At 73.7% G+C, this 111,675-nt stretch carries 106 protein-coding genes, 1 pseudogene and 1 riboswitch (2 of these 108 only partly in view); of the genes and pseudogenes, 59 read left to right on the plus strand and 48 right to left on the minus strand.

Annotation, left to right across the window (positions count from 1 at the left end; all coding sequences use genetic code 11):
• Both ACZ7JA_RS34580 and ACZ7JA_RS34585 read left to right on the plus strand, forming a co-directional pair.
• Positions 1-132 carry the 3' portion of a 5-dehydro-4-deoxyglucarate dehydratase gene (locus ACZ7JA_RS34580; protein ID WP_351669241.1) on the plus strand. 810 nt of this gene lie to the left of the window's left edge, so the window shows 132 of its 942 coding nt (coding positions 811-942); its start codon lies beyond the left edge, outside the window; it ends in the stop codon at positions 130-132.
• Positions 129-1,292, plus strand: coding sequence for a hypothetical protein (locus ACZ7JA_RS34585; RefSeq protein WP_389304406.1), 1,164 nt, complete (start codon positions 129-131; stop codon positions 1,290-1,292). The genes ACZ7JA_RS34580 and ACZ7JA_RS34585 overlap by 4 nt, the downstream gene beginning before the upstream one ends.
• On the opposite strand, the gene ACZ7JA_RS34590 is transcribed toward ACZ7JA_RS34585, so the two are convergent.
• The gene (locus ACZ7JA_RS34590) at positions 1,229-2,461 is read right to left on the minus strand and encodes an MFS transporter (protein ID WP_389452887.1); all 1,233 of its coding nucleotides are present in this window, start codon (positions 2,459-2,461) and stop codon (positions 1,229-1,231) included. The two genes, ACZ7JA_RS34585 and ACZ7JA_RS34590, sit on opposite strands and share 64 nt — an antisense overlap.
• Positions 2,462-2,628: 167 nt before the next feature.
• Between ACZ7JA_RS34590 and ACZ7JA_RS34595 the strand changes: the two genes are divergently transcribed.
• From ACZ7JA_RS34595 to ACZ7JA_RS34665, 15 genes and pseudogenes are all read left to right on the plus strand, one after another.
• The gene (locus ACZ7JA_RS34595) at positions 2,629-3,210 is read left to right on the plus strand and encodes a TIGR03086 family metal-binding protein (protein ID WP_389304410.1); all 582 of its coding nucleotides are present in this window, start codon (positions 2,629-2,631) and stop codon (positions 3,208-3,210) included.
• Between the two features lie 291 nt (positions 3,211-3,501).
• A complete protein-coding gene (locus tag ACZ7JA_RS34600; RefSeq protein WP_470812336.1) occupies positions 3,502-4,263 on the plus strand; it encodes an MBL fold metallo-hydrolase in 762 nt (253 codons plus the stop codon).
• 129 nt (positions 4,264-4,392) lie between these two features.
• Positions 4,393-5,049 carry a GntR family transcriptional regulator gene (locus tag ACZ7JA_RS34605; RefSeq protein WP_351669231.1) on the plus strand — a complete coding sequence of 219 codons (657 nt, stop codon included), beginning with the start codon at positions 4,393-4,395 and terminating at the stop codon, positions 5,047-5,049.
• Entirely contained in the window at positions 5,046-5,957 is a 912-nt protein-coding gene (locus tag ACZ7JA_RS34610; RefSeq protein ID WP_389452890.1) for a dihydrodipicolinate synthase family protein, read from the plus strand. Before ACZ7JA_RS34605 ends, ACZ7JA_RS34610 begins: the two co-directional genes overlap by 4 nt.
• Positions 5,945-7,687, plus strand: coding sequence for an L-arabinonate dehydratase (gene araD / locus ACZ7JA_RS34615; RefSeq protein WP_470812339.1), 1,743 nt, complete (start codon positions 5,945-5,947; stop codon positions 7,685-7,687). Before ACZ7JA_RS34610 ends, araD begins: the two co-directional genes overlap by 13 nt.
• Before the next feature lie 93 nt (positions 7,688-7,780).
• Entirely contained in the window at positions 7,781-8,716 is a 936-nt protein-coding gene (locus ACZ7JA_RS34620) for a carbohydrate ABC transporter permease (protein WP_468891121.1), read from the plus strand.
• The gene (locus tag ACZ7JA_RS34625; RefSeq protein ID WP_389304414.1) at positions 8,713-9,597 is read left to right on the plus strand and encodes a carbohydrate ABC transporter permease; all 885 of its coding nucleotides are present in this window, start codon (positions 8,713-8,715) and stop codon (positions 9,595-9,597) included. The genes ACZ7JA_RS34620 and ACZ7JA_RS34625 overlap by 4 nt, the downstream gene beginning before the upstream one ends.
• Positions 9,594-10,736 (plus strand): Gfo/Idh/MocA family protein, encoded by a 1,143-nt coding sequence (locus ACZ7JA_RS34630; RefSeq protein ID WP_470812342.1) that lies wholly within the window; start codon positions 9,594-9,596, stop codon positions 10,734-10,736. Before ACZ7JA_RS34625 ends, ACZ7JA_RS34630 begins: the two co-directional genes overlap by 4 nt.
• On the plus strand, positions 10,733-11,575 hold the full coding sequence (locus tag ACZ7JA_RS34635; RefSeq protein WP_351669221.1) for a DUF6807 domain-containing protein: 843 nt from the start codon (positions 10,733-10,735) through the stop codon (positions 11,573-11,575). Before ACZ7JA_RS34630 ends, ACZ7JA_RS34635 begins: the two co-directional genes overlap by 4 nt.
• Positions 11,572-13,155 (plus strand): glycoside hydrolase family 43 protein, encoded by a 1,584-nt coding sequence (locus ACZ7JA_RS34640; protein ID WP_470812344.1) that lies wholly within the window; start codon positions 11,572-11,574, stop codon positions 13,153-13,155. Before ACZ7JA_RS34635 ends, ACZ7JA_RS34640 begins: the two co-directional genes overlap by 4 nt.
• A 49-nt stretch (positions 13,156-13,204) precedes the next feature.
• Positions 13,205-14,542 (plus strand): ABC transporter substrate-binding protein, encoded by a 1,338-nt coding sequence (locus ACZ7JA_RS34645; protein ID WP_470812346.1) that lies wholly within the window; start codon positions 13,205-13,207, stop codon positions 14,540-14,542.
• A 271-nt stretch (positions 14,543-14,813) separates the two neighbouring features.
• Positions 14,814-16,130 carry a pectate lyase family protein gene (locus ACZ7JA_RS34650; RefSeq protein WP_470812412.1) on the plus strand — a complete coding sequence of 439 codons (1,317 nt, stop codon included), beginning with the start codon at positions 14,814-14,816 and terminating at the stop codon, positions 16,128-16,130.
• Between the two features lie 116 nt (positions 16,131-16,246).
• Positions 16,247-17,369 (plus strand): annotated as a pseudogene (locus ACZ7JA_RS34655) (pectinesterase family protein).
• A gap of 123 nt (positions 17,370-17,492) precedes the next feature.
• Complete coding sequence (locus tag ACZ7JA_RS34660; RefSeq protein WP_470812348.1) at positions 17,493-18,290, plus strand: HAD family acid phosphatase; 798 nt, start codon at positions 17,493-17,495, stop codon at positions 18,288-18,290.
• 204 nt (positions 18,291-18,494) lie between these two features.
• Positions 18,495-19,946 (plus strand): NCS2 family permease, encoded by a 1,452-nt coding sequence (locus tag ACZ7JA_RS34665; RefSeq protein WP_389304431.1) that lies wholly within the window; start codon positions 18,495-18,497, stop codon positions 19,944-19,946.
• A gap of 61 nt (positions 19,947-20,007) precedes the next feature.
• Here ACZ7JA_RS34665 and ACZ7JA_RS34670 read toward each other — a convergent pair whose 3' ends face one another.
• The 4 genes from ACZ7JA_RS34670 to ACZ7JA_RS34685 all read right to left on the minus strand — a co-directional run bounded on the left by ACZ7JA_RS34670 (position 20,008) and on the right by ACZ7JA_RS34685 (position 24,348).
• Positions 20,008-21,459 carry a peptidoglycan D,D-transpeptidase FtsI family protein gene (locus tag ACZ7JA_RS34670; protein WP_389452912.1) on the minus strand — a complete coding sequence of 484 codons (1,452 nt, stop codon included), beginning with the start codon at positions 21,457-21,459 and terminating at the stop codon, positions 20,008-20,010.
• A gap of 54 nt (positions 21,460-21,513) precedes the next feature.
• Complete coding sequence (locus ACZ7JA_RS34675; RefSeq protein ID WP_470812351.1) at positions 21,514-22,173, minus strand: response regulator; 660 nt, start codon at positions 22,171-22,173, stop codon at positions 21,514-21,516.
• Positions 22,170-23,483 (minus strand): sensor histidine kinase, encoded by a 1,314-nt coding sequence (locus tag ACZ7JA_RS34680; RefSeq protein WP_470812353.1) that lies wholly within the window; start codon positions 23,481-23,483, stop codon positions 22,170-22,172. The genes ACZ7JA_RS34675 and ACZ7JA_RS34680 overlap by 4 nt, the downstream gene beginning before the upstream one ends.
• Positions 23,484-23,577: 94 nt before the next feature.
• Positions 23,578-24,348, minus strand: coding sequence for an IclR family transcriptional regulator (locus ACZ7JA_RS34685; protein WP_351669202.1), 771 nt, complete (start codon positions 24,346-24,348; stop codon positions 23,578-23,580).
• A gap of 130 nt (positions 24,349-24,478) precedes the next feature.
• Here ACZ7JA_RS34685 and ACZ7JA_RS34690 point away from each other — a divergent pair, with 130 nt between their 5' ends.
• From ACZ7JA_RS34690 to ACZ7JA_RS34710, 5 genes are all read left to right on the plus strand, one after another.
• Positions 24,479-26,008 (plus strand): aldehyde dehydrogenase (NADP(+)), encoded by a 1,530-nt coding sequence (locus ACZ7JA_RS34690; RefSeq protein WP_470812355.1) that lies wholly within the window; start codon positions 24,479-24,481, stop codon positions 26,006-26,008.
• 45 nt (positions 26,009-26,053) lie between these two features.
• Entirely contained in the window at positions 26,054-26,662 is a 609-nt protein-coding gene (locus tag ACZ7JA_RS34695) for a DUF1349 domain-containing protein (protein ID WP_470812357.1), read from the plus strand.
• 60 nt (positions 26,663-26,722) lie between these two features.
• Positions 26,723-27,226, plus strand: coding sequence for a GNAT family N-acetyltransferase (locus ACZ7JA_RS34700; RefSeq protein WP_389304442.1), 504 nt, complete (start codon positions 26,723-26,725; stop codon positions 27,224-27,226).
• 77 nt (positions 27,227-27,303) lie between these two features.
• Entirely contained in the window at positions 27,304-28,020 is a 717-nt protein-coding gene (locus tag ACZ7JA_RS34705; protein WP_389452919.1) for a DsbA family oxidoreductase, read from the plus strand.
• Positions 28,021-28,117: 97 nt separating this feature from the next.
• The gene (locus ACZ7JA_RS34710) at positions 28,118-29,179 is read left to right on the plus strand and encodes an aminotransferase class V-fold PLP-dependent enzyme (protein ID WP_351669192.1); all 1,062 of its coding nucleotides are present in this window, start codon (positions 28,118-28,120) and stop codon (positions 29,177-29,179) included.
• Between the two features lie 233 nt (positions 29,180-29,412).
• Here the strand turns inward: ACZ7JA_RS34710 and thpD are convergent, their stop codons facing one another.
• The 5 genes from thpD to ACZ7JA_RS34735 all read right to left on the minus strand — a co-directional run bounded on the left by thpD (position 29,413) and on the right by ACZ7JA_RS34735 (position 33,994).
• Entirely contained in the window at positions 29,413-30,300 is an 888-nt protein-coding gene (thpD, locus tag ACZ7JA_RS34715; RefSeq protein ID WP_351669190.1) for an ectoine hydroxylase, read from the minus strand.
• Positions 30,301-30,305: 5 nt separating this feature from the next.
• Entirely contained in the window at positions 30,306-30,710 is a 405-nt protein-coding gene (locus ACZ7JA_RS34720; RefSeq protein WP_351669188.1) for an ectoine synthase, read from the minus strand.
• A 68-nt stretch (positions 30,711-30,778) separates the two neighbouring features.
• Complete coding sequence (ectB, locus tag ACZ7JA_RS34725) at positions 30,779-32,050, minus strand: diaminobutyrate--2-oxoglutarate transaminase (RefSeq protein WP_351669186.1); 1,272 nt, start codon at positions 32,048-32,050, stop codon at positions 30,779-30,781.
• A 13-nt stretch (positions 32,051-32,063) separates the two neighbouring features.
• On the minus strand, positions 32,064-32,582 hold the full coding sequence (gene ectA, locus ACZ7JA_RS34730; RefSeq protein ID WP_351669184.1) for a diaminobutyrate acetyltransferase: 519 nt from the start codon (positions 32,580-32,582) through the stop codon (positions 32,064-32,066).
• A 311-nt stretch (positions 32,583-32,893) separates the two neighbouring features.
• Positions 32,894-33,994, minus strand: coding sequence for a pyridoxal-phosphate-dependent aminotransferase family protein (locus ACZ7JA_RS34735; protein WP_470812361.1), 1,101 nt, complete (start codon positions 33,992-33,994; stop codon positions 32,894-32,896).
• A gap of 195 nt (positions 33,995-34,189) precedes the next feature.
• Here ACZ7JA_RS34735 and ACZ7JA_RS34740 point away from each other — a divergent pair, with 195 nt between their 5' ends.
• The 5 genes from ACZ7JA_RS34740 (at position 34,190) to ACZ7JA_RS34760 (ending at position 38,893) form a co-directional block, all read left to right on the plus strand.
• Complete coding sequence (locus ACZ7JA_RS34740) at positions 34,190-35,032, plus strand: transporter substrate-binding domain-containing protein (protein ID WP_351669180.1); 843 nt, start codon at positions 34,190-34,192, stop codon at positions 35,030-35,032.
• Positions 35,029-35,862: an amino acid ABC transporter permease gene (locus tag ACZ7JA_RS34745; RefSeq protein ID WP_393428568.1), complete on the plus strand. Its 834-nt coding sequence runs from the start codon at positions 35,029-35,031 to the stop codon at positions 35,860-35,862. Before ACZ7JA_RS34740 ends, ACZ7JA_RS34745 begins: the two co-directional genes overlap by 4 nt.
• Entirely contained in the window at positions 35,859-36,653 is a 795-nt protein-coding gene (locus ACZ7JA_RS34750) for an amino acid ABC transporter ATP-binding protein (RefSeq protein WP_351669176.1), read from the plus strand. The genes ACZ7JA_RS34745 and ACZ7JA_RS34750 overlap by 4 nt, the downstream gene beginning before the upstream one ends.
• Before the next feature lie 70 nt (positions 36,654-36,723).
• Complete coding sequence (locus ACZ7JA_RS34755; RefSeq protein ID WP_450750444.1) at positions 36,724-37,815, plus strand: amidohydrolase family protein; 1,092 nt, start codon at positions 36,724-36,726, stop codon at positions 37,813-37,815.
• Positions 37,816-37,984: 169 nt separating this feature from the next.
• Positions 37,985-38,893, plus strand: coding sequence for an SCO1860 family LAETG-anchored protein (locus ACZ7JA_RS34760; protein WP_389452933.1), 909 nt, complete (start codon positions 37,985-37,987; stop codon positions 38,891-38,893).
• Positions 38,894-39,043: 150 nt separating this feature from the next.
• Here the strand turns inward: ACZ7JA_RS34760 and cobC are convergent, their stop codons facing one another.
• The 6 genes from cobC to cobM are packed head-to-tail and all read right to left on the minus strand — an operon-like array spanning position 39,044 to position 45,376.
• Positions 39,044-40,120: an Rv2231c family pyridoxal phosphate-dependent protein CobC gene (cobC, locus tag ACZ7JA_RS34765; RefSeq protein ID WP_470812364.1), complete on the minus strand. Its 1,077-nt coding sequence runs from the start codon at positions 40,118-40,120 to the stop codon at positions 39,044-39,046.
• Complete coding sequence (locus tag ACZ7JA_RS34770; RefSeq protein WP_351669168.1) at positions 40,110-41,036, minus strand: sirohydrochlorin chelatase; 927 nt, start codon at positions 41,034-41,036, stop codon at positions 40,110-40,112. Before ACZ7JA_RS34770 ends, cobC begins: the two co-directional genes overlap by 11 nt.
• Positions 41,033-41,620: a precorrin-8X methylmutase gene (locus ACZ7JA_RS34775; RefSeq protein ID WP_351669166.1), complete on the minus strand. Its 588-nt coding sequence runs from the start codon at positions 41,618-41,620 to the stop codon at positions 41,033-41,035. The genes ACZ7JA_RS34770 and ACZ7JA_RS34775 overlap by 4 nt, the downstream gene beginning before the upstream one ends.
• Positions 41,617-43,332 (minus strand): precorrin-3B C(17)-methyltransferase, encoded by a 1,716-nt coding sequence (gene cobJ / locus ACZ7JA_RS34780; RefSeq protein ID WP_470812366.1) that lies wholly within the window; start codon positions 43,330-43,332, stop codon positions 41,617-41,619. The genes ACZ7JA_RS34775 and cobJ overlap by 4 nt, the downstream gene beginning before the upstream one ends.
• Positions 43,329-44,561, minus strand: a complete 1,233-nt coding sequence (gene cbiE / locus ACZ7JA_RS34785; protein ID WP_470812368.1) for a precorrin-6y C5,15-methyltransferase (decarboxylating) subunit CbiE — start codon at positions 44,559-44,561, stop codon at positions 43,329-43,331. Before cbiE ends, cobJ begins: the two co-directional genes overlap by 4 nt.
• The gene (gene cobM, locus ACZ7JA_RS34790; RefSeq protein WP_351669301.1) at positions 44,558-45,376 is read right to left on the minus strand and encodes a precorrin-4 C(11)-methyltransferase; all 819 of its coding nucleotides are present in this window, start codon (positions 45,374-45,376) and stop codon (positions 44,558-44,560) included. The genes cbiE and cobM overlap by 4 nt, the downstream gene beginning before the upstream one ends.
• Positions 45,377-45,502: 126 nt before the next feature.
• On the opposite strand from cobM, the gene ACZ7JA_RS34795 reads away from it, so the two are divergent.
• Positions 45,503-46,234: a ZIP family metal transporter gene (locus ACZ7JA_RS34795; protein WP_351669160.1), complete on the plus strand. Its 732-nt coding sequence runs from the start codon at positions 45,503-45,505 to the stop codon at positions 46,232-46,234.
• Positions 46,235-46,248: 14 nt separating this feature from the next.
• Here ACZ7JA_RS34795 and cobI read toward each other — a convergent pair whose 3' ends face one another.
• The 10 genes from cobI to ACZ7JA_RS34845 all read right to left on the minus strand — a co-directional run bounded on the left by cobI (position 46,249) and on the right by ACZ7JA_RS34845 (position 59,919).
• Complete coding sequence (cobI, locus tag ACZ7JA_RS34800; RefSeq protein WP_389304471.1) at positions 46,249-46,980, minus strand: precorrin-2 C(20)-methyltransferase; 732 nt, start codon at positions 46,978-46,980, stop codon at positions 46,249-46,251.
• Positions 46,977-48,347, minus strand: coding sequence for a cobyrinate a,c-diamide synthase (locus ACZ7JA_RS34805; RefSeq protein ID WP_403684494.1), 1,371 nt, complete (start codon positions 48,345-48,347; stop codon positions 46,977-46,979). The genes cobI and ACZ7JA_RS34805 overlap by 4 nt, the downstream gene beginning before the upstream one ends.
• Positions 48,347-48,946: a cob(I)yrinic acid a,c-diamide adenosyltransferase gene (cobO, locus tag ACZ7JA_RS34810; RefSeq protein WP_351669154.1), complete on the minus strand. Its 600-nt coding sequence runs from the start codon at positions 48,944-48,946 to the stop codon at positions 48,347-48,349. Before cobO ends, ACZ7JA_RS34805 begins: the two co-directional genes overlap by 1 nt.
• Positions 48,946-51,006: a putative cobaltochelatase gene (locus ACZ7JA_RS34815; RefSeq protein WP_470812371.1), complete on the minus strand. Its 2,061-nt coding sequence runs from the start codon at positions 51,004-51,006 to the stop codon at positions 48,946-48,948. Before ACZ7JA_RS34815 ends, cobO begins: the two co-directional genes overlap by 1 nt.
• Positions 51,003-54,653: a cobaltochelatase subunit CobN gene (cobN, locus tag ACZ7JA_RS34820; RefSeq protein ID WP_470812373.1), complete on the minus strand. Its 3,651-nt coding sequence runs from the start codon at positions 54,651-54,653 to the stop codon at positions 51,003-51,005. The genes ACZ7JA_RS34815 and cobN overlap by 4 nt, the downstream gene beginning before the upstream one ends.
• Positions 54,650-56,158 (minus strand): cobyric acid synthase, encoded by a 1,509-nt coding sequence (locus tag ACZ7JA_RS34825; RefSeq protein ID WP_351669148.1) that lies wholly within the window; start codon positions 56,156-56,158, stop codon positions 54,650-54,652. The genes cobN and ACZ7JA_RS34825 overlap by 4 nt, the downstream gene beginning before the upstream one ends.
• The gene (locus ACZ7JA_RS34830) at positions 56,155-57,099 is read right to left on the minus strand and encodes a cobalamin biosynthesis protein (protein ID WP_470812375.1); all 945 of its coding nucleotides are present in this window, start codon (positions 57,097-57,099) and stop codon (positions 56,155-56,157) included. Before ACZ7JA_RS34830 ends, ACZ7JA_RS34825 begins: the two co-directional genes overlap by 4 nt.
• Before the next feature lie 118 nt (positions 57,100-57,217).
• A riboswitch (cobalamin riboswitch) is annotated at positions 57,218-57,356 on the minus strand.
• Between the two features lie 125 nt (positions 57,357-57,481).
• Entirely contained in the window at positions 57,482-57,709 is a 228-nt protein-coding gene (locus ACZ7JA_RS34835) for a hypothetical protein (RefSeq protein WP_351669144.1), read from the minus strand.
• Positions 57,710-57,733: 24 nt separating this feature from the next.
• Positions 57,734-59,011, minus strand: coding sequence for an inorganic phosphate transporter (locus tag ACZ7JA_RS34840; RefSeq protein ID WP_351669142.1), 1,278 nt, complete (start codon positions 59,009-59,011; stop codon positions 57,734-57,736).
• Positions 59,012-59,154: 143 nt separating this feature from the next.
• Entirely contained in the window at positions 59,155-59,919 is a 765-nt protein-coding gene (locus tag ACZ7JA_RS34845) for a lysozyme (protein ID WP_470812377.1), read from the minus strand.
• A gap of 191 nt (positions 59,920-60,110) precedes the next feature.
• Here ACZ7JA_RS34845 and ACZ7JA_RS34850 point away from each other — a divergent pair, with 191 nt between their 5' ends.
• The 6 genes from ACZ7JA_RS34850 (at position 60,111) to ACZ7JA_RS34875 (ending at position 66,918) form a co-directional block, all read left to right on the plus strand.
• The gene (locus tag ACZ7JA_RS34850) at positions 60,111-60,779 is read left to right on the plus strand and encodes a class II aldolase/adducin family protein (RefSeq protein WP_389304482.1); all 669 of its coding nucleotides are present in this window, start codon (positions 60,111-60,113) and stop codon (positions 60,777-60,779) included.
• Positions 60,780-60,906: 127 nt separating this feature from the next.
• Positions 60,907-62,034 carry an alpha/beta hydrolase gene (locus ACZ7JA_RS34855; protein ID WP_450750459.1) on the plus strand — a complete coding sequence of 376 codons (1,128 nt, stop codon included), beginning with the start codon at positions 60,907-60,909 and terminating at the stop codon, positions 62,032-62,034.
• Between the two features lie 184 nt (positions 62,035-62,218).
• Positions 62,219-63,646 carry a hypothetical protein gene (locus tag ACZ7JA_RS34860; protein ID WP_470812379.1) on the plus strand — a complete coding sequence of 476 codons (1,428 nt, stop codon included), beginning with the start codon at positions 62,219-62,221 and terminating at the stop codon, positions 63,644-63,646.
• Between the two features lie 187 nt (positions 63,647-63,833).
• Entirely contained in the window at positions 63,834-65,432 is a 1,599-nt protein-coding gene (locus ACZ7JA_RS34865) for an ABC-F family ATP-binding cassette domain-containing protein (RefSeq protein ID WP_351669132.1), read from the plus strand.
• 335 nt (positions 65,433-65,767) lie between these two features.
• Entirely contained in the window at positions 65,768-65,989 is a 222-nt protein-coding gene (locus tag ACZ7JA_RS34870) for a helix-turn-helix domain-containing protein (protein ID WP_010355597.1), read from the plus strand.
• A gap of 125 nt (positions 65,990-66,114) precedes the next feature.
• On the plus strand, positions 66,115-66,918 hold the full coding sequence (locus ACZ7JA_RS34875; protein ID WP_470812382.1) for an enoyl-CoA hydratase/isomerase family protein: 804 nt from the start codon (positions 66,115-66,117) through the stop codon (positions 66,916-66,918).
• Positions 66,919-66,953: 35 nt separating this feature from the next.
• On the opposite strand, the gene ACZ7JA_RS34880 is transcribed toward ACZ7JA_RS34875, so the two are convergent.
• The gene (locus ACZ7JA_RS34880; protein ID WP_389304489.1) at positions 66,954-67,679 is read right to left on the minus strand and encodes a nucleopolyhedrovirus P10 family protein; all 726 of its coding nucleotides are present in this window, start codon (positions 67,677-67,679) and stop codon (positions 66,954-66,956) included.
• A gap of 87 nt (positions 67,680-67,766) precedes the next feature.
• Between ACZ7JA_RS34880 and ACZ7JA_RS34885 the strand changes: the two genes are divergently transcribed.
• The 5 genes from ACZ7JA_RS34885 (at position 67,767) to amaP (ending at position 70,126) form a co-directional block, all read left to right on the plus strand.
• On the plus strand, positions 67,767-68,240 hold the full coding sequence (locus tag ACZ7JA_RS34885) for an Asp23/Gls24 family envelope stress response protein (protein WP_351669125.1): 474 nt from the start codon (positions 67,767-67,769) through the stop codon (positions 68,238-68,240).
• 63 nt (positions 68,241-68,303) lie between these two features.
• Positions 68,304-68,498, plus strand: coding sequence for a hypothetical protein (locus ACZ7JA_RS34890; RefSeq protein WP_351669123.1), 195 nt, complete (start codon positions 68,304-68,306; stop codon positions 68,496-68,498).
• Positions 68,495-68,908, plus strand: a complete 414-nt coding sequence (locus tag ACZ7JA_RS34895; protein WP_351669120.1) for an Asp23/Gls24 family envelope stress response protein — start codon at positions 68,495-68,497, stop codon at positions 68,906-68,908. Before ACZ7JA_RS34890 ends, ACZ7JA_RS34895 begins: the two co-directional genes overlap by 4 nt.
• On the plus strand, positions 68,905-69,540 hold the full coding sequence (locus ACZ7JA_RS34900; protein ID WP_351669118.1) for a DUF6286 domain-containing protein: 636 nt from the start codon (positions 68,905-68,907) through the stop codon (positions 69,538-69,540). Before ACZ7JA_RS34895 ends, ACZ7JA_RS34900 begins: the two co-directional genes overlap by 4 nt.
• 4 nt (positions 69,541-69,544) lie before the next feature.
• A complete protein-coding gene (gene amaP, locus ACZ7JA_RS34905; protein ID WP_351669116.1) occupies positions 69,545-70,126 on the plus strand; it encodes an alkaline shock response membrane anchor protein AmaP in 582 nt (193 codons plus the stop codon).
• 484 nt (positions 70,127-70,610) lie between these two features.
• On the opposite strand, the gene ACZ7JA_RS34910 is transcribed toward amaP, so the two are convergent.
• The 5 genes from ACZ7JA_RS34910 to ACZ7JA_RS34930 form a co-directional block, all read right to left on the minus strand.
• On the minus strand, positions 70,611-71,366 hold the full coding sequence (locus ACZ7JA_RS34910) for an SDR family oxidoreductase (protein ID WP_403684433.1): 756 nt from the start codon (positions 71,364-71,366) through the stop codon (positions 70,611-70,613).
• Between the two features lie 5 nt (positions 71,367-71,371).
• Positions 71,372-73,156: a glycoside hydrolase family 15 protein gene (locus tag ACZ7JA_RS34915; protein ID WP_470812385.1), complete on the minus strand. Its 1,785-nt coding sequence runs from the start codon at positions 73,154-73,156 to the stop codon at positions 71,372-71,374.
• A gap of 82 nt (positions 73,157-73,238) precedes the next feature.
• Positions 73,239-74,036 carry an SURF1 family cytochrome oxidase biogenesis protein gene (locus ACZ7JA_RS34920; protein WP_470812387.1) on the minus strand — a complete coding sequence of 266 codons (798 nt, stop codon included), beginning with the start codon at positions 74,034-74,036 and terminating at the stop codon, positions 73,239-73,241.
• 49 nt (positions 74,037-74,085) lie between these two features.
• A complete protein-coding gene (locus ACZ7JA_RS34925; RefSeq protein ID WP_351669110.1) occupies positions 74,086-74,319 on the minus strand; it encodes a hypothetical protein in 234 nt (77 codons plus the stop codon).
• A 79-nt stretch (positions 74,320-74,398) separates the two neighbouring features.
• Complete coding sequence (locus ACZ7JA_RS34930; RefSeq protein ID WP_351669109.1) at positions 74,399-75,385, minus strand: DEDDh family exonuclease; 987 nt, start codon at positions 75,383-75,385, stop codon at positions 74,399-74,401.
• Positions 75,386-75,626: 241 nt separating this feature from the next.
• On the opposite strand from ACZ7JA_RS34930, the gene ACZ7JA_RS34935 reads away from it, so the two are divergent.
• On the plus strand, positions 75,627-76,337 hold the full coding sequence (locus tag ACZ7JA_RS34935; RefSeq protein WP_351669108.1) for a VIT1/CCC1 transporter family protein: 711 nt from the start codon (positions 75,627-75,629) through the stop codon (positions 76,335-76,337).
• A gap of 124 nt (positions 76,338-76,461) precedes the next feature.
• On the plus strand, positions 76,462-77,508 hold the full coding sequence (locus tag ACZ7JA_RS34940) for a zinc-dependent alcohol dehydrogenase family protein (protein WP_351669107.1): 1,047 nt from the start codon (positions 76,462-76,464) through the stop codon (positions 77,506-77,508).
• Between the two features lie 18 nt (positions 77,509-77,526).
• Here ACZ7JA_RS34940 and ACZ7JA_RS34945 read toward each other — a convergent pair whose 3' ends face one another.
• From ACZ7JA_RS34945 to ACZ7JA_RS34955, 3 genes are all read right to left on the minus strand, one after another.
• Positions 77,527-78,537 carry a CopD family protein gene (locus tag ACZ7JA_RS34945; protein ID WP_389304503.1) on the minus strand — a complete coding sequence of 337 codons (1,011 nt, stop codon included), beginning with the start codon at positions 78,535-78,537 and terminating at the stop codon, positions 77,527-77,529.
• A gap of 100 nt (positions 78,538-78,637) precedes the next feature.
• A complete protein-coding gene (locus ACZ7JA_RS34950; RefSeq protein ID WP_470812390.1) occupies positions 78,638-80,020 on the minus strand; it encodes a CoA transferase in 1,383 nt (460 codons plus the stop codon).
• Between the two features lie 157 nt (positions 80,021-80,177).
• The gene (locus ACZ7JA_RS34955) at positions 80,178-81,704 is read right to left on the minus strand and encodes a S8 family peptidase (protein ID WP_351669103.1); all 1,527 of its coding nucleotides are present in this window, start codon (positions 81,702-81,704) and stop codon (positions 80,178-80,180) included.
• A 287-nt stretch (positions 81,705-81,991) separates the two neighbouring features.
• Between ACZ7JA_RS34955 and ACZ7JA_RS34960 the strand changes: the two genes are divergently transcribed.
• The 3 genes from ACZ7JA_RS34960 (at position 81,992) to moaA (ending at position 85,115) form a co-directional block, all read left to right on the plus strand.
• Positions 81,992-82,348: a DUF485 domain-containing protein gene (locus ACZ7JA_RS34960; protein ID WP_351669101.1), complete on the plus strand. Its 357-nt coding sequence runs from the start codon at positions 81,992-81,994 to the stop codon at positions 82,346-82,348.
• Positions 82,345-83,970 carry a solute symporter family protein gene (locus ACZ7JA_RS34965; RefSeq protein WP_351669099.1) on the plus strand — a complete coding sequence of 542 codons (1,626 nt, stop codon included), beginning with the start codon at positions 82,345-82,347 and terminating at the stop codon, positions 83,968-83,970. Before ACZ7JA_RS34960 ends, ACZ7JA_RS34965 begins: the two co-directional genes overlap by 4 nt.
• A gap of 155 nt (positions 83,971-84,125) precedes the next feature.
• Positions 84,126-85,115 carry a GTP 3',8-cyclase MoaA gene (moaA, locus tag ACZ7JA_RS34970; protein WP_470812393.1) on the plus strand — a complete coding sequence of 330 codons (990 nt, stop codon included), beginning with the start codon at positions 84,126-84,128 and terminating at the stop codon, positions 85,113-85,115.
• A 41-nt stretch (positions 85,116-85,156) separates the two neighbouring features.
• On the opposite strand, the gene ACZ7JA_RS34975 is transcribed toward moaA, so the two are convergent.
• Entirely contained in the window at positions 85,157-85,375 is a 219-nt protein-coding gene (locus tag ACZ7JA_RS34975) for a hypothetical protein (protein ID WP_351673181.1), read from the minus strand.
• A 224-nt stretch (positions 85,376-85,599) separates the two neighbouring features.
• Positions 85,600-86,001, minus strand: a complete 402-nt coding sequence (locus tag ACZ7JA_RS34980) for a DUF3099 domain-containing protein (RefSeq protein ID WP_393428491.1) — start codon at positions 85,999-86,001, stop codon at positions 85,600-85,602.
• Positions 86,002-86,246: 245 nt separating this feature from the next.
• Between ACZ7JA_RS34980 and ACZ7JA_RS34985 the strand changes: the two genes are divergently transcribed.
• Positions 86,247-86,531: a GlsB/YeaQ/YmgE family stress response membrane protein gene (locus tag ACZ7JA_RS34985; protein ID WP_351673177.1), complete on the plus strand. Its 285-nt coding sequence runs from the start codon at positions 86,247-86,249 to the stop codon at positions 86,529-86,531.
• 70 nt (positions 86,532-86,601) lie between these two features.
• Here the strand turns inward: ACZ7JA_RS34985 and tyrS are convergent, their stop codons facing one another.
• From tyrS to ACZ7JA_RS35000, 3 genes are read right to left on the minus strand one after another with little or no spacing between them, the layout of a single operon-like run.
• Complete coding sequence (gene tyrS / locus ACZ7JA_RS34990; protein ID WP_351673175.1) at positions 86,602-87,870, minus strand: tyrosine--tRNA ligase; 1,269 nt, start codon at positions 87,868-87,870, stop codon at positions 86,602-86,604.
• A 55-nt stretch (positions 87,871-87,925) separates the two neighbouring features.
• Positions 87,926-89,320: a metallopeptidase TldD-related protein gene (locus ACZ7JA_RS34995; protein WP_389304511.1), complete on the minus strand. Its 1,395-nt coding sequence runs from the start codon at positions 89,318-89,320 to the stop codon at positions 87,926-87,928.
• The gene (locus ACZ7JA_RS35000) at positions 89,317-90,840 is read right to left on the minus strand and encodes a TldD/PmbA family protein (RefSeq protein WP_389304513.1); all 1,524 of its coding nucleotides are present in this window, start codon (positions 90,838-90,840) and stop codon (positions 89,317-89,319) included. The genes ACZ7JA_RS34995 and ACZ7JA_RS35000 overlap by 4 nt, the downstream gene beginning before the upstream one ends.
• A gap of 247 nt (positions 90,841-91,087) precedes the next feature.
• Between ACZ7JA_RS35000 and fabG the strand changes: the two genes are divergently transcribed.
• From fabG to ACZ7JA_RS35015, 3 genes are all read left to right on the plus strand, one after another.
• Complete coding sequence (gene fabG / locus ACZ7JA_RS35005) at positions 91,088-91,792, plus strand: 3-oxoacyl-[acyl-carrier-protein] reductase (RefSeq protein ID WP_351673169.1); 705 nt, start codon at positions 91,088-91,090, stop codon at positions 91,790-91,792.
• 5 nt (positions 91,793-91,797) lie between these two features.
• Positions 91,798-92,565: an enoyl-ACP reductase FabI gene (gene fabI, locus ACZ7JA_RS35010; protein WP_351673167.1), complete on the plus strand. Its 768-nt coding sequence runs from the start codon at positions 91,798-91,800 to the stop codon at positions 92,563-92,565.
• A 201-nt stretch (positions 92,566-92,766) separates the two neighbouring features.
• Complete coding sequence (locus ACZ7JA_RS35015; protein WP_351673165.1) at positions 92,767-93,117, plus strand: hypothetical protein; 351 nt, start codon at positions 92,767-92,769, stop codon at positions 93,115-93,117.
• On the opposite strand, the gene ACZ7JA_RS35020 is transcribed toward ACZ7JA_RS35015, so the two are convergent.
• Positions 93,095-93,787, minus strand: a complete 693-nt coding sequence (locus ACZ7JA_RS35020; RefSeq protein WP_351673163.1) for a FadR/GntR family transcriptional regulator — start codon at positions 93,785-93,787, stop codon at positions 93,095-93,097. The genes ACZ7JA_RS35015 and ACZ7JA_RS35020 overlap by 23 nt on opposite strands.
• A gap of 124 nt (positions 93,788-93,911) precedes the next feature.
• Between ACZ7JA_RS35020 and ACZ7JA_RS35025 the strand changes: the two genes are divergently transcribed.
• The 4 genes from ACZ7JA_RS35025 to ACZ7JA_RS35040 all read left to right on the plus strand — a co-directional run bounded on the left by ACZ7JA_RS35025 (position 93,912) and on the right by ACZ7JA_RS35040 (position 96,363).
• Positions 93,912-95,174, plus strand: coding sequence for a CynX/NimT family MFS transporter (locus ACZ7JA_RS35025; protein WP_470812415.1), 1,263 nt, complete (start codon positions 93,912-93,914; stop codon positions 95,172-95,174).
• 99 nt (positions 95,175-95,273) lie between these two features.
• Complete coding sequence (locus tag ACZ7JA_RS35030) at positions 95,274-95,393, plus strand: SGM_5486 family transporter-associated protein (protein WP_351673159.1); 120 nt, start codon at positions 95,274-95,276, stop codon at positions 95,391-95,393.
• A 167-nt stretch (positions 95,394-95,560) separates the two neighbouring features.
• A complete protein-coding gene (locus ACZ7JA_RS35035; RefSeq protein ID WP_351673157.1) occupies positions 95,561-95,767 on the plus strand; it encodes a hypothetical protein in 207 nt (68 codons plus the stop codon).
• 77 nt (positions 95,768-95,844) lie between these two features.
• Positions 95,845-96,363 carry a SixA phosphatase family protein gene (locus ACZ7JA_RS35040; protein ID WP_351673155.1) on the plus strand — a complete coding sequence of 173 codons (519 nt, stop codon included), beginning with the start codon at positions 95,845-95,847 and terminating at the stop codon, positions 96,361-96,363.
• Positions 96,364-96,456: 93 nt separating this feature from the next.
• Here ACZ7JA_RS35040 and serB read toward each other — a convergent pair whose 3' ends face one another.
• Together serB and ACZ7JA_RS35050 are read right to left on the minus strand one after the other, a co-directional pair.
• On the minus strand, positions 96,457-97,665 hold the full coding sequence (gene serB / locus ACZ7JA_RS35045; RefSeq protein WP_351673153.1) for a phosphoserine phosphatase SerB: 1,209 nt from the start codon (positions 97,663-97,665) through the stop codon (positions 96,457-96,459).
• A gap of 132 nt (positions 97,666-97,797) precedes the next feature.
• The gene (locus ACZ7JA_RS35050) at positions 97,798-99,762 is read right to left on the minus strand and encodes a streptophobe family protein (protein ID WP_470812399.1); all 1,965 of its coding nucleotides are present in this window, start codon (positions 99,760-99,762) and stop codon (positions 97,798-97,800) included.
• Between the two features lie 241 nt (positions 99,763-100,003).
• Here ACZ7JA_RS35050 and ACZ7JA_RS35055 point away from each other — a divergent pair, with 241 nt between their 5' ends.
• Entirely contained in the window at positions 100,004-102,577 is a 2,574-nt protein-coding gene (locus ACZ7JA_RS35055) for an ABC transporter ATP-binding protein/permease (RefSeq protein WP_351673183.1), read from the plus strand.
• Positions 102,578-102,669: 92 nt separating this feature from the next.
• Here the strand turns inward: ACZ7JA_RS35055 and ACZ7JA_RS35060 are convergent, their stop codons facing one another.
• From ACZ7JA_RS35060 to ACZ7JA_RS35070, 3 genes are all read right to left on the minus strand, one after another.
• On the minus strand, positions 102,670-103,413 hold the full coding sequence (locus tag ACZ7JA_RS35060) for a transglycosylase SLT domain-containing protein (RefSeq protein ID WP_351673149.1): 744 nt from the start codon (positions 103,411-103,413) through the stop codon (positions 102,670-102,672).
• A gap of 328 nt (positions 103,414-103,741) precedes the next feature.
• Positions 103,742-104,848 (minus strand): S-adenosylmethionine:tRNA ribosyltransferase-isomerase, encoded by a 1,107-nt coding sequence (locus ACZ7JA_RS35065; RefSeq protein WP_470812402.1) that lies wholly within the window; start codon positions 104,846-104,848, stop codon positions 103,742-103,744.
• A complete protein-coding gene (locus ACZ7JA_RS35070; RefSeq protein WP_351673146.1) occupies positions 104,845-105,540 on the minus strand; it encodes an SDR family NAD(P)-dependent oxidoreductase in 696 nt (231 codons plus the stop codon). The genes ACZ7JA_RS35065 and ACZ7JA_RS35070 overlap by 4 nt, the downstream gene beginning before the upstream one ends.
• Before the next feature lie 244 nt (positions 105,541-105,784).
• Here ACZ7JA_RS35070 and ACZ7JA_RS35075 point away from each other — a divergent pair, with 244 nt between their 5' ends.
• From ACZ7JA_RS35075 to ACZ7JA_RS35085, 3 genes are all read left to right on the plus strand, one after another.
• On the plus strand, positions 105,785-106,930 hold the full coding sequence (locus ACZ7JA_RS35075; protein WP_389304525.1) for a GAF domain-containing sensor histidine kinase: 1,146 nt from the start codon (positions 105,785-105,787) through the stop codon (positions 106,928-106,930).
• On the plus strand, positions 106,923-107,564 hold the full coding sequence (locus ACZ7JA_RS35080) for a response regulator transcription factor (protein WP_351673142.1): 642 nt from the start codon (positions 106,923-106,925) through the stop codon (positions 107,562-107,564). The genes ACZ7JA_RS35075 and ACZ7JA_RS35080 overlap by 8 nt, the downstream gene beginning before the upstream one ends.
• Positions 107,565-107,732: 168 nt before the next feature.
• A complete protein-coding gene (locus ACZ7JA_RS35085) occupies positions 107,733-107,978 on the plus strand; it encodes a chaplin (RefSeq protein WP_351673140.1) in 246 nt (81 codons plus the stop codon).
• A 90-nt stretch (positions 107,979-108,068) separates the two neighbouring features.
• Here the strand turns inward: ACZ7JA_RS35085 and ACZ7JA_RS35090 are convergent, their stop codons facing one another.
• The gene (locus ACZ7JA_RS35090; RefSeq protein WP_351673138.1) at positions 108,069-108,857 is read right to left on the minus strand and encodes a hypothetical protein; all 789 of its coding nucleotides are present in this window, start codon (positions 108,855-108,857) and stop codon (positions 108,069-108,071) included.
• Positions 108,858-109,008: 151 nt separating this feature from the next.
• Here ACZ7JA_RS35090 and ACZ7JA_RS35095 point away from each other — a divergent pair, with 151 nt between their 5' ends.
• The 3 genes from ACZ7JA_RS35095 to ACZ7JA_RS35105 all read left to right on the plus strand — a co-directional run bounded on the left by ACZ7JA_RS35095 (position 109,009) and on the right by ACZ7JA_RS35105 (position 111,423).
• On the plus strand, positions 109,009-109,800 hold the full coding sequence (locus ACZ7JA_RS35095) for an ABC transporter ATP-binding protein (protein WP_351673136.1): 792 nt from the start codon (positions 109,009-109,011) through the stop codon (positions 109,798-109,800).
• A 111-nt stretch (positions 109,801-109,911) separates the two neighbouring features.
• A complete protein-coding gene (locus tag ACZ7JA_RS35100; RefSeq protein ID WP_351673134.1) occupies positions 109,912-110,343 on the plus strand; it encodes an NfeD family protein in 432 nt (143 codons plus the stop codon).
• Between the two features lie 111 nt (positions 110,344-110,454).
• Positions 110,455-111,423 (plus strand): SPFH domain-containing protein, encoded by a 969-nt coding sequence (locus ACZ7JA_RS35105; RefSeq protein WP_351673132.1) that lies wholly within the window; start codon positions 110,455-110,457, stop codon positions 111,421-111,423.
• A gap of 81 nt (positions 111,424-111,504) precedes the next feature.
• Here the strand turns inward: ACZ7JA_RS35105 and ACZ7JA_RS35110 are convergent, their stop codons facing one another.
• Positions 111,505-111,675: the end of an HNH endonuclease gene (locus ACZ7JA_RS35110; RefSeq protein WP_351673130.1), read on the minus strand. The gene runs 336 nt beyond the window's last position; the window shows 171 of its 507 coding nt (coding positions 337-507); its start codon lies off the right edge, out of view — the gene reads right to left on this strand; the stop codon is at positions 111,505-111,507.

A 111,675-nucleotide genomic window follows, 5' to 3' on the forward strand; every position in this document is an offset into this window, starting at 1 on the left:
GCGGGCGTACGGCTGCGCGGCCTGGACGTCGGGGAGGTCCGCCCGCCGCTGCACGAGCCGGGCAAGGAGCACGTCGAACGGCTCGCCCTGCTGATCGAGCGCGGACACGCGCTGCTGGAGGAGGAGGCGTGAAGGCGTCGGCGTTCCTCTACCCCTGGGACGTGGCCGGGGATCCCGAAGCCCCCGCGCGGATCGCCTCGCTCGGCGCCGGGCAGGTCACCCTCGCCTCGGCCTACCACTCCACCCGCGCCCTGACCCCCCGCCACCCCCGCCACCGCATCGTCACGGCGGAGCACGCCGCCGTCCTCTACCCGCCGGGCGACCGCTGGGCGGGCCGGGTGCTGCGCCCGTACCCCGCTGGACGCTGGGCCCCGGGCGACGCCTACGGCGAGGCCGCCGGGGCGCTCGCGGAGGCCGGTCTGGAGGTGCACACCTGGGTCGTCCTCGCGCACAACTCCCGCCTGGGCGCCGAGCATCCGGACACCTCGGTGGTCAACGCCTACGGCGACCGCTATCCGTGGGCGCCGTGCATCGCGCAGCCCGCCACGCGCGCGTACCTGGTCGACCTGGCCGCCGAGGCCGCGGTGCGCCCCGGCGCGCACGGCACCGAACTGGAGTCCCTCGGCTGGTACGGGCTGCAGCACCTGCACGCGCACGACAAGACCTCCGGGATCGCCCTCGGGGACGCCGGGCAGTACCTGATGTCCCTGTGCTTCTGCCCGTCCTGCGGCGCCGGTTACGGCGAGCGGGGGCTGGACCCCGCCCGGCTGGCGGCCGGCGTGCGCGCCGCGCTGGAACCGCTGTGGCGGGGCGCGGCGGACGACGGGGGCTGGCCGTCGGTCGGCGCACTCCTCGGGGAGGACACGGCGGCGGCCACGCGCGCCTGGCGCGACACCGTCGCCCGCACGCTCCAGGAGGAGGCCGTCGCCGCCGTGCGCGCCGTCGCGCCCGAGGGCTTCCAGGTGCTGCTGCACGCCGACCCGGTGCCGTACCACTGCGGCGCCAACGCCGGCGTCGACCCCGCCCACATCCTCGGTGTCGCGGACGGTGTGGTGGTGCCGTGCACGGGCGGCGCGCGGCTGCTGGCGCCGTTCGCGGCGCGGGCGGGGGAACGGACGGTCCTGGCGGCCAACCTCACGGTGGTCACCGGGATGGGCGGCAGCCCCGCCACCCTGGCGGCGGACGCCGCACGCGCCCGTGCCGAGGGCGCGACGGAGCTGCGGCTCTATCACGCCGGACTGGCGTCGGACGACGACCTGTCCGCGGTGCGGGAGGCGCTGTCGGGGCGGTGAGCCAGGGCGGCCGCCGTCGCGAGCAGCGCAGCCCCGTAGAACGGCAGCAGCAGCCCCACGCCGGCCAGTTCGACCAGACCGGCCCCGACGCCGAGTCCCAGCACGTTCGGGGCGAAGACCAGCGTGCCGGCGGTGGCCGTCACGCGGCCGAGCAGCGGGCCCGGCGTCTCCCGCTGGACGGCGGTGAAGGCGGCCACCAGCACGCAGGGCAGGCCGAGGCCGATCACCACGCCGGCCGCAAGGGCCACCGGGTCCGACGGCAGGGCCCGCGCCGCCACCGCGATCCCGGTCAGCGCGATCCCCGCCGCCGCGAACCGGCGCGCGCCCAGGCGGCGCAGCGCGGGCCCCGAGACCAGCCCGGCCGCCACCGAACCGGCGCCCTGGAAGGCGTACAGCACGCCCGCGTACGCGGGGGAGTGGCCGAGGCGGTCGACGACGGCGTACACCGCGGAGCCGGCCAGCGCCGCCAGCAGCATGGCCGTGCCGCCCGCCCCGACCAGCGGGCGCAGCACGGGGTGGCCCCACAGGTGCCGGACGCCCTGCGCGGTCTGGCGCCGCCAGCCGTCGCCGGCCCGGGCGGGCCGCTCCTCGCGCACCCGCGGCAGGGCGTACAGCCCGGCGGCGAGGACGAAGGTGACGGCGTCCAGACAGGCCACGGCGGGACCGCCGTAGACCGCGTAGAGACCCGCCCCCGTCAGCGGGGCGACGAGCTTCATGCCCTCCGTGAGGGTCGTCCGCAGCCCGTTGAAGTCGCCGAGGAGGCCGGGCGCGACGGCGGCGGCGACCAGGGCCGACTCGGCGGCGTCGTGCACGACCCCGATGGCGCCGTAGAGGAACAGCACGGCGAACAGCAGCCACAGCCGGCCGGGGGAGTCGACGGTGAGCAGGGTGAGGAGGAGCGCCGCAAGGCACAGGTTCGACGCGACGAGCAGGGGCTTGCGCCGCATCCGGTCGGCGAGCGCGCCGAGCAAGGGACCCGCCGGCGTGGGCGCCCACAGCGCGAGCACGCTCAGGGCCGCCAGACCGTCGGACCCCGTGAGGTCCTTCACCCACACCCCCGACGCCAGCCACAGCGAAGAGGTGCCGAAGGCGGACACCACCACGCCGGTGAGGTACAGCGCCGCGTCGCGGTTCCGCAGGACGCGGACCAGGGACCAGGAAGTCGTCATGCCTGCCCATCGTGGGCCTGAGGCGGGGATCTGGCATCGGCACGATGCCCTACTCGCGGGACGGCGGCGGCCGTGCGCCGTGGGGGTGGTCCGGCGGCACCGATGAGTTCCGGCGAGCAGGACGGTCAACCCTTCGTACGGAGAGCGCGACCTTGAAGGAGTGACCCATGACCATGGTGGATCTCGGCCCGCAGACCCGGATCGTGGCGCGGCTCGCCGAGGCCGTGGCCGACGAGCGGCTCACGGCCGCCACGCCGTGCCCGGACCTGGCGGTGCGGAACCTGCTCGGCCACATCCTGCACCTGTCCGTGGCCTTCCGGGACGCCGCCCGCAAGGACCTCGGCGCGACGACCGACACCAGGCCGAACGCCACCGTCCCCGACATCGGCCCCGGCTGGCGCGAGGACCTGCCGAAGGCGCTGGACGAACTGGCCGACGCCTGGCGCGACCCGGACGCCTGGACCGGCGCCACCCGGGCCGGCGGCGTGGACCTGCCCGGCGCGGTCGCGGGCGCGGTCGTCGCCGACGAGCTCGTCGTCCACGGCTGGGACCTGGCCCGCGCGACGGGCCAGCCCTACGACCCCGACCCGGGCGCCCTGGAGGCGGCCCACTCCTTCCTCGCCGCTGCCGCCGCGGAACCGTCCCGCGCCGACGCCCCGTTCGGCCCGGTGGTCCCGGTCCCGCCCACCGCCCCCCTCCTGACCCGCACGATCGGCCTGAGCGGCCGCGACCCGAACTGGCGGCCGTGACCCCGGGCTGACTCACCGCCGGCCCGGCCGCCCCTTCGCCCGACCCCGGCGCGACCATGCGGCGCGGGCCCGCCGGTGCCGTTCCGATGGCGCCGCCGGCTGTACCGCCCCGGTGCCGGGCGCGTTCCGCGTCGAGGGTGCCTGCGGCCGGGTCGGGGCGGGTTCCGCGGCGGGAGTGCCCGTGCGGTCGCGCAGGGGCGCCCGCGTCGAGAGCTTCCGCCGGCCACGGGGCGACCGCAGCCTTGCCGAAAGCCGCCGGGGTCCGGTGCCGCACCCCGTACCCTCCGTGCCATGCCGCTCACTCTCACCGTCCTCGGCGCCGCCTCCCCGCACCCCGGGCCCGACCGGCCGTGCTCCGGGTATCTGCTGGCCGGTGGGGGCGCCGAGGTGTGGGTGGACGCGGGGCCCGGGACGTTCGCGGCGTTGCAGCGGCACACGGATCCCGCGCGGCTCACCGCGATCTGGATCTCGCACCTGCACGCCGACCACAGCGCCGACCTGCTCGCCGCCGCCTACGCCTTCGCGTTCGGCGGGATGACCCCGGCCGCGCCCGTGCCGGTGTACGCGCCGCAGGACTGCGCGCGCCGGCTGGCGGGCTTCTTCGGGCGCTCGGACGTGGAGTTCCTGAAGGGCGTCTTCGACTTCCGGGCCCTGTACGACGGGCACGACGTCCGGCACTGGAACCTCCGGCTCACCGCCCGCGCCGTCGCGCACGACGCCGAGGCGTACGGGCTGCGCGCCGAGAGCCAGGGGAGCGTGCTCGCCTACTCGGGGGACAGCGGCCCCTGCGCCGCGCTCGGTGAACTCGCGGCCCGCGCCGACCTGTTCCTGTGCGAGGCGGACATCGACGAGCATCGCGGTGGCGAACACTTCCCGCAGGTCCACCTCACCCCCGAGGACGCCGGCCGCGTCGCCCGGGAGGCACGGGTGCGCGAGCTGCTCGTCACGCATGTCGGACCCAGCCTCACCCGGGCGGCGGCCACCGCCCGGGCCGCCGAGGTCTCCGGCCGGCCCACCCGCGCCGCCGTGGAGGGCGACACCCACACCGTCTGAGGCGCCTTCCGGCAACCCGAACTCCCTTTGTCAGAAGCATTGACGAAACACACGCCCCCTCCTACCTTCAACGCGTCGTACTTCGTACGTCATATATGAGACGCGATACGCGAGATCCGAGAGGGCCGTATGACCTCTGTGCCCACGCCGATCCCGTCCCGCACGCAGTACGTGCTGGACGCGATCAAACACCGCATCCTCACCGGGCAGCTGACGCCCGGCCAGGCCCTGGTCGAGACGGAACTCGCCGCGCAGTTCGGGGTGTCCAAGACCCCCGTGCGGGAGGCCCTGAAAACCCTCGCCGGGACCGGGCTCGTCGTGATGAGCCAGTACAAGGGCGTCACGGTGCGCATGGTGGACGCGGACATGGCGCGCGAGGTCTACGACGTCCGGCTGCTGCTGGAACCCGAGGCGCTGCGCCGGGCCGTGCGGCGCGGGGCGCCCCTCGACGCCGCGCGCGACGCGCTGGCTCGCGCCGACTCCGCCGCCGACACCGCCGAACGCTCCCTGGCCAACCGCCAGTTCCACCGCGCCCTGTACCTGCCGTGCGGCAACCCGCTGCTCGGCCGGATGCTCGACGAGGTCCGCGACCAGGCCGCCCTCGTCGCGGCCGTGGCCTGGGCGGCCGACCCCTCCTGGGAGCGGGAGGCCACCGAGCACCGGGAGATCCTGCGGCTCGCGCTGGAGGGCGACGCGGACGGCGCCGCGAGCGCCCTGCACGCCCACATCGCGTCGTTCGTACGGCGGGCGATCTCCGAGCCCCAGCCAGAGGAAGGCCAGGAATGAGCAGCGTGACGTTCGAGACCCAGCGGGCGGCCCTGGCCGACGTGGTGGCCATCCCGGTGACCCCGTTCGCCGAGGACGGCTCCGTCGAGCGGGACACCCACCGGGCCCTGCTGCGCCGGCTGCTCGACGGCGGGATCACCACCATCACCTCCAACGGGAACACCGGCGAGTTCTACGCCCTCACCCCCGAGGAGCGCCGCCTGGTCACCGAGCTGACCGTGGACGAGGCCGGCGGCCGCGCCGTGGTCCTGGTCGGCGTCGGCCACGACCTGCCCACCGCCATCGACTCCGCCCGGCACGCCCGCGACGCCGGCGCCGCGATGGTGATGGTCCACCAGCCCGTGCACCCCTACGTCTCGGCCGCCGGCTGGGTCGACTACCACCGCGCGATCGCCGAGTCCGTGCCCGAACTGGGCGTGGTGCCGTACATCCGCAACGAGGGGCTGGCCGGCGCCCGCCTCGCCGAACTCGCCGACCAGTGCCCGAACGTCGTGGGCGTGAAGTACGCCGTCCCCGACGCCGCGCACTTCGCCGGCTTCGCCCGGGACGCGGGCCTCGACCGCTTCGTCTGGGTCGCCGGCCTCGCCGAGCCCTACGCGCCCTCCTACTTCTCGGCCGGCGCCACCGGCTTCACCTCGGGACTGGTGAACGTCGCCCCGGCCGTCTCCCGCGGCATGATCGAGGCGCTCCGGGCCGGCGACTTCCCGGCCGCCATGAAGGTCTGGGAGGGGATCCGCCGGTTCGAGGAACTGCGCGCCGCCCACGGCAACGCCAACAACGTCACGGTCGTCAAGGAGGCGCTCTCCGCGCTCGGCCTGTGCCGCCGGGACGTCCGCCCGCCGAGCAAGCCGCTGCCCGCGGACGAGCGCGCCGAGGTCGCCGCGATCGCCTCCGGATGGTCGATATGAAGGCGCCCCGCAGGAACCCGGAGGACCTCCGCAGCCACCAGTGGTACGGCACCGACGGACTGCGCTCCTTCAGCCACCGCGCCCGCACCCGCCAGCTCGGCTACCTCCCCGAGGAGCACCTCGGCAAGCCGGTCATAGCGATCCTCAACACCTGGTCCGACATCAACCCCTGCCACGTCCACCTGCGCGACCGCGCCCAGGCCGTCAAGCGCGGGGTGTGGCAGGCGGGCGGCTTCCCGCTGGAGTTCCCGGTCTCCACGCTCAGCGAGACCTTCCAGAAGCCGACGCCGATGCTCTACCGCAACATGCTCGCGATGGAGACGGAGGAGCTGCTGCGCTCCTACCCCGTCGACGGCGCGGTGCTGATGGGCGGCTGTGACAAGTCCACGCCCGCCCTGCTCATGGGCGCGGCCTCGGCGGACCTGCCGGCCGTCTTCGTCCCGGCCGGGCCCATGCTCCCCGGCCACTGGCGCGGCGAGGTCCTCGGCTCCGGCACCGACATGTGGAAGTACTGGGACGACAAGCGGGCCGGCCTCATCGGCGACTGCGAGATGACGGAGCTGGAGAGCGGCCTGGCCCGCTCGCCCGGCCACTGCATGACCATGGGCACGGCGTCCACGCTGACCGCAGCCGCCGAGGCGCTCGGGGTGACCGTGCCGGGCGCGTCGAGCATCCCGGCGGTGGACTCCGGGCACGACCGGATGGCGGCCAGGGCGGGCATGACCGCCGTCGAACTGGTCCACCGGGACCGCAGGCTGAGCCGGATCCTCACCCGCGAGGCCTTCGAGGACGCCGTGACGACCGTCCTCGGTCTCGGCGGCTCCACCAACGCCGTGATCCACCTGATCGCCATGGCCGGCCGGGCCGGGGTGCGGCTCACCCTGGACGACTTCGACCGCATCGCCCGCACGGTCCCCGTCCTCGCCAACGTCCGCCCCGGCGGGCAGCGGTACCTGATGGAGGACTTCCACTTCGCGGGCGGCCTGCCCGGCTTCCTCTCCCGGATCCCCGACCTGCTCCACCTGGACCGGCCGACGGTGTCGCACGACACCCTGCGCGAGCAGATCTCCGGAGCCCGGGTGCACGACGACGACGTGATCCGCCCCCGGGACAACCCGGTCGCGAGCGAGGGCGGGGTCGCGGTGCTGCGCGGCAACCTCTGCCCGGACGGCGCCGTCATCAAGCACATCGCCGCCGAGGCCCGCCTGCTCCGGCACACCGGCTCCGCGGTCGTCTTCGACGACTACCGGACCATGCAGCGCACCATCAACGACCCGTCCCTGGGCATCACCGAGGACAGCGTGCTGGTGCTGCGCAACGCCGGCCCCAAGGGCGGCCCGGGCATGCCCGAGTACGGCATGCTCCCCATCCCGGACCACCTGCTCAAGCAGGGCGTGCGGGACATGGTGCGGATCTCCGACGCCCGGATGAGCGGCACGAGTTACGGCGCCTGCGTGCTGCACGTGGCGCCGGAGTCGTACATCGGCGGACCGCTGGCGCTGGTGCGCACCGGCGACCTCATCACCCTCGACGTCGAGGCGCGCACGCTGCGGCTCCACGTCGACGACGCGGAGCTGGAGCGCAGGCGGGCGGGCTGGACGCCCCCGCCCGCACGGTACGAGCGCGGCTACGGCGCCCTCTACAACGAGCAGATCACCCAGGCCGACACCGGCTGCGACTTCGAGTTCCTGGCCCGCCCGGGCGGCGTGCCCGACCCGTACGCCGGCTGACCCCGCCCCACGACGGAAGCGCTTCACCCATGTGTACGTAGCAAGCGCTTCCTGTCCCCGCTGAAACCGCCCCACTGCGAACGGAGAAGAGTCATGGCCCAAGCCGCAGCCGTGGCGAAATCGCCCGCGCCACCCCGGCGGCGCCGTGCCTCCGCGACACCGCGCAGGCTGCCCTACCTGCTGATCGCGCCGGCCGCCCTGCTGATGCTGGGCTTCATCGCCTACCCGGTGATCAGCGTCTTCTACTACAGCCTGCAGAACTACAACCCCACCAAGCCCTGGCGGAACGGCTTCGCGGGCCTGGACAACTTCACCCAGGCCTTCAGTCACGACCCGCAGTTCTGGGACACGCTGACCTTCAGCGCCAAGTGGGTCGTCGTCGAGGTCGGACTGCAACTGCTGTTCGGCCTGGCCTTGGCGCTCATCGTCAACCAGACCTTCGTGGGCCGTTCGCTGGGCCGCGCCCTGGTCTTCTCGCCCTGGGCCGTCTCCGGCGTGCTGACCTCCGTCATCTGGGTGCTGCTCTACAACTCCCAGACCGGCATCACCCGTTACCTCGCCGACGCCGGGATCGGCTCCTACGGCACGAGCTGGCTCTCCGACACCTCGACGGTCTTCCCGGCCGCGGTGGTCGCCGACCTCTGGCGGGGCGTGCCGTTCTTCGCCATCCTCATCCTCGCCGACCTGCAGTCCGTCTCCCGGGACCTGTACGAGGCCGCCGAGGTCGACGGGGCGAGCCGCCTCAAGCAGTTCTGGCACATCACCCTGCCCCACCTGAAGGACGCCATCGTCCTGTCCACGCTGCTGCGCGCGGTGTGGGAGTTCAACAACGTCGACCTGCTCTACACCCTGACCGGCGGCGGACCGGCCGGCGAGACCACCACGCTGCCCCTGTACATCGCCAACACCAGCGTCGACGCGCACAACTTCGGCTACGCCTCCGCCCTGACGACGGTGGCGTTCGTGATCCTGCTCTTCTGCTCGATGGTCTATCTGCGGCTGAGCAAGTTCGGAGGTGAGACCAAGTGATCACCGAGGTCGCTCCCGCACCCGAGCGGGCCGGGTCCGTGCCCGCCCGCCCGCGCGGCAGGAACCGAGCCTGGGACGAGGTGCCCCGCTGGCACGTCTACCTCCCGCTGTCGGTCTACCTGCTGTTCACCCTGGTCCCCTTCTACTGGATCCTGCTCTTCGCCCTCCGCCCGGCCGGCTCCACCTCGCTGGTCCCCTGGCCGGTGACGTTCGAGCACTTCGGCAAGGTGTGGACCGACCGCGGCTTCGGCACCTACTTCGCCAACAGCGTCTACGTCGGCCTCGCCACCCTCGTCCTGACCACGGTGGTCGCCCTGGCCGGCGGCTACGCCCTCGCCCGCTTCGACTTCCGCGTCAAGCGCGGCTTCATGCTGGCCCTGCTCTGCTCCCAGTTCGTGCCCGGCGCGCTGCTGCTGGTGCCGCTCTTCCAGATCTTCGCCAAGCTGTCGATGATCAACTCGCTGGGCAGCGTCGTCATCGCCGAGACCGTCTTCCAGCTCCCGCTGTCGATGATCCTCATCAGCGGGTTCATCCGGAACGTGCCGTACTCCCTGGAGGAGGCGGCCTGGGTGGACGGCTGCAACCGGTTCACCGCCTTCCGGATCGTCGTCCTGCCGCTGCTGCGGCCCGGACTGATCGCCGTCGGCTCCTTCGCCTTCGTGCACGCCTGGAACCACTTCCTGTTCGCCCTGATGTTCCTCTCCGACCAGGGCAAGCAGACCATCCCGGTCGGCCTCAACACCCTGATGAGCGCGGACAGCGTCGACCTCGGGGCGCTGGCCGCGGGCGGCATCATCGCGGCCGTGCCGGTGGTCGTGGTGTTCGCCTTCATCCAGAAGTGGCTGATCACCGGCTTCAGCGCGGGGGCGGTGAAGGGATGAGCGTCCCCATCGTGCTGGCGGGCGCGCGCGGTCACGGCCGCTGGCACCTGGACAACATCCGCCGGCTCCAGGCGAAGGGCGCCGTCCGGCTGGCGGGCATCTGCGAACTGACCCCGCTGGGCGGGGACGAGATCCCGGACGGCCTCGGCACCCCCGAGCAGTCCGCCGACCTCGGGGCGCTCCTCGACTCCACCGGAGCCCGGGTCGCCGTCGTCTGCACCCCGATCCCCACCCACACCGGCCTGGCGCTGACGGCCGCCGCGCGGGGGGTGCACCTGCTGCTGGAGAAGCCGCCCGCGCCGTCCTTCGCCGAGTACCGGCGGATGGCCGACGGTGTCGCCGCGGCCGGTGTCGCCTGCCAGATCGGCTTCCAGTCGCTCGGCTCGCACGCCGTGCCCGCCATCCGGCGGCTGCTCGCCGAGGGCGCGATCGGAGAGGTCACCGGGGTCGGCGGCGCCGGGGCCTGGGCCCGGGACGAGGCCTACTTCCGGCGGGCGCCCTGGTCCGGCCGGCGGCGGCTGGACGGCGCCGACGTGGTCGACGGCGTCCTCACCAACCCGCTCGCGCACGCGGTCGCCACCTCACTCGCCCTGCTCGGCGCCACCCGGGCCGAGGACGTCACGGGCATCGAGACCGAACTGCTGCGCGCGAACGACATCGAGTCCGACGACACCTCCTGCGTCCGGGTGCGCACCACGCGCGGCCCGGTCACGGTCGCCGCCACCCTGTGCGCCGAGGAGCCGGGGGAGCCGTACGTCCTGGTGCACGGCGGCAGGGGCCGGATCACCTTCTGGTACAAGCAGGACCGGGTCCTGCTCCAGCGGTGCGGGCACGGCCCGCGGGAGACCTCCTACGGCCGCACCGACCTGCTGGAGAACCTGCTCGACCACCTCGCGGACGGCACCCCCCTGCTGGCCGCCCCGGCGGAGACCGGCGCCTTCATGCGGGTCGTCGAGGCCGTCCGCACCGCCCCCGACCCGCTTGCGCTGCCCCGGAGCGCCTGGCGCCGGCCGCCCGGCGCGGACCGCCGGGTCGTGACCGGCGTCGACGGCCTGGTCGCGGCCTCGGCCGACACCCTCGCCCTCTACTCCGAGCTGGGCGCCTCCTGGGCCCTCGCGAAAGAGGTGAGCTCCTCATGACCCACGACACGCCGGTGCTGCGGGTCGCGGGCCGGCCGGTCGGCCGGTACGTCACCCGGCCCGAGCTGCCGGCCCGACTCTCCCCCCGCCCCTGTCTGCACCCCGTCACCACCCTGGCCGGCACGGCGGTCACCGAACTGGGCCCCGCCGACCACGCACACCACCTCGGCGTCGGTGTCGCCGTCCCCGACGTCGAGGGGCACAACTTCTGGGGCGGCCGCACCTTCGTCCGCGACCGGGGCCCCACCGAGCTGGACAACCACGGCGCCCAGCGGCACACCGGCTTCCAGCTCCTGGACCCCGACGGGTTCGTGGAGGAGCTGCGCTGGGTCGCCGACGGGAGCGAACTGCTGCGCGAGCGCCGCACCGTCGCCGCCACCGGGCTCGACCACCGGGCCTGGGCGCTGGACCTGACCTTCTCCCTGACCAACGTCACCGGCGGCCCGCTGTCCCTCGGCAGCCCCGCCACCAACGGGCGGCCCGGCGCGGCCTATGGAGGCTTCTTCTGGCGGGCCCGCAAGGAGCCGCGGGCGCCGGAGGTCTTCACCGCCGACCGCGAGGGCGAGACCGAGGTGCACGGCGGGCGCGCCGACTGGGTCGCGCTGGCGGGCGCCGGCTGGACGCTGGTCTTCGCCGGGGCCACCGAGGAGACCCGGCGGGACCCGTGGTTCGTGCGGGCCGCCGACTACCCCGGGGTCGGCTCGTCGCTGGCCTCCGCCGCGCGGCTGCCGGTGCCGGCCGGCGGGACCGTCGTGCGCCGCGTCGTCACCGTGGTCGCCGACGGGCGGCTCGACCGGGCCGAGGCGGCCGCCCTGGTCCGCGGGGCGGTGGGCCGGTGACCGCCGGCGCGTACGAGAACCCGGTGCTGAACGCCGACTGGTCCGATCCGGACGTGGTCCGCGTCGGCGACGACTTCTACCTCACCGCCTCCAGTTTCGGCCGCGTCCCCGGCCTGCCGCTGCTGCACTCGCGCGACCTGGTCAACTGGACCCTGGTCGGGCACGCCCTCGAACGCCTGGAGCCGGAGGAGGAGTTCGCCGTCCCCCGGCACGACCGCGGGGTGTGGGCGCCCTCGATCCGCCATCACGAGGACCGCTTCTGGATCTTCTGGGGCGACCCCGACCAGGGCGTCTTCCAGGTCAACGCGCCCGGCGTCCGCGGTCCCTGGACCCGTCCGCACCTGCTCAAGCCGGGCCGCGGCCTGATCGACCCGTGCCCGCTGTGGGACGAGGAGACCGGCGAGGCCTATCTGGTGCACGCCTGGGCCAAGTCGCGCTCCGGCGTCAAGAACCGGCTCACCGGCCACCGTATGCACCCCGACGGAACGTCGCTGCTGGACGAGGGCGAGGTGATCGTCGACGGGGACCGGATACCCGGATGGTTCACCCTGGAGGGGCCGAAGCTCTACCGCCACGACGGCTGGTTCTGGATCCTCGCCCCGGCCGGCGGCGTGGAGACCGGCTGGCAGGGCGCCTTCCGCTCGCGCGGCTTCTTCGGGCCGTACGAGGAACGGATCGTCCTGGAACAGAAGGACACCGGGGTCAACGGGCCGCACCAGGGCGGCTGGGTGCGCACGGCGGCCGGCGAGGACTGGTTCCTGCACTTCCAGCAGCGCGGCGCCTACGGCCGGGTGGTGCACCTCCAGCCGATGCGCTGGGTCGACGGGGGAGCGGCCGGGAGCGGGGGAGGCTGGCCCGTGCTGGGCGACGACGGCGCGCCCGTCGCCGTGCACCGCCGGCCGGACCTTCCACCGCAACCGCCGGCCGCGCCCGCCACCGACGACGACTTCCCCGGCGGACGCCACGGCCGCCAGTGGCAGTGGACCGCCAACCCGGGCACCGGCTGGACCATCCGGCACTCCGCGGACGGGCTGCGGCTGGCCTGCGTCCGCTCGGCCGACGCCCACGATCCGCGGCGGCTGCCGAACGTGCTCACCCAGCGGCTGCCCGGTTCCCCCTGCGCGGTCGAGGTCGACCTGCGTCTGGACGGCGGCGGGCCGGGGGCGCGGGCGGGACTCGCCGTGCTCGGCGACGCCTTCGGCTGGATCGGGCTCGAGCGCGGGACCGACGGGACGGTCCGGCTCGTGCACCGGTTCGCCGAGGCCGAGGCCGAGGCCGCGGCCGGGGCGGAGCGGGACGCCGGGGCGCCGTGCCCCGCGCCCGGCCGCCGGGCCCGGCTGCGCGTCGAGATCGGAGCCGGGGCGCGCTGCCGGTTCCACTACGACGTCGGCGACGGCCCGCGCTCCTCGGGGCCGGTGTTCACGGCCACCCCCTGGCGCTGGGTGGGCGCCCTGCTCGGCCTGTTCGCCGTCGCCCCGGAAGGCCCGGGGGGACCGGGCGGACCGGGGCCCGCCGGGACGGCGACGTTCACCCGGTTCCGCATCACCCCTTCCGGCCCGCGGGCGCGGACCGGTCACTGACCCCACAGCACCACCCCACCATTCGGATCCAGCAGAAGAGAGCCGACCGATGAAGAGCAGCATCCGCAGAAGCAGGCGCGCCGCCACGGCGGTCGCCCTGGGCTCCGTCCTCGCGCTGACCGCCACCGCCTGCGGCGACGACGGCAGCGGCGGCGCGGGGGACAAGGGGGGCGAGGGTTCCGGCAAGGGAACGATCACCTTCTGGGACACCAACGGCGGTGTCCGCACCGACATCTGGAAGCAGGTCATCGCCGACTTCGAGCAGAAGTACCCCGACATCGAGGTGAAGTACGTCGGCATCCCGGCCGCGAGCGCCCAGTCCAAGTACGACACGGCCATCCAGGGCGGCGGGCTGCCCGATGTGGGCGGCGTGGGCACCGCGATGCTCGCCGAGGTCGCCGTGCAGGGCGCACTGGAGCCGCTGGACGCCCGGCTGGAGAAGAGCCCGCTGAACGGCAGGCTGAGCCGGAACCTGCTCGACGTCAGCAAGTCGGCCGGCGGCGGGGACGCCCTGTACCAGGTGCCGACCTCCGCCAACAACGGCACCCTGTGGTACCGGACGGACCTGTTCGAGAAGGCCGGCCTGGACGCCCCGTCCACCTGGGCGAAGTTCTACGAGGCGGCCGGCAAGCTCACGGACAAGGGCAGGAACGAGTTCGGCTTCACCATCCGCGGGGGCGAGGGCGCCATCGCCCCGGCCCTCGACGCGGTCTACGGCCAGACCGGCATCACCTCGTTCTGGAACGGCGACAAGACCACCGTCAACGACCCGAAGAACGTGGCCGCGCTCGAGAAGTACATCGCGCTCTACAAGAAGGACACCCCGTCCGCCGACGTCAACAACGACTTCACCAAGATGGTCGCCCAGTGGGACAGCGGCACCATCGGCATGCTGAGCCACAACCTGGGCTCCTACCAGGACCATCTGAAGGCTCTGGGCAAGGACAGGTTCCGGGGCATCCCCAACCCCACGCTGGACGACGGCACCCGGGTGCAGGTGTCCAACCCGGTGGACGGGCTGAGCCTGTTCAAGTCCAGCGAGAACAAGGCGGCCGCCTGGAAGTTCATCGAGTTCGCCCTCTCCGCCGCGGAGAACTCCAAGTTCAACGAGTCGGCGGGCCAGGTGCCGGCCAACACCGACGCGGCCAAGGCCGCGTGGATCCAGCGGGCCGAGCCGACCAGGCTGGCGGCCGAGGCGCTGAACGGGACCGACACGAAGATCGTCCAGCTCCCGTACTACCTGCCCGACTGGAACACCATCTCCAAGGCGGACAACGAGCCGAACTTCCAGAAGCTGCTGCTCGGGAAGATGACCGCGAAGGAGTTCCTGGACTCGCTGGCCGACCAGCTCAACGCGGCCCAGGCGGACTGGAAGAAGAACCACTGAGCCCGGGTGGCCGCCGCGCGTGGGGGCGCCCCGGTCCGGCGGGACCGGCCGCGCCCACGCGGCCGAACCGCGTCTCGGCGGCGGTCCCGCGCCCCTGATCTCCCCGCCCCTGTTCGAAAGGCACGCCCCGGCTGGTGGCGCGGGAGCTGCTGCGCACCCGTGTCCCGGCCCGGCCCGACGTGGTCCGCCTGGCCCGGGACGTCTCCACGTCCTGGATCACCTGGCCGCCCGCGCCGTCATCGTCAGCTTCGTGAAAGAGGAGAGCCGCACAGTGCGTACACCGAAATGTCATGGACGTGTCATAACAGCCCTGGTGGGCTGCACGGCGCTCGTGCTCGCCGTCACCGGGACCGCGCCCGCGCAGGCCGGGCAACGGGCCGGGGCCGAACGGCAGGTGCTGCCCGCCGGGGACGGCTGGGCCGCCTACGGCGCCGGGACGACCGGCGGTGCGGCCGCAGACCGGTCGCACGTCTACACCGTCACCACCTGGGAGCAGTTCAAGGCCGCCCTCGCCGACGGCGGCAGCGCCCCGAAGATCATCAGAGTGCGGGGCACCATCGACGCCGACGGGCCGAGCTGCGACTCGTTCGCCGTGCCCGGCTACGACTTCGGCGCCTATCTGGCCAAGTACGCCCCGGAGAGCTGGGGACGCGCCACCACCCTGGACGGCGAGCCCGCCGACAGCCCCGAGGGCCTGCGCCGCGCGTCCGCCGCGAACCAGGACGCCTACATCAAGGCGGAGGTCCCGGCCAACACCACCGTCATCGGTGTCGGGAAGGACGCCGGCTTCAACGGCGCCAGCCTCCAGATCAAGGGCGTCGACAACGTCATCGTCCGCAACCTGCGTTTCGAGAGCCCCCTCGACTGCTTCCCGCAGTGGGACCCGACCGACACCGCCGACGGCAACTGGAACTCCGAGTACGACAGCGCGGTGGTCTACGGCTCCGCCCACGTCTGGATGGACCACGACACCTTCACCGACGGCGACCACCCGGACAGCACCCTGCCGTACTACTTCGGCCGGATCTACGAGCAGCACGACGGCGAGCTGGACATCGTCAAGGGCGCCGACTACGTCACCGCCTCCTGGAACGTCTTCGAGGACCACGACAAGACGATCCTCGTCGGCAACAGCGACAGCGCCGCCACGGCCGCCGTCGACCGCGGCCACCTCAAGGTCACCTTCCACCACAACCTGTTCCGGAACCTGGTGGAGCGCGCGCCGCGGGTCCGCTTCGGCCAGGTCGACTCGTACGACAACCACTTCGTGGCGGGCGACGGCTACTCCTACAGCTACGGCATCGGCATGGAGTCCCAGCTCGTCGCCGAGCACAACGCGTTCACGCTGCCCGCCGGGGCCAAGGCCGGTTCCATCCTGAAGAAGTGGAAGGAGGCGCCGGTCACCGCCGCCGACAACTACGTCAACGGCCGGCGCACCGACCTGATCGCCGTCCACAACGCCGAGGTCCCCGGCGAGACCCTGCAGTCCGGGGCCGGCTGGACCCCGGCCCTGCGCACCAGGGTCGACCCGGCCAGGGCCGTGCCCGGCCTCGTCGGCCACCGCGCGGGCGCCGGCCGCGTCGGCTGAACCGCCCGGGGGCCGGGTCTCCGGCCCCCTCCTCCCGCCGGCCCGCACCGGTTCTCCCGCGAGCCGGGCCGGCGCCACGGACACCCCCACCCGCCGCACCGCGAAGGAACACGCCCATGCCCTCGCCCCACCCACCCCTGTCCAGGCGCGGCCTCCTCGTCGCGGGCGCCACGGCCGCCGCCGCGTTCGGCCTCGCCTCCGCGCCCGCCCGGGCCGCCGCCCGGCCCGGCCCGTTCGGCCGCCACGGATCGCCGGCCCGCCGCAGCACACCGGGGACCCTGTACGTCGACCCCCACGGCCGGGGCGACTTCAGCTCCGTCCAGGCCGCCGTCACCGCGGCCACCGGCACCGGCCGCACCCTGGTCATCGCCCCGGGCACCTACCGGGAGACGGTCCTCGTCGACGCCGGCCGTACCGGCATGACCTGGATCGGCGCCTCCGGGGACCCCCCGGGACACGGTGATCGTGTACGACAACGCGGCCGGCACCCCCAAGCCCGGCGGCGGCACCTACGGCACCACCGGCTCGGCCACCACCACCGTGCAGGCCGACGGCTTCACCGCCCGCTGGATCACCTTCGCCAACGACTGGCTGCGCGCCGATCACCCGGACGTCACCGGCACCCAGGCCGTCGCCCTCAAGGCGCAGGGCGACCGGGGCGCCTTCCTGCACTGCCGCTTCCTCGGCCACCAGGACACCCTGTACGCCGACACCATGGCCCTCGGCGCCTTCGCCCGCCAGTACTACGCGCACTGCCACGTCGAGGGCGACGTCGACTTCGTCTTCGGGCGGGCCACCGCGGTCTGGGAACACTGCCACTTCCGCACCCTCGACCGGACGGACCTGGCCGCCGCCCCCTACGGTTTCGTCTTCGCGCCCTCCACGGCCGCCGCCGACCCGCACGGCCACCTGGTGATCCGCGGCCGCGTCAGCAGCGAGGCCCCGGACGCGTACTACAAGCTGGCCCGCCCCTGGGTGCCCAGTTCGGACACCACCGCCCGCCCGATGCTGACCGTCCGCGACACCTGGCTCGGCCCCGGCATCGACGCGGTCACCCCCTACACGGACATGTCGGCCTCCCACCCCTGGCAGGCCCAGCGGTTCGCCGAGTACCGGAACACCGGCCCCGGCGCCGTCGTCACCGTCCCCGAGAACCGGCCGCAACTGACCGCCGCGCAGGCGGCGTCGGCGACCCGGGAGGCCCATCTCGGCGACTGGGCCCCCTGGCAGGAGTGCTGACGGCACGTCCGGCCGCTCCGGCGGGCATGTGAGGGCACGCGAGGGCCCTTTCGCCCGATGGCTTGATATCGATCGGGCAAAGGTCCTCGCGCTACCCCTGGTGACGCGCGTAGAAAACCTGTCATGCGTAAATCACTGCGGATCGCGGCGGCCACCGCCGCCTGTGCCCTCGCCGGCGGCGCCCTGTACGGCGCCGGCGCGGCCACCGCCGGTCAGTCGACGGCGAACTCCACCCACGAGCCCTACAACATCGGGCTCCTGGTGAAGGACATCGACACCTACTACGGCACCACCGCCGACAGCGCCGGCGTCTACCAGGCGTCCCCGGTCAGCCCGTACGCCAAGGACCTGGCGCGCATCGACGCCGACGCCCGGAGCTACATCGACAAGGCGGCCCGCAAGGCCCACCACCACGGCGAGAAGCCGGCCGTCGTCTTCGACATCGACGACACCCTGCTGCTCAGCCTCGACTACGAGAAGCGCTACAACTACACGTACAACTCCACCACGTGGAACGACTACGTGAACCGCGCCGACCGCCCGGCCGTCTTCGGCAGCCCGGAGCTGGTGCGCTACGCCGAGTCCAAGGGCGTGGAGGTCTTCTACAACTCCGGTCTCAGCGAGGCGCAGCGCGCCGGCGCCGTGGAGAACCTGAAGAAGGTCGGCGCCGACGTCAACCTCGACGCCGGCCACATGTTCCTCAAGGACAAGGCCAACCCCCCGGCCTACCTGAGCGACTGCGCCACCCCGGGCACCTGGAACTGCACGACCGTGCAGTACAAGTCCGGCACCCGCGAGCACATCGAGGACGACCTCGGGTACGAGATCATCGCCAACTTCGGCGACCAGTACTCGGACCTGGACGGCGGCCGCGCCGACCGCACCTACAAGCTGCCCAACCCGACGTACTTCGTGTCCTGACCCGTTCCGGACGGCCTACGCCCCGGTGACGGTTCGTGACGAAGGCCCCGCCGGCCAGCTCCGGCGGGGCCTTCGTCCGTCGCGGTGACGTCCACGTCGTCGAGCTCCCATTCCGTAACACGAGGAAAACCTGAAACGGGTCCGACAGGGGAACAATCCAGCCAGCATCCACGCACCCTTGATCAGCCGACGAGGAGTACGACCATGTCCGACACGCAGAAGGCGGAGCAACGGCGCGGCACCGCACCGCCCCCGGGCAACGGCGTCGACCGGTACTTCCGAATCTCCGAACGGGGATCCACTTTCGGCCGGGAGATACGCGGCGGCTTCGCCACGTTCTTCACCATGGCCTACATCCTCGTCCTCAACCCCATCATCCTGGGCAGCGCCAAGGACAAGTTCGGCCACACCCTGGACACCGGCCAACTCGTCACCGCGACCGCCCTGGTGGCCTGTGTGATGACGATCGTGATGGGCGTCGGGGGCAACCTCCCGCTCGCCATCGCCGCGGGCCTCGGCCTCAACGCGGTCGTCGCCTTCCAGCTCGCCCCGCTGATGAGCTGGGCGGACGCCATGGGCCTGGTCGTCCTCGAAGGCGCCGTCATCTGCCTGCTGGTGCTCACCGGACTGCGCGAAGCGATCATGAACGCGATCCCGCAGCAGCTCAAGCAGGCCATCGGCGTCGGCATCGGCCTGTTCATCGCCTTCATCGGCTTCGTGGACGCCGGCTTCGTCAGCCGCATCCCGGACGCCGCGAACAGCACCGTGCCCGTGCAGCTCGGCGCGGTCGGCCGGCTGACCGGCTGGCCGGTGCTGGTCTTCTGTCTGGGCGTGCTGCTGACCATCGCGCTGCTCGCCCGGAAGGTGAAGGGCGCGATCCTCATCAGCATCGTCACCATGACGGTGGTCGCGATCGCCATCGACGCGGTCGCCGACATCAAGAGCTGGGGCCTGACCACACCGAAGGTCCCGGACGAGATCGTCGCCGCCCCGGACTTCGGCCTGGTCGGTCACTTCAGCCTGTTCGGCGGCTTCGCCGAGGCGGGCGTGCTCACCGCCGTGCTGCTGGTCTTCACCCTCATCCTGTCCGACTTCTTCGACGCCATGGGCACCATCGTGGGCATCAGCGCCGAGGCCGGACTGCTCGACGACAGGGGGCAGGTGCCCGGCATCGGCCGGGTGCTGTTCATCGACGGCGCCGCCGCCGTCGCCGGCGGGGTCGGCTCCGCCTCCTCCAACACCGCCTACATCGAGTCCGCGGCCGGCGTCGGGGAGGGCGCCCGCACCGGCTTCGCCAACCTTGTCACCGGCGGCCTCTTCGGGCTGGCGCTCTTCCTCACCCCGCTGCTGACCATCGTCCCGCTGCAGGCCGCGGCGCCCGCCCTGATCGCGGTGGGCTTCCTGATGATGACCCACGTCAAGCACATCGACTGGGACCGGTACGAGATCGCCATCCCGGCGTTCCTCACCATCGCCGCGATGCCGTTCACCTACTCCATCACCGACGGCATCGGCGCGGGCTTCCTCTCCTACGTGATCGTCAAGACCGTCCTGGGCAAGGCCCGGGAGGTCAACTGGCTGCTGTGGGGCGTCTCCGCGCTGTTCCTGGTGTACTTCGCCATCGACCCGGTGGAGCAGGTCCTGGGCGTCAAGTGAGACGAAAGGGGGGCGGTCCCGCCGGACCGCCCCCCTCGCCCCCTCCGCTTGAGGCGCCCGCCTACTTGAGCGCCGCCTGCATCATCGCCCTGGCCACCGGCGCCGCGAGCCCGTTGCCGCTGACCTCCGAGCGGGCCGCGTCAGACTGCTCGACCATCACCGCGACGGCCACCTCCTTGCCGGTGCTGCCGGACTTGCCGTACGAGGTGAACCAGGCGTACGGCGTCTTGCTGTTGTTCTCGCCGTGCTGGGCGGTGCCCGTCTTGCCGCCGACCGTCACCCCGGCGATCCGCGCGTTCGTGCCGGTGCCGTCCTCGACCACCGTCTCCATCGCCGAGCGCAGCTGGGCGGCGGTGTCCGAACCGACGACCTGCTCGCCGTCCGCGTCGTCGTAGTCCCGCAGCACGTCGCCGTCGCCGTCGGTGATCCGCGACACCATGTGCGGCGAGACCAGCTTGCCGCCGTTCGCCATCACCGCGGACACCATCGCCATCTGCAGCGGGGTCGCGGTGACGTCGAACTGGCCGATGCCGGACAGGGCCGTCTGCGCCTCGTCCATGCCGGAGGGGTAGACGCTGGGGTACGCCCGCACCGGGACGTCCTGCTCCTCGTCGTTGAAGCCGAACTTCTCCGCCATCGCCCGCACCTTGTCCTGGCCGAGGTCGACGGCCATCTTGCCGAAGACGTTGTTGCAGGAGTAGCGCAGCGCGACCCGGATCGAGGCGTTCTCGCAGGGAGCCGACCTGTTCTCGTTGACCAGGTCCTTGGTGGTGCCCTTCAGGGTGTACGGGTCGGGGCTGTCGGTCGGGTCGTCCACGTTCTTGTAGAGCCCGTTCTCCAGCGCGGCGGCGGCCACGACCAGCTTGAACGTCGAGCCCGGCGGCAGCGGCTGGCGCAGCGCGCGGTTGACGAGCGGCTTGTCCCTGTCCGTGGTGAGCGACTTCCAGGCGGCCCCGGCGGTGTTCGCGTCGGTGAGCCGCGTCGGGTCGTACGACGGCGTCGACACCACGGCCAGGATCTTCCCGGTCTTCGGGTCGAGGGCGACCGCCGCGCCCTTGTTGCCGCCGAGCGCCCGGTACGCCGCCTTCTGCACGGCGGGGTCGATCGTCGTCAGCACGTCGCCGGGGTCGGCGCGCTTGCCGGTCACCGTGTCCAGCACGGTCTTCAGCTTGCTGTCCGTGCCGTTCAGCAGGTCCTGGTAGATGCCCTCCAACTGCGTCGGGGCGTACGCCTGCGAGGCGTAGCCCGTCACCGCCGCGTACAGCTCTCCGTCCTTGTAGGTCCGCTTGTACGCGAGGTCGCCGCCCTTCGTCCGCGCCGAGCCGGTGACGGGGCTGCCCGCCACGATGATGTTGCCCAGCGGCTGCGCGTACGTCTGGATGGCGTTCCGCCGGTTCGCCTGGTCGTCCGCGAGGGCCTTGCCGTCGTAGTACTGCACCCAGGTCGCCCTGACCAGCAGGGCGAGCACGAGCAGCAGTGTGAAGACGGACGCCCGCCTGATCGTCTTGTTCATCCCGCTCGTGATGACGACCGGGGCGGGGCAATCGTTCCCGTACGCCCGTATTTCTCATCCCGCGTTCAGAAACCCGGCCTCGTACGCGGCGATCACCGCCTGGGTCCGGTCCCGGGCGCCGGTCTTCGCCAGCACCGCCGCGACGTGCGACTTCACCGTCGCCGGCCCGACGCCGAGCCGCCGCGCCAGCTCGGCGTTGGTCAGCCCGGCGGCCAGCAGCCGCAGCGTCTCGCTCTCGCGTCCCGTGAGCCTGCTCACCCAGGCAGGGGGAGCGGACGCCCGCCGCGCGTGCCCGGCCGCCAGGGCCCGCAGGGCCGCGGGGAACAGCAGGCTGTCGGTGCGCGCCACCAGCCGCACCGCCTGGACGAGCGTCTCCGCGTCGGCCCGCTTCAGCAGGAACCCGGCGGCCCCCGAGCGCAGCGCCTCGTACACGTAGGAGTCGTTCTCGAAGGTGGTCACGACCAGGATCCGGGGCGGCCCGTCGAGGCCGGCGAGGATCTGCTCGGTGGCCCGGATGCCGTCGGTCTGCGGCATGCGGACGTCCATGAGGACCACGTCCGGGCGCAGCTCCCGGACGACGGACACGGCCTCGGCGCCGGTCGCCGCCTCGCCCACCACCTCGATGCCGGCCTCGGCGGAGAGGATGGCGCGCAGCGCGGTGCGCACCATGCGCTCGTCGTCGGCGAGGACGACCCGGATGGCGGGCTGGGTCATGACGGTCCCCTCGTCTCCTCGGTCAGCGGTGCGCCCGCGTGTTCGCGGACAGGCAGCCGGACGTGCAGCCGCCAGGCGCCCCCGGCCGCCCCGGCCCGCGCCGTGCCGCCCAGCAGCCGCACCCGGTCGGCGACGCCGCGCAGCCCGTGGCCGCCGCCGGGGCGGGCCGCCGGGCCGGCGCCGAGCGGGTTCTCCATGGTGATCTCCAGCCGGCCGTCCGCGGTGGCGACGCGGAGCGTGACCGGTTCGCCGGAGTGCCGCAGGGCGTTGCTCAGGCCCTCCTGCACGATCCGGTACGCCTCCCGGGAGACCAGCGGGGGCAGGGCGGCGGGGTCGGTGCCGAGGGTGGCCGTCACCCGCAGTCCGGCCGCCCGGGTCCGGCGCAGCAGCCCGTCCAGGTCACCGGCGAGGGTCGGCGCGGGCGCGGTGCCGGGAGCGTCGCCGTCCCGCAGCACCCCGAGCACCGCGTCGAGTTCGCCGACCGTGCGCCGGGTGGTCTCCTCGATGGCGGCCAGCGCCTCGCGGACGAACTCCACGTCGCTGTCCAGGACCCGGCGGGCCGCGCCCGCCTGCAGGGTGACGGCGCTCAGCGCGTGTCCCACCGAGTCGTGCAGCTCGCGCGCGAGCCGGTTGCGCACGGCGAGGTCGGCGGCGCGGGCCTCGGCCGCGGCGAGCCGGTCCTCGGGCGTGGGACCGAGCAGGGCGGGCGCGCAGCGGGCGAGCAGCGCTCCGCCGCCGGCGGCGCAGGCGGCGAGGGCGGCCAGCATGGCGAGACCGGCCGGCGGGCACAGCGCCAGCGCCCACGTGTGGTCGAGGACTCCGGGCAGTTCCAGGGAGCCGCCCCGCAGCGGGACCACCAGGGGCAGCACCACGAGGGCGGCGGCGAACGGCGGCACGGCCAGCGACATCCCGGAGACGATCCCGCCGAGCCCCAGGTGCAGCGTGAACCAGGCTGCCGTACGCGTCCGTTCCGCCCGCGTGCGGGCCGGACCGTCGGCGAGGAGGCCCGCGTCCACCCCGCACAGCGCGCGCACCGCCGCCGACTCCAGTGGGCGGGTCAGCGGGAAGAGCGAGGTGGCGGCGGCGATCGGCAGCCCGACGGCGAACGAGCCCAGTTGCGCGGGCAGGGACGCGAAGACGTCGTTCACCCCGGTGAACACCGCGACGGCCACCGAGCCGGCGAGGACGTACGGCATGGCGAGCGCCCCGCCCAGGACCAGATGGATCCAGCGCCGCCGCGCCCGCCCGCCGAACAGGAACGCCGCCGCCCGCACCGGCGGGGACGGAGCGGGGGAGGACGAGGTCGGCATGGCCCAACTCTCCCGTACCGCACCGCCGTCGCGCCTCCTGCCCGACGACGATCCCGCTCCGCCGCACGGGGGAGAGCCGGCCCGCCGCGCCGGACTACAGCCGCCGGGTCGCCAGCGTCAGCCGGTCCCGCGCGTCGAACAGCGCGTCCTTGATCATCTGCTCGTGGGCGGGGGTCAGCCGGGCCACCGGCACCGAGCAGCTGATGGCGTCCCGGGCGGGGGTGCGGTACGGGACGGCCACGCCGAAGCAGCGCAGCCCCAGCGTGTTCTCCTCGCGGTCGACGGCGAAGCCCTGCTCGCGGATCTGGTGCAGCTCCCCGATCAGCTTCTCGCGGTCGGTGATGGTGTGCTCGGTGAGCGCGGGCAGGGTCTCCGGGAGCAGCTTGCGCACCTGCTCGTCGGTGTGGGTGGCGAGCAGCGCCTTGCCGAGGGAGGTGGAGTGGGCGGGCAGCCGCCGGCCGACCCGGGTGAACGGGCGCAGGTAGTGCTGCGACTGCCGGGTGGCCAGGTACACCACGTTGGTGCCGTCGAGCCGGGCCAGGTGGATGGTCTCCGTGGTGTCGTCGGAGAGGCGGTCCAGGGTCGGCCGGGCGGCCGCCACCACCTCGTCGCCGTCGATGTAGGACGTGCCGACCAGCAGCGCCCGCACCCCGATGCCGTACCGCGTCCCCGTGGCGTCCGTCTCCACCCAGCCCAGCTCCACGAGCGTGCGCAGCAGCATGTACAGGCTGGACTTGGGGTACCCCACGGCCTCCTGCACGGCCGCGAGGGAGTGCATGCCGGGCTTGCCGGCGAAGTACTCGAGCAATTCAACGGTCCGCACCGCGGACTTGACCTGGGCCCCGCCCGTCTCGCCTGCCGACATCGCCCTTGACCCCTTCGTTCGACGGGAAATAGTCTCCGAGCAGCAAATTCATCATCAGAGACAGCGTTCAGTATATCGAACGCGGCTGATGGTTACCCAGCGAATGCGGCCTTATCTGGAGGGATCCGCGGTGGCAGCAGCACCAGTCTGGAGTGTCGACCCGCGCACCGGGAAGCAGCGTGAACAGGTCGCGGTGGAGGCGACGGCCCAGGAGGTGGACGCCGCCGTCCGGGCGGCGCGCGCCGCGCGCGGCGCCCTCGCCGACCGCACCGTGCGCTCGGCCTTCCTGCGCTCGGCCGCCGCCGGCCTGGACGCGGCCGGGGACGGCCTGATCGCGACCGCCGACGCGGAGACCGCCCTCGGCCCGGCCCGCCTCACCGGGGAACTCGCGCGCACGGTGTACCAGTTGCGGGCCTTCGCCGACATCGTCGACGAGGGCGCCTTCCTCGACGTGATCATCAACCACCCCGACGACACCGCCACTCCGCCGGTGCCGGACCTGCGCCGGTACAAGGTGCCGCTGGGCGTGGTGGCCGTCTACTCCGCCTCCAACTTCCCCTTCGCCTTCTCCGTGGCCGGCGGCGACACCGCGAGCGCCCTGGCCGCGGGCTGCCCGGTGGTCGTCAAGTCCCACCCCGACCACCCGGCCCTGTCCGAGCAGGTCGCCGGGGTGCTGCGCCGGGCCGCCGCCGAACACGGCATCCCCGAGGGGGTCGTGGGCCTCGTGCACGGCTTCGAGGCCGGCGTCGAGCTGATCAAGCACCCGCTGGTCGCCGCCGCGGGCTTCACCGGTTCGGTGCGCGGCGGACGCGCCCTGTTCGACGCGGCGGCCGCGCGTCCGGTGCCGATCCCCTTCCACGGTGAGCTGGGCTCGCTGAACCCGGTCCTGGTCACCGAGGAGGCGGCGGCCGAGCGGGCCGAGGCGATCGGCTCCGGTCTCGCCGGCTCCATGACCCTCGGCGTCGGCCAGTTCTGCGTCAAGCCCGGCCTGGTGCTCGTGCCGTCCGGCGACGCCGGCGACCGGCTGCTGAAGTCCCTGGCCGACGCCGTCGGCGACACCGCCGCCGGGGTGCTGCTCGACCACCGGATGCGGGACAACTTCATCGCGGGTGTGGCCGAGCGCGCCCAGCTGCCGGGAGTGGAGGCGCCGGTCACGCCGGGCGCGGGCGACGAGCACACGGTGAGCCCGGGCTTCCTGACGGTCCCGGCGAGCGGTCTGACCGCCGAGGGCGCGTACGACCTGCTGCTGGAGGAGTGCTTCGGGCCGGTGACCGTGGTGGTCCGCTACGCCGACGACGGCGAGGCCACCGCCGTGCTGTCGCGGCTGCCGGGCAACCTCACGGCCACGGTCCACCTGTCGGCCGGGGAGGCCGCGGGCGAGGGCCGGGGCACGGAGATCCTGGCCGAGCTGACCCCGCTGGCCGGGCGCGTGCTGGTGGACGCGTGGCCGACCGGGGTGGCGGTGGCGCCGGCCCAGCACCACGGCGGCCCGTACCCCGCGACCACCTCCACCTCCACCTCCGTGGGCGGCACCGCCCTCGAGCGGTGGCTGCGGCCGGTCGCCTACCAGAACGCGCCCGAGGCCCTGCTGCCCCGCGAGCTGCGCGACGACAACCCGCTCGGGCTGCCCCGCCGGTTCAACGGCCGGCTGGAGCGCTGACCGCGGCACAGGGACGCCGGACGAGGAACCTGGGACACTCGCGCGATGGACGTAGAACTCCCCGAACTGCCCTTTCCCCTGCGGACCTACGGGCCCGACGCCAACTGGTCCTACGAGGGGGGCGTGCTCACCGGCTGGGCCGGACCCCGGCAGGACCGGTTCGTGCCGCCCACCGGCGAGGCCCTCGACCCGGCCGCCGACGCGCCCCGGCTGCTCGGGGCGCCCGAGGGCGACTTCCAGCTCATAGCCAGGGCCACCGTCGGGTTCGGCGCCTCCTTCGACGCCGGGGTCCTGTACGTCCACGTCGGCGACCGGGCCTGGGCCAAGCTCTGTCTCGAGTACTCCCCGGACGTGCCCACCGTCTGCACGGTGGTCACCCGGGGGCACTCCGACGACGCCAACTCCTTCACCGTCGACGGGAGCTCGGTGTGGCTGCGGGTCAGCCGCACCGGCCGCGCCTTCGCCTTCCACGCCTCCCGGGACGGCGGGCACTGGACCTTCGTCCGGCTCTTCACCCTGGGCGAGGAGAAGGAGTCCGGCGCGGCGCTGGTCGGCTTCATGACCCAGTCGCCGCTGGGGGAGGGCTGCGTGGTGACCTTCGACCACCTCGAGTACCGGGCCGGCTGGCCGGACGACCTGCGCGACGGCAGCTGAGCGGGGCGGCCGGGGCGCGCCGCGCGGAACCGCGGCGCGCCCCGGCACGTCTACCACCGCATGATCGACGCGCACCGGATCCCCCGGTCCCTGATGATCAGGACCGCCCTGCCCGCCGAGGCCGAGGCCGTCGCCGACGTGATGGTGCGGGCCCGGTCCACGTACTACCCGGACGGCCTGCCGGACCCGGACACCGACTGGACCGAACGGTGGCGGCAGGCCATCGAACGGCCCGACGGCCAGGTGCTGTGCGCGGTGCGCGACGCCCGCCTGGTGGGCCTGGCCTCCTTCCGCCCGCCGGAGGGCGCACCGGCCGGCACGGTGAAACTGTTCCAGTTCCACGTGGACCCCGGTCACTGGCGCGAGGGCGTCGGCACCGCCCTGCACGCCGCCTGCGTGGAGCAGTGGCGGGCCGACGGCACCCGGACGGCCCGGCTCGAGGTGCACGTCGACAACCTCCGCGCCCAGGCCTTCTACGCCCGCCAGGGCTGGGTCGCGGACCCGGAGTGCCCCGACGACGGCCATCTGCACCTCAACCTGGTGTTCGCGGTCCCCGGGGAATGAAACCCGCTGCTTGAACGTTCACGTACGTGCGCGGGGACCGCCTCCGCCGCCGTACGAGCAGGAGAAGAGCCGAGAGCATGCGCGTCGAAATCTGGAGCGACATCGCCTGTCCCTGGTGCTACGTCGGAAAGGCCCGCTTCGAGAAGGCGCTCGCGGCCTTCCCGCACCGCGACGACGTCGAGGTGGTGCACCGCTCCTTCGAGCTGGACCCCGGCCGCGCCAAGGGCGACGTCCAGCCGGTGCTCACCATGCTCACCCGGAAGTACGGCATGAGCGAGGCGCAGGCCCAGGCCGGCGAGGACAACCTCGGCGCCCAGGCCGCCGCCGAGGGCCTGGACTACCGCACCCGCGACCGCGACCACGGCAGCACCTTCGACATGCACCGCCTGCTGCACTTCGCCAAGACCCGGGGAAGCCAGGACGAGCTGCTGCAGATCCTCTACCGGGCCAACTTCGCCGAGGAGCGGTCCGTGTACACCGAGGGCGACGAGCGGCTGGTGGAGCTGGCCGGCGAGGCCGGGCTGGACACCGAGGCCGCCCGGAAGGTGCTCGCCGACCCGGACGCCTACGCCGACGAGGTTCGCGCCGACGAGCGCGAGGCCGCCGAGCTCGGCGCCACCGGCGTGCCCTTCTTCGTCCTCGACCGGAAGTACGGCGTCTCCGGCGCCCAGCCCGCCGAGGTCTTCACGCAGGCGCTGACCCAGGCCTGGGGCGAGCGCTCCCCGCTGAAGCCGGTCGGCCAGGACGGCGCCGAGGTCTGTGGCCCGGACGGGTGCGCGGTACCCCAGCCCTGAGAAACCGCAGGTCGGCGCGGACGTATAACGATCTCTGAGAGGATCCACGCAAAAATCCGCAATGGACTGTGACTTCATCGGGCCGCAGAGTGGTCCCATGGAGACCACGGAGACGTTCGAGAGCCTCGTCCGCGCCGAGTTCGCCCCCACGACCAGCTACCTCAACACCGCGAGCAACGGCCTGCTGCCCGCCCGTACCGTCACCGCCCTGCACCAGGCGGCGCTGCTGCGGGCCGAGGGCCGGCCGCTGCTGCCGCTGTACGACGACGTCGAGGCCTGCCGGGCCGCCTACGCCCGGCTCGTCGGCGTACCGGCCACCCGCGTCGCGGCCGGCGCCTCGGTCGCCGCGCACACCGGCGTGATCGCCGCCTCGCTCCCCGCCGGCGCCGAAGTCCTCACCGTCGAGGACGACTTCACCTCCGTGGTGAACCCCTTCCACGTCCGCGGCGACCTCAAGGTCCGCGCCGTCCCGCTGGAGCGGGTCGCCGAGTCCGTCCGCCCGGGCACCGCGCTCGTCGCGCTCAGCTCCGTCCAGTCCGCCGACGGGCGGATCGCCGACCTGGCCGCCGTGCGCGAGGCCGCCCGCGAGCACGGCGCGCGCACCTACGTGGACTGCTCCCAGTCCGCCGGCTGGCTCCCCATGGAGGCGGACGCCTTCGACTTCAGCGCCGCGGTCTCCTTCAAGTGGCTCCTCGGCCCGCACGGCGCGGCGTTCCTGGTGGTCCCGGAGGACTTCGGCGGACTGAGCCCGGTGCTGGCGGGCTGGGTCGCGGGGGAGCGGCCGTGGGACAGCTGCTACGGACCGGTCCAGGAACTGGCGCACTCCGCCCGGCAGTTCGACCTCAGCCACGCCCTGTTCACCTACGCCGGGCTGCGCCGCTCACTCGAGCTGCTCGAAGAGGCCGGGCTGCCCGCCCTGCACGCGCACGCCGTGGGGCTCGCCGACCGGTTCCGGGCCGGGCTCGCCCGCCTCGGCCACGAACCGGTGCCCGCGCCCGGCTCGGCCATCGTCTCGGTGCCCGGACTCGGCGACCGCCAGCCCGGGCTGGGCGAGTCGGGCATCGTGGTGTCCGACCGCGCGGGCAATCTGCGCGCGGCCTTCCACCTCTACAACACGCCGGCGGACGTGGACCGCCTGCTGGACGCGCTGTCCCGCTGACGGCACGACCGGGCCGGGGCCTCCCGTCCCACACGAGGAGGCCCCGGCCCGGTGGTCGAGGAGCGCGGCCCGGTCTACTTCACCGAGTGAAGTCCCGCGCCCCGATGCTGTGTTCTCCGGGGGGCGACCCCCGGACCCCCGGCCGGAGGCGGCTCACCGGACGGGCGTGAAGTCCCTGGCCCCGATGCTGTGTTCTCCGGGGGGCGACCCCCGGACCCCCGGCCGGAGGCGGCTCACCGGACGGGCGTGAAGTCCCTGGCCCCGATGAACTCGGGCCTGCGCACCGGTGCCGCGAACGGCTCCACCGCCTTGTTCTCCACGCTGTTGAAGACGATGAAGACGTTGCTGCGCGGGAACGGCGTGATGTTGTCGCCGGAACCGTGCATGCAGTTGCAGTCGAACCAGGTCGCCGAGCCGGCCTTGCCGGTGAACAGCCGGATGCCGTGCTCGCCGGCCAGCTTCGTCAGCGCCTCGTCGGACGGGGTGCCCGCGTCCTGCATCTGCAGCGACTTCTTGTAGTTGTCCTCGGGCGTGGCCCCCGCGCAGCCCAGGAACGTGCGGTGCGAGCCCGGCATGATCATGAGCCCGCCGTTGGTGTCGTGGTTCTCGGTCAGCGCGATCGAGACGGACACCGTGCGCATGTTCGGCAGGCCGTCCTCGGCGTGCCAGGTCTCGAAGTCCGAGTGCCAGTAGAAGCCGCTCGCGCCGAAGCCCGGCTTGACGTTGATCCGCGACTGGTGGACGTACACGTCCGAACCGAGGATCTGCCGGGCCCGGCCGACCACCCGCTCGTCGCGCACCAGCCTCGCGAACACCTCGCTGATCCGGTGCACCTCGAAGACCGAGCGGATCTCCTTGGTCTTCGGCTCGACGATCGAGCGCTCGTCGGCCCGGATCGCCGGGTCGGCGACCAGCCGGTCCAGCTCGCCGCGGTAGACCTCGACCTCGTCCGGGGTGATCAGCTGGTCGACGGCGAGGAAGCCGTCACGCTCGTACGCCTGCAGATCGGCCGTCGGGATCGGGCCGGGCGTGTCCGGGGAGCCCCAGACCACCGGGTCCTGACGGGGCACGGCCACCTCGCTGGTGCCGCGGCTGGGGTACAGGTCGGTGACAGCGGTCATGGGTGTCACACCTCCTCGGGCTCGGTGAGCAGCGGGTAGACGCCGTTCTCGTCGTGGTCCTCCCGTCCGGTCACGGGCGGGTTGAACACGCAGATGCAGTGGAAGTCCTCCTTGACGCGGAGCGTGTGCCGCTCGTGCCCGTTCAGGAGGTACATGGTGCCGGGGGTGATGGTGTACACCTCGCCGGTCTCGCGGTCGGTGAGCTCGGCCTCGCCCCGGGTGCAGACGACGGCCTCGATGTGGTTGGCGTACCACATGTTCGTCTCGGTCCCCGCGTACAGGATGGTCTCGTGCACGGAGAAGCCGACCCGCTCCTTGGCGAGGACGATGCGCTTGCTCTCCCACGTGCCGGACGCGGACTTGATGTGCCGGTCGGTGCCTTCGAGATCCTTGAACGATCGGACGATCACGGTGCTGAACTTCCTCCTGGTCGTACGGTGTGCTGTGCGTGCGGCCGGCGGGCCGTACGGAAGCGGGGTCAGACGGTCTCGCGGACCGAGCGGGAGAGGATGCTGAGACCCTCGTCCAGTTCCTCGGGGGTGATGGTGAGCGCGGGCAGCAGCTTGACGACCTCGCCCTCCGGGCCCGACGTCTCGATGAGCAGGCCCAGTTCGAAGGCGCGCCGGGCGACCCGCGAGGCGCGGTCCTTGTCGCGGAACTCAAGGCCCCACACCAGGCCGCGGCCGCGGTACTCCTTCACGTCGGCGAGGTTCTCCTCGGTGATGGAGATCAGCGCCTGCTCGACCTGCTCGCCCCGGGTGCGGGTCTGCTTCTCCATGGCGGAGCCGTCGGTCCAGTACGTCTCGAGGGCCGCGGTGGCGGTGACGAACGCCGGGTTGTTGCCGCGGAAGGTGCCGTTGTGCTCGCCCGGCTCCCAGACGTCCAGCTCGGGCTTGAACAGGCACAGCGACATCGGCAGGCCGTAGCCGCTGATCGACTTCGACACGGTGACGATGTCGGGCGTGACCCCCGCCTCCTCGAAGGAGAAGAAGGCGCCCGTGCGGCCGCAGCCCATCTGGATGTCGTCGACGATGAGCAGCATGTCCTGGCGCTCGCAGAGCTCGGCCAGCGCGCGCAGCCACTCCGGGCGCGCGACGTTGATGCCGCCCTCGCCCTGCACCGTCTCCACGATCACGGCGGCCGGCTTGTTGAGGCCGGACCCCTGGTCCTCCAGCAGCCGCTCGAACCACAGGAAGTCGGGGACCTGGCCGTCGAAGTAGTTGTCGAACGGCATGGGGGTGCCGTGCACCAGCGGGATGCCCGCGCCGGCCCGCTTGAAGGCGTTGCCGGTGACGGCGAGCGACCCCAGGGACATGCCGTGGAAGGCGTTCGTGAAGGACACGATCGCCTCCCGGCCCTTCACCTTGCGGGCGAGCTTCAGCGCCGACTCCACGGCGTTGGTGCCCGTCGGGCCCGGGAACATGACCTTGTAGGGGAGGTCGCGCGGGCGCAGCACCAGGTTCTGGAAGGTCTGCAGGAAGCTCCGCTTGGCGGTGGTCGACATGTCCAGGCCGTGGGTGACGCCGTCCCGGGACAGGTAGTCGATGAGCGCCCGTTTGAGCACCGGGTTGTTGTGGCCGTAGTTCAGTGAGCCGGCCCCGGCGAAGAAGTCGAGGTACGCGTGGCCGTCCTCGTCGTACATCCGGCTGCCCTGCGCACGGTCGAACACGGTGGGCCAGCCGCGGCAGTAGCTGCGAACCTCGGACTCGAGGGTCTCGAAGACGCTCAGGTCGGGCTGGGTGATCGTCACGGTGAATCGCTCCTCAGTGCGCGGTGGTGGGGGCCAGAGGGCCGATGCGGTACAGGACTTCGGGGTCGTGCGGGCCGTCCGGGAAGAGGTCGGCCTGGAACAGCACCTCGCGGGTCACGTCCGCGCCGTGGCGGGCCGCGAACGAGGTGAACAGCCGCTCGGAGGCGGTGTTCCCCGGGGTGATGGTGGTCTCGATGCCGGTGATCGCGCGCTCTTCGGCGAGCCGGGCGGTCAGCCCGTCGAGCAGCGCGGCGGCTATGCCGTGGCCGCGGTAGGCGGGGTCCACGGCCACCTGCCAGACGAGCAGGGTGCGGGGGTCGTCCGGCCGCACGTACCCGGTGACGAAACCGACGGGCTCGCCGTCCGCGTCGCGGGCCACCGCCGAGGTGGCCGCGAAGTCCCGGCACCACAGCAGATAGCTGTACGAGGAGTTCAGGTCGAGGGTTTTGGATTCCTTGGCGAGCCGCCAGAGCGAGGCTCCGTCGGTCACCGCCGGTCGGTCGATCAGCAGGTCTGCTGGTGCGGCAGTCATGCGGAAAGAATTTAGCGAGACAAATTGCAGAATGCACGGCCAGGGTCGCCGTGACACGTGTCCAGCATGACTGAATGTCGGCTTTGACCCATGTCAAATCATGACAAAAGGGCTCGCTTGTGGAGTGTGTCACATACATGAAACCCGCCGGAAAACCAGCTCGTTTAGCTTCGCAAAAACCGGGCAGAAGAAGACGGGAAGCTATCGACAGGTGAATTCGCGGAAATTGTGAAAGTGATTTGAATTCCCATTCGGGCAATGAAAACGGCCCGCACGGTGCGTGCGGGCCGTCGTTTCGCGTACCTCTGTGGTCACCGCCAGGCTTCGTCGGCCGCCCGGCGGGCCGCCGCCACGTCCACCGTCAGCCCCCGCCCGGCGAGCGCCGCGCCCAGGGCCGCCAGACAGGCGTGCACGGTGTCCGGCGTCGCGTCCGGTCCGTAGTGGTTCACCCGGATCATCTCCTTGGCCAGGGCGCCGCCGCCGGCGGCCAGCGGCAGCCCCGCGTCGCTCCCCAGCGCGCTCGCCACCAGCTCCGACGCCACCGTCCCGGCGGGCGCCCGCAGGGTGGTGGCGACCGGCGCCGCGTCCTTCGCCTCGCGCACGTACGGCTCCAGGCCGCCGCCCAGCGCCGACGCCCCCGCCCGGGTGGCCCGCGCGGCCGCGGCGTGCCGCGCCATCACCGCGTCCAGGCCCGCCGACTCGATCCGCTCCAGGCACGCCTCAAGGGCCAGCATCTCCAGCTGGGCGGGAGCGTGCAGCAGCGCCTTGCGGCCGCCGTCGATCCAGCGGTCCTTCCAGTCCAGCAGCGAGAGGTAGGAGCGGCGCGGGGCGCCCGGGTTGGCCGCCATACGGGCCCACGCCCGCTCGCTCACCGAGATCGCCGACACTCCGGCCGGCCCGCCCATCGCCTTCTGGGCCCCGATCACGCACAGGTCGACGCCCCACGCGTCCGGCAGCACCGGCTCCGCGCCGACCGAGGCGACCGCGTCCAGGTAGAACAGCGCGCCGTGCTCGCGCACCGCCTCGCCGATCTCCGCGACCGGGTTGGTGTTGCCCGTCGCCGCCTCCGCGTGGACCAGCGACACGAAGTCGATCTTCGGGTGCTCGACGAACGCCTCCCGGATCCGCTCGGCCGTCACCGCGGTGTGGAAGGGGACCTCGACGTCGTGCACCGTGGCCCCGCAGTCCCGCAGCCAGTCCCCGAAGGTCTGCCCGTACGGGCCCGTGATCACGTTCAGCGCCGTCGTGCCGGGTCCGGCCGCGGCGCGGATCGCGCCCTCCAGCGGCAGCAGCGCCTCGCCCTGGGTGATCACCACGTCCTGCCGGGTGTCCAGCAGCCGGGCCACCCGGTCCTCGATGGCGGCGAACCGCTCGGCGCTCAGCGGGGGCAGATCGAGGAGGGGGTGGGTCACGGCGCTGCTCTCTTCGCTCACGAGGGTCCACGAGGCCGGCCGGAAGCCGACGGGAACGAGGGTAACGCTCGCCCTCCGCCGCCCCGCGACCGGCGAGTTCTCAGGCCGGACGGCCCCTCGGCCATCGGTTTGATTTGAGAGACCCAAACATCTCCTTATAATCGGAACCCACGATTCCCCCCACTGGAGATCTCCATGAACACGCTCCTCCGGCGCCGGACCCGTCTTCTGGCCGCCACCACCGCCACGGCCGGGCTCGTGCTCGTGGCCGGCTGCTCCTCGGGCGACGGGGGGAAGGGCGCCACGGTCAAGGGGGTCCACCTCGTCAAGGCCGGGCAGCTCACCACCTGCACCCACCTGCCGTACCCGCCGTTCCAGTCGGAGGTGAACGGCAAGGTGCAGGGCTTCGACGTCTCCCTCGTCGACCTCGCCGCCAAGAACCTCGGCGTGAAGCAGCAGATCCTGGACACGCCGTTCGAGAACTTCAAGACCGGCGCCTTCCTCAACTCCGGGCAGTGCGACCTGGCCGCGGCCGGCATGACCATCACCGCCGAGCGCAAGAAGAACGTCGACTTCTCCGACCCGTACTTCGAGGCCACCCAGGCGGTCCTCGTGGACAGGAACAGCGGGATCAACTCGCTCGAGGACGTCAAGGCCAAGGGCAAGAAGCTCGGCGCCCAGGCGCAGACGACCGGTGAGGACTACGTCAAGGGCAAGGGCTACGACCCGATCTCCTTCGAGTCCTCCGACGCGGTCCTCAACGGCCTGCGCACCGGCCAGGTCCAGGCCGTCGTCATCGACTACCCGGTGGTTCAGGGCTGGCTGAAGGACAAGGCCAACGCCGACAAGTTCAAGGTCGTCGGCAACCTCAAGACCGGTGAGCAGTACGGCTTCACCGTCAAGAAGGGCAACACCAAGCTGCGCGAGGCCCTGAACAAGGCGATCGCCGACGCCAAGGCCGACGGCACGTACAAGAAGCTGTACGAGAAGTGGATCGGCCCGTACGACGCCTCCGCCGCCTCTCCCTCGGCCTCATGAGCGACACCGGCGTACGACTCCAGCCGAAGAAGAAGGGCCTCACCCGGCGGCAGCGCCGCAGCCTGTCCCGGGCCGTGCAGTACACCGTGTTCGCCGCCGCCGTGATCGCGTTCGCGGTCGCGGCGGACTGGGGCCGGCTGAAGAACCAGTTCGCCCAGGGCAGCATCGCCAAGCAGATGTTCCCCGAGGTCATCACGCTGGCGCTGAAGAACACCGTGCTCTACACGCTGTCCGGCTTCGTCGTCGGACTCGTGCTCGGCATGGTCATCGCGTTGATGCGGCTGTCCTCCGTGGGCCCCTACCGCTGGGTGGCGGGCGTCTACATCGAGATCTTCCGCGGCCTGCCGGCCCTGCTGATCTTCATCTTCGTGGGCGTGGCCGTGCCGCTCGCCTTCCCGGGCACGGAGATCCCGGGCGGCACCTACGGCAAGGTCGCCCTCGCGCTGGGCCTGGTCTCCGCGGCGTACATGGCGGAGACGATCCGCGCCGGCATCCAGGCGGTGCCCAAGGGGCAGATGGAGGCGGCCCGTTCACTGGGCTTCTCGCCCACCCGGGCCATGGTCTCCATCATCGTCCCGCAGGCCTTCCGGATCATCCTGCCGCCGCTCACCAACGAACTCGTCCTGCTCTTCAAGGACTCCTCGCTGGTGCTGTTCCTCGGGGTCACCCTGGAGGAGCGGGAACTGTCCAAGTACGGCCGCGATCTGGCCAGCACCACCGCCAACTCCACGCCGATCCTGGTCGCCGGCCTGTGCTACCTGCTGGTGACCATCCCGCTCGGCTACGTCGTCCGGCGCATGGAGTCCAGGTCCCAGGAGGCGATCCGATGAGCGGCGCGGAGATCCAGGTCAAGGACCTGCACAAGTCCTTCGGCGACAACCACGTGCTGCGCGGCATCGACCTGGAGATCGGCCAGGGCGAGGTCGTCTGCGTCATCGGGCCCTCCGGCTCCGGCAAGTCCACGCTGCTGCGCTGCGTCAACCTGCTCGAGGAGCCCACCAAGGGCCAGGTCTTCGTCGGCGGCACCGAGCTGACCGACCCCGACGTCGACATCGACGCCGTCCGCCGCCGCATCGGCATGGTCTTCCAGCAGTTCAACCTCTTCCCGCACCTGAACGTCACCGACAACCTCACGCTGCCGCAGCGCCGGGTCCTCGGCCGGGACAAGGCGACGGCCGCGCGGATCGCCGCGGAGAACCTGGACCGGGTCGGCCTGGCCGAGAAGGCGCGGGCCTATCCGTCCTCCCTCTCCGGCGGCCAGCAGCAGCGGGTGGCCATCGCCCGGGCCCTCGCCATGGGCCCCGAGGTCATGCTGTTCGACGAGCCGACCTCCGCGCTCGACCCCGAGCTGGTCGGGGACGTCCTCGCGGTGATGCGCCGGCTCGCCGAGGAGGGCATGACCATGATGGTCGTCACCCACGAGATGACCTTCGCGCGCGAGGTCGCCGACCGCGTCGTCTTCATGGACGGCGGGGTGATCGTCGAGGAGGGCGACCCCGGCCAGGTCATCGGCGCCCCGCGGCACGAGCGCACCCGCCACTTCCTCTCCCGCCTGCTGGACCCGGCGATGGCCGAGGTGGAGGAGGAGACCTCGGACCAGGTGGGCGAGCGCGGCGAGTAGACCGCCGGGCGCCCCCCGGCCCGCAAGCCCGGGGGGCGGCTCGCCGCGGCGGCTCACTAAGGTGCCGGGTATGAGCGATGACGCGGTGCTGCATGTGAGGGGGCGGGTCCTGGCCGGGCCCGAGGACGTGCGCGACGAGCTGTGGGTGGTCGGGGGCCGCGTGTCCTACGACCGCCCCGCCGGGGCGCGCGACGTCACCACCGTCGAGGGCTGGGCACTGCCCGGCCTGGTCGACGCGCACTGCCACGTCGGCCTCGGCGCCGAGGGCCCGGTGGACGCCGACACCGCGGAGAAGCAGGCGCTGACCGACCGGGAACGCGGCACCCTGCTGATCCGGGACGCCGGCTCGCCCTCCGACACCCGCTGGATCGACGACCGGGAGGACCTGCCGAAGATCATCCGGGCGGGCCGGCACATCGCCCGCACCCGCCGCTACATCCGCAACTACGCGTGGGAGGTCGAGCCGGAGGACCTGGTCGCCTACGTCGCCCGGGAGGCGGAGCGCGGTGACGGCTGGGTGAAGCTGGTCGGCGACTGGATCGACCGCGACCTCGGCGACCTGTCCGCCTGCTGGCCCCGGGAGGCGGCCGAGGCCGCCATCGCCGAGGCCCACCGGCTGGGCGCCCGCGTCACCGCGCACTGCTTCGCCGAGAGCTCGCTGCGCGACCTGGTCGAGGCCGGCATCGACTGCGTCGAGCACGCCACCGGCCTGACGGACGACCTGATCCCGCTCTTCGCCGAACGGGGCGTGGCGATCGTCCCGACCCTCGTCAACATCGCCACCTTCCCGCGGCTCGCCGCGGGCGGCGAAAGCAGGTATCCGCGCTGGTCGGCCCACATGCGCCGGCTGCACGAGCGCCGCTACGACACCGTGCGCGGCGCCCACGACGCCGGCATCCCGGTCTACGTCGGCACCGACGCCGGCGGCTCGCTGGCCCACGGTCTGGTCGCGGCCGAGGTCGCGGAACTGGTCACCGCGGGCATCCCGGCCGTCCAGGCGGTGGCGGCGGCGAGCTGGAGCGCCCGAGCCTGGCTGGGCCGCCCCGGCCTTGAGGAGGGCGCACCGGCCGACCTCGTGGTGTACGAGGCCGACCCGCGGGCGGACGTCCGGGTGCTGGCGGCCCCGCGCCGGGTGGTGCTGAACGGCCGCGTCGTGGAGTGAGGAGCGGCGGGGCCCGGATGAGACGGGGGAACGCGTGTGCACGTTGATTCGAAGAGGTGTGCTGAAACTCCACGATGGAGTGAAGTAACGCAGGATCGCTGACCGTTCACCCACAGTGCGTACAAGGTTGACGGGTCCCAAGCAAGTTTTCTCTGGGGGTCCCACCGCCTTGAACAGCAACGACTTCCGCATGCCCGCCCGCAGGCTCGCCACAGTGGCGACGGTCACCGCGCTCGCCGCGGCGCCCGCGCTGCTGGGCGCGGGCGCCGCGCACGCCACCACCGGCCACGGTCGCGCCTCCGCCGTCGTGCTCCGCACCGGACTCGACGTGTCCCTGCTCAACAAGACCGTGAACGTCCCGCTCGCGGTCAGCCTCAACGAGGTCCAGGCGCCGCGCAGCGCCGACCGGACGGCCCTGACGGCCCGGCTGGACGGCGTGAACGGCGGCCGGCCGTTCACCGTCCTCGGCGCGGAGGCCGCCTCGGCCACGGCCACCGCGAACGGCCGGCTCGCCGAGGGCTCGGTCCGCCTCGTCCACGCCCGGCTGCACGTCCCGGGCCTGCCGCTGCTCTCCGTCGTAGAGGTCGGCACGGTCACCGCCAAGGCGACCTGCGCCGCCGGGAAGGCGCCGGTCGCCTCCGCGAACGTCCTCGGCGCCGTCACGGTCCTCGGCAAGCGCGTCTCGCTGACCGCGGGCGGCCCGACCGAGGTGAAGGTGCCCGGCGTCGGCGAGGTCCGCCTCGACCTCTCCCAGCGCCGGACGACGTCCCGCACGGCGGCCGCCACGGCACTCGAACTCAAGGTCTCCGTGAACCCGCTGAAGCTGAACGTGGCCGAGGTGAACGGCACCGTCACCCTCGCCAAGGCCACCTGCGAGACCCCCGCGCCCGCCCGGCACACGACCCCGAGCGACGCCGGCACCGCCCCCGAGGTCAAGCCCCAGGGAGCCCCGGGCGCCCAGGCCGACCTCGCGGAGACCGGCGGCGACTCCTCGACCCCGTACATCGCCGGCGGCGCCCTGGCCCTGCTGCTGCTCGGCGGCGGCGCGGTGACAGTGGCCCGGCGCCGCAGGAACTGACGGACGGCGGCGCGTTCCCGGACGCGCGGGGCCGCGGTGGAGCGTGACGGCCGGCCGGAGGCGCGGTGCCGGGAGCGAGCCGACGGTGCCTTCCCAGCCGGCCGGGACGGGTGGGCGAGTGGGACGCGGGGTCCGGGGGCGGCGCCCCGGTCACTGCAGCGCGGCCGACAGCGCGGCCAGGAACCCGCTCACCGTTCCCCGGTCCCGCACCGCCACCCGCACCCACGCGTCCCCGCCGAGACCGGGAAACGTGTCCCCCCGCCGCACCGCGTACCCCAGCCTGCGCAACCGCCGCCGCACCGCGTCCGCCTCCGGCAGACGCACCAGCACGAACGGCCCCTCCGCCGGCGACACCACCCGCACCCCGCGGGACGCGAACGCGGCGAGCCCCGCCTCCAGATGGGCGCGGTCCGCCGCGATCCGGTGCGCCGCGTGCGCCGCCTCGGCCAGCGCCCGGGGCGCCACACACGCCTCGGCCGCGGCGAGCGCCGGCGTCGACACCGGCCACAGCGGCTGAGCCCGCTCCAGCCCGTCGATCGTCTCCGGCGCGGCCAGCACGTACCCGATGCGCAGCCCGGCCAGCCCCCAGGTCTTGGTCAGGCTGCGCAGCACGACGAGACCGGGCACGTCCGTCCGCCCGGCCAGCGCCTCCCGCTCACCCGGCACCGCGTCCATGAACGCCTCGTCGACCACCAGCGTCCGGCCGGGCCGGGCGAGCCGGGCGATGGATCCGGCCGGATGCAGGACCGACGTCGGATTCGTCGGGTTGCCGATCACCACCAGGTCCGCGTCCTCGGGCACCGCCGCCGGATCCAGCCGGAACCCGTCCGCCTCCCGCAGCAGCACCCGGTCCACGGTGTGCCCCGCGTCCCGCAGCGCCGCCTCCGGCTCGGTGAACTGCGGATGCACCACGACCGGCCGGCGCACCTTCAGCGCCCGCGCCAGCAGCACGAACGCCTCCGCCGCCCCCGCCGTCAGCAGCACCCGCTCCACCGGCAGTCCGTGCCGCGCCGCCACCGCCGCCCGCGCGGCCCGCCCGTCCGGGTAGGCCGCGAGGGACGGCAGCGAGGCGGCGATCACGTCCCGCAGCCACGGCGGAGGCGTGTCCGCGCGGACGTTGACGGCGAGGTCGACCAGCCCGGCGCCCTCGTCGCGCATCTCCGCGTCGCCGTGGTGCCGCAGGTCGTGCCCGGCCGCCGGGCCGCCCCCGGTGTCCTCAGTGCGCATGGCTGTGGGAGTGCCCCCCGTGCTGGTGGTGCCCGTGCCCGTGGTCGTGGCCGTCGTCGTCCGGGTGGAAGTGCGGCTGCTGCGGCAGCCCCACCTTGTCCTCGAAGCCCGGCAGCGCGATCCGGTACACGCAGGAGTCGCAGTTCATCCGCAGATCACCCTTGACGGCCTCCGCGTACCGCTCCATCACCAGGTCCAGCAGCTCCGGCTCGGGCCCGATGACGTCCGCGGAGCGCACCTCCAGGTCCGGGTGCGCGGCCGCCCACTCCTCGGTCTGCCTGCGCACCCGGTCCGGCAGGATGCCGGTGAACAGGAAGTACGGCAGGACGACGATCCGCCGCGCACCCAGCTTCGCGCACCGGTCGAGCCCGCTCGGCACGTCCGGCGCCGCCAGCGACACGAACGCCGTCTCGACGCCCGCCCAGCCGCGCCCCTCCCACAGCAGCCGGGCCGCCTTGTGCACCTCGGCGTTGGCGTCCGGGTCGGTCGACCCGCGCCCCACCAGCAGCACGGTCACGTCGGACCGCTCGCCGGACGTGCCGGCCAGCGCCTCCTCCAGCCGCCGCTCCAGCACGTTCAGCAGCGCCGGGTGCGGGCCGAGCGGACGCCCGTAGGTGTACGAGATGCCCGGGTGCCGTTCCTTCTCCCGGGACAGGGCGGCCGGGATGTCGCCCTTGGCGTGCCCGGCGGAAACCAGCATCAGCGGTACGGCCGCGAACCGGCGCACGCCCCGGTCCACCAGGTCGGCGACCGCCTCGCCCAGCGGCGGCGGGGACAGCTCGATGAAGCCGCCGGCGACGGGCAGTTCGGGGTGGCGGCGGCCCAGCTCCCGTACGAAGTCGCGGAACGCCTCGGCTCCGGCCTCGTCCCGGGTGCCGTGGCCGGCGATGAGCAGGGCGGGCGGCGGGGTGGTCACGGGGTCTCCTTGGGGGAAATCGGGTGGTACAGCAGGGCGTTGAGCGCGGCGGCGGCGACCGCCGACCCGCCCTTCTCGGACACGTTGCTCACGGCGGGCAGCCCGCTCGCGCGCAGCGCCTCCTTGGACTCGGCCGCGCCGACGAAGCCGACGGGCAGGCCGATGACGAGCGCGGGGGAGGCGTCCAGGGTCAGCAGTTCCTCCAGGGCGGTCGGGGCGTTGCCGATCACCCAGAGGGCGCCGGGCCCCACCTCCTCGTAGGCGAGCCGGATCCCGTGCGCCGAACGGGTGAGGCCCGGACCGGCCACGGCGTCCTTCAGGCGGCAGACGGTCTCCCGGCGGGTGATGCCGGCCCCCACCATCTCGACGTCCACGACGACCGGCGCCCCGGCGTGCAGCGCGGCGTGCGCCCTGACCAGGTCGTCCTCGTCGGTGACGAGGTCGGTCGCGTAGTCCAGGTCGGCGGCGGAGTGGATGACCCGCTCCACCACCGCCCGGGTCAGCGGGGGGAAGTGCGAGGTGTCCAGGCGGGCGCGCAGCCGCCGGTAGGACTCCTGCTCGATGGGGTGGACGACACGGTTCACCGGGCGGCCTCCTGCCCGTCGGTCCGGTGGCTCTCCTGCCAGCGGTAGCCGCGCGGGGTCACCATGCGGCCGGCGATGTCCCGGGTCGCGGTGTTGCCCACGGTGACGACCGTCATCATGTCGACCGTCGCCGGGTCCAGTCCGCCGAGCGTGGTCAGCCGGCTCGACTCGTCCGGCCGTGAGGCGTTGCGCACCACGCCGACCGGCGTCGCCGGGTCCCGGTGCCCGGCGAGGATCGCGAGCGCCTTGGGAAGCTGCCAGTCGCGGCCGCGGGAGCGGGGGTTGTAGAAGGTGACCACGATGTCGGCCTCGGCCGCCGCGCGTACCCGCCGCTCGATGACCTCCCACGGCGTGTGCAGGTCGGACAGGCTGATGGACACGTGGTCGTGGCCCAGCGGCGCGCCCAGGATCGCGCCGGCGGCCAGCGCGGCCGTCACGCCCGGCACGCCGACCACGTCGATGTCGTCGGAGGCCTCGGCGAGCGCGGGCGAGGCCATGGCGTACACGCCCGCGTCCCCGCTGCCGATCAGCGCCACCGCGTGCCCGCGCCGGGCCTCCTCGACGGCCGTGCGGGCCCGCTCCTCCTCGGCGCCGAGACCCGACTCCAGCACCCGGGTGCCGGGCCGCAGCAGATCGCGGATCTGGTCGACGTACTGGTCGAGGCCGACCAGCACCGAGGCCCGGCGCAGTTCGTCCGCCGCGCGCGGGGTGAGCAGGTCCCGGGCGCCGGGACCGAGCCCGACCACGGCGAGCCGGCCGCGTCCCGGACGCCGCACCACGGCGCAGGTCGCCATCGCCGGGCGGCCGTCGGCGCGCACCGACTTCCGCTTGGGGACGAGGAGTTCACCGCCGCGCGCCAGCGCCGCCGCCTCCGCGACCGAGGGCGTGCCGACGGCCGCGAGCGGCGCGCCGGACGGGTTCGGCACCGCCACGTCCGCCAGCTCCGGCGCCGGGTACGTCACCAGGGGCACCCCCAGCCGCTCGGCGGCGGCCACGATGCCCGGCTCCTCGGACTTGGCGTCCACGGTGGCCAGTTCGGCGACCGACCGAGGTGACAGGCCCGCGTCCCGCAGCGACTCCTCGACCAGGGCGAGCACCTCGTCCGCCGGCGCGCCGCGGGAGGCGCCCACGCCGACCACCAGGGACGGCGGTCTGAGCAGCACCTCCCGCTCACCCGGCGCGACGGCCCGGTCGGTGAGCCGCACGGTGTACGCGCCCTCCGGCGAGGTGGGCAGCGCGGGCAGCGGCCACGGCACCTCGGCCTCCAGCGCGACCGGTTCGCCGTCCAGCAGGGCCCGCGACACCGCGGCCACCGCCCCCTCGTACGGGAACCCGAGGGTGTCGAGGCCGGGCAGCCCCACCGCGTCCGTCGCGGTCGTCACCACCGGCTCGGCGCCCAGCAGCCCGCCCACCTCGCGGGCCAGTTCGTTGGCGCCGCCGCCGTGCCCGCCGAGCAGCGACACCGCGAACCGGCCGCCCTCGTCCACGCAGACCACGCCCGGGTCGGCCGCCTTGTCGCCGAGCAGCGGCGCGAGCAGCCGTACCACCGCGCCCGTCGCCAGGAAGCAGACGAGCTGCTCGCACTCGGCGAACGCGGCCCGTACGGCCTCCCCGGCGCCGCCCTCGTACACCCGCGTACGGTCCGGCCAGGCCGCGGCCAGCCGGTCCCGCGCCGCCGCGCCCGCCGCGGTGGCGGAAATCAGGCCGATCACTTCGCTACTCCTTCACTGGATGCCGGGGGTCGCACGCCCCACAGCAGGAACACCGGATTGGCCGCCGCGAGCCGGGTCACGTCCCCGGGCAGCGGCGTCAGCCGGGACGACTGCAACAGCACGCCCTCGCAGCGCAGCCCCGCCTCCGTCAGGGCCGCGCGGGCGGCCGGCACCCGGTCTAGGGCGGCCATGGCGACGACGACGGTCCGCCGGGCCCGGCGCGCGCACACCCCGACGACGGCGGGCAGCTCGCGGCCACCGCCGCCGACGAACACGGCGTCGGGGTCGTCGAGCCCGTGCAGCGCGTCCGGCGCCGCACCGTGCACCACCTCCACGTCGACCCCGTGGGCGGCGGCGTTGGCCCGGATCCGCTCCACCCCGTCCGCGGTCCGCTCCACGGCGACGGCGGCCGCGCCGAGCCGCGCGCACTCCACGGCCACCGAACCCGAACCGGCCCCGACGTCCCACACCAGGTCGCCCAGGCGCGGCCCCAGCCGGGCCAGCGCCAGCGCCCGCACCTCGAACTTCGTGATCATCGAGTCGCGGTGCGCGAACTCGCCCTCGTCGAGAGCCCATCCGGCGGGCCGCGCGCCCGCTCCGGCGACCGTGCGCACGGGGCCCAGCGCGCGCGCCTCGTCCAGGCACAGCACCACGCTCACCGCCGCGCCCCAGTCCCGGGCGGCGGCCTCGGCGGGCGTCACCCGCTCCACACGCTCGTGCTCCGGATCGCCCAGCGCGCTCGCCACGACCAGTAGCCGGCCGCCGCCGAGCGCGGCTCCCAGCTCGGCCGGCCCGGCCCCGGGCCCGGTCAGCACGGCCACCTTCGGATGCGCCCGGCACGCGTTGACCGCCGTCCGCAGGTCGCGCCCGTGCGCGCTGACCACGACCGCGTCGTCCCACGGCAGCCCGAGCCGCGCGAACGCGGTGGCCACCGAGGACACCCCCGGCCGCACGTCAAGCCGCCCCGCCCCGAACCGCTCGGCCAGCGCCCGCACGATCCCGAAGAACCCAGGGTCCCCGGAGGCCAGCACGACCACCGGCCGTCCCCGGTCCGCGTGCTCCCCGATCGCGTCCAGGGCGGGCGCCAGCGGCCCGAGCACGATCCGCGCGGCCCCCGCGGGCAGCTTCACGGCGTCCAGGTGCCGCCGCCCGCCCACGACGAGGGCGGCCCCGGCGAGCACCTCGTCCGGAACCGGCGCGCCCGTCCCGGTGCCGACGACCGTGATCAACTCTTCGCCCTCTGCTCGCGCAGCGCCCGCCGCGCCTCCGGGTCGGCCTTGCGGTACCCGTGGAAGTGGCCGGGGTGGTACAGGTGCGAGCGGGTGCCGTGGGCGTCCAGGGCCGGACCGACCAGGAAGAGGGTGTGCTTCCAGAGCCTGTGCTCCTTGACCGTCTCCTCCAGCGTGCCGATCGTGCACCTGACGACCAGCTCCTCCGGCCAGGTCGCCTGGTACGCGACGACCACCGGGGTGTCCGTGGGGTAGCCGCCCTCCAGCAGCTCCCGCACGAGCTGGCCGCTGCGCGCCGCCGACAGGAACACCGCCATGGTGGTGCCGTGCCGGGCGAACTCGCGCACCTCCTCGCCGGGCGGCATCGGCGTCTTGCCGCCGCCGAGCCGGGTCAGCACCACCGACTGGGCGACCTCGGGGATGGTCAGCTCCCGCTGGGCGAGGGCGGCCACGGCGGAGAACGAGGAGACCCCCGGCACGACCTCGGTCGCGATGCCGATCTCCGCGCACCGGTCGAGCTGCTCCTGCGTGCCGCCCCACAGGGCCGGGTCCCCGGAGTGGATCCGGGCGACGTTCAGGCCCTCGGCGCGGGCCCGGCGGTAGACGGCCACCACGTCCTCCAGCGACATGGCCGCCGAGTCCAGGATCTCCGCGTCCTGCCGCGCGTGCTCGAGGACCTCGGCCTGCACCAGGCTCGCCGCCCAGATCACCACGTCGGCCGCCGCGATCGCGCGTGCGGCCCGGAACGTCAGCAGATCGGCGGCGCCGGGGCCGGCACCGACGAACGTCACCTTGCCGCCGGGGGCATCGGCCATGGCCATGGGAAGTGGTCCTCTCGTGGGAAAGACGCGGGTCTGTTCTGGGATGAAACGTCAGGATCTGGGGGTGTGCGGCAGGCGCCGGATGTGCGCGAAGGCGCCTTCATCGGATAGCAAGGGCCCATGGCGGTCCTTGTCGCGCTCGGCGCGTTCCTGATGACGCTGGCCGGCGGCTGGACGGCACAGCGGGTGACCGACCGCCGCCATCTCGTCCTGGGCCTGGCCGGCGGCCTGATGCTGGGCGTGGTCGGCCTCGACCTGCTGCCGGAGGCGCTGCACGCGGCGGACCGGGAGATCTTCGGTGTGCCGGCCGCCCTGCTGCTGTTCGTGGCCGGCTTCCTGCTGGCCCATCTGGTCGAGCGGACCCTGGCCGCGCGCCAGGCGTCGCACGGGGGCGCCGAGCTCCCCCACCGCGCGCCCGAGGTGGGCCTGACGGCGGCGGCCGCGATGGTCGGGCACAGCGCCATGGACGGCGTGGCGATCGGCGCGGCCTTCCAGGTGGGCGGCGGCATGGGCGCGTCCGTCGCGCTCGCCGTGATCGCGCACGACTTCGCCGACGGCTTCAACACCTTCACCATCACGAGCCTGTACGGCAACGCCCGCCGACGGGCGGTGGGCATGCTGGTGGCCGACGCCTGCGCCCCGCTGCTGGGCGCGCTGTCGACGGTCTTCTTCCACATCCCCGAGCCGGTGCTCGGCGGCTATCTCGGCCTCTTCGGCGGCGTGCTGCTCTATCTCGCCGCCGCCGAGATCCTCCCCGAGGCCCACCACGAGCACCCGGCCCGTTCCACCCTGCTGTGCACGGTCGCGGGCGCGGCCTTCATCTGGCTGGTGGTCGGCGTCTCCGGCGGCTGACCGCACGGGCCGCGTCACAGCTTCCCGCCCCGTCCGCCGTCCCGCCGCGGCGGCGCGATCAGCGTGGAGAGGTAGGGCAGCGGCGCCCCGTCCAGCTCGGCGGCCGGCCGCACCGACTCCTCCGGCAGCCCGAGCGCCGAACCCCACACCGCGTCCCCGATCCGCCCGGTCTCCCGCAGCGCCTCGGCGACCTCGGTGGCCTGCCGCCCGAACTTGTACGCCACGACCGTGCCCGGCCCCGCCAGCGCCTCCTTGAGCGCGGCCGAGCCCGCCGTCACCGGCACCAGCGTCAACGGCTCGGTCCCCTCGGTCAGCACCGCGCCCGACCGCGCCGCCAGATCCTGCATGGCGGTGATCCCGGGCACGGTCTCCACCACGACGCCCGGCACCAGCTCCGCGATCGTCTGCGCGAGATAGGTGAACGTCGAGTACACGTTCGGATCGCCGATGGTGGCGAAGGCGACCGACCCGTGCCGCTCCAGCAGCCCGGCGACCCGCTCGCCCGCCGCGTCCCAGGCGGCCTCCCGGCGCGCCCGGTCGGTCCGCTCGTTCAGCGCGAACACCACCCGGACGATCTTCTCGCCGGGCACGTAGTGCAGGACCGTCGCCTCGGCCCGGCCGCGCTCGCCCGTGTCCATCACGGGGACGACGACGACCTCGGCCGCGCGCAGCGCGTTGACCCCCTTGACGGTCACCAGCTCCGGGTCCCCGGGGCCGACCCCCACTCCGACCAGCCTGCTGCTCATGACGTCCGGCACCTCTCCACGAACCGACGGGCCGCACCGGGCGCGGCGGCCCAGTGCGTGTGCAGATAACTCGCGTGCACGCCCTGCTGTACGAAACCCTCGACCCGCCGGACCGGCGTGGTCAGACCCCAGGCGGGGGCGGCGCCGGCGCCGGGCTCGACGACCGTGCGGTGGAACTCGTGCCCGCGCGTCCGCGTCCCCGCGGCGGCCAGCACACTGTCCCCGACGGCCACCGCGTCCCGGTAGCCGAGAGTGAGCCGTTCGCCCATGCGGGCGCCGGCGTCCAGCACCCCGCACATGGGGCGCCCGTCCAGCTCCCGGCACAGGTAGAGCAGCCCGGCGCACTCCGCCGCCACCGGCGCGCCGCTCAGCGCGAGACCGGCGACCGCCTTGCGCAGCGGCTCGTTCGCGGACAGCTCGGCCGCGTACACCTCGGGGAACCCGCCCCCCACGACCAGCCCGGCGGTGCCCTCCGGCAGTTCCTCGTCCCGGAGCGGATCGAACGTGACCACCTCGGCGCCGGCGGCGGCGAGCAGTTCGGCGTGCTCCGCGTAGGAGAACGTGAACGCCCGGCCGCCGGCCACGGCGACGACCGGCCTGTCCGGCGTCCCGGGGCGAGACCCCGGCCCGGCGAGGGCCCCGGCCGGGTCCCAGGCCGCACCCGGCAGCTCACCCGCGCCGCGCGCCAGCGCGGCCAGAGCCTCCAGATCGCACCCTTGAGCCACCTGCGCCGCCATCGCCGCCACCGCCTCGACCGCCGCGGAGCCGCGTTCGGCGACCGGCACCAGACCCAGGTGCCGCGACGGCGTGTCCACCTGTGGCGCCCGCCGCAGCACCCCCAGCACCGGCACCCCGGAGGCGTCCAGCGCCTCCCGCAGCAGCGCCTCGTGCCGGTCGGACCCCACCTTGTTCAGGATCACGCCCCCGACCCGCACCTCCGGGTCCCAGGAGGCGAACCCGTGCACCAGCGCCGCGACCGACCGCGACTGCGACGACGCGTCCACGACCAGCACCACCGGCGCCCGCAGCAACTTGGCCACGTGCGCGGTGGACGCCAGCTCGCCCTGGCCCGCGGCCCCGTCGTACAGCCCCATCACGCCCTCGACGACGGCGAGATCGCATCCCCGCGCCCCGTGCAGGAACAGCGGGGCGATCAGCTCCGGCCCGCACAGGTACGCGTCCAGGTTGCGCCCCACCCGCCCCGTGGCGAGCGCGTGGTAGCCGGGGTCGATGTAGTCCGGCCCGACCTTGTGCGGGGACACGGCGAGCCCCCGTGCGGCGAACGCGGCCATCAGCCCCGTGGCGACGGTGGTCTTGCCGCTGCCCGACGCGGGCGCGGCGACGACCAGCCGGGGCACCGGCGACATCACCACTCGATGCCCTTCTGGCCCTTCTGGCCCACGTCCATGGGGTGCTTGACCTTGGACATGTCGGTGACCAGGTCGGCGAGGTCCACCAGCTTCCGCGGCGCGTTCCGCCCCGTGATCACCACGTGCTGGGTGCCGGGCCGGCCGCGCAGCACGTCCACCACCTCGTCCGTGTCGACCCAGCCCCAGTGCATCGGGTAGGCGAACTCGTCCAGCACGTACAGCCGGTACGTCTCGGCCGCCAGGTCCCGCTTGACCTGCTCCCAGCCCTCGCGGGCCTTCTCCTCGTTGTCCATCTGCGCGTCGCGCTGCACCCAGGACCAGCCCTCGCCCATCTTGTGCCAGTCGACGCTGCCGCCCTCGCCGGAGGCGCCGAGCACGCGCAGCGCGTTCTCCTCGCCGACCTTCCACTTGGCGGACTTGACGAACTGGAACACCCCGATCGGCCAGCCCTGGTTCCAGGCCCGCAGCGCCAGTCCGAACGCGGCGGTGGACTTGCCCTTGCCGACGCCCGTGTGCACCACGACCAGCGGCCGGTTGCGGCGCTGACGGGTCGTCAGACCGTCGTCCGGTACGACACTCGGCTGCCCCTGCGGCATTACGCGGCCCTCCTCGAAGTCCCCTGCACATCCCTGACCAGCCCGGCGATCGAGTCGGACCGCAGCTCCTCCAGCGTCACCGCCGTACCGCCCAGCTCGCCCGCGAGCTGCCCGGCGAGCCCGAGCCGCACCGGCCCCGACTCGCAGTCCACGACCACCGAGGCGACGCCGTCCGCCGCGAACAGCCGCGCCGCCCGCCCCGCCAGCGCCACCGGCTCCGTCCCACCCGTCGCCCGGCCACCACCCCGGCCGGAGGCGCTTCGCGCCGCCCCTCCGCCGGTGGCCCGGCCGTCCGTCACCACCACGACCAGCGCCCGCCGCGCCGGGTCCCGCAGCCGCTCCACCCGCAGCACCTCGTGCGCCCTCAGCAGCCCGGCCGCCAGCGGCGTGCGGCCGCCGGTCGGCAGCGACTCCAGCCGGGCCGCCGCCGCGTCCACCGACGAGGTCGGCGGCAGCGCCACGTCCGCGGCGGACCCCCGGAAGGTCACCAGGCCCACCTTGTCCCGCCGCTGGTAGGCGTCGAGGAGCAGCGACAGCACCGCGCCCTTCACGGCGCTCATCCGCTGCCGCGCCGCCATCGACCCGGAGGCGTCCACCACGAACAGCACGAGGTTGCCCTCGCGCCCCTCCCGGGTCGCCTGCCGCAGATCGTCCCGGCGGACCACGAGCCCCGGCCCGGACCGCCCCCGCGCCCGCTGGTGCGGCGCCGCGGCCAGCACGGTCGCCGCCAGGTGCAGCTTGGTCAGCGCGCCCCGGGGCCGCCGGGCGCCCGTGGTCCGCCCGTGCTCGGTGCGCGCCCGCGAGCGCCGGCCGGTCGCGCCCTCACCGATGCCGGGCACGCTCAGCACCTTCGTGCGGAACGGCTCGGCGGCCCGCACCGCCGACTGCTCCTGCCCGCCCGACGGCTGCGGCTGCCCGCCCTCGCCCGCCTCGGGCCGCGCGGCCGCGCCGCCGTCGCCCTGCGGACCGCTGTCCGGCGCCGGCTGCCCTCCGCCGCCGGGGCCCTGGGGACCGGGGTCGGGGTCGTCGTCGCCCTCGCCGTCGTCCTCGCCGGAGTACTGCTCCATCGTCTCGTCCAGCTTGTCCTCGTCCAGACCCGGCGCGTCGAACGGGTTGCGCCGCCGCCGGTGCGGCAGCGCGAGCAGCGCGGCCTGCCGGACGTCCTCGGCGAACACGTCGGTCCGCCCCGCCCACGCGGCGAGCGCGGTCGCCGTACGCGCCATCACGATGTCGGCGCGCATCCCGTCCACCTCGAAGGCCGCGCAGGTCGCCGCGATCTGCCGCAGCGCGCCGTCGCCGAGACGCACCCGGGGCAGCAGCTCCCGGGCCGCGGCGATCCGCTGCCGGACGGCGGCCTCCTCCTCGGCCCAGCGCGCCGCGAAGGCGCCGGGATCGTCGTCGTACGCCAGCCGGCGCCGCACGACCTCCACCCGCTCGTCCGGCTCCCGCGAGGCCGCGACCTCCACGGTCAGCCCGAACCGGTCCAGCAGCTGCGGCCGCAGCTCGCCCTCTTCGGGGTTCATGGTGCCGACGAGCAGGAACCGGGCGGCGTGCCGCACCGAGACGCCCTCGCGCTCGACGTACGAGGCGCCCATCGCGGCGGCGTCCAGCAGCAGGTCCACGAGGTGGTCGTGCAGGAGGTTGACCTCGTCCACGTACAGGATCCCGCGGTGGGCGTCGGCCAGCAGGCCCGGCTCGAAGGCCTTCACGCCCTCGGCGAGCGCCCGCTCGATGTCGAGCGCGCCGACCAGCCGGTCCTCGGAGGCGCCGACCGGCAGCTCGACCATCCGCGCCGGCCGTGCGTCCCCGGCGCCCGCCTCGTGCGGCCCGTCCGGGCAGGACGGGTCCGGCGCCGCCGGATCGCAGGAGAACCGGCATCCGGGGACGACGGCCACCTCCGGCAGCAGCGCGGACAGGGCGCGTACGGCCGTGCTCTTCGCGGTGCCCTTCTCGCCGCGCACCAGCACGCCGCCGACCGCCGGGGACACGGCGTTCAGCAGCAGCGCGAGCCGCAGATCGTCCTGACCGACAACGGCCGTGAACGGGAACGGGGTGGTCACTGGTCGCCCTCCAAGTCGCCTTCCAGCTCCAGATAGGTGGCGCGCAGCCGCTCCAGCGTGTCCGCGTCCGGCTCGGCCCACAGGCCCCGGTCCGCCGCCTCCAGCAGCCGCTCGGTGATGCCGCGCAGCGCCCACGGGTTGGACTTCTTCATGAAGTCCCGGTTCTCCGGGTCGAAGACGTACTCCGCGCTGAGCTTCTCGTACATCCAGTCGTCGACCACGCCCGCCGTGGCGTCGTAGCCGAACAGGTAGTCCACGGTCGCCGCCATCTCGAAGGCGCCCTTGTAGCCGTGCCGGCGCATCGCCGCCATCCAGCGCGGGTTGACCACCCGCGCCCGGAAGACGCGGTGCGTCTCCTCGCCCAGCGTGCGGGTCCTCACCTGGTCGGGTACGGCGCTGTCGCCCACGTAGGCCTCGGGGTTGGCGCCGGTCAGGTGCCGCACCATGGCGACCATGCCGCCGTGGTACTGGAAGTAGTCGTCGGCGTCGACCAGGTCGTGCTCGCGGGTGTCGACGTTCTTCGCGGCGACCGCGATCCGCTTGAACGCGGTCTCCATGTCCCCGCGCGCCGCCCGGCCGTCGAGCCCGCGCCCGTAGGCGTAACCGCCCCACACCGCGTACACCTCGGCGAGGTCGGCGTCGGAGCGCCAGTTGCGGGCGTCGATCAGCGGCAGCAGGCCGGCGCCGTACGCGCCCGGCTTCGAGCCGAAGATGCGGGCGGTCGCCCGCCGGCGGTCGCCGTGCTCCGCCGTGTCCTCCTCCACGTGCGCCCGCACGTAGTTGACCTCGGCCGGCTCGTCCAGCGCGGCCACCGCCCGGACCGCGTCGTCGATCAGCCCGACCACGTGCGGGAACGCGTCCCGGAAGAAGCCGGAGATGCGGACCGTGACGTCGACGCGCGGCCGGCCCAGCTCCTGCGGGCCGATCACCTCGAAGCCCGTCACCCGGCGCGAGGCGTCGTCCCAGACCGGACGGCAGCCGAGCAGCGCCAGGATCTCGGCGATGTCGTCGCCCTGGGTGCGCATCGCGGAGGTGCCCCACACCGTGAGGCCCACCGACCTCGGGTACTCCCCGGTGTCCTGGAGGTACCGCTGGACCAGCGAGTCCGCCAGCGACTGGCCGACCTCCCAGCTCAGCCTGGACGGGATCGCCTTCGGGTCGACGGAGTAGAAGTTCCGGCCGGTCGGCAGCACGTTGACCAGGCCCCGGGTCGGCGAACCGGACGGTCCCGCGGGCACGTAACCGCCGTCCAGCGCCCGCAGGATGTGACCGATCTCGTCGGTGGTCCGGGCGAGGCGCGGCACGACCTCGTCGCAGGCGAACTCCAGCACCGCGACGGCGTCGGGGAGTTCGGCGCCGAGCACGTCGCCCAGCACGGCCGGCACGGCCGCCCGGTCCCACGCCCTGGCCTCCATGCCCTCCGCGATCCGCCGGCAGAGCCGCTCCAGCAGGTCGATCGTGTCGGCCGCCGTCCGGGACGGGCCGTCGACTCGGTCCGTCAGCTCCACCGGCACCTTCACCGGCGCCCCCGGCTCGGCCAGCAGCTCCTTCTCCACCAGCCCGTAGTGCAGGGCGAGCGACGCCCGCAGCCCCGGCAGCGCGTTCGCCTGCCCGCCCCACACCTGGGAGGCGCGCAGCACGGCGAGGACCAGGTTCACCCGCGGGTCGGCCTCCGGGCCGCCGCCGAGGACGTGCAGTCCGTCGCGGATCTGCACGTCCTTGATCTCGCACAGGTAGCCGTCGATGTGCATGACGAACTCGTCGAACTCGGCGTCGTCCGGCTGCTCGTCCACGTGCAGGTCGTGGTGCAGCTCGGCGGCCTTGACCAGCGTCCAGATCTGGGCGCGCACCGCCGGCGCCTTCGCCGGGTCCAGGTCCGAGACGAGCGCGTACTCGTCCAGGAGCTGCTCCAGCTTGGCCAGGTCGCCGTAGGTGTCCGCGCGCGCCATCGGCGGCACCAGGTGGTCGACCACGGTGGCGTGCCCGCGCCGCTTGGCCTGGGTGCCCTCGCCGGGGTCGTTGACGATGAACGGGTAGACGAGCGGGAGGTCGCCGAGCACGGCGTCCGGGGCGCAGCCGCCGCTCAGGCCCAGGCCCTTGCCGGGCAGCCACTCCATGGTGCCGTGCTTGCCCATGTGCACGATCGCGTCGGCGCCGAAGCTGTTCTCCAGCCAGCGGTAGGCCGCGAGGTAGTGGTGGGAGGGCGGCATGTCCGGGTCGTGGTAGATCGCGATCGGGTTCTCGCCGAAGCCGCGCGGCGGCTGGATCATCACGACGACGTTCCCGAACCGCAGGGAGGCGAGCACGATGTCGTCGCCGTCCACGTACAGGCCGCCCGGCGGCTCGCCCCACGCCTCGAGCATCGCGTCCCGCAGCTCCGGGTCGAGCTTGCCGAACCACTCCCGGTAGTCGGCGAGCGGCACCCGGGCGGGCGCGGCGGCCAGCTGCTCCTCCGTCAGCCACTCCACGTCGTGGCCGCCGGCCGCGATCAGCCGGTGGATCAGCTCGTCGCCGTTGTCCGGGTACCCCTCGGCCGCGTAGCCGGCGTCGCGCAGCGCGTCCAGCACCCGGACCGCCGAGGCGGGCGTGTCCAGGCCGACCGCGTTGCCGACCCGGGAGTGCTTGGTCGGGTAGGCGGTGAAGACCAGCGCGATCCGCTTCTCCGCGTTCGGCTTGTGGGCCAGCTCGGCGTGGCGTACGGCGATCCCGGCGACCCGCGCGGCCCGCTCGGGGTCGGCGACGTACACCGGCACGTCGTCCGGGCCCTGCTCCTTGAAGGAGAACGGCACGGTGACGAGCCGTCCGTCGAACTCCGGGATGGCCACCTGCATCGCCGCGTCCATGGGGGAGAGGGCGGCGTCCGACTCCGCCCAGGCGGCGCGCGAGGAGGTGAGGCAGAGGCCCTGCAGCACGGGCACGTTGAGAGCGGCGAGCGCCCCTACGTCCCAGGACTCCTCGTCGCCGCCCGCGGACGCCTGCGAGGCGTGCGTGCCGCCGGCCGCGAGCACGGTGGCGACCAGCGCGTCGGCCCGGCCCAGCAGCTCGTACAGGCCGGGGTCCGCGCCGCGCAGCGAACCGCAGTACACCGGCAGGGCGTTGGCGCCGCGCGCCTCGATCGCCTCGCACAGCGTGTCCACGAAGGCGGTGTTGCCGCTCAGTTCGTGCGCCCGGTAGAACAGCACGCCCACCGTCGGGCGGCCGTCGCGCAGCGGGTACGAGCCGTGGACGCCGAACTCCGGCATCTTCCGCGGCTCCTCGAAGCCCTCGCCCGTGAGCAGCACGGTGTCGGAGAGGAACCGGGCCAGCTGGGTCAGGTTGTCCGGGCCGCCCTCGACGAGGTACCTCAGCGCCTCGGCCACCACGCCCGCCGGCACGGACGACTCGGCCATCAGCTCGGCGTCCGGCACCGTCTCGCCGCCCAGCAGCACGGTCGGGACGCCGGACGTCCGCAGCGCGGCCAGCCCGTCCTCCCAGGCCCGCTTGCCGCCGAGCAGCCGCACGACGGCGAGGTCGGCGCCCTCGATCAGCCCCGGCAGTTCCCCGGCCACGTCCACCCGGGTCGGATTGCCGGTCCGGTACCCGGCGCCGGAGGCCCGGGCCGCCAGCAGATCGGTGTCGGCGGTCGACAACAACAACACTGTGCTCATGCGGGCGCTCCCGGTGGAATGAAAGGCAGTCCTTGTGGCGCGCCCGACTCGATGAGCCGCCAGAGCGCGTCCGTGTCCGCGTGCTGTTCGATCAGGTCGCCGAGCCGGTCGAGCTGCTCCTCGCGCAGCGCGGCGAACGAGGTGCCCGGGGCCGGTACGAAGCGGCGTCCCGCGGCGGCCGCCACCTCGCGCAGGAAGGCGCGCCGGAAGCCGTCCGACTCCAGCGAGCCGTGCCAGTGCGTGCCCCACACGGAACCCACCCGGCAGCCGTCCAGGAAGGGTTCCCCGCCGACGACCTCGGCGACCCCGTGGTGGATCTCGTACCCCTCGACCGGCTCGCCGAGGGCACGCCCGGCCGGGCGGGCGAGGGTCTTCTCCCGGGCGAACCGCACCCGCACGGGCAGCAGGCCGAGCCCGTCGACGGCGCCGGCGCGCGACTCGACCTCGTCCTCGATGTGCTCGCCCAGGATCTGGAAGCCGCCGCAGATCCCGAGCACCGGGCGCCCCTCGGCGGCCCGTCGCGCGAGCGCGTCGGCGAGGCCGCGCTCGCGCAGCCACCGAAGCGCCCGCACGGTCCCGCGGGTGCCCGGGATCACCGCCAGGTCCGCGTCCACCAGCTCCTCCGGCCGGTCCACGAACCGCACCACGACGCCCGGTTCGGCGGCCAGCGCGTCCACGTCGGTGAAGTTGGACATCAGCGGGACCGCGCACACGGCGACCCGCAGCACGTCCGCACCGGCCGGGGGAGCCACCGTGGACTCCCGCACGGCGCCCCGCAGGGAGACCCGCAGCCCGTCCTCCTCGTCGATGCCGAGCCCGTGCCGGAACGGCAGCACGCCGTACGTCCGCCGCCCGGTGAGGCCGTGGAGCATGTCGAGGCCGGGCTCCAGCAGGGAGACGTCGCCCCGGAACTTGTTCACCAGGAACCCGGCGACCAGTTCCTGGTCCTCGGGCGACAGCAGGGCGAGGGTGCCGAAGAAGGAGGCGAAGACGCCGCCGCGGTCGATGTCGCCGACCACGAGGACGGGCAGCCGCGCGCCCCGCGCGATCCCCATGTTGACGATGTCCGTCCGCCGCAGGTTGATCTCCGCCGGCGAACCGGCGCCCTCACAGATCACCGCGTCATACGTGCCCCGCAACTCGGCCAGGCAGTCCAGCACCGTGCCCAGCAGCCGCTGCTGGCGTCCGCCGTGGTAGCCGCGCGCGCTCATCTCGCCCACCGGCTTGCCCAGCAGCACCACCTGGCTGCTCTGTTCACCGCCCGGCTTCAGCAGCACGGGGTTCATCAGCGCGGTCGGCTCCACCCGGCAGGCCTGCGCCTGCATCGCCTGCGCCCGCCCGATCTCGGCGCCCTCGCGCGTCACGAAGGAGTTGAGGGACATGTTCTGCGCCTTGAACGGCGCGACCTTGACGCCCTGGCGCACCAGCCAGCGGCAGATCCCGGCCGTCACGACGCTCTTGCCGGCGTCGGAGGTGGTGCCGGCGACGAGGAGCCCACCGCTCACTTGCCACGTCCCTTCACGAGGAGGCGCGCACCGGCGGTGACGCCGAGCGCGAGCAGGCCGACGCGGCGGGAGAGCGTCACGGCCCGGTCGATGTCGGTGACCCGGACGGCCCGCCCGGTGCCGCCGCCCAGCACCGGCCGGTGTTCCACCCGCCCGGCGTAGGAGAGCGTCCCGCCGAGCCGCACCCCGAGCGCGCCCGCGAACGACGCCTCGACGGGTCCGGCGTTGGGGCTCGGGTGCTTCGCCGCGTCCGCCCGCCAGGCCCGTACGGCGCCCCGCGGGTCCGGTCCGGCCAGCACGGCGAGCGCGGCCGTCAGCCGGGCCCCCGGCCAGCCGGCGAGGTCGTCGAGCCGGGCCGAGGCCCAGCCGTAGCGGCGCAGGCGCGGCGATTTGTGACCGACCATCGCGTCCAGGGTGTTGACGGCCCGGAACCCGAGCAGCCCCGGCACGCCGGCGACGGCGCCCCACACCAGCGCGCCCACGACGGCGTCGGAGGTGTTCTCGGCGACGGACTCGACCACGGCCCGGGCGATCCCGTCGGCGTCCAGCGCCTGCGGGTCCCGGCCGCACAGGTGCGGCAGCCGCGCGCGGGCCGCCGGCACGTCACCGGCCTCCAGGGCGCGCCCGATCGCCCGGGCCTCGCGGGCCAGCGAAGTGCCCCCGACGACGGCCCAGGTGGCCACGCCGATCAGCGCGGCGGAGGCGACGGGGGAGCGGCGCACGGCCCGTTGGGCGACGAGCCCGGCGGCCACGGCGCCGCCGGCGCAGACGGCGGTGTGCAGCGCGCCCCAGCCGCGATGGTCGTGCCACAGCACGCGTTCCACGGCAGCGGCCGCCCGCCCGAACACGGCGACCGGATGCCCGCGGCGCGGATCGCCGAGGAGCAGGTCGCCGAGAAGGCCGGCGGCGGCGCCGTACGCGTAAGCGCGATCGGCACCCATCGGCTCAGCCGGCCGTGGGCGCGGGGGCGGAACTCTCGCTGCGGGCCCTGGAACGGGCCCTCGATCTGCGGCCGAGCATGGCGATCGGTGTCCTCACTCAGGGTGTCCACGCCCTGGTTCGACGAAGCCGGCGGTGAGAGTTCCTGGCTCCCGGGGATCACTCCCCGGTGACAGTGGCGGGACCGCGCCGGATTCGCACCGGCTTCCTCTCCTGCCGCCGTACATGGCCCGGGCAGTCCACCACGGGCCCGGAAGGGCCGTCAACTTGCCTGTGACCTGCGGGGGGAGAGTGTGCCGAGCCCCACACCGGCGGGATCCGGACACGAGAAGAGGCTCCCTGCCGGAACACACCGGCGGAGAGCCTCTTCGGGGACGGCCTGCCTTAAGGCTTGGCCACGATCAGGTAGATGCCGTAGGCCACGGCCGCGGCGCACGCCGCGAAGCACACGTACGCGCCGGTGACGGCGAGCGTCGCGGAGCCGCCCTGCGCGGCCGCCCGCTCGCGCCGGGACAGGCCGTTGACGCCGAGGGTGAACAGGGCCACCAGGCCCACCGTGAAGGCGAGGCTGACGCCGAGGACGGAGCCGATGGCCGCCCAGTCGATCTTCATGTTGCTTTTCCTCCGGTAACCGGGTCAGACGGTGGCGGCCGGCGGGACGGCCGGTGCGGTGACTTCGGCGGTGGCCGGGGCCGGGCCGCTCGACTGTGCCGGGAAGGTGATGGCCGGCCCCTCGGTGAGGGTGACGCCGGCCGGCGGCGGGGTCACCGCGGCGATCGCGGCGGTCACCACACCCGCGGGCTCCGCGGCCTCGTCGGTGCCGTTGACGTTGGTGTGGTCGACGACCTCGCGGCGGGAGCGCTTCCAGATCGCGGCGCTGGAGCCGACCAGGAAGACCGCGACGAGGGCGGTGCCCCAGTCGCCCAGGTCCGTGACGGACTCGGCGAGCGCGCCGACCAGGGCGGCGGCCGGGAGGGTGAGGACCCAGGCGACGGCCATCCGGGTCGCGGTGGACCAGCGGACCACACCGCCCTTGCGGCCCAGACCCGCGCCCATCACCGAACCGGAGACGACGTGCGTGGTGGACAGCGAGAAGCCGAGGTGCGAGGAGGCCAGGATGGCGGTGGCGGCGCTGGTCTGGGCGGCGAAGCCCTGGCGCGGCTGCAGCTCGGTCAGGCCCTTGCCCATGGTGCGGATGATGCGCCAGCCGCCGATGTAGGTGCCGAGCGCGATGGCCATGCCCGCGGAGAGGATCACCCAGGTGGGAGGGTTGGAACCCGGGGCGATGGCGCCGCCCGCGATCAGCGCGAGGGTGATGATGCCCATGGTCTTCTGGGCGTCGTTGGTGCCGTGGGCGAGGGAGACCAGTCCGGCGGAGGCGATCTGGCCGGCGCGGTAGCCCTTGCGGGAGGCCTCGCCCTCGGCCTTGCCGCCGATCCCGTAGGAGAAGCGGGTGGCGAGCATGGCGGCCAGGCCGGCCACGACCGGGGCGGCGACCGCCGGCAGCAGCACCTTGGTGACCAGCACGTCGCCGTGGACGGCGCCGAAGCCCGCCGAGGCGACGGTGGCGCCGATCAGGCCGCCCATCAGGGCGTGGGAGGAGCTGGAGGGCAGACCCACCAGCCAGGTCAGCAGGTTCCAGAGGATCGCGCCGACCAGGGCGGCGAAGATGACCTCGGGACGGATGCCGTTCTCATCGACGAGACCCTTGGAGATCGTGTTGGCGACCTCCACGGAGAGGAAAGCGCCCACAAGGTTGAGCACGGCGGACATGGCCACCGCGACCTTGGGCTTGAGCGCACCGGTCGAGATGGTGGTGGCCATCGCGTTGGCGGTGTCGTGGAAACCGTTCGTGAAATCGAACGCGAGAGCGGTTACCACCACTATCGCGAGGATCAGCGAGAAGCTTTCCATTTACCCAGGCAATCGTTCGAGCGTCATTGGCGGGTCGAACGTAGGCAACCTGGGTGAACGGAAGGTGAACTGGGTCGGGCGCGGGGGTGTCGGTAACGGGGGTCGGCGATTCCGTTCCGGTCGGGCGCCCGTGCGCCCCTTGGCTACCGGCCGCGCGCGAAGGCCCGCAGCCGGCTCGGCGGCCCGTGAAAGAGATTCTGGTCACCCGGCAGACCGCCCTCGGTGCCGTACTGCCAGAAGGTCCAGGACGACCATCCGCCGGGCAGCGATCCCGGCGCTGACGTGCCGTGACGGGCGATCCACAGCGGGTGGTCGGAGGCGAAGGCGCGGCTGCCGCCGGTGCAGGAGGCCCACCACTGGGCGGTCGTGTAGATCACCGGACGCCGGCCGGTGAGCCGGTGCAGTTCGTCGCTGAAGGAGCGGATCCAGCGGACCATCCGCCGGTGGCCGAGCCCGTAGCAGATGTGCCTGCCGTCGTACGGGTCGTATTCGATGTCGAGGGCCGGCGGCAGGGTCCAGCCGTCCGCCCGCCAGCCGCCGCCGTGCCGTACGAAGTACGCGGCCTGGGCGGCGCCGGAGGACTGGTCGGGGCGGGCGAAGTGATAGGCGCCGCGGATCAGGTGCGCCCGGCGCGCGCCCGCGTACTGCCGGGCGAAATAGGGATTGCGGTAGCCCGTGGACTCCGTCGCCTTGATGTAGGTGAACCGAGCGCCGTCCGACCGGGCGGCGGGCCAGTCGACGTGTCCCTGGTGCGAGGACACGTCGTGCCCCCGCGGCAGGCCCGCCGCCACCGCGGCCGACGGCCCGGCGGCGGCGCACTGGGCGCCCGCGAGGACGAGCGCGCCCGCGGCGGCCGCGACCACGGCCGCGCGACGGCGGGGGCGGGAGGGTGAGCGGTCACGGGCCATGCGTCCCCCTGGTGTGACGGTGAAGCGTCGTGCGACTGCGGGCATTAATGATCATTAGATGCTTGGATATCACCCGATCAAGTGCGTTTAGGTGCGTTTCGCACCGGTGTCCACTCGTCCGGCGGCACGGGTTCCGGACGGAAGTCCGCCGGCGGACTTCCCCGCACCGGGCGGGCTGGCAGGATCGCGGCATGGCTGGACAGCGGCGGGACGCGGAAGAGCAGCAGGAGCGGAGCTGGGCGGCGCTGGTCGCGACGGCCCGCCGGACCGTGGCCGACGGGCTGGTCGTCGGCACCTCGGGCAACGTCTCCGCCCGCGTGGGGGACGTCGTGCTGGTCACCCCGTCGGGCGTGCCCTACGACCGGCTCACCCCGGCCGACATCACCGGCGTCGACCTCGACGGCCGGCAGGTGCTCGGCACCCTCGTGCCGACCAGCGAGCTGCCCATGCACCTCGCCGTCTACCGCAGCACCGACGCCCGCGCCGTCGTCCACACCCACGCCGTGCACGCCACGGCGGTCTCCACCCTCGTCACCGAGCTGCCCCCGATCCACTACATGACCGCCTCCCTCGGCGGCCCCGTACGGGTCGCCCCCTACGCCGCCTACGGCACCGACGAACTGGCCGGCAACATGCTCGCGGCGCTGGCCGGCCGCTCCGGCTGCCTGCTGCGCAACCACGGCACGGTCACCCACGGCGCCACCCTCGACCAGGCCTACGACCGCACCGCCCAGCTCGAGTGGATGTGCCGGCTGTGGCTGACGGCGTCCTCCGTGCCGGGCCTCACGCCCGCCCTGCTGACGGAGGCACACATCGCGGAGGCCGGGGCACGCTTGAAGGGATACGGCCAACGGAGGTGACCCCTTGTCGTCGCACAGCCGCCCGCTCCGTCCCCCTGCCGTCCGGCCGCCCCTCGGCCGCCGCACCGGGCCGTCCGGCCCGCTCCTCCGGCTGGCCGGTTCCGGCGGCCCCCAGGACACTGGAGCCGTGCGCACCGTCAGAGCGACCGCCGCCGCCCTCGGCGCCGTCCTGGCCGCCGGAGCGGTCTCCGTCGCCGCCGGCCGGCTGGCCAGCGACGCGGCGCTGAAGGCCCCACCCGGCAGGCCCCTGCCCACCGAACCCCGGCTCACCGTGCACGGCACCGCGCCCGGGCGGATCACCCTCACCCGCGACCTCGCCTCGCTGCGCCCCGGCACCTACGGCCTGGCCGGCGACGGCTCGCACGCGGTCGTCGGGCCCCCGCTGGACTCGGCCGAGCACACCGCCGACACCGTCGTCAGACGCCTGGAACGCGTCACCCACGGGTCCTTCGCCCCCGGCGACGCGGCCTGGCTCACCCCCAACGTGCACGTCGGCAACCCGGGCACCGCCCTCGGCCTCGACCACGCCGACATCGACGTCCCCGGTGAACTCGGCCCGCTGCCCGCCTGGTTCGTGCCCGGCCACCGGGACACCTGGGTGATCGCGGTGCACGGCCTCGGCACCACCCGCGAGCTCGCCCTGAACGTCATGGCGAACCTGCACCGCCGCCGCGTCCCCGTCCTCGCCCTCGCCTACCGCGGCGACCTGGGCGCCCCGCGCTCCCCGGACGGCCTGAACCACCTCGGCGAGACAGAGTGGCGCGACGTGGACGCGGCGATCCGCTACGCCGTCCGCTACGGCGCCCGCCGGGTCGTCCTCCTCGGCTGGTCCACCGGCGCCACCATGGCCCTGCGCGCCGCCGAGCACTCCGCCGTGCGCGAGCGCGTCGCCGGGCTGGTCCTCGACTCCCCGGTGCTGAGCTGGCAGGCGGCCCTGCGCGCCCTCGCCCAGGCCCGGCACACCCCCGACGCCCTGCTGCCGCTGGCGGTGCGGGCCGCGCAGGGCCGGGCCGGACTGCACGCCGACCGCGGCGCCGGGACCGCCGACCCCGACCGGCTCGCCGTGCCCACGCTGATCATCCACGGTCCCGACGACGTGGTGGCCCCGTGGGCCCACTCCCGCCGCCTCGCCGCCCGCCGCCCCGACCTGGTCGCGCTGCACACCGTGCCGCAGGCCCCGCACGCGGCCATGTGGAACGCCGACCCGGAGGAGTACGAGGAGCGGCTGCGCCGGTTCCTGACCCCGCTGATGTGACCGGCACGCGGCTCCCTCCGCTACGGGCCGGACGGCCACTGGTACGGCCGGTGCGTCAAGGGCCGTACCACTGGCCCGATCCCGCCCGCGGAGCCGCCTCCGGCCCGCGTGCCTTGGCCACTCCCGTAGCCCGCCGTGACATTCCGTTTGGGTTTTCGGACGGTCAACCGGAAGACTGCACCCCGTGACGTCCCGTATCCCGCGCGACTCCAGGCTTCGACTCGTCCGACCGCGACCCCTGGCCGCCGCCCCCAGAGCTGTGAACCAGCGGCGCCCGCGCCGCCCCGCACCCCGGCCGCCGGAGGGCACCCCCGCCCCGGCCGAGCTGGCCAGAATGGCGCGCACCGGTCTGGCCGGCGCGGTCCGGGTCGCCCGCTGGGCCGACTCCGCCCTCGGTCCCGGCAGCGACGCCGCCACCGCGGACGGCAAGGCCACCCTCTCCGACGCGACCGCCGAGCGCGCCGCCGCCGGCCTCGGTCTCGACCCGGGCCGGATCCGCGCCGACTGGGACACCGCCCGGCTCGCCGGACTCATCGAGGTGCACGGGGACAACGCGCGCCCGGGATGGCGCCTGCGTGCCTGGGACCGCGACGACAGCGCCGTGCTGCGCGGCTGGGTCGCCCTGTTCGACGCCTGGTCGCTCGCCGGCCCGGAGCCCGCGGGGGCCGAGCCGGCCGCCGTCGCCGAGGTCGTCTCGGCCATGCCCCAGGTGCTCTCCTTTCTCCAGCTATCCGCCGGCCCGGTGCCCGTCGAGCAGCTCCTCGACCTGCTCCAGCAGCGGGTCACCGAACTGCGCACCGAGCGCTGCGAGGTCTCCTACGAGCCCGGCGAAGGCGGCTCCCCGGCCCCCGCGGGCGCCGCCGCCCCCGCGGAACCCGCGCCCGCCGGGGACACCCCGCTCGCCCCGCTCCTGGAGTGGGCCCTGACGGCCCTCGCCTCCGTCGGCGCCCTGACCTACGGCGACGGCCAGGCCACGCTCACCCCGCTGGGCAGCTGGGCGGTCTGGGTCAAGCTGGAGCAGATCTGCGTGGCCGCGCAGAGCCCCGCCGGCAACATCGAGCAGTCGGCCGAGGACATGCTCCGCGGCTGCGCCCAGCTCCGCCCCAACGCCGCCCGCGCCGAGTACCGCGCCTGGCTCGCCGCCCGCCCCGTCGGCAGCGCCGTCACCGAGCTGCTCGCCGCGGCCCGGGGCGACGACGCCCTGCTGCGCGGCCTCGCCTTCGAGGCGCTGCGCGTCGTCGGCGCCCCCGCCGAACCCGAGGTGCACGCGGTGCTGGACGACCCCGCCCTGCGGCCGTACGCGCTGCTGTGGCTGGCCGAGCACGACGGCGTCGACCCGGAGGACGCCCACGAGGTCCTGACCCGCGAGGAGGCCACCTGGCTGTGGGTCGACACCGCGGCCGCCGTCGCCGACCACGGCGAGACGTCGATGCTGGTGCGGCACCTGGAGGCCGCGGTGCAGCCGACCGTGCCCACGCTGCTGGACGAGGTCCGCGCCGTCGGCCACCCGCGCACCGTGCAGGTCCTGGTGGCCCTCGCCGCCGCCCACCCGGACCCGGCCCTCGCCAAGGCCGTGCGCCGGGCCGCCTTCCAGGTGCACACCGGCGGCTGACCCGGGGCGCCGGGCGGCCGCCCGGGCCACGCCCGCGGCCGCCCCGGGCCGGCGGCCCGCGGACGCAGCGAAAAGCGCTTGCACGGTCCCGTTAGACTTGGCCCATGGCCATTCTCCTCGCGCATTAGACGGCGGGAACGTCCGCAGCCGCCCACCGCCAATCCTCAGTACGCCCTGGAGTCTGTCCGTGATCTCCGCTTCCGGTATCGAGCTGCGCGCCGGTGCGCGCGTCCTCATCGAGAACGCCACCTTCCGTGTCGCCAAGGGCGACCGCATCGGCCTCGTCGGCCGCAACGGCGCGGGAAAGACCACCCTGACCAAGTGCCTGGCCGGCGAGGGCATCCCGGCCGGCGGCCAGATCGCCCGCTCCGGCGAGGTCGGCTACCTCCCGCAGGACCCCCGCACCGGCGACCTCGACGTGCTCGCCCGCGACCGCATCCTCTCCGCGCGCGGCCTGGACGTGCTGCTGCGCAAGATGCGCGAGAACGAGCAGCGCATCGCCAACGGCCAGGGCGCCACCCGCGAGAAGGCCCTCAAGCAGTACGAGCGCCAGGAGACCGAGTTCCTGACCAAGGGCGGCTACGCGGCCGAGGCCGAGGCCGCCACCATCGCCGCGGCGCTCAACCTGCCCGACCGGGTCCTCGGCCAGCCGCTCCACACGCTCTCCGGAGGTCAGCGCCGGCGCATCGAGCTGGCCCGCATCCTGTTCTCCGACGCGGACACCCTGCTGCTGGACGAGCCGACCAACCACCTCGACGCCGACTCGATCATCTGGCTGCGCGACTACCTGAAGACCTACCGCGGCGGCTTCATCGTGATCTCCCACGACGTCGACCTGGTCGAGACGGTCGTCAACAAGGTGTTCTACCTGGACGCCAACCGCGCCCAGATCGACGTCTACAACATGGGCTGGAAGCTCTACCAGCAGCAGCGCGAGGCCGACGAGAAGCGCCGCAAGCGCGAGCGCGCCAACGCCGAGAAGAAGGCCGCCGCCCTGCACTCGCAGGCCGACAAGATGCGCGCCAAGGCCACCAAGACGGTCGCCGCGCAGAACATGGCCCGCCGCGCCGACAAGCTGCTCTCCGGGCTGGAGGCGGTCCGCCAGTCCGACAAGGTCGCCAAGCTCCGCTTCCCGGACCCCGCGCCCTGCGGCAAGACCCCGCTGATGGCCGAGGGCCTGTCCAAGTCGTACGGCTCGCTGGAGATCTTCACCGACGTCGACCTGGCCATCGACAAGGGCTCGCGGGTCGTCATCCTCGGCCTCAACGGCGCCGGCAAGACCACGCTGCTGCGCCTCCTCGGCGGCGTCGAGCAGCCCGACACCGGCGAGGTCGTCCCCGGCCACGGCCTCAAGCTCGGCTACTACGCCCAGGAGCACGAGACCCTGGACCCCGACCGCACGGTGCTGGAGAACATGCGCTCGGCGGCGCCCGACATGGACCTGGTCGAGGTCCGCAAGGTGCTCGGCTCGTTCCTGTTCTCCGGCGACGACGTGGACAAGCCCGCCGGGGTGCTCTCCGGCGGCGAGAAGACCCGGCTGGCCCTCGCCACGCTGGTCGTCTCCTCCGCCAACGTCCTGCTGCTCGACGAGCCGACCAACAACCTGGACCCGGCCAGCCGCGAGGAGATCCTCGGCGCCCTGCGCACCTACAAGGGCGCGGTCGTCCTGGTCACCCACGACGAGGGCGCGGTCGAGGCGCTGCAGCCGGAGCGCATCATCCTGCTGCCGGACGGCGTCGAGGACCTGTGGGGCTCCGACTACGCGGATCTCGTCGCCCTGGCTTGATCGAAAACCTGATCCACGGCGTATGGATCATTCGGCCGAGCCGTGATCCATCATCTGTGTGAGATCTCCTCGTACCGACGTGTGTCGTACACCGATTTCGCGGCCGATCCCTTCCACGGCAAGGGGTCGGCCGCCTCGCGTCTCTGACCTGGCACTTCGCGGAACCACCCGTTCGGCCGCGTGTCCCCGGGATCATGGAATCACCGATTCCGCATGTGGGGACGCGCTCCTGTCGTCACGTCGATGTCTCACGGACCTTGCCGAATGGGTGGCCATCACGCCCCGGAGGGGTGATCATGAGGAGACCAGAGCGCACTTCCCATGAGGAGGCACGGGTGGCCGAGACTCTGAAGAAGGGCAGCCGGGTGACCGGCGCCGCGCGCGACAAGCTCGCGGCAGACCTGAAGAAGAAGTACGACTCCGGTGCGAGCATCCGGGCGCTGGCCGAGGAGACCGGCCGCTCGTATGGCTTCGTACACCGGATGCTCAGCGAGTCGGGCGTCACGCTCCGTGGGCGTGGCGGAGCGACCCGGGGCAAGAAGGCCGCTACGTCCTGACTCCGGGCGGCCCATCGGCTTCGATGGTGGCCACCCGGTCGGCCCTCTGAGCGGCCGGGTGGTTACTGTGCAGTCACTTAGCATGCCGTACGGCAATGTGTGACCGCACTCATCGGAGGCGCCCCATGGCTTCGCCCGACCAGGACCTCGCTCCTGTACTCGACAAGGACGGCGTACGGCTCACCGTCGACGACGCGCTCGCCACGGTGACGCTGGCCAACCCGGCCAAGCGCAACGCGCAGAGCCCCGCCATGTGGCGGACGCTGGCCGAGGCCGGCCGGCTGCTGCCGGGCTCCGTCCGGGTCGTGGTGCTGCGTGGTGAGGGCCAGTCCTTCTCCGCCGGGCTGGACCGCCGGATGTTCACACCGGAGGGAATCCCGGGCGAGCCGACCTTCATCGATCTCGCGCGTCGTGACGACGCCGGGCTCGACGCGACCATCGCCGAATACCAGGAGGCGTTCACCTGGTGGCGGCGCAACGACATCGTGTCCATCGCCGCCGTCCAGGGCCATGCCATCGGTGCCGGGTTCCAGCTCGCGCTCGCCTGCGACCTGCGGGTCGTCGCGGACGACGTGCAGTTCGCCATGCGTGAGACCTCACTCGGCCTCGTTCCCGACCTGACCGGCACGCATCCGCTGGTCGGTCTCGTCGGGTACGCCCGCGCGCTGGAGATCTGTGCGACGGGCCGGTTCGTCGGCGCCGGTGAGGCGGTCGCCTCCGGGCTGGCCAACCTCGCCGTGCCCGCGGCCGAACTCGACGGCGCGGCACGGGACCTGGCCGCGGCGCTGCTGGCAGCCCCGCGCGACGCGGTGGTGGAGACCAAGGCGCTGCTGCGCGGCGCGCCGGAGCGGGACTTCGACTCCCAGCGTGCCGCCGAACGGGCCGCCCAGGCCCGGCGGCTGCGGGATCTGGCCGGCGTCGGCGACTGAGCCCGCGGGGCGCCGCGCGCCCGCCGGCCGGACGGTCAGGCCACGCTCGTGACCAGCACCGCCACCGTCGGGTGATCGTCCAGCGCGTCCCGCACCGCCTCGCGCACCCGCCGGGCCACCTCGACGGCCCGGTGGCCCGCGCCCGTCGCCAGTTCCACGCGGACGTGCCGGTGCGGCAGCGCGGCGTCCCCGGCGCGCTCCTCGACGTGCACGGCCCGGCCGAGACCGCCGAGCGATCCGGTCAGCCGCGCGACCCCGGGGACGGACAGCGCGGCCGCCGCCGCGCGGGACTCGTCGGGGCCCGTGGCGTCCCGGGCCTCCGGCGGCCGCGGCGCCTCCACCGGCGCGGCCCGCCCGTCAGCCGCCTCCAGCAGTTCCGTCACCCGCAGGTCCACCTCCGCGACCACGAGGCCCAGGGTGTCCGTCGCGGCCGCCAGCAGCACGAGCCGCAGCCGGGACGCCGTCGCCTGCAGCGGCTCGGCGGCCGACGCCGCGAAGTCCGCCGTCACCCGAAGGGCCCCCGGCGGCAGCGCGCCCGGCGGCCGCGGCACGACGGGTTCGCGGACCTCGTCCGGGTCGGCGAGCGTGATCCGCGGTGTGCCCAGGCGCACACCCGGCACCCCGGCCGCCGCGCGCTCCAGTACCGCCCGCACCGCGCCCTCGGCGATCCAGGCGCCGTCGCGCGGGCCGCCGAGGGGCAGCAGTCTGCCCAGCGCGGGCCCGTACTGTCCCGCCACCCGCGTCCACCGATCCGCCGTCATTCCTCCAGCCTGCCGTATCCCCGGCGCGCAACCGCGCAACCGCGCTTACGGTGGTCGAAGAACGACGACCGAAAGGGACGTACGGCGATGACCGAGATGACGACGAGCCCAGCCGGTGAGAACCAACCACAGCCTTCGACCCGCAAGGCCACCCCACGCGGCGGCGGCGACCCGGCGACCCGGGGACGGACCACCATCGCCGACGGCGTCGTGGAGAAGATCGCCGGGCTGGCCGCCCGTGACGTGGTCGGCGTGCACGCCCTGGGCAGCGGCTTCGCCCGGACCTTCGGCGCGGTGCGCGACCGGGTGCCCGGCGGCTCCAAGTCCGTGACCCGGGGAGTGAAGGCCGAGGTCGGCGAGGTGCAGACCGCGCTCGACCTGGAGATCGTCGTGGACTACGGCGTTGCCATCTCCGACGTCGCCCGCGCGGTGCGGGAGAACGTGGTCGCCGCCGTGGAGCGGATGGCCGGACTCGAGGTCGTCGAGGTCAACATCGCGGTGAGCGACGTCAAGCTGCCCGACGAGGAGGAGGAGGAACCCGAGCCGCCCCGGATCCAGTGACGCCCCGCCCGCCCGGGGCCACGCCCCCGGGACCGCACCGCCGACGGACTGAAGGAGCGCTGCATGAGCATGGCCATGATCGGCATGATCGCCGGGATGGCGCTGGGGTTCGCCGGGTACTTCGGCGGCTTCGGAGCCTTCCTGCTGGTGGCGGCGCTGGGCGCCGTCGGCTTCGTCGCCGGCCGGTATCTGGAGGGCGACCTGCGGCCCGGTGACCTCTTCCGCAGCCGCGGCGACCGGCCCGACCGGCGGGTATGACCGCCGTGAGCACGCAGACCGGCACGGCGCGCCCGGTACCGGTGCCGCCCGGTGAGCGCGGCGCCCTCAGGATCGCGGACCGGGTGGTGGCGAAGATCGCCTCACGGGCCGCCCGCGAGGCGCTCGGACCGCTGCCCGCGGACGCCGCCGCCCCGCACGCCGCGGTCGTCGTCCGCCCCCACCCCCGGGCCGGCTCGGACCGGGGGAGCCCGGTGGGGACGGCCCGCGTCCGCGTCCAGGTCGAACTCGCCCACCCCGTCGACATCGGCGCCCGCTGCGCCGCGGTGCGCCGGCGGGTGACCGAGCGGCTGGGCGAACTGGTGAGCATGGAGGTGCTGGAGGTCGCCGTCCGGGTGGAGCGGCTGCATCTGGCGCCGGTGCCCGGCACGCACCGCGGGAGGGTGCGATGAGCGAACCCCGACCGGCCGAGGACACCGGGCGACCGTCCGCCCCCGGCCTCGACGAGGACCCCGCGGCCCCGCCGCCCCTGCTCGACCGGAGCAGCGGCCGCTTCTGGTCGCCGCGCCGGATCCCCGCCGGCGTCGTCGCCCTGCTCCTGCTCGCGGGCGCGGGCGTCCTGCTGTACGACGTCGTCGCCGTACGCGCCCACCGCCCCGCGATGCACTGGCGCCGCGCGCTGGCCCGGCAGCTCGCCGAACGCCCCCTGGACGACGTCTGGGTGCTGACCGGCGCCGGCGTGACCGCTGCCCTGGGCCTGTGGCTGATCGTGCTCGCCGTCACGCCCGGCCTGCGCGGCCTGCTGCCCATGCGGCGCCCGCACCCCGACGTCCGCGCCGGACTGCGCCGGGAGGCGGCCGCCCTGGTGCTGCGCGACCGCGCCCTCGAGGTCTCGGGCGTACGGGAGGCGCGGGTGCGGATGCGCCGCCGCCGCGCCCGCGTCCGGGCCCTCGCGCACTTCCGCGACCTGGACGAGGTGCGGGCCGACCTGGACACCGTGCTCGGCGAAGCGGTGAGCGGGCTCGGGCTGAGCCGGCCGCCCGCTCTGTCGGTGGCCGTCCGGCGGCCCGGACGAAAGGGGTGAGGACGTGCGCACCGGCCGGGTGAACCGCGTACTGCTCTGTCTCATTGGGCTCGTGCTGCTCGTCGTGGGCGGCTCGGTGCTCGCCGTGGGCCTGGGCGCCCCGGTGCCGCGCCGCTGGCCGCACGCCGGCCCGCACGACGTCCTGCTCAGCACCGCCGAGCGCACCCGGTGGCGGGACGCGGGCTGGTGGTGGCCGGCGGTCATCGCGGGCCTGGCCGTCCTCGTCCTGCTGGCCCTGTGGTGGCTCGCCGCGATCCTGCGCCGGCGCCGCCCGGCCGAGATCCTGGTCGACACGGGGGACGGCGAGGGCGCCCTGCTGCGCGGGCCGGCCCTGGAGTCGGCGCTCGCCGGCGACGCGGCCCGGCAGCCGGGTGTGGCAGGCGCCGAGGTCCTGCTGGCCGGCCGCCGCAGCGGACCCGCGGTACGGGCCGGCCTCCGGCTGGAGCCGGCCGCCGACCCGGCCGCCGCCCTGAGCGAGTTCACCGCCGGCCCCCTGACCCGCGCGCGCGAGTCGGCGGGCCTGGCCGCACTCCCGGCGGCGGTGCGGCTGCGAGCGATGAGGCACCGCCCGGAACGGGTCTCCTGACCGCCCGCGGTCGGGACGCGGCCCGGCCGCCGCGGTGGTGCGGGAATTCTGCGGTCGGCCGCCGTGGCGGGCCTGCGGTACGGGCCGGTCTCCGGTTGGAGCCGGCCGCCGACCCGGCCGCGCGAGTTCACCGCCGAGCCGCTGACCAGAACGGGTCTCCTGACCGCGCGCGCAGTCAGGGCGCGGCGGCCCGGCAGCCGGGTGTGTCCGGCGCCGAGCGTCTGCTACCTGGCCGCCGACCGGGCCGCCGCCCTGAGCGGTCACCGCGGCCCCTGAACACGCGCGCGAGTCGGCGGGTCTGGCCGCGCTCCCGGCGGCGGCTCGGCAGCCGGGTGTGTCCGGCGCCGAGCGTCTACCATCCGGCCGCGGCCCTGAGCAAGTTCACGCCGGGCCGCTGACCAGCGCGGGTCTCCTGACCGCCCGCGGTCGCGCGGCCCCGGCGCCGGGAAGGGGCACCGGTGCGTGAACCTTCCCGGCGGCGGTGCTAGAACCCGTGCCGCATGCCGCCGTCCACCGGCACCATGACGCCGGTCAGGTAGGAGGCGGCGGGGGACAGCAGGAACGCCGCGACCCTGCCGAACTCCTCCGGGGCGCCGTACCGGCGCAGCGGGATCCGGGACTCGCTCGCCGCCCGGGTCGCCTCCGGGTCGGCGGACAGCGCGTCCAGTTCCCGCACCCGGTCCGTGTCGATACGGCCCGGCAGCAGACCCAGGACGCGGATCCCGCGCGGGCCCAGCTCGTCGGAGAGGGACTTCGCGAATCCGGCGAGCCCCGGCCGCAGCCCGTTGGAGATGGTCAGCCCCGGAATGGGCTCGTACACCGACCCGGACAGCACGAACCCGATGACTCCCCCCGGCTGCAGTTCGGCCGCCGCCGTGCGGGCGAGCCGCACCGCGCCGAGGAACACCGACTCGAACGCGTCCCGCCACTGCTCGTCCGTGTTGTCGGCCACGAACCCCGGCGCAGGCCCGCCGACGCTGACCAGAACGCCGTGGAAGCCGCCGAAGTGCTCCCGGGCGGCCGCGATCAGCCGCTCGGCGGCCTCCGGGTCGGCGTTGCCGACGGCCACGCCCACCGCGTCGGGCCCCAGTTCGGCCGCCGCGTCGGCGACCCGCTTCTCGTCGCGGCCGGTGACGACCACCTTCGCCCCGTCGGCCACCAGTGCCCGCGCGGCGGCGTTGCCCAGCCCCCGCGTCGCGCCGGTGACGACGTACACCCGGTCCTTCAGTCCAAGATCCATGGCACCTATCCTGCCCCCTCGCCGCCGAACAGGGCGAGGGCGGTGTTCACCAGCGCGATGTGGCTGAACGCCTGCGGGAAGTTGCCGAGCTGGCGGCCCAGTTCCTGGTCGTACTCCTCCGCGAGCAGCCCCACGTCGTTGACGAGACCGACCAGCCTCTCGAACAGCTCCCGCGCCTCGTCCTTGCGGCCGGTCATGTGCAGGGCCTGAGCGAGCCAGAACGAGCAGGCCAGGAAGGCGCCCTCGCCGCCCGGCATGCCGTCGACGCCGACCGCGTCGGTGTCGTAGCGGCGGACCAGCCCGCCGTGGTCCAGGTCGTCCCGGATCGCGTCGACCGTGCCGATCACCCGCGGGTCGTCGGGCGGCAGGAAGCCGTAGTAGGGGATCAGCAGCAGGGCGGCGTCCAGTTCGCGCGAGCCGTAGTACTGGGTGAAGGTGTTGCGCCCGGGGTCGTACCCCCGCTCGCACACCTCCCGGTGCACCTCGTCCCGCATCGCCCGCCAGCCGTCGAGGTCGCCGGGCAGCTCCGGGTACCGCTCCAGGGTCCGCACGGCGCGGTCGGCGGCCACCCACACCATCACCTTCGAGTGCACGAACTGGCGCCGGCCGCCGCGCACCTCCCACAGCCCCTCGTCGGGCTGCCGCCACGCCGACTGCAGGAACTTCATCAGCGCGCACTGCAGCGACCACATGTGCGGCTTGGTGGACAGGCCCGAGTCGCGGGCCAGGAACAGCGAGTCCATGACCTCGCCGTACACGTCGAGCTGGAGCTGGTCGACGGCGCCGTTGCCGACCCGCACCGGCGCGGAGTCGGCGAAACCGGGCAGCCAGGGCAGCTCCCACTCGGGCAGCCGCCGCTCGCCCGCCACGCCGTACATGATCTGCAGGTCGGCCGGGTCGCCCGCGACCGCCCGCAGCAGCCAGTCGCGCCACGCCTCGGCCTCGCCGTGGTAGCCGGCGGCCAGCAGGGCGCCCAGGGTGAGGGTGGAGTCGCGCAGCCAGCAGAACCGGTAGTCCCAGTTGCGCACCCCGCCCGGCTCCTCGGGCAGGGAGGTGGTGGCCGCGGCGACGATCCCGCCGGTCGGGGCGTAGGTGAGCGCCTTGAGCGTGATCAGGGACCGTACGACGGTGTCCCGGTGCGGCCCGTCGTAGCGGCAGCGGGCCGTCCAGCGCCGCCAGTCCCGCACGCTGGCGCTCAGCGCCGCGTAGGGGTCGACGAGCGCGGGGCGCGGTTCGTGCGAGGGGTGCCAGGTCAGCACGAACGCGACCCGCTCGCCCTCGGCGAGGGCGAACTCCGAGCGGGTGCAGAAGTCCTCGCCCCAGGTGCGCACATGGGGCTCGGTGCGCAGCCACACCGAGTCCGGTCCGGCGATGGCCACCCGGTGGCCGTCCGAGCGGCGCATCCACGGGATGATCGAGCCGTAGTCGAAGCGCAGGCGCAACTCGCTGCGGACGGTGACCCGCCCGCTGACGCCCTCCACGATGCGTACGACGTCGGGGGCGCGGTCGCGCTGCGGCATCAGGTCGGTCACCCGCACGGTGCCCTCGGCGGTGTCCCACTCGGTGTCGAGGACCAGGGTGTCGGGCCGGTAGGCGCGCCGTGTGCAGGCGCCCGCGCCCTTCGGCGCGATCCGCCAGTGGCCGTTGTCCTCGTCGCCCAGGAGCCTGCCGAAGCAGGCGCCGGAGTCGAAGCGGGGCAGGCACAGCCAGTCGATCGAGCCGTCCAGGCCGACCAGGGCCGCGGTCTGCTCGTCCCCGATGACGGCGTAGTCCTCGATGCGCGCGTTCACAGCATCCGGTTTCCCGGGGGCCCGCACGGCCAACCAGGCGGTGCGCCGGGGGAGTGACGGCCGCCCGGGGCCGCCGGCGCCGTCACACGGCGGCCGGTTCGCTCTCCTCCGGCGCCGGCTCGGCGGCCGCCTCGTCCCGGTCCCGGAGCTCGCGCCGGACCAGGAACCACCAGCCCACCGGGACGCCCGCGGCGAACAGCCACCACTGGAGCATGTAGGCGTAGTTCAGCGGGGCGTCCTCGCTGCCCGGGTCGGAGATCTGCTCCGGGGTGCCGCCCTTGGCGGCGGGCGCCGTCTGCTCGACGTAGCCGCCGAGCACCTTCTCGCCGAGCCTGCGGGCCTCCTCGGCGCTGTTGATCAGCATGATCTGCCGGTCCGGCAGGCCCTTGACGTTCTTGATGCCGCTCGCCGAGGTCGTCTCGTCGGCCTCCAGCCGCCCGGTGAGGGTGAGCCGGCCCGCGGGCGGCTCGGGGACCTCGGGGAACGCGGTCTGCACGCCGTTCGCCGGGATCCAGCCCCGGTTGACCAGCAGCACCCGGCCGTCGGTCAGGACGAACGGGGTCAGGACGTGGAAGCCGACCTCGCCGTCGGAGTTCGTCCGGCGCCGCACCACCACCTCCCGGGAGGCGTCGAAGGTGCCGGTCGCGGTGACCGTGCGGTACTTCTCGGCGCGGGTCACGGAGTGACCGGGGGAGGTGAGCCGTTCCACGGGGACGGGCTCGGCGTGCAGCGCCCGGGAGACGAGGTCGTTGCGGGCGGTGCGCTCCTGGTACCGGTGCTGCTGCCAGAAGCCCAGCTTGATCATCGTCGGGATCAGCGCGATCGTGATGACGGTGAGGACGACCCACTGGCGGGTCAGCAGGAAGCGGTAGCGGTGCACCCCACGACGGTACATCCGGGCCGTGGGGTGCATTCGGGCGGGTACCGGGTCACACCCGGTCCACCACCCCCGTCTTCCCCTCCGCCCGGGCGCAGTGCGCGCCGCAGAACCACTGGCCCTCGACCTCCACGCCCTGCCCGATGATCTGCACCCGGCAGTGCTCGCAGATCGGGGCCATGCGGTGGATCGCACAGGAGAAGCAGTCGAACACGTGCACGGCGCCCTGCGCGTGCACCTCGAAGGTCATTCCGTAGTTGTTGCCGCATACCTCACATGTCGCCATGGGGCACAGCGTGAGCCGTGGCCGACCCGCGGGCGAGCGGGCGCGGCGCGAGTCGCGCGCCAATCACCCGTCCGTACGGTCATCCGTCGGCGGGCTCGACGTCCCGCAGCAGCTGTCCGAACGCGGCCTCGTCGACCACCGGCGTCCCGAACTGCCGCGCCTTGACCACCTTGGAGGTGCCCGAGCCGGGGTCGTTGGTCACCAGCAGGCTGGTCAGCCGGGACAGGCTCGTCGCCACGTGCAGCCCGGCCTCGGTCGCCCGGTCCTCCAGCAGCTCCCGCTCGGTGGAGGTGTCCCCCGAGAACGCCACCCGCATGCCCTGTTTGAGGCGTTTGCCCGCCTCGTAGCGGCCGGGGTTGGGATAGGGGCAGGCGGGCCGCTTGCGGGACGGGCGCCAACCGCCGTAGCCCTGGCCGCCGTAGCCGCCGCTCGCCTGCCGGCCGATCCGGGGGGTGTCCGACCACTCCGTCAGCGGCCGGCACTCCAGCAGCGGAAGCCGTACGTCGCCCGCCGCCGCGGCCCGCAGGCTGGGCCGGAACGCCTCGGCGAGCACCCGCGCGTCGTCCAGCGCGTGGTGCGCCCGCTGCTGCACCACCCCGAAGTGCGCGGCGAGCGACTCCAGCTTGAAGTTGGGCAGCGGCAGCCCCAGCTCCTTCGACAGCGCGATGGTGCACAGCCGCTGCCGCACCGGCGCCTCGCGCCGCGCGCGTGCGTACTCGCGCGCGATCATCTGCCAGTCGAAGACCGCGTTGTGCGCGACGAGCACCCGGCCGTCGAGACGGGCCGCGAACTCCTCCGCCACCTCCCCGAACAGCGGCGCCCCTTCGAGCACCTCGCTCGTCAGGCCGTGTATCCACACCGGCCCCGGATCGCGCTCCGGGTTGACCAGCGTGTACCAGTGGTCCTCGACCTCGCCGCGCGCGTCCAGCCGGTACACGGCCGCGGAGATGATGCGGTCGTCCCGGGCCAGGCCGGTGGTCTCCACGTCAACGACCGCGTATCCCTTCGGATACGCGGCCGGCCACTGCATGGCGGAGGACACTGCGGTCGCACGGTCTTCGAGCATGGTCAATGAGGATACGGGCCACGACCGACAGCGCCGTCCCCCAGGTCCGGCGGCGGCGCCCCGGCCCGTCCGCCCGCTCGGCGGCCGCACACCCGTGCGTGCCGCGAACCGGCCGCCGGCGCACGGCAGTTCCCGCGTCCGTGCCCGAACTCGGCGCACCGGCGGAGGAGTACGTTGCCGTGCCCGCGGCACGGTCCCGGCGGGACGCCGGCGCGGCCGCGGCTGTGCGATTCTCCCTGCTGTGACGGAACCAACCCATGACGAGACACACGGCGGCGCGCTGGGCTCCCGCCTGAACTGGCTGCGGGCGGCCGTCCTCGGCGCGAACGACGGCATCGTGTCCACCGCGGGCCTCGTCGTCGGCGTGGCCGGCGCGACCGACTCACGGGCCGCCCTGCTCACCGCGGGCCTGGCCGGCCTGCTCGCCGGCTCCATGTCGATGGCGGCCGGGGAGTACGTGTCGGTCTCCACCCAGCGGGACTCGGAGAAGGCCGCGCTGGCCCAGGAGCGGCGGGAGCTGCGCGAGCAGCCGGCCGCGGAACTGCAGGAGCTGGCCCAGATGCTGGAGGAGCGCGGGCTGTCCCGCGAGGTGGCCCGGGAGGCCGCCGAGCAGCTCACCGAGCGGGACGCGCTCAGGGCGCACGCGCGCGTGGAGCTGGGCATCGACCCGGACGAGCTCACCAACCCCTGGCACGCGGCCTGGGCGAGCTTCCTGGCCTTCACGGTGGGCGCCCTGCTGCCGCTGCTGGCGATCGTCCTGCCGCCGGCGGGCTGGCGGCTCCCAGTCACCGTGCTCTCCGTGCTGGCCGCGCTCGTGCTCACCGGCTGGAGCAGCGCCCGGCTCGGCGCCGCCGCGCCCGGCCGCGCGGTACTGCGCAACGCGGTGGGCGGCGCCCTCGCGATGGGGGTGACGTACCTGGCCGGGACGCTGCTGGGCGCGGCGGGGGTGTAGCCGGCCGGCGGGCGGGCCCGGCCCCCGCCCGCGCGGCCCGCCGCCGGCAGGACGTACCGTGAGGTGCGCTCGACCACCCCCCGGGCGCACCGCACGACACCCTCGCACGAGAAGGACCCTCGCCATGCGCGCCACCACCATCCACGCCCCGTACGACATGCGCGTGGAGGACGTCCCCGAACCCGTGGTCCAGCTGCCCACCGACGCCGTGGTGCGGGTGCTGCGCGCCTGCATCTGCGGCAGCGACCTGTGGGCCTACCGCGGCGAGGCGGCCCGGCAGCCGGGCCAGCGCATCGGCCACGAGTTCCTCGGCATCGTCGAGGAGACCGGCTCCGAGGTGTCCACCGTCCGGCGCGGCGACCTGGTCGTCGCCCCCTTCATGTGGTCCGACGGCGTCTGCGACTACTGCCGCGAGGGGCTGACGACCTCCTGCGAGCACGGCGGCTTCTGGGGCTCCGTCGGTTACGACGGCGGCCAGGGCGAGGCCGTGCGCGTGCCGTTCGCCGACGGCACCCTCGTCCAGCTGCCCAAGGACGCCGCCTCCGACGACCATCTGCTGTCCGCCCTGCTGACCCTCTCCGACGTGCTCGGCACCGGCCACCACGCGGCCCTCGGCGCGGGCGCCCGCCCGGGCGCCACCGTCGCCGTGGTCGGCGACGGCGCCGTCGGCCTGTGCGCCGTGCTGGCCGCCAAGCGGCTGGGCGCCGAGCGGATCATCGCCCTCGGCCGGCACGAGGTCCGCACCGACATCGCGCGCCGCTTCGGCGCCACCGACGTCGTCGCCGAGCGCGGGGACGCGGCCGTGGAGGCCGTCCGCGAGCTGACCCGGGGTCAGGGCGCGCACGCCGTCGTCGAGGCGGTCGGCACCGAGCAGTCCATGCGGACCGCCGTGAACGTCACCCGCGACGGCGGCGCGATCGGCTTCGTCGGCGTGCCGCACGGCAGCGGCACCGGACTTGACCTCGGCGTCATGTTCGACCGGAACATCGCCCTGCGCGGCGGTGTCGCGCCGGTCCGCGCCTACATTCCCGACCTGCTGCCCGACGTCCTCGACGGCACCATCGACCCCTCCCCGGTGTTCGACCTGACCGTCGGCATCGAGGGCGTCCCGGACGGCTACAAGGCGATGGACGAGCGGACCGCCCTCAAGGTGCTCGTCACCAACGGCTAGCACCAGGCCGGAAGCCGGCTAGGACCAGCGGATCGGCAACGGCAGAGCCGTGAGCAGACCCGAGACCGCGACCACCGCGCCCAGGGCGGCCACCTCGGCACGCGCCGGGGCGTACGCGGTCAGCGGGTCCGCCGCGCGGCTCAGCCGGATCCGCGCCCACAGGGCGAACCCGGCGACGACGGCGACCAGGACCACCTTGGCCAGCAGGGTGCGCCCGTAGGCCGTCGTCGTGAGCTGGTCCACGACCGTCGCCGCCGGCATGCGCCGCAGCGAGCTGCACACGCCCGTCGCCGTGAGGGCGGCGAGCAGAACGGCCGCCACGCGCGCGTACAGCCCGAGCAGGCGGGGCCCGGCCGCGTCGCCGCGCCACCGCCGCAGGGTCCGCAGCGCGTGGAGCAGCCCGCCCGTCCACAGCGACGCGCAGACCAGGTGAACCAGCGTCAGAGCGGAGCCGGTCAGCGGGCCCTGCTCGGTCGCGGGGTGCGCGCGCAGCGCCTCCGCGACCACCACCGCGGCCAGCGGCCACACCTGGAGCGCCGGCCGACGGCCGAGCGCGCACAGCCCCGCCAGCAGGAAGCCGTTGACCTCCAGCAGCGCCAGCCGGCCGTCGCGGGAGTCGTACAGGCCGCCGACGTCGATCTGGCCCGGGCCGTGCGGGATCAGGTTGCCGGCGGAGACCACCGCGGCCAGCGCCAGCGCCGCGGCGAGACCGGCGGCGTTCGCGGCCGGCGCCCAGCTCCGCGGCCGTCCGGCGGGGACGCCGGGCAGCCGCCGGGCGAGCCGGAGCACGAACAGCTCGCCCAGCGGGACGCACAGCGCGGCGAACAGCACCCCGCGCAGCAGCGCGATGCCGCCCGCCCCGGGCGCGGCGGCCTCCCCGGTCCCGTGCAGCGCCGCGGGCGGCCCGAACAGCGGGATCACGGCTGCCAGGGCCACCAGCACCAGCACGGCCACGGCCCGGCCGGTCCCGGTCCCGCGGGCCGCGCCGTCCGCTTCCCCGGTCCCGGCGGCCGGTCGTATCGAGGTCACCCCGCGATCCTCGCCAGCGGGCCGGGAGCCGGGCAAGTCCCGGCGGACGACCGGCGCCCCGCCCTTCCGCCGGCACGCACGTTTCCGGCCGCCCCCCCGCTCAGTCCCAGCGCGCGGGGTCCGACCCCCAGGGCGCCGGGGGCCGCGCCCAGCCGGCCGGGCCGCCCGTGAAGGACACCGGCGGCAGGGCGTGCCGCAGCCGTCCCAGTGGGCTGCCGGTCTCCGCCAGCCAGGCGTCCGGGCCCTCGTACCCGGCGCCGTCGCCACCGGCACGGGCGGGCGGCATCCCGTCCGTCAGCCAGTGCGCGGTACGGGCGAGCGCCAGCCGCACCACCCGGCCGCCCCCGTCGTACGACCGCTCGGTCACCGCCCGCAGCACGGCCGCCGCCAGCAGGTACCCGGTGCCGTGGTCCAGGGCCTGCGCGGGCAGCGCCCCGGGCCGCTCGGCCGAGCCCTCGGTCACCGCGATGCCGGTCGCGGCCTGCACCAGGCTGTCGAATCCGCGCCGCCCGGCCCAGGGCCCGTACGCGCCCCACGCCGAGACCTGCGCCACCACCAGGCCGGGGCGACGCTCCGCCAGCGCCTCGGGGGAGAGCCCGAACCGGTCCAGGGCGCCGGGCCGGTAGCCGGTCACGACGACGTCCGCCGCGGCCAGCAGCTCCTCCAGGGTGTCCCGGCCGGTGGTGAGGTCGAGAACGGCCGACCGCTTGCCGAAGCCCGTGTCGGCGTGCAGGTCGGGGAGTTCGGGAGAGCCCGGCGGGTCCAGGCGCAGCACGTCCGCGCCGAGCAGCGCGAGCGTGCGGGTGGCGACCGGACCGGCCAGCACCCGGGTCAGGTCCAGGACGCGCAGGCCGGCGGCGGGCAGCAGCCTGGCCGCGGCCGGGTCGAGCGGGGGCGGCACGCGCGCGGGGGAGTTGTCCAGCCGCTCGCGTTCGACCAGCGGCCGGGCGGCCACCTCGGCGGCCTGTCCGTGCGCCGCCCACTGCGCCGGGGTGCGCAGGGCCACGGCGAGACCGCCGGCGCGGGTGACCGTGTCCTCCACCTCCAGGGCGGAGCGTTCGGCGATCCGCGCGCCCGCCTCCGCCACCGTGACGTCCTCGGTGAGGCCCAGCGCGCGCAGCAACCGGGCGCGGTGGTGCGGGTAGTTGGCGTGGGTGCGCACCCAGCCGTCGGCGGTCCGCCAGAACCGGGACAGCGGCGCGAAGGCGACCGGGGCCCTGCCGTCCACCCGCAGCAGCCGCTCGCTGTGGAACGCGGCGGCGACCGCGCCGTCGTCCACCTCGGCCCTCGGCTCCTGGCCGGCCCCTGCCCGCCGCGCCCCCAGCTCGGCGGCGGCCAGCGCGCACGCGCCGACGCACGCGCGCGCCAGCCGGCTCACCGGCAGCCGTGCCGGCAGCGCGCCCGGGCGCTCGACGACCGATACACGCGACAGGAGGGCGGGGGCGCCGCCCAGCGCCGTCCAGGCGAACTCGATATCCGTCATGACCGCACTATGCATTATTGATTCGATCAATATCGCGAGGTGGGCGGCCGTGGCGCGGTCGGAATGCCTGGTGTTCGGAATGCCTGGTGTTCCGGGCGGTCGCGACCGGGCGGGTGCCGCCGGAATCGTCCGGCGGCACCCGTGCGCGGGGCCGGGGTCAGCGCACCGCGCGCAGCGCGTTGACGATTCCGGACCCGTAGAAGCCGTTGACGCGCTTGCCGCCGACGCAGGTCGCGTCCACGACTCCGTCGCCGTCACCGTCGTACGGGCCCGCCGGGCAGCCCGGGTTGTCCGCCTGGGCCTTGAGCAGCGCCTGGAGCTGGGCCGGAGTGGCGTGCGGGTGCGCCGACTTCAGCAGCGCGGCCACGGCGGCCACGTGCGGGGACGCCATGGAGGTGCCCTGGAGGAAGCCGTACTGGTTGTTCGGCAGCGTGGACAGGATGCGGCCGTTCTTCGACGGCGTGTCCGGGATCTGGTACTTGTCGCCGCCCGGTCCCGCCACGTCCACGACGCCCTTGCCGTAGCTGGAGTAGTACGACTTGGCGCCCTTGACGCCGACCGCGCTCACGGTGACCACGCCGGGCAGCTGGGTCGGGATGTCGAAGCACTCGTGCGGGTCGACCGTCCGGGTGGTGGCGGTCGAGTCGTCCGGGCTGGAGTCGTCCACGATCGCGTCGGAGTCGAGGTCGTCGTTGGAGTTGCCCGCCGAGGCCACGTTGAGCGTGCCCTTGCGCTGGGCGTACAGCTGCGCGCGGTTGACCGCGTCCACGATGGCCCGCTGGTCGGGGTCGTCCATGCAGTTGTACAGCCACGGGTCGACGTAGTAGCTGTTGTTGGTGATCTCGACGCCGTGGTCCGCGGCGAAGACGAAGGCGCAGACCACGCTCTCCGGGTAGAACAGCGAGGTCGAGTCCGGCTGGGCCACCGTGATGCTGGCGACCTTCACGCCGGGCGCGACGCCCGCCACGCCTATGCCGTTGCGGGCCGCGGCTATCTCGCCCGCGACGTGCGTGCCGTGGTAGTGGTCGGCGTCCGCCGGCCGCCAGGCGCCGTACGTCGTGTCCGCCTTGCCGCTCACGCAGTTCGCCGACTGCGACGCGGAGAAGTTCGGGGCGATGTCCGGATGGGTGTCGTCCACACCGGTGTCGATCACGCCGACGGTCACGCTCCGGCTGCCCGGGTTGATCGTCGCGGCCTTGTCGGCGCCGATCGACCGCAGATCCCACTGGTCGGCCTCGAGGGGCTCCTCGCCCGTCGCCGCGGCCCGGGCGGCCTTCGCGGCCTCCGCCTTCGACAGGACCTGGACCGCGCCCTCGTCCGTCGTACCCGCCGCGCTCAGCGGGGCGGTGCGTGTCGCGCCCGCCGACTGCACGCCGCGCACCGCGCGCATCCGCGCGCCGAAGTCCGCCTGCGCGGAGTGCGCGACGATCACCCCGATCCGGGCGTAACTCGCCACGACGGTGCCGCCGTTGCGGGAGACCGCCCGCTCCACCGACTCGATCGTGCGGTGGTCCGTCCTGGTGTTGACCACGTACGCCAGGGCCGGGCCGTCCGCCGCCCGTGCCGTCGTGGCCGCCTCGGTCGCCGCCGAGGCCGCCGCCGGCAGGAAGCCGAGCGAGGCGGTCAGTGAGAGCACGACCGGCACGGCGAGTGCCAGTCGGCGTCTGGAGCGCAGATGAGCCATGGGATCTCCACATCATCCGGATACGGGACCGCCCGAGACACAGGTGGTGCTTGGGCGCGTACATGACGGGTGGTGCAGGCCGAAGCTATCTCCCCGATCTGATCTCCGAAAGGGGCAGGCCGACTTGAACCGGTCCGGGCGCGGCTCCGTGACCGTGGACGGAGGGCCCGTCACCAGCGCCGGCCCGCCACCGGAGTCACTCCCCGGAGCCGTCCCACGACTGCCGGTAACGTGACTTCCTGTCCGTGTGAGGTCGACGCAGCGCATGTCCGACGCGAGGAGAGCCCGTGGCCACCGAGACACCGCCACCCGCGAAACCGCAAGCCCACCTTCCCTCCACCGAGGAGTTCGCCGAGGTCCAGCAGAGCGCGGAATTCGCTGAGTTGCGCCGCGCCAACCGCTCCTTCGCGTTCCCCCTGACCATCGCCTTCACCACCTGGTACCTGCTGTACGTGCTGCTCTCCTGCTACGCGGGCGGCTTCATGGGCACCAAGGTGGCCGGCAACATCAACGTGGCCCTCGTCCTGGGCATCGCGCAGTTCCTGACCACGTTCCTCATCGCCTGGTGGTACGCACGGCACGCCGCGGCCAAGCTCGACCCGCGCGCCGAGGCCATCAAGTCCCGGATGGAGGGCGGAGCATGACTCCCGCACAGCACACCCTGCTCGCCGCCGGCGAGGCCGGCGAGCACCGGACGCTGATCATCACGCTGTTCGCGGTGTTCGTCGCCGCGACCCTCGTGATCACCGTCTGGGCCGGCCGGCAGACCCGGGACGCCGCCGACTTCTACGCCGGCGGACGGCAGTTCACCGGCTTCCAGAACGGCCTGGCCGTCTCCGGCGACTACATGTCCGCCGCGTCCTTCCTCGGCATCGCCGGCGCCATCGCCCTCTTCGGCTACGACGGCTTCCTGTACTCCATCGGCTTCCTGGTGGCCTGGCTGGTCGCCCTCCTGCTGGTCGCCGAACCACTGCGCAACTCCGGCCGCTACACGATGGGCGACGTCCTGGCCTACCGGATGCGCCAGCGGCCCGTGCGCACCGCGGCCGGCGTCTCCACCATCGTCGTGTCGATCTTCTACCTGCTCGCCCAGATGGCCGGCGCCGGCGTGCTCGTCTCGCTGCTGCTCGGCATCACCAGCGACGGCGGCAAGATCGGCATCGTCGCCCTGGTCGGCGTCCTGATGATCGTGTACGTCACCATCGGCGGCATGAAGGGCACCACCTGGGTCCAGATGGTCAAGGCGGTGCTGCTGATCCTGGGCGCCCTGCTGCTGACCTTCCTGGTCCTGCTGAAGTTCCACTTCAACATCTCCGACCTGCTCGGCACGGCCGCCGACAACAGCGCCAAGGGCTCGGCCTTCCTGGAGCCCGGCCTGAAGTACGGCGCCACCGGCACCACCAAGCTGGACTTCATCTCCCTCGGCATCGCCCTGGTCCTCGGCACCGCGGGCCTGCCGCACATCCTGATCCGGTTCTACACGGTGCCGACCGCCAAGGCCGCCCGTAAGTCCGTCATCTGGGCGATCGGCCTGATCGGCGCCTTCTACCTGATGACCCTCGCCCTCGGTTTCGGCGCGGCCGCGCTGATCAAACCCGACGAGATCATCGCCTCCAACAAGGCGGGCAACACCGCCGCCCCGCTCCTCGCCCTGCACCTGGGCGGAGTGGACTCCAACTGGGGCGCGATCCTGCTCGCCACCATCTCGGCCGTCGCCTTCGCCACCATCCTCGCGGTGGTCGCCGGCCTCACCCTGGCCTCGTCGTCCTCCTTCGCCCACGACATCTACGCCAACGTCATCAAGAGGGGGCAGGCCACCGAGAAACAGGAGCTGGGCGCGGCCCGCTGGGCCACCGTCGGCATCGGCGCCGTCTCCATCCTGCTCGGCGCCATGGCCCGCGACCTGAACGTGGCCGGTCTGGTCGCCCTCGCCTTCGCGGTCGCCGCCTCCGCCAACCTGCCGACCATCCTCTACAGCCTGTTCTGGAAGCGGTTCACCACCTCGGGCGCCCTGTGGTCGATCTACGGCGGCCTGGTCACCGCGGTCGGCCTCGTGCTGTTCTCGCCCGTGGTGTCCGGCAAGCCGACCTCGATGTTCCCGGACGTCGACTTCCACTGGTTCCCGCTGGAGAACCCGGGCATCATCTCGATCCCGGTCGGCTTCCTGCTGGGCGCGGTCGGCACCCTGCTCTCCAAGGAGGCCCCGGACGCCGGGAAGTACGCGGAGCTGGAGGTGCGGTCCCTGACCGGCACCGGAGCGCACTGACCCTCGCGACGACGGCCGCGTCGTACCGGTTCGTACGGTCCTACGACGCGGCCTCGCCGTGCCTCGTGGGATCCGGCCACCGCCGTTGTCGGCGGTCTCACGTAGGCTCGCAGGTGACGGAGAACGATGATGCGGTACCGAGGGAGGGGGCCCACGTGCTCATCGACACCTACGGCCGAGTCGCCACCGACCTTCGGGTCTCGCTGACCGACCGGTGCAATCTGCGCTGCACCTACTGCATGCCCGAGGAGGGCCTGCAGTGGCTGGCCAAGCCCGACCTGCTCACGGACGACGAGATCGTCCGCCTCATCGACATCGCGGTCCGCCTGCTCGGCATCGAGGAGGTCCGCTTCACCGGCGGCGAGCCGCTGCTGCGCCCCGGCCTGACCGGCATCGTCGAGCGCGTCGCGGGCCTCGAGCCCCGGCCGCAGATGTCCCTCACCACCAACGGCATCGGACTCAGGCGGACCGCGTCCGCCCTGAAGGCGGCGGGCCTGGACCGGGTCAACGTCTCCCTGGACACCCTGCGCCCGGACGTCTTCAAGACCCTCACCCGCCGCGACCGCCACCGGGACGTCCTGGAGGGCCTCGCGGCCGCCCGCGAGGCGGCCCTCGACCCGGTCAAGGTCAACTCGGTCCTGATGCCTGGGCTCAACGCAGACGAGGCCCCGGACCTGCTGGCCTGGGCGGTCGAGCACGACTACGAGCTGCGCTTCATCGAGCAGATGCCGCTCGACGCCCAGCACGGCTGGAAACGCGAGGGCATGGTGACCGCCGGGGACATCCTGGCCTCCCTGCGCACCCGCTTCGACCTCACCCCCGAGGGCGCCGACGAGCGCGGCTCGGCGCCGGCGGAGCGCTGGCTGGTCGACGGCGGCCCGCACCGGGTGGGCGTGATCGCCTCGGTCACCCGCCCGTTCTGCGCGGCCTGCGACCGCACCCGCCTCACAGCCGACGGCCAGATAAGGACCTGCCTGTTCGCCACCGAGGAGACCGACCTGCGGGCGGCCCTGCGCTCCGGCGCCCCCGACGAGGAGATCGCCCGCATCTGGCGCCTGGCGATGTGGGGCAAGAAGGCCGGAGCCGGCCTCGACGACCCCTCCTTCGTCCAGCCGGACCGGCCGATGTCGGCGATCGGCGGCTAGCGCCTGCCGCGGAGGTGGCGGACGGGTATCCGGCGACGGCTCTAGGACCCCTCGGCCGCCCGCCACTCCTCGAACGGCACCACGTCCTTCAGGAAGCCCCGGACGCCGAGGAACTGCGAGAGGTGCTCGCGGTGCTCGTCGCAGGCGAGCCACGTCTTGCGCCGCTCCGGGGTGTGGATCTTCGGGTTGTTCCAGGCCAGCACCCACACGGCGGCGGCACGGCAGCCCTTGGCGGAGCAGATGGGGGTCTCGTCACTCACGGCTTCGTCACTGGTTCCGTCTCGCAGATCCCCCGTAAACAAGGCGACGCCGAGCAGCCACGGGGGGAGCTGCCCGGCGTCGGTCCGTCGCTCCGACGGGGGATGCGGAGCGCGTACGCAGTATGTCATGGGTCACCCTGCGTCCGGCACTGAACCGCACGATGAAATTGAGCTTTTCTTGAGCTTGCCGGCGAGCCCGGCACACCGCCCCGGATCCGCCGTGGTCAGGCCCGTTCCGGCCGCTCGCCGGGCCCCTGCGACCCCGGCTCGGCCGACAGGTCCTCCGGTACGGATTCCGCTCGCGTGCCCTCGTCCTCCGCGCGCGGCGGCGTGATCATCGGCCGCGTCGGGGCCGTGACGAAGGTCGACGGCAGCGTGGGCGGCCGTTCCCGGCCGGCGTTCGCGATCACCACCGCGATGTAGGGGAGCACCGCCCCGAGCACCAGCGCCACGATGGCGACGTACCGTTCGACGTTCCACAGGGTCGCCGCGAGGATCACCGAGGCGGTCCGGATCGTCATCGAGATGACGTACCGCCGCTGCCGGCCCCGCACGTCCTCGGCCAGACCGGTCCGGGCGCCGGTGATCCGGAACACCTGGACGTTGCCGCCGTGCTGCTTCCGCATCATATTCCACCATCCGCCCGCATCGGACTCCCATGGCCCGCAACCTTCGCCCGCGCGCGGGCGAAGAGCCCGCGCACGACACCTCCACGTTACGCCGCGCCCCCACCGCCCACGAGACCGGGTCGCCGCCCGCCCGCGCGGACGTCGTCGGCCGGGCCACGTACAGCCGTGTCCGACATGCGCCGTACGGCCTGCACGCGGAGACTTGCCGTAGTGCTCACACCGATCGGTACGAGGAGGCAGCCATGGGCTGGTTGTGGGCGATCATCGTGGGGTTCGTCCTGGGCCTCATCGCCAAGGCCGTCATCCCGGGCAAGCAGCACAGCCCCCTGTGGCTGACCACCATCGGCGGCATCCTCGGCGCGATCGCCGGCAACGCGATCGCCGCAGCCCTCGGCGTGGCCCAGACCAAGGGCATCGACTGGAGCCGGCACGCCTTCCAGCTCGTCGCCGCGATCATCATCGTCGCCCTGATCGACGCCCTCTACATGGCCACGATCGGCAAGCGGAAACAGCAGCAGCGCGTCTGACGGCCCACACGCCGAAGGGCGGCCCCGGTGTCCGGGAGCCGCCCTCCGGCATGTCTCAGGCCCGCATGTCTCAGGCCGGCTTGACCTCGACCGCGGCCAGGTTCTTCTTGCCCCGGCGCAGCACGAGCCAGCGCCCGTGCAGCAGGTCCTCCGGGGCGGGCACCGCGTCCTCGGCGGCGACCTTCGCGTTGTTCACGTAGGCGCCGCCCTCCTTGACCGTGCGGCGGGCGGCCGACTTGCTGGCCACCAGACCGACCTCGGCGAGCAGGTCGACCACGGGGGCCAGCTCGGTGACCTGGATGTGCGGCAGCTCGGACAGCGCCGCCGCCAGCGTCCTGTCGTCCAGCTCCGCCAGCTCGCCCTGGCCGAAGAGCGCCTTGGACGCGGCGATCACCGCGGCCGTCTGGTCGGCGCCGTGCACCAGCGTCGTCAGCTCCTCGGCGAGCGCGCGCTGCGCGGCACGGGCCTGCGGGCGCTCCTCGGTCTGCCGCTCCAGCTCCTCCAGTTCCTCCCGGGACCGGAAGGACAGGATCCGCATGTACCGAGAGATGTCCCGGTCGTCGACGTTCAGCCAGAACTGGTAGAACGCGTACGGCGTCGTCATCTCCGGGTCGAGCCAGACGGCGCCGCCCTCGGTCTTGCCGAACTTGGTGCCGTCCGCCTTGGTCATCAGCGGCGTGGCCATGGCGTGCACCTGGGCGTCCGGCTCCAGCCGGTGGATCAGGTCCAGGCCGGCCGTGAGGTTGCCCCACTGGTCGCTGCCGCCCTGCTGGAGCGTGCAGCCGTACCGCCGGTAGAGCTGCAGGAAGTCCATGCCCTGCAGGATCTGGTAGCTGAACTCGGTGTAGCTGATGCCCTGGTCGGACTCCAGGCGGCGGGCCACGGAGTCCTTGGTGAGCATCTTGTTGACCCGGAAGTGCTTGCCGATGTCCCGCAGGAACTCGATCGCGGAGAGACCCGAGGTCCAGTCGAGGTTGTTCACCATGACCGCCGCGTTCTCGCCCTCGAAGGACAGGAACGGCTCGATCTGGCCGCGCAGCCGGCCCACCCAGCCGGCCACCGTCTCCGGGTCGTTCAGCGTGCGCTCGGCGGTGGGACGCGGGTCGCCGATCAGGCCGGTCGCCCCGCCGACCAGCGCCAGCGGCCGGTGCCCGGCCTGCTGGAGCCGGCGCAGCGAGAGCACCTGCACCAGGTGTCCCACGTGCAGGGACGGCGCCGTCGGGTCGAAGCCGCAATAGTAGGTGACGGGACCGTCCGCGAGCGCCTTGCGCAAGGCGTCCTCGTCGGTGGACAGGGCGAACAGCCCACGCCACTTCAGCTCGTCGACGATGTCCGTCACGGTTCTCGTGTCTCCTTGAAGATCTTCGGCGGTCGGATGACAGCCGACTACGAGGTTATACGCCCTGGCTGACCGAGCTCATGTTGAAGTCGGGGATCCGCAGCGCGGGCATCGCGGCCCGGGTGAACCAGTCGCTCCACTCGCGCGGCAGCGTCTTCTCGGTGCGCCCGGCCTCCGTGGCCCTGCCCAGCAGGTCCACCGGCGACTCGTTGAACCGGAAGTTGTTCACCTGACCGGCGACCTCGCCGTTCTCCACGAGGTAGACGCCGTCCCGGGTCAGCCCGGTGAGCAGCAGCGTCGCCGGGTCCACCTCGCGGATGTACCACAGGCAGGTCAGCAGCAGCCCGCGCCCGGTGTCCGCGACCATCTCCTCCAGGGAGCGGTCCTGCCCGCCGTCGAGGATCAGGTTGCCGAGCGCCGGGGCGACCGGCAGCCCGGTCAGGCCCGCGCTGTGCCGGGTCGTGGTCAGGTTCCGCAGCACGCCCTCGCGGACCCAGTCGGTGGCCCGCACCGGCAGCCCGTTGTCGAACACGGACTGGTCGCCGCCGGAGGAGTGGGCGACCACGAACGGCGCGCACTCCAGGCCCGGCTCGTGCGGGTCGCTGCGCAGCGTCAGCGGCAGCCCGCTCAGCTTCTCGCCGACCCGGGTGCCGCCGCCCGGCCTGGAGAACACCGTCCGGCCCTCCGCCGCGTCCCGGCCCGAAGCCGACCAGAGCTGGTAGATCAGCAGATCGGCCACCGCGGTCGGCGGCAGCAGCGTCTCGTACCGGCCCGCGGGCAGCTCCACCCGCCGCTCGGCCCAGCCGAGCCGCACGGCCAGCTCGGCGTCGAGCGCGCCCGGGTCGACGTCCTTGAAGTCGCGCGTCGACCGCCCCGCCCACGCCGAGCGGGTGCGGTCCGGCGACTTGGCGTTCATCTCCAGCGTTCCGGTGGGCTGGTCGTGCCGCAGCCGCAGCCCGGTGGAGGTGCCGAGGTACGTCGACACCAGCTCGTGGTTGGCGAAGCCGTACAGCTCCCGGCCGCCGGCACGCGCGCGTGCGAAGGACTCGCCGAGCGCCGGGGCGAAGTCCGCGAACACCGCGGAGGACGTCTCGGCGGGCGCCTCGGTGAAGTCGGGGGACGCGGGCACGTCGCCGACCAGCGGCTGCGCGTCCTCGGCGGGCCCGGCTCCGCGCGCGGCGGCCTCGGCGGCCCGCACCAGCGGCTCCAGCTCCGCGGCCGTCACCGCCGAGCGGGACACGACGCCGGAGGCGGTGCCCTCCTTGCCGTCCACGGTCGCGATCACGGTGAGCGTACGGCCGCGCGTCACACCGTTCGTGGTGAGCGCGTTGCCCGCCCACCGCAGGTTGGCCGTGGACTGCTCGTCGGCGATGACCACGCAGCCGTCGGCCCGGGACAGCGCGAGCGCCTGCTCGACGACCTCGTGCGGCTTGTTGGTACGGGCGCTCATCGACCGGCCTCCTGGGTGGTGTTGAGGATGTTGACGCCCCGGAACAGGGCGGAGGGGCACCCGTGGGACACGGCGGCCACCTGGCCCGGCTGGGCCTTGCCGCAGTTGAAGGCGCCGCCCAGGACATAGGTCTGCGGGCCGCCCACGGCGGTCATCGAACCCCAGAAGTCGGTGGTCGTCGCCTGGTAGGCGACGTCCTTCAGCTGCCCGGTGATCCGGCCGTTCTCGATCCGGAAGAAGCGCTGCCCGGTGAACTGGAAGTTGTAGCGCTGCATGTCGATCGACCAGGACCGGTCGCCGACGACGTAGATGCCCCGGTCGACGCCCCCGATCAGGTCCTCGGTGGACATGCCCGCCGGATCCGGCCGCAGCGACACGTTGGCCATGCGCTGCACCGGCACGTGTCCCGGCGAGTCGGCGAACGCGCATCCGTTGGACCGCTCGAACCCGGTCAGCCGCGCGATCCGCCGGTCGAGCTGGTAGCCCACCAGCGTGCCGTCCTTCACCAGGTCCCAGGACTGGGCCTCGACGCCCTCGTCGTCGTAGCCGACGGTCGCGAGGCCGTGCTCGGCGGTGCGGTCGCCGGTGACGTTCATCAGCTCGGAGCCGTACCTGAGCTTGCCGAGCTGGTCGAAGGTGGCGAACGAGGTGCCGGCGTAGGCGGCCTCGTAGCCGAGGGCGCGGTCCAGCTCGGTGGCGTGCCCGATGGACTCGTGGATGGTCAGCCACAGGTTGGACGGGTCGACGACCAGGTCGTACACGCCCGGCTCCACGCTGGGCGCCCGCATCTTCTCCGCCAGCAGCTCCGGCATCCGCTCCAGCTCGGCGTCCCAGTCCCAGCCGGTGCCCGTCAGGTACTCCCAGCCCCGGCCGGCCGGCGGCGCGATGGTCCGCATGGAGTCGAACTCACCGCTCGACTCGTCCACCGACACCGCCGTGAGCTGCGGGTGCAGCCGCACCCGCTGCTGGGTCGTCACGGTGCCTGCCGTGTCCGCGTAGAACTTGTTCTCGTGCACGGTGAGCAGCGAGGCGTCCACGTGGTTCACGCCGTTCGCCGCGAGCAGCCGTGCGCTCCACTCCGCCAGCAGCCCGGCCTTCTCCTCGTCGGGCACCGAGAAGGGGTCGATCTCGTACGACGAGATCCACGTGCGGTCCGCGTGCACCGGCTCGTCCGCCAGCTCCACCCGCTCGTCCGCGCCGGCCGCCCTGATGACCTGCGCGGAGAGCTTCGCCATCGCCACCGCCTGGGAGGCGACCTTCGCGGCCGCGTCCAGGCTCAGGTCCACCCCTGACGCGAAGCCCCACGTGCCGCCGTGCACGACCCGGACCGCGTAGCCGAGGTCGGTGGTGTCCGACGATCCGGCGGGCCTGGCGTCCCGCAGCCGCCAGGACGCGCTGCGCACCCGCTCGAACCGGAAGTCCGCATGCTCGGCCCCCAGCGCACGCGCGCGTGCCAGCGCGGCGTCGGCCAGGGCCCTCAGCGGCAGCGCCGTGAAGGCTTCGTCGATGGAATGAGGCACGGAGGTCTCCCTGCTGTCGTGGCCTGTCGGTCCGATCATGTCGTGACACCGGCCCGGCGGACCACAGGTTTCGCGGTGCGCACCGGTGCTTTCTGTAGGGACCCGACAGTGACGCACTTCAGCCACTGTCGGTGCCCGCTTGCCCACGGAAGGGGCGCTACCGATAGGTTTTCGATGAAGCCGCCTGTCATCGAGGTGTTCGGGCGGGTGCCGTACCGCATCAGACCGCTATCGAAAGGGTGATCCGTTGAGCCGCTCGGTTCTCGTCACCGGAGGCAACCGGGGCATCGGCCTCGCCATCGCCCGCGCTTTCGCCGACGCCGGCGACAAGGTCGCGATCACGTACCGCTCGGGTGAGCCGCCGGCCGGCTTCCTCGCCGTCAAGTGCGACATCACCGACCCCGAGCAGGTGGAGCAGGCCTACAAGGAGATCGAGGAGCAGCACGGTCCGGTCGAGGTCCTGATCGCCAACGCCGGCGTCACCAAGGACCAGCTCCTGATGCGCATGTCCGAGGAGGACTTCACCTCGGTCATCGACACCAACCTGACCGGCACCTTCCGCGTCGTCAAGCGCGCCAACCGCGGCATGCTGCGGGCGCGCAAGGGCCGCGTCGTGCTGATCTCCTCGGTGGTCGGCCTGCTCGGCTCGGCGGGGCAGGCGAACTACGCCGCCTCCAAGGCCGCCCTGGTCGGCTTCGCGCGCTCCCTCGCCCGTGAGCTGGGTTCGCGCAACCTCACCTTCAACGTCGTCGCGCCCGGCTTCGTCGACACCGACATGACCAAGGTGCTCACCGACGAGCAGCGCAAGGACATCGTGTCCCAGGTGCCGCTCGGCCGGTACGCGCGGCCGGAGGAGATCGCCGCGACGGTGCGGTTCCTCGCCTCGGACGACGCCTCGTACATCACTGGAGCCGTCATTCCCGTTGACGGCGGACTGGGAATGGGTCACTGATCACCATGAGCGGAATTCTCGAGGGCAAGCGCATCCTGGTCACGGGTGTGCTGATGGAGTCCTCCATCGCCTTCCACGTCGCCAAGCTCGCCCAGGAGCAGGGCGCCGAGATCATCCTGACCGCGTTCCCGCGGCCCACGCTGACCGAGCGCATCGCCAAGAAGCTGCCGAAGCCGGCCAAGGTCATCGAGCTGGACGTGACCAACGAGGAGCACCTCGGACGGCTGGCCGACGTGGTCGGCGAGGAGCTGGGCGGCCTGGACGGCATCGTCCACTCCATCGGCTTCGCCCCGCAGGACGCGCTCGGCGGCAACTTCCTCAACACGCCGTTCGAGTCGGTCTCCACCGCCATGCACGTCTCGGCGTTCTCCCTGAAGTCGCTGACCATGGCGTGCCTGCCGCTGATGCAGAACGGCGGCTCGGTCGTCGGCCTCACCTTCGACGCGCAGTACGCCTGGCCGCAGTACGACTGGATGGGCCCGGCCAAGGCCGCCCTCGAGGCCACCAGCCGCTACATGGCGCGCGACCTGGGCAAGCAGAACATCCGCTGCAACCTCATCTCGGCCGGCCCCATCGGCTCCATGGCCGCCAAGTCCATCCCGGGCTTCGGCGACCTGGCCTCCGTGTGGGACACCCGCTCCCCGCTGGAGTGGGACCTCAAGGACCCGGAGCCGGCCGGCAAGGGCGTCGTCGCCCTGCTGAGCGACTGGTTCCCGAAGACCACCGGCGAGATCATCCACGTGGACGGCGGCCTGCACGCCATCGGCGCCTGAGCCGCGCACGGCACACGGTGACCCGCGTCCGGCGGGTGAGCTCCCCGTACGACGCCGACGCCCCGTTCCCCGCAGCGCGCGGGGAGCGGGGCGTCACTCGTTCGGCGTACCCGGCCGGGCGGGGCGGGTGACCGGCTGCGCACCCTGGAGGCAGCGTTCACCTCGCGCATCCCTCCGCAGCCCGGCCGAGGAGGTCCCCTTGTGCGCCTGTCCCGCAGCCTGGCCCCGGTGACCGTGGCCGCCGCCCTCACGATCTGCCTGCCGTACGCGGCGCTGTGCCACGCGCGCGCGAGCGACGCCAAGCCGCCCGCCCCGAAGCTGTTCGGCGCCGCCTGCCGCACGGCTGTGACCGGCTCGCACGTGGTCGCCTACTGCCACAACCCCTATGTCGACACCGACCGCGTGCGCCTGCACATCGAGTGCGCCCGCTGGTGGGACATCGACACCGACAGCGCGCCCGTGAACACCGACGCCGCCATGACGGTACGGCTGACCGGCCGCTGCTGGAAGGAGGTCCGCTCGGTGTGGATCAGTCACCAGAAGGCGCGCTGAACCGGCCCGGACGGCACAGGAAGGGGTAGCTTCCGGCCTCCTCGGCCGCCGCGCCCGCGTCACCCGCGCGGATCGCGTCCACCAGACGGGCGTGGTCCATGTGCGCCTCCGGGGTCAGGCCCGCGCCGACGTCGGCGCGCAGCCAGTCGCGCAGCACCTCGCCCAGGTCGGCGTACATCGCCGTCATGACGTCGTTGTGGGAGGCGGCCACCACGGCCAGGTGGAAGGTGGCGTCCGCCGTCACGAAGGCCTCGGCCTCGCCGGACTCCCACGCCTCCTCACGCCGCACCAGCAGCGCGTCGAGCTGCTTGAGGTCCTTCTCGGTGCGCCGCTCGGCGGCAAGCCGCGCCGCCGCCGACTCCAGCGTCGAGCGCAGTTCCGCGATGTGCCGGGGATCGGCCCCCGCGAAGCGGCGGTGCATCACGCCGGCCAGCTCGCTCGTCGCCGCTACATAGGTGCCCGAGCCCTGGCGGATGTCCAGCAGGCCGTTGTGCGCGAGTGCCCGCACGGCCTCGCGGACGGTGTTGCGGGCGACGCCGAGCTGCTCCACCAGTTCCGGCTCGGTCGGGATGCGCGAACCCACCGGCCACTCGCCGGAGGCGATCTGCGCCCGCAGCTCGGCGATGACCTGCTCGGAGAGCGCCGAACGGCGCGGGTGGCTCAGAGGCATGGCACACCTTCGCACGGGATTCCCGGCCGTGGCCGACGAGGGAGTGGACAACCAATCATCCCATGATTCTATGATGAGCCGCATGGCCAGTGAGGAAACACGGATCGCGGACACCCGTACGGAGATGCCTTCGACCGAACGCGGCGCGAGCACGGCGCCCGGAACCCGTACGACTCCGCCCACGCGCGCGTGGGCGACCCGGCTGGTCGTCGTCGGCATCGTGCTGACCGCGCTCAACCTCCGCCCCGCCATCACGAGCCTCGGCGCGCTGCTGGAGGAGGTCCGCGACGGACTGGGCATGAGCGGCAGCGTGGCCGGACTGCTCACCTCCGTGCCGCCGCTCTGCTTCGCCGTCTTCGGCGTCGCCGCGCCCCGCCTGGCCCGGCGCTTCGGCCCGGCCGCCGTGGTGTGCGCCGGCATGGCCGCCATCACCGCGGGCCTGCTGATACGCCCGTACGCCGGCGGCACGGCCGGCTTCCTCGTCGCCAGCGCCCTCGCCCTCATGGGCATCGCCGTCAGCAACGTGCTGATGCCGGTCATCGTCAAGCGCTGGTTCCCCGACCGCGTCGGCTCCATGACCGGCCTGTACTCGATGGCCCTCGCCCTCGGCACCTCCCTCGCCGCCGCGGTGACCGTGCCGCTGACCGGCGCGCTGGGCGGCGCCTGGCAGTCCGGGCTCGCCGTGTGGGCGGCGCTCGCGGCCGCCGCCGTGCTGCCCTGGCTGCCGCTGGTGCGCGGCCGGGACACGGCCCCCGCCCAGGAGCCGGCCCGCACCGCGCCGGACGGGCGGACGGCGCCGCTGCGCATCACCCGCAGCCGCACCGCGTGGGCGCTCGCCGTCTTCTTCGGGCTCCAGGCCACCGCCGCCTACATCACCATGGGCTGGATGGCGCAGATCTTCCGGGACGCCGGCGTCCCGGCCGGCACGGCGGGCCTGCTCCTCGCCGTCACCATGGTGATGGGCGTCCCCCTGGCCTTCGTCATCCCGCGGCTCGCCACCCGGCTGCCCCACCAGGGGCCGATCGTGCTGGCCCTGGGCGTGTGCGGCCTCGCCGGATACGCCGGGCTGTACCTGGCGCCGGCCGCCGGCGCCTGGGCCTGGGCCGTGCTGCTCGGCGTCGCCAACTGCGCCTTCCCGCTCGCGCTGACGATGGTCGGCATGCGCGCCAGGACCGGTGCGGGGGTGGCCCTGCTCTCCGCGTTCGCGCAGAGCACCGGCTACCTGATCTCCATCCCCGGCCCGCTGCTGGTCGGCGTGCTCTACCAGCACAGCGGCGGCTGGGGCCTGCCGATCGCCCTGATGGCGGGGCTGATGCTGCCCCAGATGGCGGTGGGCGTCCTCGCGGGCCGCGACCGCACGGTGGAGGACGAGGCGGGCCGCGCCTGAGCACGCGGGTCCGCCACCGGCCGCCCGTGCCGCCCGCCGACGCGGCGGCACGGACACCCCGGGCGGTCCGTTCCGGACGAAGGGTGCGAGACTGGGCGCATGGAGCCCGTGCTGGACCCGAACCCCAAGAACGGCCAGAAGAAGCTGCTGCTCGTCTTCGGCTCGTTCCTCGCCATCTTCGTGATCATCGGCATCATCGCGACGATCGCGTCGCCCTGATCCGTCCGGCGCCCTGATGGTGGTGCTGGCCCCACCATCCCCTAGGGGGACAGGGTCAGGGTCAAGTGGGTGGGTCACCGGATGGGCCGGCGGCCCCGTACTCCGTACCTTCGAGACATGACCGCGACAGGCGGCCACGAGCACTCGAGGACCCGACGGAGGCGACCATGCCGGTCCGTACGCACACCCGGCCCCACCCGGCGACCACGGGCGGCGTCGACATCCGGCTGCCCTGGTGGGCGCTCGCCCTGCCGGCCCTCGCCTTCGTCGCACTGCTGGCGCTGATACTGAACCCGTCCGACGCCCACGCGGCGAGCGCCACCCCGGCGGTCACGCAGCTCCTCGAACGCGCGCAGCAGCTCCTCGCCCGCTGACGCAGGGGCGCTCCGGCGGTGATCGCCCATGTCAACTCCCTGCGCCGGGTGGCCTGTTTCATGCGAAGCTGGGACCCATGAGCGTCGCAGAACCCCGCAGGATCGTGATCTTCCGGCATGCGAAAGCCGACTGGCCCCAAGTGGCCGACCATGAACGGCCCCTCGCCGAGCGGGGCCGTATGGACGCCGCGGTCGCCGGACGCAAGCTGGCCGACACCGGTTACACCTTCGACCTTGCCCTGTGCTCCACCGCCGTCCGGACCCGCGAGACCTGGAAGCTCGCCGTCCACGAACTCGCGCACCGGCCGAAAACCGTCTACGAGGAGCGGGTCTACGAGGCCTCTCCCGGCGAGCTGATCGCGGTGCTCAACGAGGTCCCGGACGACGCGCAGAACGTGATCCTCATCGGCCACAACCCCGGCGTGCACGGCCTGGCCGAGGTCCTGGCCGGCGAGTCCGGCGGCGACGCCCGCCGGCGGATGGAGCGCCGCGGCTTCCCGGCCGCCGCCTTCGTGGTGCTGACCTTCGACGGCGGCTGGAAGAGCCTGGAGCCGGGCACGGCCACGATGGTGGACTACTGGGCGCCCTCCGAGTGACGGCACACACGGTGAAGGGCCCGGCACCACGACGGTGCCGGGCCCTCCCCACGTCCGGAGCCGGGCCGAGCGCGAACCCCGCGGGCCGGCGGTTCAGCCCTCGTCGTGCGTGTCGGCCGCCTCGACCTCTTCCCGGGTGACGCCCAGCAGATAGAGCACGGTGTCGAGGAAGGGGAAGTTCACCGCCGTGTGCGCGGCCTCGCGGACCACCGGCTTGGCGTTGAAGGCGACGCCCAGACCGGCCGCGTTCAGCATGTCCAGGTCGTTGGCCCCGTCGCCGATCGCCACCGTCTGCGACAGCGGCACCCCGGCCTCGGCCGCGAACCGGCGCAGCAGCCGCGCCTTGCCCGCCCGGTCCACGATCTCCCCGGTGACCCGCCCGGTGAGCTTCCCGTCGACGATCTCCAGCGTGTTGGCCTGCGCGAAGTCCAGCCCCAGCCGCTCCTTCAGATCGTCCGTGACCTGCGTGAAGCCGCCGGAGACGACACCCACCTGGTAGCCGAGCCGCTTGAGGGTGCGGATCAGGGTGCGGGCGCCCGGCGTCAGCCGCACCTCGTCGCGCACCTTCTCCACCACCGAGGCGTCCAGACCCTCCAGCAGCGCCACGCGCGCGTGCAGCGACTGCTCGAAGTCCAGCTCCCCGCGCATCGCCGCCGCCGTCACCTCGGCGACCTTGTCCTCGCAGCCCGCGTGCGCCGCGAACAGCTCGATGACCTCGTCCTGGATGAGGGTGGAGTCCACGTCCATGACGACCAGCCGCTGGGCGCGCCGGTGCAGGCCCGCCGAGACCACGGCGACGTCGACACCGAGTGCCGCCGCGTCCGAGGCCAGGGCCGTGCGCAGCGGCTCGGTCTCCACCCCGGAGACGGCGAACTCCACCGCGGTCACGGGGTACTTGGCGAGCCGGAAGATGCGGTCGATGTTGCCGCCGGTCTTCGCGATGCGGGCGGCGATGGCCGCCGTCGACTCGGCGGTGAGCGGATGGCCGAGCACGGTCACCAGGGAGCGCCCGAGCCCGCGCGGCCGGTTGTCGCCGCGTCCGGAGATGATCTCCGCCTGCATCTTCATCGACTCGGCCCAGCTGTGCACGGTGGACCGCAGATCGCCCTCGAGCCCGGCCGGCGGCTGGGTGACCAGCGCGCACAGCACCAGGCGGCCCCGGGTGACGACCTGCTCGATGTCGACCACGTCGACGTTGAAGGCGGCAAGGGTGTCGAAGAGGCCGGCCGTGATGCCCGGCCTGTCCTTGCCGAAGATCTTGACGAGGAGAGTGGGGACCTCGGGGGTCTGCGAAGCGCTCATGGTGTCACCACCGTATCCGGCACCCAGTGCCTTCCGCCCGTGCGGTCCGCCTGACGGACATGGAACAACAAGTGTCCACCTGATGTCCCGCATCTTGCCCGCAGTGGTCGCCCCGGCACACCCGTCCGCCGGTCACCTCCCGGTCCTCGGACGCGGGGGAGGCGGGGGAGGCGGCGGGGGCGTGCCGTCGTCCGGGCCGTCCGGCGAGCGATCCGGCGGGCGGGCGCCCGGACGGCTCCGGGGCGGGGGCGGGGGCAGCCGGCGGGAGATGGTCGGGGCGCCGTACATGTCGTCCCCGGCGGAGGGCGGCCGCGCGTCCTCGGGCTCGTCCCGCACCTCCTCCGGCACCCGGAGATAGGGGTTCGTGCCGGGGTTCGGCGGCCGGTACGGCCTGCCCGGCGCGTACGGCCCGGCCCCAGCGCCGGACAGCGGCCCATCGGAGCCACCGCCGGACAGCGGCTGCCCGGAGCCGTCGCCCGGCGCGGGGCGCCCGTGCCCCACGCCATCACCGGTCGAGGGGCGGCCGGGGCTCCCGGGGCGGTCACCGGACGCAGGGGACCCGGAGTACGCGGAGTGCCCGGAGCCATCGCCGTACCCCGTTCCCGCGCTGTACCCCGTTCCCGCGCCGAACCCTGCTCCCGCGCCGCACCCCGGTCCGCCGTACCCCGGTCCGCCGTACCCGGGTCCGCCGTCCCCCGCCGCGGCCGTCCCGCCTCGCGCGGGCCACGCCGCCCGGGCCCCCGCCGCCCCCAGCGCCCGGGCGAGCAGCGCTCCCGCTCCGCCGGCCCCGGCGCCCCACACGGCGCCCAGGAGCAGTGCCGCGCCCGTGCGGCCGTGCAGTTCGACGCCCGCGCCGAACGCGTCGAAGCCCAGCACGGACAGCGAGGCGTCCACCGAGACGTCCGTCAGCCAGGCCAGGAACGGCAGGGTCAGCGCGGTCGCGGCCCCGAGCCGCAGGGCGCACCGTCCGGCGAGGCCCGCCGCGCCCGTCCCGTCCGGCACCGGTGTGCGCACCGCGGTCAGCACCCCCGCCAGCAGCATCGCCGCGGCGGCGGCCACCGCGAGCAGCCACACCCGGCCGTCGAGACCGGCCAGCCGGCCGAGGGTGACGGGCTGGTCCCGCGCCGCGCCCAGCAGTTGGTCCAGCGGGTGGGGGAGCAGGGCGCCCAGGGCGCCGGTCGCCCGGCCGTCCCAGGGGACGAAGAGGCCGAGCGGGATGCCGAGCCACACCCCGTTCGGCGCGCCGAGCAGGGCCGCGCCGGCGATCCGCCCGGGGTGGTCGTCGCCGATCGCCGCGTACGCCGCCGCGGCCAGCCCGGCGACCACGGCCAGCAGCAGCACGGTGACGAGCGCCGAGACGGCCGGCCGCACCACCCGGTGCACGGCGTCCCAGCCCGGCGGCAGGGGAGCGCGGCGGGCGGCCAGCAGCGCGATCAGCAGCACGCCGGCGGACCAGCCGAGCCCGCCGAGGAGTGTGGGCACGGTGTCCACGGTGAAGCCGACGGCCGCCTTGGCGTGGATCAGGTCCCCGACCCGGTCCGGGAGCAGCCCGCCGATGTCGCCGAGGCCGGGGATGCCGGCGCCGCCCTTGCCGCCCCCGCCGGGCAGCTCGTCGAGACCCAGCGAGCCGCCGTCGAGGGTGACGACGTCGTGCCCGGCCCAGGCGAGTCCGCCCAGCATCGCCACGAAGAGGGCGACCACCGTGCCCGCCCTGGCGAGGAGTTCGGACGGCGCGATCACAACTCCCGCCGCACGCAGGGACCGCAGGAAGAACCACGCCAGCAGCAGGGCGCCGGCCAGGCTCACACCGAGTGGCGTGATCTCGACGGCGGTGTGCGCCTCACCGCCCTTGAGCCCGAAGGCGGACACGTCTGCGGACGGGGAGACCGAACCACCCGCCCCAAGAGCCACGACGGCCGCCGTCATCGGCCCCAGCGAGCCGGCCGCGTCCGCCCGGAGCAGGTGCAGCCCCAGTGCAGCCGTGGCCGTCATCCCCGCCAACGCCCAGCTCACCGCGGTGAACGCGGACAGCAGGATGTCCCCCCACGGCAGCGGCTCACCGGGCCGCGCGGTCCCGGCGCCTTTGGCAGCACTCATGGCAGACCCCCCGATCCGCGGCGCGGCACGGCTGCCGCGCTTGTCCCCCTCGCGGGGGATTACCACTCTCCGGCCCGGTATCAACCCCGTCAACGGCGCGAGTTGAGGCGCGTGAGGGCGCGCGTCGCAAGGCCCGGGTTTCGGTCACGGGGCCGAGCCTGAAATAGTTCCCCACGATGTTCGACATCCCTAGACTCCCTGTGATGGGGGAAATTCGGGGGACAACTCAGTGGGGCATGGAGTGCCGGAACTCGTACTGGAAACAAACGGACGGACCTGGACGCTGGAGCCGTCCAGGCCCTACACCCTCGGCCGCGATCCGCAGGGTGACATCGTCTTCGACGACGCCAGGGTGTCCTGGCGTCACGCCACGGTCAGTTTCAACGGCCGCAGTTGGGTCATCGAGGACCACGGGAGCACCAACGGCACGTTCGTGCGGGGCCAGCGGATCCAGCAGATGGAGATCGGCCCCGGCTCCGCGGTGCACCTGGGCAACGCGACCGACGGACCGCGGCTGGACCTCTCCGGCGCAGCGGTGGCCCAGCCCCGGCAGCAGGCGCAGTCCGCGCCGTACGCGGCTCAGGGCGCCGGGCCCGGCTGGGCGCAGCCCCAGGCCCCGCAGCCGCAGCAGGGGGTGCCGCACCAGGCGGCCGCGCACCAGCAGGCGCCGCAGGCCGACTGGCAGCGGTCGGGGGCGTCGCCGGCCTTCCCGCAGCAGCAGGGCGGTCCGGCCGAGAACCCGGTGCAGAAGACGCCCGGCGGCGCGGCGGGGGCGCCACCGGTCTACGGCGACCGCAGCCCGACCACGTTCCACCAGTTCGCCGTCGGCCGCGTCATGCGCATCGGCCGTGCCCTGGAGAACGAGCTGGTCGTCTCCGACCTGCAGGTCTCCCGCCACCACGCCGAGTTCCACTCGACGCCCGACGGCCGCTTCGAGATCCGCGACCTGGGCTCGCACAACGGCACCTACGTCAACGGCCAGCCGATCGCCAAGGGCGGTTCGGCGCTGCTCGGCCCGAACGACATCGTCGGTGTCGGCCACTCCACCTTCCGCATCGTCGGCGACCGGCTCGAGGAGTTCGTCGACACCGGTGAGGTCTCCTTCTCCGCGCGCCACCTGACCGTCACGGTCGACGGCGGCAAGCAGATCCTGAAGGACGTCTCCTTCGGCGTCCCGGAGAAGTCCCTGATCGCGGTCATCGGACCGTCCGGCTCCGGCAAGTCGACGCTGCTGAAGGCGCTCACCGGCTACCGGCCCGCCAACCAGGGCGAGGTGCTGTACGACAACCGGAACCTGTACAAGCAGTTCGCCGAGCTGCGCCAGCGCATCGGTCTGGTCCCGCAGGACGACATCCTGCACAAGGAGCTGACCGTCAAGAGGGCCCTGAAGTACGCGGCCAAGCTGCGCTTCCCGGCCGACACCACCGCCGCCGAGCGCGACGCCCGCATCGACGAGGTACTGCGCGAGCTCAAGCTGGACATCCACAAGGACAAGAAGGTCACCTCCCTGTCCGGCGGCCAGCGCAAGCGCGTCTCGGTCGCCCTGGAGCTGCTGACCAAGCCGTCGCTGATCTTCCTGGACGAGCCGACCTCCGGCCTCGACCCGGGCATGGACCGCGACGTGATGCAGCTCCTGCGCGGCCTCGCCGACGACGGCCGTACGGTCCTGGTGGTCACCCACTCGGTCGCCGAGCTGGCGATCTGCGACAAGCTCCTGGTGATGGCGCCGGGCGGCGCGGTCGCCTACTTCGGCCCGCCGGAGGAGGCGCTGAACTTCTTCGGCTACGACAGCTGGGCCGACGTCTTCTCCGCCTTCGAGAACTACCGCGACTACGACTGGGCGGGCCGCTGGAAGGGCTCGCAGCACTACCAGATGTACGCGGCGGACATCGACGCGGTCGCCCCGCAGTCCGTACACATGCCGCCGCCGCAGGCCATCAGGCCGCCCAAGCCGCAGGGCTGGGGCTCGCAGCTGATGACCCTGATCCGGCGCTACGTGGCCGTCATAGCGTCCGACAAGGGGTTCCTGGCGCTCACGGTGATCCTGCCGGCGGTCCTCGGCGCGGTCAGCCTGCTGATCGACTCGGACAAGGGCCTGCTGGTCAACCCGGTCAACCCGCGCACCGGCGTGCCCGTCCCGAACGGCACGGCGACCACCGTCCTGCTCATCCTCGCGGTCGGCGCGTGCTTCGCCGGCGCCGCGAACTCCGTGCGTGAGCTGATCAAGGAACGGGTCATCTACGAGCGGGAGCGCGCCACCGGCCTGTCCCGCTCGGCGTACCTGATGTCCAAGGTGGTCGTGCTGGGCGCCGTCACGGTGCTGCAGGGCCTGATGGTGGGCCTGATCGGCTTCTCCAGCCGGGAGATCCCCGGCCGGGGGCTGGTGCTCGGCGGCTCGACGCTGTTCGAGCTGTGCCTGCCGATCATGGCGCTCGGCTTCACCTCGATGATGTTCGGCCTGGTGATCTCCTCGCTGGTGAAGACCGCCGAGAAGACCATGCCGCTGCTGGTGATGTTCGCGATCATCCAGGTCGTCTTCACCGGATGCCTCTTCACCCTGCACGGCACGCTCGGCGTGAACGAGTTCTCGTACCTGATGCCGTCCCGCTGGGCGGTGGCCGCGGCCGGCGCCACGCTGGACTTCAACAAGATCGCCCCGAACACCGACGACCCGACCAGCACCGACCCGCTGTGGGACCACGCGGCCTCGGCCTGGGGCCTGGACATGGCCGCGCTGCTCGTGCTCGGTGTGATCTGCGGCTTCCTCGTCGCCCGCTTCCTGCGCAGGCACGAGCCGGAGGTCATGCGCAAGTGACCGCAGGCCGCGCGAGGCGCGGCCGTGCGACGCGAAGGGCGGCACCCCACCGGGGTGCCGCCCTTCCGCGTATGTCAGAGGTCCGCGCGACCTCAGTACGCGCTGTTCACGTTGTCGATCGTGCCGTACTTGTCGGCCGCGTAGTTGGCGGCGGCGGTGATGTTGGCGACCGGGTCGTAGATGTTCCACGAGGTGCCGGGCACGTGGTACGCCTTGAAGGTCGGCGGGATGACCTGCAGCAGGCCCTTCGACGGGATGCCGTTGATGGCGTTGATGTCCCAGTCGTTGATGGCCATCGGGTTGCCCGAGGACTCCCGCATGATGTTCTTGTGCAGACCGTGGTAGCTGCCCGGGATGCCCTTGGACTTCATGATGTCCAGGGACTGGCGGATCCAGCCGTCCAGGTTGTTCGAGTAGGTCTTGGCGGCGACCATCTGCATCGCGGGGCGCTGCGCGGAACGGCTCGCGGCCTTGTCGGCGCGCTCCTGCGCGGCCTTCTTGGCGGCGGCCTGGGCGGCGGCCTTCTTCGTCGCCTCGGCCTGCTGCTTGGCGGCGGCCTGCTTCTTGGCCTCGGCCTGCTGCTTGGCGACGGCGTCGAGCTTGACGGTCTGGCCGGCGAGCCGGTCGGTGAGCGAGCCCTTGACGTCCTTGACCGGCGTGTCGGCGTAGTGCACCTGCTGCGTGGCCGCGGCGTCGGTGGTGACGGTCTGGGCGTTGCCGGGGACGGCCGTGAAGGCCAGGGCGGCGGCACCGAGGGCGCCGACACCGGCGACGGCGATCTTGCGCTGCTTGGTCAGCGTAAGACTATAAGCACGAGTGAGGATGTTCTTGGGCATGGCTTGATGGACCTCTTCGATAGCGCGGAGGCCGCTCTCCTGCGTCCGCCGGGGGAATCGGTTCCTCCCGCACGAGGGCCGCGGCGGGAAACCGCGGCGCCGAGCGACGGAAGCAATTCTTAGCGGGCGCAAAATGCCCAGGCAAAGGTGTGACGTACGAAGCCGCATAGTGGATCAGGGAAGGGCAAAACGGGACAGACAGGGCCGTCTGTCCCGTTCACCTATGGGTGGTTTATCTCCTATGCACTTTCGTACGTGACGTGGGCCCTATGCGCGGGCTCACACCGCCGTCGCGCCCATCTCACCGCGAGTTGCCGTCGCAACGCACTCAGTGAGTGGATTCCGCGGGCAGGATGAGGTGCACGTCCCCGAACTCGTGCCACAGGTAGCGCCCGCGCAGCGCCTCCTCGTAGGCGCGGCCCACCGCGGCCCGGCCGGCGACCGCCTCCAGCATCAGCAGATGCGAGGCCTCCGGCTCGTGCAGCCCGGTCAGCAGCCCGTCCACCGCGTGTACCCCGCGCTCGGGCGTGACCACCAGATCGGTCCATCCCCCGTCCGCCCGCACCACCCCGCCCGGACCCGCCGCCGACTCCACCGCCCGCACGGCCGTCGTCCCCACCGCGACGACCCGCCCGCCACCGGCCCGGGCGGCGTTGATCAGCCGCGCCGACGCCTCCGGGACCCGGTACCGCTCCGGGTACGGCGGCTCGTGCGCCTCCGCCGAGGCCACCCCCGTGTGCAGCGTCACCGGCGCGAACTGCACCCCCCGGCGCACCAGCTCCACCACCAGCCGCTCCGTGAAGGGACGCGCCGCGCTCGGCATCTCCGCGCTGCCCGTCCCGTCCGCCTCGGGCAGCGCGAACACCGTCTGGTACACCGACAGCGGCTGGTCCCGCTCCGTATAGGAGTAGCGAATGGGCCGCCCGTGCTCCCGGAGCACCCCGAGCACCTCCGTCCCGGCCGGCCGGGCCCACCGCAGCCGGTCGCCCCGCCCGTCCAGCGGCTCCTCCAGCACCAGCCGCGCCCCGCCGGGCAACCGCACCACTGCACCCGCGGGCACGCCCGCGCGCATCCCCGCGGACCCGCCCGCACCCGCACCCGCGAAGGCACCCGCACGCGCGCGCGTGGTGCCCCGCCCGTCCGGTTCCCGAAGCTCCACCGCCCAGCGGCCGTCGTCCCCGCGGGTGGAGAAGTGCACCACCACACGCGTGTGCCCGATCCGCCCGTTCACCGCCGCGGCCAGCGTGGGCGAGGTGTTCACCACCAGCAGGTCCCCGGCCCGCAGCAGCGCCGGAAGCTCCTGGAAAACGTGGTGCGCCACCTCGGTGCCGTGCGACACCAGCAGCCGTACGGCGTCCCGGTCCAGGCCGGGCCCGCGCTGCTCGGCCGGCACGCGCGCCGACAGCTCCTCGGGCACCGTCAGGGCGGTGGTCATCGTGCCTCCAGCAGCGCCGGCGCCGTGTACCGCCCGCTCGCCGGACGCTCGTCCAGCAGCCGCAGGAACGCCGGCACCACGCGCGCGGGCGCGGGCCGCGGCTCGTCGTCGTCCGGTACGGCCGCCGCGTACAGGTCCGTCGCCATGTCCCCGGGGTCCACCGCCCACACCCGCAGGTCCGGCTCCTCCCGGCCGAGCACCGCCGCGAGCTGGTCCAGGGCCGCCTTCGAGGCGCCGTACCCGCCCCACGTCCCGTACGCCTCCACCGCCGCGTCCGAGCTGACCGTGACCACCGTGCCCGCCGCCGACTTCCTCAGCAGCGGCAGCGCCTCCCGGACCAGGCCGAGCGCCGCGACGACGTTCACCTCCAGCGCCCGCCGCAGCCCTTCCGGGGGCAGCTCCGCAAGCGGCACCAGCGGCTCGGCGCCCAGCGCGCTCGCGTTGCTCACCACCAGGTCGACCCCGCCCAGCCGCCGCGCTGCGGCCACCAGCGCGGCCCGGTGCCCGGCGTCCGTGACGTCCCCGGGCACCGCCGTCACGCGCGTCCCGTGCCCGGCGACCGCCTCCGCCGTTCGCTCCAGCGGCCCGGCGCCCCGGGCGTCCAGCACCAGGTCCCAGCCGCGCGCGGCCAGCCCCTCGGCGAGCGCCCGCCCCAGCCCCTTGGAGGCCCCCGTGATGATCGCTACCGGCATGACAACCGTCCCCTCGTCATCCGGGGCCTCGGCGCCCCGGCCGCCCCGCCGGGCGGTGACCTCAACCTAGGAACGGCCGGCCCCGCGCCGCCTCGGACGCGGGCACCAGAGCGGCGGGGCCCTTCGGCGTACGCCGCACGGCCGGGGCCGGGGGACCTACCCCCAGCGTCCTAGGACCCGCGGAGGGGGTCCCGCCGCCACCGGTCCGATCCGCGCCGGCGTACCCCGCCGGTACCGTGAGGACATGAGTCAAGGCCCCCGGTCCGGCCTCGCCGCGGTGAGTTCCGCGCTGCTGGCCATGAGCAGGCACCTCGAGGTGCGCGACGTCCTGAAGACGATCGTCGCCTCGGCCCGTGAACTGCTCGACGCGCAGTACGCCGCCCTCGGCGTCCCCGACGACCACGGCGGCTTCGCGCAGTTCGTCGTCGACGGCGTCAGCGACGCCCAGTGGAAGGCCATCGGGCCGCTGCCCCGCCGGCACGGCATCCTCGCCGCCATGCTGGACGAGGCACGGCCCGAGCGCCTCGCCGACGTCCGCAAGGACCCCCGCTTCGAGGGCTGGCCCTCCGCCCACCCCGACATGTCCGACTTCCTGGGCCTGCCGGTCAAGGACGGCGAGGAGGTCATCGCGGCCCTGTTCCTCGCCAACAAGCGCTGCCCCAAGCCCGAGGGGAGCTGCGGCTTCACCGAGGAGGACGAGGAACTGCTCGCCATCCTCGCCCAGCACGCCGCGATCGCCCTCACCAACGCCCGCCTGTACGAGCGCAGTCGCGAGCTGACCATCGCCGAGGAGCGCTCCCGGCTCGCCCACGAACTGCACGACGCGGTCAGCCAGAAGCTCTTCTCCCTGCGTCTGACCGCCCAGGCCGCGGCCGCCCTGGTCGACCGCGATCCCGCCCGCGCCAAGGGCGAGTTGCACCAGGTCGCCGTGCTCGCCGCCGAGGCGGCCGACGAACTGCGAGCCGCAGTCGTGGAGTTGCGTCCGGCCGCGCTGGACGAGGACGGTCTGATCGCCACCCTGCGCACCCAGATACAGGTCCTTGACCGCGCCCACACCGCGCGCGTGAGCTTCGCGGCCAACGGCTTCCGCGCCCTGCCCGCGGCCCAGGAGGAGGCGGTGCTGCGGGTCGCCCAGGAGGCCCTGCACAACGCCCTGCGCCACTCGGGCGCCGAGCACGTCCGGGTGACCGTGGACCGGCGCGGCGGCGGTGCCGTCCTGCGGGTCGCCGACGACGGCAGCGGTTTCGACCCCACGGCGGTGCGCCGGGCCGGACGCCATCTGGGACTGGTGTCGATGCGGGACCGGGCCGGCGGGGTCGGCGGCACCCTCACCGTGCACGCGGCGCCCGGCAGGGGCACCACGATCGAGATGGAGGTACCCGGTGGCTGACCCGATCAGAGTGCTGCTCGTCGACGACCACCAGGTCGTCCGCCGGGGCCTGCGCACCTTTCTGGAGGTGCAGGACGACATCGAGGTCGTCGGCGAGGCCGCGGACGGCGCCGAGGGAGTCGCCCGCGCCGAGGAACTGCGGCCCGACGTCGTCCTCATGGACGTCAAGATGCCGGGCACGGACGGCATCGACGCACTGCGCAGGCTCCGCGAACTCGACAACCCCGCGCGCGTGCTCATCGTCACCAGCTTCACCGAACAGCGCACGGTCGTACCGGCCCTGCGCGCGGGCGCCGCCGGGTACGTCTACAAGGACGTGGACCCCGACGCGCTCGCCGGCGCCATCCGGTCCGTGCACGCCGGGCACATCCTGCTCCAGCCCGAGGTCGCCGACGCCCTGCTCTCCCAGGAAGAGGCCAACTCCGGTCAGGGCAGAGCGGGTTCGCTCACCGACCGGGAGCGGGAGGTGCTCGGCCTGATAGCCGACGGCCGCTCCAACCGGGAGATCGCCCGCGCCCTGGTGCTCTCCGAGAAGACCGTCAAGACGCATGTGTCCAACATCCTCATGAAGCTCGACCTGGCCGACCGCACCCAGGCCGCCCTGTGGGCCGTGCGCCACGGCGTGGCCGGCTGAGGCCGCCCCGGCGCCTCGTTCGCCAGGGCGCGGAAGGTTCCGTTCCGGGCTGAGATTCATACCGTCGTGGGAATGTCACCCGGATGGCCGTACCCTCCGGCGGCCCCCGCCGTTCCCCAGTGCGTGCCGCGGTGATCGCCGCGGTGGACACCTAGGAGGGGTTGGACAGTGAAGAACCTGAAGAAGGCGGCGACCGTGGCGATGGTGACCGGGGGACTGGTGGCCGCGGGCGCGGGCATGGCCTCCGCCACGGACGGCGCCTGGGCCGGCGGTGCGGCCAAGGGCTCTCCGGGTGTCGTCTCGGGCAACGTCGTCCAGGCCCCGGTGCACGTCCCGGTGAACGTGGTCGGCAACAGCGTCAACGTCATCGGCGTGCTGAACCCGGCCTTCGGCAACCTCGGCATCAACCACTGAGGTCCGCCGCCGGGGACCGCGGGCCCTCCCGGATCCTCCCCCGGGAAGGCCCGCGGTCCCGTCGCGGCCGGCACCAGGGCGCCAGCAGGCTCAGCGCAGGCCCCGCTCCCGCTCCTCCACCATGGAGTTGTACGCGGCCACCTGCGCCCGCCGCGCGGTCCGCTCCACCGGCCGCAGCGCCGCGCCCCGCGCCGCCATCTCCGACGCGCTCACCGCACCGCCGTGCCCCTTGCCGTACGCCAGGGACACCAGCAGACCCACCCGCTGGGCCAGCTCGAGCACCCGCACCGCACGCGGCGGGTACCCCGGGGCCAGCACCTCCCGGCCCCGCTCGGCCCGCGCCCGGTACGCGTCGATCGCCGCCTCCGCCACCGGCCCCGACCCGGCGACGTCCAGCTTCGCCAGCACCTCGGTCGCCTCCCGCAGCGCCTCGGCCAGCTCCCGCTCGGCCTCACCCAGCGAGGGCACGTCGGCGGGCGGCGCCTCCCGCACCGGCAGCACATGCCAGACCACCTCGACATGTACATCACCGTCCGGACCGGCCGAGTGGACCTCCGGAACCAGTCCGATCGCCGCCCCGAAGCAGAGCACCGCCTCCTCGGCCTCCAGTGCCCGCGCGTTGAAGTCCGGCGGACCGCTCAGCCCCAGCGGATGACCGGGCGCGGGCAGCGCCACCCGCAGGCCCGTCACCCCCAGCGCCCGCAGCCGGCCCAGCGCGAGCGTGAGCCCGGCAGGCGCCGGATCACCCGGCAGCCCCTGCACCCGGTGCACGGCGTCCTCGCCCACGACGGCGAGCGCGGCGTCATCCGGAGAGACAAGTCCGGCCAGAAGGGCGTTTCCCCAAGCGGCGAGGCGTCCTGAACGCGGTTCCGAGAGCATGCCCCCACCCTAAGGACCGGACCGATGGAATGGTGCGGGGCACTCGTGGCGTAGATTTCATAGGGGCTGCGCCCACCGGCGCGGCGGCCCGAGCCACAGGCGTACGCGACCAGCCGAGACCGGCCACACTGCAAGGGGAGACAACGCGCTCATGAGCGATGTTCTGGAGCTTCAGGACGTATCCGTGGTCCGTGAGGGCCGGGCTCTGGTGGACCAGGTCTCCTGGTCGGTGAAGGAGGGCGAGCGCTGGGTCATCCTCGGCCCGAACGGCGCCGGCAAGACCACCCTCCTGAACGTCGCCTCCAGCTACCTCTTCCCCAGCAAGGGCACCGCCACCATCCTCGGCGACACCCTCGGCAAGGTCGACGTCTTCGACCTACGCCCCCGCATCGGCGTCGCCGGCATCGCCATGGCCGAGAAGCTCCCCAAGCGCCAGACCGTGCTCCAGACCGTCCTCACCGCCGCCTACGGCATGACCGCCGGCTGGCAGGAGGAGTACGACGAGGTCGACGAGCAGCGCGCCCGCGCCTTCCTCGACCGCCTCGGCATGAGCGACTACCTCGACCGCCGCTTCGGCACCCTCTCCGAGGGCGAGCGCAAGCGCACCCTGATCGCCCGCGCCCTGATGACCGACCCCGAGCTGCTGCTGCTCGACGAGCCCGCCGCCGGCCTCGACCTCGGCGGCCGCGAGGACCTGGTGCGCCGCCTCGGCCGGCTCGCCCGCGACCCCATCGCCCCCTCGATGATCATGGTGACCCACCATGTCGAGGAGATCGCCCCCGGCTTCACCCACGTCCTCATGATCCGCCAGGGCAAGGTCCTCGCCGCCGGCCCGATCGAGCTCGAACTGACCTCCCGCAACCTTTCCCTCTGCTTCGGGCTCCCGCTCGTCGTCGAGCAGGTCGGCGACCGCTGGACCGCGCAGGGCCTGCCCCTGTCCTGACGGCCGGTCGCACCCCCGCTGGACCGCGCAGGGCCTGCCCCTGTCCTGACGGCCGGTCGCACCCCCGTTCGCGCCCTGTCCGCCGCCGGACCGCGGTCCTACCATGACCCTGTGAACGACATCGACGCATGGGTGTGGTGGCTCGTCGGCGCGGCGGCGCTCGGAATCCCCCTCGTGGTCACCGCGATGCCGGAGTTCGGCATGTTCGCGGTCGGAGCGGTCGCGGCCGCGGTGGCCGCCGGTCTCGGCTTCGGCGTGGTGATCCAGGTGCTCGCCTTCGTCGTCGTCTCCGTCGCCCTGATCGCCGTGGTCCGCCCCATCGCCGCCCGGCACGGCAGCCAGCGGCCCCAACTGGCCACCGGTGTCGACGCCCTGAGGGGAAAGCAGGCAGTCGTCCTGGAACGCGTCGACGGCTCCGGCGGCCGCATCAAACTCGCCGGGGAGATCTGGTCGGCCCGCTCCCTCGACACCGGCCGCGCCTACGACGTGGGCCAGGAGGTGGACGTCGTGGAGATCGAAGGGGCCACCGCGATCGTCATCTGAGCCGTCCTGCCCACGAGTTGTGCGACGGTCTGTCAGACTCGACCAGCAAGATCCTCAACGGCGACTGGACCCGTTGAAGGAGCCGAGGCGGAGAGGGGTACGGGGAACACGATGGAACCGGTCATCATCGTCCTGATCATTCTGGTGGTGTTGGTCTTCATCGCCCTGATCAAGACCATCCAGGTCATTCCACAGGCCAGCGCCGCCATCGTCGAGCGCTTCGGCCGCTACACGCGGACCCTGAACGCGGGCCTCAACATCGTGGTCCCGTTCATCGACACCATCCGCAACCGCATCGACCTGCGCGAACAAGTCGTCCCGTTCCCGCCCCAGCCGGTGATCACCCAGGACAACCTGGTCGTGAACATCGACACCGTCATCTACTACCAGGTGACCGACGCCCGGGCCGCCACCTACGAGGTCGCCAGCTACATCCAGGCCATCGAGCAGCTCACGGTCACCACCCTGCGCAACATCATCGGCGGCATGGACCTCGAACGCACCCTGACCTCCCGCGAGGAGATCAACGCGGCCCTGCGCGGCGTCCTCGACGAGGCCACCGGCAAGTGGGGCATCCGCGTCAACCGCGTGGAACTGAAGGCCATCGAACCGCCCACCTCCATCCAGGACTCGATGGAGAAGCAGATGCGCGCCGACCGCGACAAGCGCGCCGCGATCCTCACCGCCGAAGGTACGCGCCAGGCCGCCATCCTGACCGCCGAGGGCGAGAAGCAGTCCCAGATCCTGCGCGCCGAGGGTGAGGCCAAGGCCGCCGCGCTCCGCGCCGAGGGCGAGGCCCAGGCCGTCCGCACGGTCTTCGAGGCGATCCACGCCGGCGACCCCGACCAGAAGCTCCTCTCCTACCAGTACCTCCAGATGCTCCCGAAGATCGCCGAAGGCGACGCCAACAAGCTCTGGATCGTCCCCAGCGAGATCGGCGACGCCCTCAAGGGCCTGTCCGGCGCCATGGGCAACTTCGGCCCCCTCGGCGGCGGTCAGCCGGGCAACGGCGGCAACTCCGTCCCCGCGCAGAACAACGGCCCCCACACGGAACGCCGCGAGAAGCCGTCGATCGACTGACACCGCACGACGCGACGACCCCGCGCCCTTCCACGGGCGCGGGGTCGTGTCGTTCCACCGCCGGAGCCGCGAATCCGGTGACTAGGCCGCTTCCCGCGTGAGCCACTCGGGGAGCGCCGCCATGTCCTCGTGTCCCAGGGCCAGCAGCATCGCATCGGCCGGCGTCGGCTCGAACGGCTCCCGCAGCAGGGCCATGCCGGCCTCCTCGGGAGTCCGGTTCGCCTTGCGGTGATTGTCCTCGGCGCACGCGGC

The organism is Streptomyces sp. NPDC038135, assembly GCF_055601245.1.

What these genes read in the sequence shown, in the direction of transcription:
- ACZ7JA_RS34590 (WP_389452887.1), bottom strand. Translation starts at nt 2,461, where the DNA reads ATGACGACTTCCTGGTCCCTGGTCCGCGTCCTGCGGAACCGCGACGCG.
- ACZ7JA_RS34595 (WP_389304410.1), top strand. Translation starts at nt 2,629, where the DNA reads ATGACCATGGTGGATCTCGGCCCGCAGACCCGGATCGTGGCGCGGCTC.
- ACZ7JA_RS34600 (WP_470812336.1), top strand. Translation starts at nt 3,502, where the DNA reads ATGCCGCTCACTCTCACCGTCCTCGGCGCCGCCTCCCCGCACCCCGGG.
- ACZ7JA_RS34605 (WP_351669231.1), top strand. Translation starts at nt 4,393, where the DNA reads ATGACCTCTGTGCCCACGCCGATCCCGTCCCGCACGCAGTACGTGCTG.
- ACZ7JA_RS34610 (WP_389452890.1), top strand. Translation starts at nt 5,046, where the DNA reads ATGAGCAGCGTGACGTTCGAGACCCAGCGGGCGGCCCTGGCCGACGTG.
- araD (WP_470812339.1), top strand. Translation starts at nt 5,945, where the DNA reads ATGGTCGATATGAAGGCGCCCCGCAGGAACCCGGAGGACCTCCGCAGC.
- ACZ7JA_RS34620 (WP_468891121.1), top strand. Translation starts at nt 7,781, where the DNA reads ATGGCCCAAGCCGCAGCCGTGGCGAAATCGCCCGCGCCACCCCGGCGG.
- ACZ7JA_RS34630 (WP_470812342.1), top strand. Translation starts at nt 9,594, where the DNA reads ATGAGCGTCCCCATCGTGCTGGCGGGCGCGCGCGGTCACGGCCGCTGG.
- ACZ7JA_RS34635 (WP_351669221.1), top strand. Translation starts at nt 10,733, where the DNA reads ATGACCCACGACACGCCGGTGCTGCGGGTCGCGGGCCGGCCGGTCGGC.
- ACZ7JA_RS34645 (WP_470812346.1), top strand. Translation starts at nt 13,205, where the DNA reads ATGAAGAGCAGCATCCGCAGAAGCAGGCGCGCCGCCACGGCGGTCGCC.
- ACZ7JA_RS34660 (WP_470812348.1), top strand. Translation starts at nt 17,493, where the DNA reads ATGCGTAAATCACTGCGGATCGCGGCGGCCACCGCCGCCTGTGCCCTC.
- ACZ7JA_RS34665 (WP_389304431.1), top strand. Translation starts at nt 18,495, where the DNA reads ATGTCCGACACGCAGAAGGCGGAGCAACGGCGCGGCACCGCACCGCCC.
- ACZ7JA_RS34670 (WP_389452912.1), bottom strand. Translation starts at nt 21,459, where the DNA reads ATGAACAAGACGATCAGGCGGGCGTCCGTCTTCACACTGCTGCTCGTG.
- ACZ7JA_RS34675 (WP_470812351.1), bottom strand. Translation starts at nt 22,173, where the DNA reads ATGACCCAGCCCGCCATCCGGGTCGTCCTCGCCGACGACGAGCGCATG.
- ACZ7JA_RS34680 (WP_470812353.1), bottom strand. Translation starts at nt 23,483, where the DNA reads ATGCCGACCTCGTCCTCCCCCGCTCCGTCCCCGCCGGTGCGGGCGGCG.
- ACZ7JA_RS34685 (WP_351669202.1), bottom strand. Translation starts at nt 24,348, where the DNA reads ATGTCGGCAGGCGAGACGGGCGGGGCCCAGGTCAAGTCCGCGGTGCGG.
- ACZ7JA_RS34695 (WP_470812357.1), top strand. Translation starts at nt 26,054, where the DNA reads ATGGACGTAGAACTCCCCGAACTGCCCTTTCCCCTGCGGACCTACGGG.
- ACZ7JA_RS34700 (WP_389304442.1), top strand. Translation starts at nt 26,723, where the DNA reads ATGATCGACGCGCACCGGATCCCCCGGTCCCTGATGATCAGGACCGCC.
- ACZ7JA_RS34705 (WP_389452919.1), top strand. Translation starts at nt 27,304, where the DNA reads ATGCGCGTCGAAATCTGGAGCGACATCGCCTGTCCCTGGTGCTACGTC.
- ACZ7JA_RS34710 (WP_351669192.1), top strand. Translation starts at nt 28,118, where the DNA reads ATGGAGACCACGGAGACGTTCGAGAGCCTCGTCCGCGCCGAGTTCGCC.
- thpD (WP_351669190.1), bottom strand. Translation starts at nt 30,300, where the DNA reads ATGACCGCTGTCACCGACCTGTACCCCAGCCGCGGCACCAGCGAGGTG.
- ectA (WP_351669184.1), bottom strand. Translation starts at nt 32,582, where the DNA reads ATGACTGCCGCACCAGCAGACCTGCTGATCGACCGACCGGCGGTGACC.
- ACZ7JA_RS34740 (WP_351669180.1), top strand. Translation starts at nt 34,190, where the DNA reads ATGAACACGCTCCTCCGGCGCCGGACCCGTCTTCTGGCCGCCACCACC.
- ACZ7JA_RS34745 (WP_393428568.1), top strand. Translation starts at nt 35,029, where the DNA reads ATGAGCGACACCGGCGTACGACTCCAGCCGAAGAAGAAGGGCCTCACC.
- ACZ7JA_RS34750 (WP_351669176.1), top strand. Translation starts at nt 35,859, where the DNA reads ATGAGCGGCGCGGAGATCCAGGTCAAGGACCTGCACAAGTCCTTCGGC.
- ACZ7JA_RS34755 (WP_450750444.1), top strand. Translation starts at nt 36,724, where the DNA reads ATGAGCGATGACGCGGTGCTGCATGTGAGGGGGCGGGTCCTGGCCGGG.
- cobC (WP_470812364.1), bottom strand. Translation starts at nt 40,120, where the DNA reads ATGCGCACTGAGGACACCGGGGGCGGCCCGGCGGCCGGGCACGACCTG.
- cobM (WP_351669301.1), bottom strand. Translation starts at nt 45,376, where the DNA reads ATGGCCGATGCCCCCGGCGGCAAGGTGACGTTCGTCGGTGCCGGCCCC.
- ACZ7JA_RS34795 (WP_351669160.1), top strand. Translation starts at nt 45,503, where the DNA reads ATGGCGGTCCTTGTCGCGCTCGGCGCGTTCCTGATGACGCTGGCCGGC.
- cobI (WP_389304471.1), bottom strand. Translation starts at nt 46,980, where the DNA reads ATGAGCAGCAGGCTGGTCGGAGTGGGGGTCGGCCCCGGGGACCCGGAG.
- ACZ7JA_RS34805 (WP_403684494.1), bottom strand. Translation starts at nt 48,347, where the DNA reads ATGTCGCCGGTGCCCCGGCTGGTCGTCGCCGCGCCCGCGTCGGGCAGC.
- cobO (WP_351669154.1), bottom strand. Translation starts at nt 48,946, where the DNA reads ATGCCGCAGGGGCAGCCGAGTGTCGTACCGGACGACGGTCTGACGACC.
- cobN (WP_470812373.1), bottom strand. Translation starts at nt 54,653, where the DNA reads ATGAGCACAGTGTTGTTGTTGTCGACCGCCGACACCGATCTGCTGGCG.
- ACZ7JA_RS34830 (WP_470812375.1), bottom strand. Translation starts at nt 57,099, where the DNA reads ATGGGTGCCGATCGCGCTTACGCGTACGGCGCCGCCGCCGGCCTTCTC.
- ACZ7JA_RS34835 (WP_351669144.1), bottom strand. Translation starts at nt 57,709, where the DNA reads ATGAAGATCGACTGGGCGGCCATCGGCTCCGTCCTCGGCGTCAGCCTC.
- ACZ7JA_RS34840 (WP_351669142.1), bottom strand. Translation starts at nt 59,011, where the DNA reads ATGGAAAGCTTCTCGCTGATCCTCGCGATAGTGGTGGTAACCGCTCTC.
- ACZ7JA_RS34845 (WP_470812377.1), bottom strand. Translation starts at nt 59,919, where the DNA reads ATGGCCCGTGACCGCTCACCCTCCCGCCCCCGCCGTCGCGCGGCCGTG.
- ACZ7JA_RS34850 (WP_389304482.1), top strand. Translation starts at nt 60,111, where the DNA reads ATGGCTGGACAGCGGCGGGACGCGGAAGAGCAGCAGGAGCGGAGCTGG.
- ACZ7JA_RS34875 (WP_470812382.1), top strand. Translation starts at nt 66,115, where the DNA reads ATGGCTTCGCCCGACCAGGACCTCGCTCCTGTACTCGACAAGGACGGC.
- ACZ7JA_RS34880 (WP_389304489.1), bottom strand. Translation starts at nt 67,679, where the DNA reads ATGACGGCGGATCGGTGGACGCGGGTGGCGGGACAGTACGGGCCCGCG.
- ACZ7JA_RS34885 (WP_351669125.1), top strand. Translation starts at nt 67,767, where the DNA reads ATGACCGAGATGACGACGAGCCCAGCCGGTGAGAACCAACCACAGCCT.
- ACZ7JA_RS34890 (WP_351669123.1), top strand. Translation starts at nt 68,304, where the DNA reads ATGAGCATGGCCATGATCGGCATGATCGCCGGGATGGCGCTGGGGTTC.
- ACZ7JA_RS34895 (WP_351669120.1), top strand. Translation starts at nt 68,495, where the DNA reads ATGACCGCCGTGAGCACGCAGACCGGCACGGCGCGCCCGGTACCGGTG.
- ACZ7JA_RS34900 (WP_351669118.1), top strand. Translation starts at nt 68,905, where the DNA reads ATGAGCGAACCCCGACCGGCCGAGGACACCGGGCGACCGTCCGCCCCC.
- ACZ7JA_RS34910 (WP_403684433.1), bottom strand. Translation starts at nt 71,366, where the DNA reads ATGGATCTTGGACTGAAGGACCGGGTGTACGTCGTCACCGGCGCGACG.
- ACZ7JA_RS34925 (WP_351669110.1), bottom strand. Translation starts at nt 74,319, where the DNA reads ATGGCGACATGTGAGGTATGCGGCAACAACTACGGAATGACCTTCGAG.
- ACZ7JA_RS34930 (WP_351669109.1), bottom strand. Translation starts at nt 75,385, where the DNA reads ATGCTCGAAGACCGTGCGACCGCAGTGTCCTCCGCCATGCAGTGGCCG.
- ACZ7JA_RS34940 (WP_351669107.1), top strand. Translation starts at nt 76,462, where the DNA reads ATGCGCGCCACCACCATCCACGCCCCGTACGACATGCGCGTGGAGGAC.
- ACZ7JA_RS34950 (WP_470812390.1), bottom strand. Translation starts at nt 80,020, where the DNA reads ATGACGGATATCGAGTTCGCCTGGACGGCGCTGGGCGGCGCCCCCGCC.
- ACZ7JA_RS34955 (WP_351669103.1), bottom strand. Translation starts at nt 81,704, where the DNA reads ATGGCTCATCTGCGCTCCAGACGCCGACTGGCACTCGCCGTGCCGGTC.
- ACZ7JA_RS34965 (WP_351669099.1), top strand. Translation starts at nt 82,345, where the DNA reads ATGACTCCCGCACAGCACACCCTGCTCGCCGCCGGCGAGGCCGGCGAG.
- ACZ7JA_RS34980 (WP_393428491.1), bottom strand. Translation starts at nt 86,001, where the DNA reads ATGCGGAAGCAGCACGGCGGCAACGTCCAGGTGTTCCGGATCACCGGC.
- ACZ7JA_RS34985 (WP_351673177.1), top strand. Translation starts at nt 86,247, where the DNA reads ATGGGCTGGTTGTGGGCGATCATCGTGGGGTTCGTCCTGGGCCTCATC.
- ACZ7JA_RS34995 (WP_389304511.1), bottom strand. Translation starts at nt 89,320, where the DNA reads ATGAGCGCCCGTACCAACAAGCCGCACGAGGTCGTCGAGCAGGCGCTC.
- fabI (WP_351673167.1), top strand. Translation starts at nt 91,798, where the DNA reads ATGAGCGGAATTCTCGAGGGCAAGCGCATCCTGGTCACGGGTGTGCTG.
- ACZ7JA_RS35020 (WP_351673163.1), bottom strand. Translation starts at nt 93,787, where the DNA reads ATGCCTCTGAGCCACCCGCGCCGTTCGGCGCTCTCCGAGCAGGTCATC.
- ACZ7JA_RS35025 (WP_470812415.1), top strand. Translation starts at nt 93,912, where the DNA reads ATGCCTTCGACCGAACGCGGCGCGAGCACGGCGCCCGGAACCCGTACG.
- ACZ7JA_RS35030 (WP_351673159.1), top strand. Translation starts at nt 95,274, where the DNA reads ATGGAGCCCGTGCTGGACCCGAACCCCAAGAACGGCCAGAAGAAGCTG.
- ACZ7JA_RS35035 (WP_351673157.1), top strand. Translation starts at nt 95,561, where the DNA reads ATGCCGGTCCGTACGCACACCCGGCCCCACCCGGCGACCACGGGCGGC.
- ACZ7JA_RS35040 (WP_351673155.1), top strand. Translation starts at nt 95,845, where the DNA reads ATGAGCGTCGCAGAACCCCGCAGGATCGTGATCTTCCGGCATGCGAAA.
- serB (WP_351673153.1), bottom strand. Translation starts at nt 97,665, where the DNA reads ATGAGCGCTTCGCAGACCCCCGAGGTCCCCACTCTCCTCGTCAAGATC.
- ACZ7JA_RS35050 (WP_470812399.1), bottom strand. Translation starts at nt 99,762, where the DNA reads ATGAGTGCTGCCAAAGGCGCCGGGACCGCGCGGCCCGGTGAGCCGCTG.
- ACZ7JA_RS35060 (WP_351673149.1), bottom strand. Translation starts at nt 103,413, where the DNA reads ATGCCCAAGAACATCCTCACTCGTGCTTATAGTCTTACGCTGACCAAG.
- ACZ7JA_RS35065 (WP_470812402.1), bottom strand. Translation starts at nt 104,848, where the DNA reads ATGACCACCGCCCTGACGGTGCCCGAGGAGCTGTCGGCGCGCGTGCCG.
- ACZ7JA_RS35070 (WP_351673146.1), bottom strand. Translation starts at nt 105,540, where the DNA reads ATGCCGGTAGCGATCATCACGGGGGCCTCCAAGGGGCTGGGGCGGGCG.
- ACZ7JA_RS35075 (WP_389304525.1), top strand. Translation starts at nt 105,785, where the DNA reads ATGAGTCAAGGCCCCCGGTCCGGCCTCGCCGCGGTGAGTTCCGCGCTG.
- ACZ7JA_RS35090 (WP_351673138.1), bottom strand. Translation starts at nt 108,857, where the DNA reads ATGCTCTCGGAACCGCGTTCAGGACGCCTCGCCGCTTGGGGAAACGCC.
- ACZ7JA_RS35095 (WP_351673136.1), top strand. Translation starts at nt 109,009, where the DNA reads ATGAGCGATGTTCTGGAGCTTCAGGACGTATCCGTGGTCCGTGAGGGC.
- ACZ7JA_RS35105 (WP_351673132.1), top strand. Translation starts at nt 110,455, where the DNA reads ATGGAACCGGTCATCATCGTCCTGATCATTCTGGTGGTGTTGGTCTTC.